This window comes from Streptomyces sp. NPDC107517, assembly GCF_055582645.1.
The window spans coordinates 57,672-171,109 of the sequence record NZ_JBVJPM010000006.1 but is presented as its reverse complement, the minus strand read 5'-3'; the positions used below and the strand labels follow the sequence as shown (position 1 = coordinate 171,109).

Genomic DNA, 113,438 nt, shown 5'->3' with positions numbered 1-113,438 from the left:
CGGGTCATGGCACGGATCCCCAATGTCCGCCAGGAGTCGCCCCTCCCGAAGCCGCCCTCGCGCGGTGGCGGGAACCCGGCGCGGGGACGCCGGGCCTCGCGCTGGGCGCTCGCCGCGTGCCTGGCGACCGCCGCCGGTCTCGGCGGCGTCGCGGTGTGGCAGCACGAGGAGGCGCGGGACGCCCGCGCCGAGGCCGGCGCGGAGCAGCGGCGGTCGGCCGAGCTCGCGGCAGTCCTGGGGGCGCCCGACGCCAAGGCCGGCACCGCGCGTCTCGCCGACGGCGCGAGTGGCACGGTGGTCGTCTCCAAGAGCCGCGACAAGGCGGCATTCGTGTCGTCCGGCCTGGCCGCGCCGCCGGCCGGCAAGGTTTACCAGCTGTGGTTCGCCGACGGCAAAACGATGCGTCCGGCCGGGCTCCTGGACCCGGACGCGCGGTCGCAGGCCGTCCTGTTGGACGGTTCCGTCGACCAGGCGTCCGGCATGGGCATCACCGTCGAACCGGCGGGCGGATCTCCCAGGCCCACGTCCGCGCCGGTGGCCCTGATGAACTTCCCTGCCTGATCGTCCACGGCACCGGCGAGGCGTGGACGTGCCTCGCCGGTGCCGTTCCGAGGCTCATCGCATGTGAGGGTGCAGGTGGGGTCTGAGTCCACCGGATTCAGGCAAGGTTCCTGCGCTGTAGGTGTGGGGCCCATTTGGCTGTACCGAGGTAACGATCACACCGCTGATCTGGGGTTTTTGCGCTGGTTGGCGTTGAAGCGCGCCTTCTTCTGACGATTCCCGCACGTGTTCATGTCACACCATTTGCGGGTGCGGCTCTGGCTGGTGTCGAAGAAGGCGGCTTGGCAGGTCGGTGATGCGCACAAGGCCAGTTTTCCGTCTCGTTCGCCCGCGATGATGCTGATCGCGTCGGCGGCGATCACGCCGAGGGCATCTTCCACGCAGGAAGCCGAGCTGAGCCGCCATCGCCGCTGACCCTCGGGCGTCAGGACGGCCGCGGCCCGACCCTGAGCGCTGCAGTCATTGATGACCTGGACGGCAGACGCAGGGAGCGCCTCCTGGGTCGCGGCCGCAGTCGCGGCGGCGTGAATCGACTCCCTCAGTTCCCGGGCGAGGTCGAGCTGGGCAGGGGTGCAGGAGTCCACGGCGAGGCCGTTCACCGCCAGCCAGTCGACGAGCCGGTGCGGCGTGGGAATGCGCTCCACAGCGTCGCCGTGACGCTCCGACAGAGTCCCCGTGAAGCTGGTCGCCAGCACGGTACCGAGGCGGAAGTCCGGGAATCCAGCACGCATGGAACCACCTTAGCCGGTTGCAGCGTGGATCGGAGAGCTGCTAGAACCGTCTTAGCCGGTTCGTGACGGATCGCAGCCGGTTCCGCGACGGCCAGGAGGTCTCATGCCCCGTCCGACCAGCGACGTGCAAGCATTTGAAGCCCACGCGACTGACGCCGACCTCGACGATCTGCGCGCGCGACTGGCCGCGGCGCGGCTGCCGGAGGCCGAGACGGTCCATCGCGCCGCGCCCGGCCCGCGCCGATGGGAACAGGGCGTTCCTCTCGCCGACCTCGTCGATGTCGTGAACTACTGGCGCACCGGGTACAACTGGCGGTCGTTCGAAGAGCGCCTCAACCAGATCGGCCAGTTCCGCACGACCATTGATGATCTGGGAATCCACTTCCTGCACCGCCGATCCGCGCGCGCAGATGCCACGCCTCTGATCTTGACGCACGGCTGGCCGGACAGCATTGCTCGGTTCATCGACGTGGTGGACGAGCTGGCGGATCCGAAAGACGCAGACGCGCCGGCGTTCCACGTCGTGGTCCCGTCGCTACCGGGCTTTGGCTACAGCGACAAGCCGGCCACCACCGGATGGGGAGCCGAAAAGATCGCGGCCGCATGGGTGGAACTGATGGAAAGGCTCGGCTACAGCAGATTCGCAGCCCACGGCGGCGACTGGGGAGGCAATATCACCACGGTCCTCGCCGGCAGGTTCCCGGCGCACGTTCTCGGCATCCACACCACGTTCGCGGAGGGACCGCCCGGGCTGACAACGGACGGGCTGACGACGGTCGAGCGCAAGTGGGCCGAGGAAACCCGCGATTTCTGGCGCCACCGCGCGGCGTACGCGAAGCAGCAGGCGACCCGGCCGCAGACCATCGGCTACTCGCTCGTCGACTCACCGGTCGGTCTTCTTGCCTGGATCCTCGACAAGTTCGCCGAATGGTCAGACACCGAGGACAGCCCGTTCGAGGCGATTTCCAGAGACCGCATTCTTGACGACGTCACCCTGTATTGGCTGACGCGGACCGGCGCATCGGCGGCCCGCATCTACTACGAGAGTCACAACTCGCTGGACCCGGAACTTCGGGTCGACGTCCCGTCGGCAATCACTGCGTATCCCCGCGACGTCGAGAAGTGTCCGCGCCCCTGGGCACAGGAGCGGTACCGGCAGATCGTCCGATGGAGGGAGCCCGAAAGCGGGGGACATTTCCCGTCGCTGGAGGTTCCCGAATATTTCGTCAAAGATCTGCAGGAGGGTCTCGCGGCAGTGCTGGCCGCCAATCGGTGACCGCGGCCGGGCGCCGGTACCCGATCACCGCCTGATCCGGCTCAAGGCGTTGCCCGACGGCCGGATCGGTCCGCCGTCTGCCGGTCGATGAAGGAACTCGTTCCGCGGGGCCCCAGGAAAAAGGGACCGCGACGCAGCATTCATTCGTACCTGCGGGCCCTACGGATTGGTCGGAAAGAAAAACTTCCTCGATCGAGTGGGAGACCAATCCGAACCCGGTCGTTGCTCCGGATGCCCGGTGTGAGTACAGAAGCGAAGACATCAAGTCACCCCCGTGTGTGGCGACTTGTCGGGCTCGGTGCGTTGATCGGCCTCCTGGCGGGCTACGCCGCGCTCGCGACGGCCGAGCTCGTGTCTGCCGCGGTACGTCCCGAGTCGAGTCCCGTCGTCGCGGTGGGCGGCGCGGCGATCGACCGCACACCCGCCGGGGTGAAGGACTGGGCGATCCGCCACTTCGGCACGAACGACAAGCTCGTCCTGCAACTGGGCATCCTCGGCGTCCTCACGCTTCTCGCACTCGTCCTCGGCGTGGTGGCGGCACGGCGCCGGCGGATCGGCTCGGCGGGTGTCCTCGTGTTCGGCGTGGTCGGGGCGCTCGCCGCGACCGGCCGGCCCGACTCCGCGAGCGTCGCCGACGCCCTTCCGTCGGTGGCCGGAGCCGTGGTGGGAGCAGGGCTCGTGTACTGGCTCTCCGGGCGCCTGCAGCCACGTAGGAGCGAGGCTCCTGTCGGCCAAGGCGCGACGGCGTCCGCGGAGGAGCCCGCTCGCGGCGAGGACCAGGCGGGCTGGGACCGGCGCGGGTTCATAGTCGCGGCGACTGCGGCGGCGACCGCGTCGACGGGGCTCGGCCTCCTGGGCCGCTCCCTGAACGGTTCGCAGGGCGAGAACGCAGTCGCCTCCCGCCGCCGGATCACGCTGCCCGCGCCGGCCTCCGCCGCCGCACCCGTACCCAAGGGGGCCGCGCTGCGGATCAAGGACGTCAGCCCGTTCATGACGCCCGGTCAGGACTTCTACCGGGTCGACACCGCGCTGGTGGTGCCCAAGGTCGACGCGAACTCGTGGCGGCTGCGGATCCATGGCAAGGGCGTCACCCGCGAGACGACCGTGTCGTTCGCGGAGCTGCTGCGCATGCCGCTGATCGAACGGAACATCACGCTCGCCTGCGTCTCGAACGAGGTCGGCGGCCCGTACGTCGGCAACGCGAGGTGGATCGGCGTGCGCCTGGCCGACCTCCTGCGCCAGTGCGGCGTCGAGCCGCCGTCCAAGGGCGGGCCCGCCGACCAGCTGGTCGCGCGCTCCGTCGACGGAATGACCATCGGAAGCCCCGTCGAGGACATTATGGACGGCCGCGACGCGCTGCTCGCCCTCGGGATGAACGGCGAGCCCTTGCCCTTCGCCCACGGTTTCCCGGTGCGCATGGTGGTTCCCGGCCTGTACGGGTTCGTGTCCGCCTGCAAATGGATCCAGGACATCGAACTCACCACGTTCGACGACTACAACCCGTACTGGGTGAAGCGGAACTGGGCGCGCAGGGCGCCGATCAGGACACAGTCCCGGATCGACACCCCCAAGCCGTTCGCGCGTCCCGGAGCCGGAACGGTCATGGTCGCCGGAGTGGCCTGGGCCCAGCACCGCGGGATCGACAAGGTCGAGGTCCGTGTCGACGACGGGCCCTGGCGGCGGGCGGATCTGGCCGCCGAGGACACGACGGACACCTGGCGGCAGTGGTCCTTCCCCTGGAAGGCAGCGTCGGGCGGTCACACCCTGACCGTCCGGGCCACGGACCGAACGGGCGAGACCCAGACGGAGAAGCGGACCCGGACCATCCCCGATGGGGCCAGTGGCTGGCATTCGGTGGTGGTCACCGTGGACTGACCGCCGCGCCGATCTCGGCCGCACGACATCGACTCAGCACCCTCTCAACACCCTTCAAGGAGCAGAAATGAACACCGTCATCCGCCGTAGCCGTCGTGGAGCCCTCGTTCTTGCCGCGGCGGCGATGCTGCCGCTGGCGCTGACCGCCTGCTCGAGCGACGACGGCAAGGACAAGGCGGCCTCGGACACGAAGTCGTCCGCCGCGTCCGACAAGGCGTCCGACAAGGCGTCCGACAAGGCGAACGACAGCGGTTCGGGCGACATGAGCAACGCGGACGAGCCGTTCGGCCCGGCCTGTTCCTCCGTGCCCAAGAACGGCGCGGGCTCCTTCGACGGCATGGCGAAGGACCCGGTCGCGACCGCCGCGTCCAACAACCCGGCGCTGTCCACCCTCGTGAGCGCGGTCAAGAAGGCGGGCCTGGTCGACACCCTGAACAACGCAGAGAACATCACCGTGTTCGCGCCGACCAACGACGCCTTCGCGAAGATCCCGAAGGCCGACCTGGACAAGGTCCTGAACGACAAGGCCACGCTCACCAAGATCCTCACGTACCACGTCGTGGGACAGAAGCTCGCGCCGAAGGACCTGGAGAACGGCTCGTACGCGACGCTGGAGAAGTCCGAGCTGACGACCGCGGGCTCCGGCGAGTCCTACAAGGTCAACGACTCCGCCAGCGTGGTCTGCGGCAATGTCAGGACGGCCAACGCCAACGTCTACATCATCGACACGGTGCTGATGCCGAAGTAGCGACACCGGTGGCGTCGAGGGGCTGACCGTTGGCGGTCGACCCCTCGACGCCGCGCCGATGGGGGGACTGACGGTCCTCCCGGTGGTGAACGCGGTGCAATGGGTGGCCCCTGAAGTGATCACCGCTACGGCTCGGGCCGATCGCTCCTACAGCTGTGCGACGAACGACGTCAGCGCAGCAGATCCAGGGCGAGCCGCCGGCACAGACGGCCGGCCCAGTTCGTCGAGGCCTATCCCAGCTTCTTGAACATGTGGACATCTTCGGCATTGCCCGGGATTCCCCAGGTTCGGCCGGTCTCGACAAATCCGTGGCGCTGGTAGAACTCCGGAGCCTGGAAGGTGAAGGACGATACGCAGGCGCGGTCGCAGCCTCGGCGGCGCGCCTCCGCCTGCGCAGCCAGAAGGATCTTTGATCCCCACCCGTCCTTGCGGCTCTTCTCACGGATCCAGAGCATCTCGATGCCGAGCAGCCCGCCCCACGTCCAGCCGGAAAGGCCTCCGAGCAGCTCACCGGCGTCGTCCACGACCTTCACCGACAGCGAACTCTGATCTGCGGCAGTGGTTCCGGTGGCAGGGAAATTGACCTCGTCCAGGCCCTGGGACAAGCGCTCGTCGAGCTCCGAGTCGCGCTGGCCCACGCTCAACGTCTCACCGGTCTGATCATGTGTCATGCGCCGGAGTGTGGCACAGGCGACGCACCTGAGGCGTTCGGCCCCGGCACGGGGGCCGAGCTTCGCGATCCTGCCCGCCACGCAGGCCGCCGGCAGATCGAGCGGCCACCGACAGACGGGGGGATGCTCAGCGGCGCAGGGGTCATGGTGCTCGCGTTCCCGATGTCCCTGCTGATTCCGCGCCCGGTCGACGCGGAGGCCCCGGAGTCCGTATCGCCTGTGCTGACGCTCCGGGACGCGTGGCCCGCAAGGTGAGGACAGGCCCGCGCCTGCCGGGCACACATCCTGCAGGCGGGTACGGGATCGTCTACGGTGACACCGGCCGCCGCGAACGCGGCCTCGGCAGCTCGTCGCGCCGGGCCGGCCCCGGCGAAGGCAGAGAAGGAAGAGAGCAGGGATCGGTGTACGTAAAGATCTGCGGTCTGCGCACGGCGGACACACTCGACGCCGCGGTCGCGGCAGGCGCGGACGCCGTCGGATTCGTCTTCGCGCCCGGCAGCCCGCGACTGATCGGGGCCGAAGCCGCCCGCGACCTGGCGCGACGCGTGCCCGCCGCGGTCGAGACCGTGGGCGTGTTCCGGCGACAGCCGATCGAGGAGGTCCTGGCGACGGCCTCCGCCGCGGGCCTCACCACCGTCCAGCTGCACGGCGACGAGGAGGACGCGGCGTTCGAACGCCTTCGCGCCGAAGGGTTCCGGACGATCCGGGCCCTGGCCTGGGACGGCTATCTCGCGCGTCCGGAAATGGATCCCGCTGACCGGCTGCTCCTTGACGCCCCGGTGCCGGGCAGCGGTGCCCGCTTCGACACCGACCTGCTCGCCGAACGCCCGCCCCAGGGATTCTGGCTGCTGGCAGGGGGGCTGGACCCGGACAACGTAGGCGCGGCCGTACGGTCGGCCGCCCCTGGTGGTGTCGATGTGTCCAGCGGCGTCGAGTCCGAGAAGGGCGTCAAGAGCGCCGACCTGATCCGCCGTTTCGTTGCGGCCGCACGCGACGCGTAACGCATTCGGGCACCGCACCGTCGGCCCGGTGGCCGCGCGCTGAATCCGCCGGACCGGAAACAATCATCGGTCTTCGGCAGAACTCTCGACCTGGGAGCATTGCGATGACAGGACGATCCGGGCCGTTCTGGGATGGCGTGGAGGGACGCGCGCCGCTGCCGCGGGCGGCGGCCACGCTGGGGTTGGAGGTCCTCGACGCGGACGGCGACAACGGCACTGTCGAGCTGGCTTTCACCGCGACGGAGGACTTCACCAACCCGGCCGGAAACGTGCTGGGCGCCTTCCTCGCCGCGATGCTCTACGACACGGTCGGTCCCGCACTTCTGGCCACGCTCGAACCGGACCAGTTCCAGTCCACGCTGGAACTCCACACCCATTTCCTGAGGCCCGTCCGCCCGGGACGGATCATCGGGAAGGGGCGGGTGGTGCACCGGGCGGGGGACATCGCGTTCCTGGAAGCCACTCTCGCCGACTCCCGCGGAGCGACCGTCGCGACCGCCAGTGCCACGGCCCGCGTCATCCCCCTCGACCAGGCGCCGACGTCGGCGTGACCACATTGTGAACTGAATCACACGCTCGGACGGTCGCGGTCTGCTCGTGCGGGGTGCCTCAACGTCCTCGACGCCGCGAACACCGCACCGGCCTCGCGCGCCTAGGCATTGACGGGTTGCCCGGCTGTCGGTGTCCGCTCCGGCTCGGTGTGCCGGGTCTCCTTCGCCAGTGCCACCGTCACCACGGTGACGGCGCTCATGAGTGCGATGAAGGCGACGACTCCGGTCACGCTGTGGTCGAACCAGATGAGGAGCGTGGTGGCGAGTACGGGGGCGAGGCCGCCGGTGAGAACGGTGCCGATGTTGTTGGCGACGCCGACGGCGCTGAACCGTACGTCGGTGTCGAAGAGTTCGGCGAAGAAGGCCGGCTGCGACCCGAGGATCGCGGACTGCCCGATGCCGAGTGTGACCAGGAGTGCCGCCCATACCGTCCACGTCTGCCCGCCGTCGACCAGCGCGAAGAACGGCCAGGCCGAAGCCAGCAGGACCAGCGCTCCGCCGATCGACACCGGGCGCCGCCCGACTCTGTCGGAGAGGGCGCCGAACGCGGGGACGGTCACCAGCTTCACGGCGGCGGCGATGGCGATGCCGCTGAGGAGTGCCGCGGTGGGCAGGTGGCGGTCCTCCGCGTAGGCGATGGAGAACGTGCCGAAGATGTAGTAGCCCGCGTTCTCGGCCGCGCCGGCCCCGATGACGATCAGCATCTGCTTCGGGTAGTGGCGCCAGGCCGCGACGAAGCGGCTGCCCGCGAGGCGTTCGCGCAGCGAGCGGTGTGCCGTGACGGGGGCGATGCCCGCCGCCTTGAACTCCGCCGTCTCGTCGAGGGACCTGCGCACCCACAGGCCGAAGAACGTCAGCGCCGCGCTGAACAGGAACGGCAGCCGCCATCCCCACGCCAGCAGTGCGTCCTCCGACAGCAGCCCGGTGACCAGGGCGAACGCGCCGGTGGACAGGAGAGTGCCGGTACCCGTGCCGATCGCGGGCAGTGAGGTGAGCAGGCCGCGCCACTTCGGCGGGGCGTTCTCGAAGAGGATGATCAGGGCGCCCGTCTTCTCGCCGCCGGCGGCGAAGCCCTGCACGAACCGCAGCAGCGTCAGCAGGATCGGTGCGGCCGCCCCGATCTGGCCGTACGTGGGCAGCAGCCCGATGGCGGTGGTGGCCAGGCCCATCAGCAGCAGCGTCGTGACGAGCACGCTCTTGCGGCCCTTGGTGTCGCCCTTCTCGCCGAAATAGGCGCCGCCGAGCGGGCGGGCCAGGAACCCGATCGCGAAGGTGCCGTACGCGAGGACGGTGCCCACCAGCGGGTCGCTGCCGGGGAAGTACACCTTGTTGAAGACGAGCGCTGCCGCGGTGCCGTACAGGGCGAAGTCGTACCACTCGATGGTGGTGCCGAAGACGGCCGCGAAGGCCACCCTCGGCTGGAACATCGGTCGCCTGCTTGCCACTTCGCTCATGGGGACTCCTTCGTCACCTGACGTCCGGAAGAGATCGAGTACCACCAGGCGGTCCACTTGTGCCGCTGAATGGTTCGGTGATGTTATGGAGGCGTCCACCCCCTGACAAGGGGTCGGCCGCATCCCTTTCCGCAGTCCGTTTACGCAGCTCCTTCACGCAGTCCGTTCACGCAGTTCGTTATGCAGTCCCCATGGGAGGGCAACATGGCCGATACCGAGTCGAGTGGCGTGCGCAGTGTGCAGCGCGCCGTCGAGCTCCTCGCCCTGTACGACGCCGAGCATCCGAGTCGCACCGTGCGCGAACTCGTCGACGCGACCGGGCTCGCCAAGAGCACCGTCGTGCGTCTCGTCCACACCCTGGAGCAGTGCGGGCTGCTGTGGAGCCGGGGAGACGGTCGTACCGTGCCCGGCCCGGGGCTGCTGCACTGGGCCGAACTCGCCCGCTCCACCTGGCAGTTGCCCGAAGCGGCCCTGCTGCTGATGAAGCGGCTCAGCGAGGCGAGCGGTGGCGAGGCGGTCCACCTGTACGTGCGTCAGCAGCACGCCCGCGTCTGCATCGCCCGGCACGAGGGCACCCGCACCCTGCGGCACGTGGTCCGCGTCGGAGAGGAGATGCCGCTGTGGTCGGGCGCCGCCAGCCACGTCCTTCTCTCACGCGCACCTCAGCCCGATGTCGAGGCCGTGGCGGGCCTGGCCCCGCACGACGAGTGGCCGCTGTGGGAGCGGGCGCAGAAGGCGGCGGTCGACGGCTGGGCCGTCAGTCACGGCGAGCGCGAAGCGGGTGTCTCCGGCGTCGCGGCCCCCGTCTTCGACGCGGCGGGGCGCGTCGCCGCGGCCGTCGCGCTCGGCGGTCCCACGACCCGCTTCACGGACGACGCGGTGGCCGGATTCGCGGCCGAACTCGTCGAGACCGCACGCGAATTGACCGCACTCGACTGTATCGGGGGTGCGCAGCGATGAGCGTCCCTCTGCTGCACGGTGTGCGTGTCCTCGACCTCACCAACGTCCTCGCGGGCCCCTTCGCCGGTTACCAGCTCGCTCTCCAGGGCGCCGACGTCCTCAAGGTCGAGATGCCCGAAACGGGCGATCTGGCACGGCAGTTGGGCGCGGACCGCGACCTGAGCGAGGACCTGCTCGGAGCGTCGTTCCTGGCGCAGAACGCGGGCAAACGCTCCTTGACCCTCAACCTGAAGGACCCGGAGGGCCGCGAAGCGCTGCTGCGCGCGGTGCGCGAGTCGGACGTCCTCGTCGAGAACTTCCGGCCCGGCGTGATGGACCGCCTCGGCTGCGGCTGGGACGTCCTGAAGCGGGAGAACCCCGCGCTCGTCTACTGCGCCATCTCCGGCTTCGGGCAGACCGGCCCGATGCGCGGCCGCCCCGCCTACGACCAGATCGTGCAGGGCCTCAGCGGCATGATGAGCGTGACCGGAACCCCCGAAGTCACGCCCCTTCGCGCCGGGTTCCCCGTCGCGGACACTCTCGGCGGCATGGCCGCGGCCTACGCCGTGGCCGCGGCCCTCGTCCGCAGGGCACGCACCGGCGAAGGGGCGCTGCTCGACGTGTCGATGCTGGAGGCGGCCCTCACCGCGATGGGCTGGGTCACCTCCAACTACCTGATCACCGGGGCGAGTCCGCAGCCCATGGGCAACGAGAACTTCACCGCTGCCCCCTCCGGCACCTTCGCCACGGCCGACGGGCACCTCAACATCTCGGCCAACCGCCAGCAGCAGTTCGCGACCCTGTGCCGCCTCATCAACCGCGCCGACCTCCTCGACGACACACGGTTCGCCCACCCCGCCGACCGCAAGACCCACCGCGACGCGCTGCGCGAACACATCGAGGCGGGCCTCGCACTGCGCACCGCCAAGGAGTGGGAGGAGATCCTCTCCGACGCGGGCGTCCCCGCGGCCCGCGTCCTGTCCGTACCGGACGCGCTGGGCCTGGAACAGCTCGCAGCACGTGATTTCATTCGCCGCCTGCCGTTCCCGGACGGCCGCCACCGGCCCCTCGACGTGCTCGGCAGCCCGGTACGGGTGGACGGCGCAGCGGTCGGCCCCGCAACGCCGCCGCCACTGCTCGGCCAGCACACCGACCAGGTTCTCGCCGAACTCGGCTACGGGGAAAGGGAGATATCGAGCATGAAGAAGAGCGGAGCGATATGAGCACGCCGAACACGCTCGACGCGGACCAGGTCACCGGATGGTGGTCCACCGCCGTCAGCCGGATCCGTCCGGGCGAGATCCTGCTGCGCGGCTACCCGGTCGAGCAGCTCATCACAGGCATCACGTTCGCGCAGCAGATCTGGCTGATGCTCCGAGGGGAACTGCCCACCCCGGGGCAGGCCCGCCTCCTGGAAGCCGCGCTCGTGGCCGCCGTCGACCACGGACCGCAGGCCCCCTCCATCGCCTCCGCCCGCATGGCCGCAACGTGCGGGGTCGGCCTCAACAGCGCGGTCGCCACGGGTGTGGGCCTGCTCGGCGACACACACGGCGGCGCCGGCCAGCAGTGCATGGAGGTCCTCGAGCGCATCACGGAGGGGGAGCCGGCACGCGGTGTCGTCTCCGAGTACCGCGCGCGTGGTGCCTACGTCCCCGGCTTCGGGCACCGCTTCCACCCTCAAGACCCGCGCCGCGATCCGCTGCTCGCGCTGGTGCGGGAGTCGGTCGACGCGGGGGAGGTGACGGGCGAGGCCCTGGCCGCCGGCCTCGCGCTGGAGGAAGCCCTGTCCGAGGGGCGAACACGCCCCGTCCCCATGAACATCGACGGCGCGACCGCGATCATCTACGCGGAGCTCGGCTTCCCGGCCGAACTGGGCCGCGGCCTGTTCGTACTCTCCCGCAGCGTCGGCATCCTCGCCCACGCCTGGGAGGAGACACAGGGCGGGGCCCGGATCAAGGGCCCCCTGCCGAGGCCGCTGCTCGCGGGATATCACGGGGCACCACCACGCGAACTGTGACGAGACACGGTGCCGCGACCCGGGGCGGTGAACTGGGCATCGGTGTATGCAGTTGGCGAAGCCTGCGCAAGAGGAAACGCCCTCTCACCTGTCGCCGGCCGACGCCGACGCCGACGCCGACGATCTGGACGTGCTGTCCCGGCTGCCGGGCTCCGGAGGACGAGCTGGAGGCTGCCGAGGAGGTGCCGGCGGCGGGCTGAGCGGACCGGGGGCCCAGCGGGGGAGCGGTGTCGCGTCGATCGGCGGGGCGCGCCCGGGCGGCTCCTATCGCGCCGGCGGCTGCTCCAGCAGCCGTTGCACGGCCTCTTCCAGTACGGCGATCCGGTCGGCGAGGTCCGCCGATTCGGAACCGTCCGTACCGTCTCTTTCGCGCAGCAGGTGTTGTACCTGGGCGAGTTGGCGTTCGACGTCGGCCAGACGGTGCTGTTCCTCGGGGATCTTCGTCGGGACGTCGACCGCCAGAAGCCGTGTCAACTGTTCGGCCTGATCGGCAAGCTGACGGTTCTTGCGGTGCAGCTCCAGGAAGACGTTGACCTTGGTCCGCAGCAGCCAGGGGTCGAACGGCTTGATCAGGAAGTCCGCCGCGCCGACGGTGTAGCCGCGATAGGCGTAGTTAGGGTCGACCGCCGCCCCGGTCAGCAGGATGATCGGGATGTCCTTCGTCTGGTCGAGCCCCTTGATGTTGGCGGCGGTCTCGAAGCCGTTCATGCCCGGCATCAGTACGTCGATGAGCGCTACCGCGAACTCCTGCCGCAGCATCGCCTTGAGCGCCGCTTCGCCGGAGTGTGCGCGGACCACCCGGGCCAGTGAGCCGAGGACGGCTTCGAGGGCGACGAGGTTCTCCTCCATGTCGTCGACGATGAGGATGCTGGAGGCGTCCGCCGTCGCGCCCTGCGGCGCAGTCATGGCATCCGTCCCGGGGTCTCGTCGCCGGACGGGTCCGCAGGCGGTTGCGAGGCGGTGTGCGGATCGAGCAGTCGGCAGATCACCGACAGCAGCCGGTCGACGTCCACCGGCTTGGGGATGTAATCGTTCGCGCCGCTCTCGATCGCCTTCTCGCGGTCGCCGGGCATGGCCTTGGCGGTGAGCGCGATGACTGGCAGGTTCGCGAAGCGAGGTGTGCGCCGCATCGCCGCGATCATCTCGTAACCATCCATTTCGGGCATCATGATGTCCATCAGTACCAGGGACACATCCGGTGTCCGGTCGAGAACCTCGAGGCCTTCGCGGCCGTTCTCGGCGTATTTGACGGTGATGCCGACGCGGCCCAGCACATGAGTGAGCGCGAAGACGTTGCGGATGTCGTCGTCGACGATCAGGATGCGGCGGTTGGCCAGCACCCCCGCGGCGCCGCCGGTCAGCCACTCCTTGAGCCGGGTCGTCTCCGGCCAGCTGGTGGGTTCGTCCACGAGGTGGTGACTGGTGAGGTCCTCGTCGGTGCGGGTTCCTGTGCGGGGCACGGACACCGGGTCGGTGAACACGTCGACATCCGCGCGGGCCGCTGTGCGAGCCGTGGGCCGGCGGGCCGGCGAGCCCGGTCCGGTGATGGCCTGCACCTCGCCGGCCGTGGGGAGCGGTTCCACCGCAGGGGATGTGTAGTGCACAGGGACGTAGAGGGTGAAGGTGGAGCCGACGTCCGGCTCGCTCTCGGCGGTGATGCTGCCGCCGAGCAGGGCCGCCATGTCCCGGCTGATGGAGAGGCCGAGACCGGTGCCGCCGTACTTGCGGTTGGTGGTGCCGTCGGACTGCTGGAACGCCTCGAAGATCCCGTCGAGCATTTCCGGCTGGATGCCGATTCCGGTGTCTTTGACGGCGAGGGAGATGATCTCGTCCGCGTCGCGCAGTGTCTCCTCCTCGAAGTCCGCGGGCGAGGCGCGCTCGACGAGCAGTTCCACCCCGCCGGACGAGGTGAACTTCACCGCGTTCGAGAGGAGGTTGCGCAGGATCTGCTGGAGGCGCTGCTCGTCGGAGTAGAGCTCGCGGGGCACGTTCTCGCCGACCTTGATGTCGAACGACAGGCCCCGGTCCCCGGAGAGCGGCTGGAACGTCGCCCGCACGTAGTCGAGCAGTTTGTTCAGCGGCAGGGTCTTGGGGTGGACATCCATCCGGCCCGCCTCGATCTTCGACAGGTCGAGGATGTCGTTGATCAGTTGCAGCAGGTCGGAGCCCGCCTGGTGGATGGTGACGGCGAACTCCACCTCCTCCGCGGAGAGCCGGCCCGAGGGATTGTCGGCGAGAAGCCGGGACAGCACGAGGAGCGAGTTGAGCGGCGTACGCAACTCGTGCGACATGTTCGCGAGGAACTCCGACTTGTACTGGGACGACGTGGCGAGGAGCGCCGCCTTCTCCTCCAGCTTGGCGTTGGTGGTCTGCAACTCGTCGGAGCGCTGGCGCAGTTCGGCGGTGAGGCGCTGCGACTCCGAGAGGAGCGACTCGGTACGGGAGTTGGCGATGATGGTGTTGATGGAGACACCGATGGTGTTCACGAACTGGTCGACGAAGGCGAGGTGGACCTCGCTGAAGCGGCTGAACGAGGCGAGCTCGATGACCCCGAGCACCCGGTCCTCGAAGAGGATCGGCAGGATGACGACGCTGGCCGGCGGCGCGGCGCCGAGGCCGGAGCTGATGGTGATGTAGTCCGCGGGAACCGCGTCGACGAGGATCCGCCGCTTCTCCTCGGCGGCCTGGGAGATGAGTCCCCAGCCGGGCGCGCCCAGGCTGAGCCGGGGGCGGGGCCGGTGGCCTTCCTCCTGGCCGGTGCCGTAACCGGCCAGGAGCTCGAGGTCCTCGCCCGGTTCCGCACCGGCCTCGGCCAGGAAGAACGCACCGTACTGGGCGTTCACCAGAGGGGTCAGCTCGCGCAGGATCAGGTCCGCGACCTCGACCAGGTCGCGGTGCCCCTGCATGAGCCCCGCGATACGGGCCAGGTTGGACTCCAGCCAGTCCTTGGCCCGGGTCGTCTCGCGGAGGTTGGCCACCATGAGGTTGATGTTGTCCTTCAGCGTGGCGACCTCGCCCTGGGCCTCCACAGAGATGGATCCGGACATGTCGCCCTGCGTGACGGCGCTGGCGACCTCGGCGATCGCGCGCACCTGGGTGGTGAGGTTCAGGGCCAGCTCGTTCACGCTGGTGGTCAGGCGCTTCCACGTCCCGTAGACGCCCTCCACGCGGGCCTGGCCGCCCAGCTGCCCCTCGGAGCCCACCTCGCGGGCCACACGTGTGACCTCGGAGGCGAACGCGGACAGCGTGTCGACCATCGTGTTGATCGTGGTCTTGAGTTCCAGGATCTCGCCGCGTGCGTCGACGTCGATCTTCTTGGACAGGTCGCCGCGCGCGACGGCGGTGGCGACCTGGGCGATGTTGCGGACCTGGGAGGTCAGGTTGTCGGCCATGAAGTTGACGTTGTCCGTGAGGTTCTCCCAGACCCCGGACGCGCCGTGGACCTGGGCGCGGCCGCCGAGCCGGCCCTCGGTGCCGACCTCGCGGGCCACGCGGGTCACCTCGTCCGCGAACGCCCTCAGCTGCTGGACCATCGTGTTGACGGTGTCCTTCAGCTCCAGGATCTCGCCGCGAGCGTCGACGTCGATCTTCTTCGACAGGTCTCCGTTGGCGACGGCGGTGGTGACCAGGGCGATGTTGCGGACCTGGGAGGTCAGGTTTCGCGCCATGAAGTTCACGTTGTCGGTGAGGTCCTTCCAGACCCCGGACGCGCCTCTGACCTGGGCCTGACCACCCAGGTTGCCCTCGGTGCCGACCTCGCGGGCGACCCTGGTCACCTCGTCGGCGAAGGCGGAGAGCTGGTCGACCATCGTGTTGATCGTCGACTTCAGCTCGAGGATCTCTCCCTTGGCCTCCACGGTGATCGTCTTCCCGAGGTCACCCTCGGCGACGGCGGTGGCGACCTGCGCGATGTTGCGGACCTGGGACGTCAGGTTGTCGGCCATGAAGTTGACGCTCTCCGTGAGGTCCTTCCAGACCCCGGACACGCCCCTGACCTGTGCACGTCCGCCGAGCTGCCCCTCGGTGCCGACCTCGCGGGCGACCCTGGTCACCTCGTCGGCGAAGGCGGAGAGCTGGTCGACCATCGTGTTGATCGTCGACTTCAGCTGAAGGATCTCGCCCCGCGCGTCCACGGTGATCTTCTGGCTCAGGTCGCCGTTGGCGACGGCGGTGGTGACCTGGGCGATGTTGCGGACCTGGGAGGTCAGGTTCGACGCCATGAAGTTCACGTTGTCGGTGAGGTCCTTCCAGACCCCGGACACGCCCCTGACCTGAGCGCGTCCGCCGAGCTGGCCTTCGGTGCCGACCTCGCGGGCGACGCGCGTGACCTCGTCGGCGAATGCCCGCAGCTGGTCCACCATCGTGTTGACGGTGAGTTTCAGCTCCAGCAGCTCGCCGGTGGCCTCGACGGTCACTTGCTGCGTCAGGTCGCCGCGGGCCACGGCGGTGGTGACCACCGCGATGTCCCGCACCTGCGCCGTCAGCCGCGACGCCATCGTGTTGACCGCCTCGGTCACGTGGAGCCAGTCGCCGGACAGGCCCTGTGCCTTCGCGCGGCCCCCCAGACGCCCTTCGGTGCCCACCTCACGGGCGACTCGGGTCACCTCTCCGGTGAACTGTGAGAGCTGGTCCACCATGCGGTTCACGCCGATGCCCAGGCGGCGCAGATCGCCGCGGAGCTGGCGGCTGCCGTCGTGCAGATCGACGTGCTGGGTCAGATCGCCGTCCGCGACGGCGTCGAGCACCCGGGTGGCCTTGGCGACGGGCCCCACCAGCGCTTCGATTGCCGTGTTGGCGGCCTCGACGTTCGTCGTCCAGGTTCCCGAACCCGGACTCGCCGAGATGCGCTCGTCCAGCCGGCCCCGCCGGATGATCTCGTGCCGGACGCGCTGGAGCTCCGTGGCGAGATGGTCGTTCCGCGCGATGATCCGATTGAGGACCGCGCCCATCTCCGCGACCACAGGGTCCTGTGGGGAGACATCGCCCTCTTCCCACCAACCGTCTGTACGCGCCGTGAAATCACCGTCGCAGAGGGCCTTCATCGCGGCGAGGAGCGGGCGCAGCTCACTCGTACGGACCCACTGGCCGGATTCCGTGGTGTCCAGGTGGGCCGCGTCCGACCGCGTCGTGTCCATGGTCATGAACCACCCTCCGCCCGGAGTTCGTCGCGCACACCAGCGGTCTGTTTGAGCATGTTTGTCATATTATAAGGGGCGCGAAAATACTTCTCCCACGCGCTGATTGCGCACCCAGGGGGCGTCGTGATCCCGTTGCCCGCACACTCGGCTGATTTCGTGTGCAGCAAGGAGTTGCCGGCGAACCAGCTCGCGTCCGCACAGGCGCGAAGATTCGTGCGTGCGGTGCTCACGGGTGGGGCGCCGTCCACCGCGACGCCGGGCCAGGACCCGGTTCCCGCTCCTGGGAGCGTCCCGCCAGGGCTCGTCGACAACGCAGTCCTGCTGGTCAGCGAGCTGGTCACCAATGCAGTCGTGTACGCCGGCACGGACATCGACGTGGTCTGCCGTCTGGAGCGGCACCCGGACACCGCTATGGCCGTCGTCGTGGAGGTCGTGGACCGCCACCCCTCCAGAGGCCTTCGCGGCGCGGCGGACACCCGGCACGGCGAACCCGGCTACGGCCTCCAGCTGGTGAGCGCGCTCTCCCAGGCCTGGGGGGTGACCTACCGTCGTTCGGAGAAGCGGGTGTGGTTCCGGCTCGAGGCATCGTCGGTCGAGCCGGAACCTCTGGGGAACGACGCCACCCCGGCCGCTACCGGCGAGAACGGCGGACCCGGGACCCCGCAGCCGGCACAAGATGACGCGACGCCGCCGGACCACCCTGCGCGCAGCCATGGGTATGCCGCCGAATGGGTGGACCGCAGCGGTCCGTCGTTCCTCGCCGAGACAAGTGAGCTCCTGGCCGGGCAGCTGGACCAGGGCATGGTCGCCGCGCTGGCGGCCCAGCTCCTCGTACCCCGGCTCGCGGACTGGTGCGGCATCTGGCTGAGAACCCAGGGGAGAGGGCTGAAACTGTCCCGGGTCTGGCACGTCGACGAGCGGCGCATAGTGCCGCTGCGCGAGGAACTCGAACGCATGTCACCGTCCTCCGGCATCCGGGCCGGGGGCACGCCCTGGCCCTGGCCGGAGAGCGGCGGGTCCGACCGTGCGGGCGGGTCGGCGTTCGCCTTCCCGCTCACCGTCCGTGACACGGACGTCGGGGTTCTCCTCCTTGGCCGGGCAGGGCAGCTGCAGATGACCGACGCGGTGGTGCGCATGGTGGACGACGTGGCCCGCCGCGTCGCGCAGGCCGTCTACACCGCCCGCCAGTACGCGAGACAGACGTCCATCAGCGTCGCCCTCCAGCGCAGGCAGCTGCCGTCGACCCTGGCCAGCATCGCGGGAATCGACAGCGCGATCGTCTACGAGCCGCACGGCGAGGGCCAGACCGTCGGTGGTGACTTCTACGACATCTTCCCGAAGGACGAGGGCCGTTGGTGCTTCCTGCTCGGGGACGTACAGGGGAAGGACCCGGAGGCGATGTCCGTCACCGGACTCGCCCGGCACCTGGTGCGCCTCCTCGCGCGCGAAGGCCACGGAGTCGAATCGGTGCTCGACCGGCTGAACACCGCCATGGCGGAGGAGAGCGCCGAAGCCCTCACGGCCGACGGCGAGCAGGCGGCCACCCGCTTCCTGAGCCTGTTGTACGGAGAGCTGGCCGTCGACCCCGTCGTGGCAGGAGCCAGCTGCCGGGTCGCCAGCGCCGGCCACCCCCCGCCCCTCCATCTGTTCACCGACGGCAGAGTGGAGCCGGCCTGCGAACCCAGGATGCTGCTCGGCATCGACGAGGGCGCCGAGTTCCGTGCCAGCACGTTCTATCTCGCGCCCGGTGAAACCCTGCTGTGTGTGACCGACGGCGTCACCGAACGGCGTCGCGGCAACTGGCAGTTGGACGACAACGACGGTCTCGCGGATGTGCTCCGACAGGGCATGGGCCTCGGCGCGAAGGCGCTCGCGGAGCATGTGCGGCGAGCGGCGCACGACTTCGGGACGGGTCCCGTCGAGGACGACCTGTCGGTACTGGTGCTCCAGGCGCCGATCGACGACATGCGCACGCGCCACGCCCCGAAGCCGCCGCCACACGCCTGACGTCGGGTTTCGGGCCGCCCCGTGGCGGTCGGCGAAGTCGGGGACGGGGGTTCCGCTTCCATCGACGGGTGCAGGGACCATACTGGTCGGACCCCCAATCACTCACAGAACGATTCCATGGCCAAGAAGAGCAGCTCATCGACCACCGCCCCCGACACCGCGTGGCTGGGGCGCGGGCGCCATCTCGGGCCCGAGCCCGAGCAGGACGTCCGGCGCAACCTGATCGCCCTCAAGGCGGCCGGGGTACTCGACGACTTCCTGGACCTCGACCCCGTCGAGGCGGCCCGCTCCACCGCCCTGCACCCGCGGGACGGGTCCGCAGACCCCGGTCCCTCGGCCCGTCGCCTCTTCGAGGCCCGCTGGCGCGTCGCCGACGACGTCACTGTGCGCGCACAGCTGACGACGTACGACCCCGAGGCCCGCCGCAAGGAAGGGGAGGGCGTCCCGTGGGTCCTCGCCGCCGAGGCGGAGCGCGCATGGGACGCGCGCTGGCCCTCGCCCGCCACCATGTTCTGGCCCGACAGCGACCGGGTCGACTGGGACCACGACGCGGTGTCCGGCGTGCGGCTGCGAGCGACGAACCACCTGCCGAAGGACGACGACGAGCTGCGCCACCGGCTGCGGGACTGCACCCGCAACAGCTGGTTCATCCACGTCGTGGTGCACGAGGCGATGACGCCGGACGCGATGGGGCAGAAGCCGGTCTCGACGTTCCTGCCGCCGAGCCTGCGGCACCGGGTGGTCGAGCATCGGGCCACGCCGGGCCAGGCCCAGATCGCCGACGTCGCGATGAAGCGGGAGCTGAGCGTGCGGATGCCGCGCGGCGGCGCCGTCGTCCTGCCCACCGTGCCGACCGTCCCGGGTTACGAGGCGGAGCGCTTCACAGTGCGCAGTGTCTTCCTGGACGGTTCCGAACCGACCGAACTCCTCGACAGGATCAGGGAGTTCGCCGCGCTGCCGCGGCCGTTGCCCGCCGAGGCCGAGCGGGCCCTGACGCGACTGCGCCAGGGCTGGCACCTGCTCACCCAGGACGAGGAACTGGTCCACGCCCAGGGCATGGTCGCCAGGTACGCCGAGGCGCTGGAGGCCATGACGAAGTCCTGCGATCTCTACCGGGAGGCGGCCGAGGCGGCGCAGGCCGCGCTGGCGGCGACCGGCGGCGCCGGTGTGCCCCGGCCGGCCGACCAGGGTTCGGACAGACTGGACGGTTCGCCGCTGACCGCCTTCACGAAGGCGTTCGGCCGCTTCAGGGGGCCGAACAAGTAGAGGGTTGCCGGTGGACGACCGATGACTTCCGGCCGCCCGGGAAGTCAGTACTCCCAGACAGGCACCAGATCCCCCCGGAGGCACCATGTCCACCACCGAGAACGCCCTCCCGCCCGTCGTCGACGCGGCCACCTGGCAGAAGGAGCTGGCGGCGCTGCGCGTCCGGGAGAAGGCCGCCACCCGGGAGCTCGACGCGATCGCCGCCCAGCGCCGTCGGTTGCCGATGGTCGAGATGCCCGACTACGTCCTGGAGGGCGAGGACGGTCCCGTCCGCCTCGCGGAGATCTTCGGCGACCACCCGCAGCTGATCGTCTACAACCACATGTGGTTCGAGGACGCGGAGTGGCAGTGCAGCGGCTGCACCGGCTTCACCACCCAGTTCACCCGGCTCCTCGGCCTGGAGAAGTTCGACGCCCGGTTCGTGATCGTCACGCAGGGGCCGATCGACGAGGCACTCGCCTACAAGCGGAAGGTCGGGAACGAGATGACCTGGTACTCGACGGCGAACAGCTCGTTCGGCAGCGACGTCGGCTCCCCGCCGAACGCCGGATTCGGGGTCAACGTGTTCCTGCGCGACGGCGACAAGGTGTACCGGACCTGGCACACGGACGGCCGCGGCACCGAGCAGTTGAGTCATCTGTTCGGCCTGGTCGACCTGCTGCCGTACGGCCGCCAGGAGGTGTGGCAGGACTCGCCGGAGGGCTGGCCGCAGCAGCCGACGTACAGCCGGTGGGCCGGGTCGGAGGAGATCGCGGCGGCTTACGGCGAGAACAGCTGACCTCACCCGTGCGAGATGTCCGCGTGTGCCCTCAGCTGATGCCCGTACCGCAGTCCGCGCGGTTGCCGGCGCTCGCGGCCGGGGACCCGTCCGCCTGGATGCCCGCGACCTCGACCGTGACCGCGAGACGGTAGTTGTACGTGCCGACCCGTCCGCGCGGGCAGGGCGCTGACACGGTTCTGTGGGCCTGGAGTTGGGCGGAGGTCCAGGGTGTGTGGCCGCCCTCGCGGTAGGTGCGCCGGCCGGGTACCGGGCCCCGGAGTTGCTCCGCATCGTGAACGAGGTGGGGCGGGTGTGCAGCGGCCCTTACGCCTGGGATAGCGTCCCCTACTTCCGGACGAATGAGAGGGACGTTGTGCAGGTTCAGGCACGTGGGCGGCGGAGCGCCGGCTGGTGGATCACGTTCGGGGTCATCGCGTTCGGGACGCTGTTCTTCGCCGTCGGGGCAATTGTCGCGGGGGTGTCGATCTCGTTCGTGCAGGACGCGCAGCGTGCCGAGGGAACCGTGGTGTACCTGGAGTGGGAGAGCGGCCATATCAGCTCATCCACCAAGTCGGGGCAGAGCAGCGGGCCCGTGGCGTACCCGGTGGTCGAGTTCACGCCGGCGGGCGGCACGCCGACGACGTTCCAGGGCTCATCGGGCTCCAACCCGCCGTCGTACGACACGGGCGAGCGGGTCGATGTCCTGTACCGCGCCGACGACCCGCAGGACGCGAGGATCGACGGGTTTGTCTCACTGTGGCTGATTCCACTGGTCTTCGGTGGGATCGGACTGCTGATGGCGGGCATCGGGACGGCCATTGCGATCGCGACGCGGCGGCGTTCCCGCGCCGCCCGTAGCGGATCCGGGACTGCGGTTCCGTCGGTCGGCTGACAGCCCGGCGCCGTGGTTGGCGGGCACCCTGCGGCGAGGCGATCGCACTGGCGCACGTCGCGGGGTGAGGTCATGGGCAATGCAGACCGGCGACGTGCCCTGCGCGGCGGAGAACTCACGTCCGACGTGTGCGCGCCGCGCAGGGAGCAGGCCGCCGGGTACGTGTCGCGCAGCTGTCACGGGTCTGCAGACTGATCGGGCGGAAACCGAGCCGCTCCCGCCCCGACCGACCGAATGCCTACCGGCCGGAGCGGGGCGTTTCGCCTTCACAGAGCCCGAGTTGAATGAGGCTCTCGGCAGTGTCGACGATCGTGGTCGCCGTGTCGCGCGGTTCCCATCCGAGCATGGTGCGCGCCTTTTCGGTGCGGAGTACGGCCCTCGACCGCAGGCAGTTCAGCGCCTCGACGGTCTCCACGGCGGCCGGACCGTAGCGCCGGTGACCGCTGCTCTCGTGAAGTCAAAGCGCGCCCTTGGATCGTCGCCGGACGGGTCGATCGGGCGCAGGGTAGGAGCTGAGCACCCGGCCTGAGGCCCGTCAGGCGTTCACGTCGCGGCGTCAGGCGGTGAAGGCCTCGATCAGGGTCCAGATGGCGAGTCCCGCCATGCACGCGGCACCGATGCGCTGCACGGTCTTGAGGGGGACACGCTTGGCGATGAAGCGGCCGACCAGCAGGGCGAGGGCGGAGACCGACATCAGCGCGAGGATCGAACCGAGGGCGGTGGGCAGCCAGGGGTTGGTGGCGGCCAGGTTGGCGGTGGTGATCTGGGTGAGGTCGCCCCATTCGCTGATGAAGATGGCCATGAAGGCGGTGGTGTAGACGGGCCAGAAACCGGTGACGGTCGTGGCGGGGCCTTCCTCGTCGTCCTCGTCCCCGCCGCGCAGCAGGACGACGGCTCCGAAGGCGAACAGGGCGGCGGAGACGAGCTTGACGGCCGTGCCCGGAAGCAGGCTGAGCAGGCTGCCCGCGCCGATGGCGATCGCGACATGCACGACGAAGGCGGTGGAGGTGCCGAACCACACGTACAGCGGCCGCATCCGGGTGCCCATGGCCAGCGAGGCGAACATGGTCTTGTCGGGGAGTTCCGCGAGGAAGATCAGCCCGAAGGCGGTGAGGAACGCCAGGGGGTCGAAGGTCATTGCCTTGCTTTCTGCCGGGGCCGGGCCGTCGGCTCATAGGCACCCATGGGGTGACGGGAGAACCACTCGGCCCGGCACGATGGAACGGCCCACACGTCACTGGGGCCGGATCATGCCTTGGCCGAAGGTCGCGTCCGCCCCCGCACAGTGTGCGGGAGCCCGGTGGCCGGGGTGCTCTGTCGCACCCAGCGTGTCGACCAGCGGTTCTGGGGACTGTTCCCCTTCGGCGTGATCCAGGCGACGCACCCCCACCGCGTCCACCTCTGCGTGCCGACGCCTGCCGCTGTTCCCCGCTGGACTCGTCGCCCCGATGTTCCGCCCCGCGTTGAGCCCTCGCCGTGAGGGCTCGCTCGGTTCCTCTGTCCTGTGTCCGCTGTCCGTCGAGTACGACGCTCTGTTGGCTCATGCGCAGGGGCGGGAGGCGCTGGCGGTCACCGGGCTCCGGCTGCCGCGAACCGTCGCGGCGCTCGCGGTCGGTGCCGTGCTCGGCGTCGCCGGGGCGGATGCGCAGGGCACCACGCGTAACCTGCTCGCCTCGCCCACCGCGCTCGGGATCAACGCGGGCGCGGTTTTCGCCGTGGTCGTCGCGACCTCTGTGCTGCACCTCAACCGGCCTGGGGAGTAGGCGTGGTTCGCCTTCGCGGGTGCGGCGGGTGCGGCGGGTGCGGCGGGTGCGGCGGGTGCGGCGGGTGCGGCGGGTGCGGCGGATGCTGTGGGTCCCGCGGGTGTCGCGCTGTCCGCGCAGGCGCAGGCGCCGGCCCGGCGGTCCGGTGACATCGGTCCCGTACGTTCGCCCTCGGCGGCACCGTGCTCCAACACATGCTGCTGTCCGGGACGTCGGCGGCCGTGCCGGCCAGCCGGTGCGCGCAACCGCGTGCTGGTCATGCGTATGGGGTCAGGGCGTATCAGCCCGTGCGGACGCCTCAGGGGGGCAGGCCAAGGGGCCGGACGAAAAACCCTGCGGTGAGGTGTGGCCCTGCTGCGAGGGGGAGCTGAGGTCGTAGACGCGGAGTTCGCCCCGCGCGAGACGGGGAGGGACCCGGCTTGCCGCGTGACCGGGCCGGGCCCCTCGGGATGTGTTCTGTGCGATGTCTCAGCGCAGGGTGAGCTGGCTGAGGCGGGCGTCCCCGGACAGCCGACCCTCGACCTTCACGGCGACGTACCGCGCCGACGTGTCGAGGTCGAGTGCACGGACACGGCCGCGCCCGCCGGCGCGGCCCGCAGCTCGGTAGGTGACACCGTCGTCGCCGACCTCGACGCTGAGAGCGGGCGCCCCGGCGTCCGTCCAGGCGACCTCGAGCGAACGCAACGGCATCCGCGCGCCCAGGTCGACGACCATCCGCCCGTCGGGACCGGGCCGCCACGAGGTCTCCGGGTTGCCGTCCACCGCCGCGGACGGGTCCGACATGCCGGCAGGCAGCGGACTGGTGGGGAACACGGTGCGGTCGAGGGCGAGGTCGTCGAGGGGGAAAGCGGTCGCGTCGTGAAGGCGGAGCGTCGTCTCACGCCCACGCCGCACGACGGCGACCTCGCTGCGGCGCTGCCCCTCCACGCGAACGCGGCAACTCGCCCCGGAGAGCTGCACGGTGGCGCCGTCCATCACACGTACGCGCAGTCCGGAGGGCAGCCGTCCCGCACCCGCCACGGGAGCCAGCGTGAACCGGGGAGCGAGCAGAAGGGCGTCAGATGCTCCGAGCTCGGCCTGGAAAGTCGTTCCGCCGTCGGTCAGAGTCTGGTCTCCCTGGAACACCAGACGACGTGCACCGGACTGCGGCACGTCCACCGTCGTGGTGACCGCGTCGCCCGAGAGGTTGAACAGGCTCAGGTGCTCCTCCGTGAATGCCACCTGGACCGCCTTGCTCCCAGCCGTGGGCGAGGCGTTCCGCGCCAGCGCGCGCAGCGTGTCGACCGAGGCACCCGCATATCCTTCGACCACGACCGGCGCCGCAGGCCCGTCGGCGGCCAGGATCGTGTCGCCGTACACGGCGATCGGACGGTCCGCATCCGATCCGCGCACGACAAGCCCGGCACGCCCATCGATGTCGAGCCAGCCACCCCGGCTGCTCACATCGGGGACCGGCCAGGCCGCCAGGTCCTCCCAGCGCTCGCCGTCCGCCGAACCCTGCACGCGATACGCACGCCCGGCCGCCGCCTCCCAGCGCAGCGTGACGCGGTCGACCTCGCGCTCGGCGCCCAGGTCCACCGCCAACCAGCTGTCGGCACGCGCGCGTTCGGCCTTGGCGACCGCCCAGCGCGTCGCGAGATCACCGTCGACGGCCAGCTCCGGACCCTTGCCCGGATCGTTCGAGGACGAGGTGGCCGTCGCGCCATGTGCGAGGTCGGTGCCGCCCGCACCGTCGCGCACCTCGAACGCGTACAGGGAGTAGCCGTACGTCGGATCGGGGCGCACCCCGAGCATGCGTATGTGCCGCACGGTGGCGCGGGAGAAGCTTACGTCGTCGACGCGCGCCGCAGCCGCGGTCGGAGAGGTGTCCGCATCCTGCGCGCGTACCTCGACCTCACCCTCCTCGAAACGGTACGTACGTGCGCCGTCGAGGCCGGCCATCCCCGGCATGGTCAGGTTGTGCACCTCGAGGTGCCCTTCCCCGGCGGTCGTTCCGGAGCTCGCGTAGACAACGGCGCCCGTAGGCAGTGTCGTGAAGCCCGCGTATCCACTGTCCAGACGCAGCACCGTGGCGCTCCCGTCGAATCCGTCGCGCCCGGCGGTGTACGTCCGGACGGTTCGCTGCGCGACCTTGCCCGTGGTCGTCGGCAGGAACATCGGCGTACCACCGCTGATCTTGAACAGCCAGTCGTCGTGGGCCGGTTGCCAGGCGAACTTCACGAAGCCGGGCTTGCTGACGGCACCCGCCCACGCGGCCCGCGTCTGGTGCGAGACGAGACCGGGACCCGGGCCGAAGTCCGTGACCCCCGACGCCTGGGTGAAGAGCTCGTCCGCAGACAGCGGCCGGACTCGTTCGCCCTTCGCGGCCGCCCACACGTGCAGGAGATAGCTGATGGCCAGCTCGGCCCGGGCCTCCGGCTCGTACTTCGGCTCACCCGAGAACTTGGCCAGTCGGTACTCCGGCGGGTACTTCTGGTAGGCCTCGAGCCGTTCGGCCAGCGCCTGTTCGGCCCGTGCCGCCGCCCGGTCGCCCGTCACCTGCGCCAGGAACGCGAGCGGGATCACGTCCCTGCCGTACAGGTGCTCGCGGTCGTTCACCATCGGCATCAACGGCTCACCGGCGTCACTCATCACTCCGAGCAACGTGCGCCATAGCGGCCGCGCGTTGGGCTGCGCGGTCAGCACCTGCGGCAGCGGCTGCCCGGCGGCCAGGAAGTGCGCCGCGTTGCGTCCCGAGGTACGCCACAACTCCTCCTGGTAGTGCGGGCCGAAGGATCCGTGGTTCTCGACGATGAACGTGTCGTACAGATTCCGGGCCGTGTTGCGGGAGACGGCGACGCCGTCGACGAGCGCCGGATTGGCGAGGTCGGCCGGGGGAAGCCCCGCCTCGTTGCGCGACCAGGTGCCGTAGCCCGACTCCCAGTCCGGGCGGCGCGGGTCGTCCGGCGCCCATGCGAGGGCGGGTGCGAGCGTCTGCGCGTACAGCCCCATCTCCTCCAGCTTCGTGTCCCCCACGTAGCCGCCCTTGAGGCCGTTCGGTGTCCAGTCGCCGGAGTCGGGGTCGTCACCGGTGCCCAACTTCGTGGTGTACGCGGCCTGTTCACGAATGATGGTGTCGACGTTCGTGCGCGTCGCGCTGTCCAGATCGTCCCAGAGGAGACGCGCGGCCAGGATGAAGTACGACTGGAACGTGGTGTCGAAGAACAGCTTGCGGCCCCACTGGGACCCGCCTGTGAGCCGGTTCGACGCCGCGAAGTGCCGGATCGTCGTGAGGGTGCGCTCCTTGAGAGTGTCCCGGTCGACGCCGGCCATTTCGTTGTCGTACGTGCCGTGCGTGAGCAGCACCGCATGGCCGAGAACGACGGCGAAACCGAAATCCTTGTCCGTGTAGTAGCCCCGCGCCTCGTCCCACTGCGTCTCGGACCAGTGGGTGTGCTGGAGCAGGACGCGGTGGTATGTGGCTGCTGTCTCGTCCGGGGGAGAGGCGGAGCCGGCCGAACCGGTGGAACTGTCCAGAGCCTGGGCGGAGTTCGCCACGGCGATGGCCGGCAGGGCGGCCAGGGCGCTCGACAAGCCCAGGAGTTGCAGGAATCTCCGGCGGTCGATCTGCGTGGGATGGTGCGACATGTGCGGGACCTCTTTCACACGACAACGTTGTCAGGTGGGAGGCGCCCATTCTTCGATCTGTCGCGCGGAGCGTCAATGGGTGGGAAGCCGCTGGTGATCGAGGGGGTACGCGGTATGCGGCCGGCGGAAGCGTTCCGGGGCCGGTACGGACGGATGCACGCGTGCGCGGCGCGGGTCGGCTCGAATACGGCCGCGTACGCGCGCAGAGGCTTCGCCCAGCTGAAGAGGGCACAGGCCCGCCTGCTGGGGCGACGGCACGAGGGCTGACCAACTTCAAGGATGTCTCAGAGCACTGGCGGCCCCGCCTCGATCCGGCGGAGAACCGGGGTCAGGCGGTCCAGGTCGGGGCCGGTCTGGATCTGCCGTTCGTCCCACCAGGTGGCGCCCGCGTCGTGCAGCGGTCCGATCACGTCCTTGGCCTTGGCCGCGTCGGGGGATGTGGCGCCGCCGAGCACGAACTCGAAGGGCCGGTCCGTCCCGGCCTTACGTTGGTTGCGCACGTAGCCGACCAGTTCGCGTACCTCTGCTGTGTCCGGCACATGCCCATGGCGGGCCGTCTCGAACAGCGGCACCGCGCCGTCCCAGCGCGCTGCCCGCCGCATGGGCGCACGGCGTGGCCAGAATCCGCCTATCCACACCGGGGGAGCGGGCCGCTGCACGGTGGCGGGGAGCATCGTCACGTCCCGGACCTCGTAGTGCCGGCCGTGGTGGTTCACCGGCTCGCCCGACCACAAGTGCCCCAGCAGCTCCAGCCCCTCGTCCAGTCGCTCGGCGAGGACACGCGGCTCGGCGGCGTCGCCGAAGCTGCGGTACTCGTCCTCGACCGGACCGCCCAGACCCGCGGCGAAGATCACCCTGCCGCCGCTGAGCTGGTCCAGCGTGGCGACCTGGCGGGCGAGTTGCTGCGGCCGGTAACGCGGGACCGGCGTCAGCAGGGTGCCCAGCCGGACCCGCGAGGTCGCCAGTGCGGCGGCGGTCAGGAGCATCCACGGATCCCCGAAGGGACGCCCTTGGTGATATCGGTGCAGCACGTGATCCCACACGAAGAGCCCGTCCCAGCCCGCCTGTTCGGCGGCGGCCGCCACGGTCGCGACGTTACGGGGGTCGGCGAAGTCACCGAAGTTGGGGATGTTGATGGAGAAGTGCATCCCAGCAGGATGCGGTGCAATCGGATCCGGATCCAGAGGGTTTCGCGGCAGTCCGCCGACCGGTGGTCCCGGAGGCGGCGCGCGCTCCCCTCACGGACCGAGAGCATGGTGACGGAAGCGATCGGTGAGATCGGGCGTCATGCCGAGGCGGAGTGCTGCCGGCGTCTGTTTGAGGAATGACGTCCTGCTGTCGTGTGCGCCTGTTTGCTAGGCGGTTTTGACGGATCCGCCGTCGATGAGGTGGTCGGTGCCCGTGGTCGCCGCGGCGCGTGGTGAGGCGAGGTAGGTGACGAGGGCTGCGACCTCGTCCGGTTCGATGAGCCGGTCGATGAGCATGCCGGTCGCTGCGGGGAGTCCGGCCACGAGTTCGGCCTGCGGGATCCCCAGGGATGCCGCGAGTTCGGCTCCGTAGCCGGTGGGGCTTTCCCAGAGGGCGGTTCGGACCGGTCCGGGGGAGACGGTGTTCACCCGGACACCTTGCGGGCCGAATTCCTCCGCGAGTCCCTTGCCGAAGGCGGTGAGTGCGGCCTTGGCGGTGGTGTACGCGAGCGGTCCGCTGCTCGGGACACGGGCGCCGTTGGAGGACATGTTCACGATCGCGCCGCGGGTCGCCAGCAGCGCGGGCAGGGCAGCGCGCGTCACACGGACGGTGGCGAAGAAGTTCAGGTCCACCACCTCCGCCCACTGCGCGTCGGTCATGCCGAGGAAGCCGCCGCTCAGGCCCGCGTCGCCGCCCCCGACGTTGTTGACCAGGACGTCGATGCCGCCCAGTTCGGTCACGGCCTCGGTGACCAGACGCTCCGCCGCGGCCGGATCGGACAGGTCCACCGCCACGGGTGTGGCGCCGGTCGCCCTCAGTTCCGGTGTGGGGGTGCGGGCTGCTGCGACGACGCGGACGCCTTCGCCGACGAGGGCGCGAACGACGGCCAGGCCGATACCCCGGCTCGCGCCCGTGATCAGCGCGGCCTTGCCCTTCAGCTGCAGGTCCATGGTGTACCTCCGTAGATAGCTGCGTCTCACATGATGCGCAATCATTAAAACATGCATCACTGATGTTGCAAGTTATCCGTGAGTCGCCACACCGTCGTATCCTCATGGAGTCACCCACAGACCCGGAAGGATCGGCACCCATGGCGCTGCCCGACCCCGCCAAGCCGATGCGTGCCGACACCGAGCGGACCGTTCGAGCGATCCTCGAAGCTGCCGAGCGCGTGCTGTCGGCGAACCCGGCGGCGACGATGGAGCAGGTCGCCGAGGCCGCCGGGGTCGCGCGGACGACCGTGCACCGGCGGTTCGCCTCACGGGACGCCCTGATCACGGCACTGACCACCTGGGCGACACAGCGGTTCCACGAGGCCGTCGAAGCCGCCCGGCCGGAAACCGCCCCGCCGGCGGTCGCCCTCTACCAGGTCACCGCGAACGTGCTCCGCGTGAAGATCGGATGGGGCTTCGCCATGGGTGCCGACCCGACCGGCGCCCCTGAGGCCGCGCGCGTGCACGGCGAGGTCCTGGCCCGGTGCGAGCGGCTGTTCGTGCGTGCCCGCGATGCGGGCCTTCTGGCGCCCGACACCGATGTGGACTGGGCGCGGCGCGTCTATTACGCCCTCATCCACGAGGCTGCGGCCGAGGCGCCGGACTCCGACGCCGCCGTGGACGCCCTCGCCACACGCGTCGTCGACACCTTGCTGTACGGCGTCGGCAGGCCCGCCACCCGGTGACCAGCTCTTCGAGTGCTCTGCCCGGGCACGTGCCTTGGCTGCGCGGTGGTTTGCCGTTCCGGCCCGTACTCACCGGGAAACATGTGACCGCCGACGAGCGAGCCGTACCGGAAACACTGCCGCTCGGAACAGCGGCCCCCTGTGGCCGATGGTGTACCCGTGAGTGATCCTGTCGAGGATCGTGACTACGCCCCTGGTCGGCGACCAGGGGCGTGGGCCGGGCTGCGCTCGCCGTGGCGCGCGTGTGTATGAGGGGTTCCGGGATCTGTCGCCTTGGCGGGTCGCACCCCGGGGGAGCGGGAGCGGTGCGTGGCGAGATGTGTCCCGGCCGTCCGTCTGCGGCAGGGGGCGTCGTATCCCGTCAGGACTCCGTGAGGGTGTCCGCCGGGCGTAGGACTCGGGCGAGGAACTCCCGGGTGCGTGGATGGCTCGGGTTGCCCAGGACCTCGTCGGGGCTTCCCTGTTCGACGATGACGCCGTCGTCCATGAAGACGACACGGTCGGCCACTTCCCGGGCGAAGCCCATTTCGTGGGTCACGACCATCATCGTCATCCCGTCGTCCGCGAGGCCGCGCATGACGGCGAGGACGTCCCCGACGAGTTCCGGGTCGAGCGCGCTCGTGGGCTCGTCGAACAGCATCAGCTCGGGGCCCATCGACAGAGCGCGGGCGATGGCCACCCGTTGCTGCTGGCCGCCCGAGAGCTGTGAGGGGTAGCTGCCTTCCTTGTCCGCGAGTCCGACGCGGGCCAGGTTCTGCCGGGCCACCTGTTCCGCTTCGGTCCTGTCCCGGCCCAGCACCCGGCGCTGAGCGATCGTCAGGTTGTCCAGGACGGTCAAGTGCGCGAAGAGATTGAACTGTTGGAAGACCATGCCGATACGGCGACGCAGCCGGTCGATGTCCACATCCGGGTCGGTGATGTCGGTTCCGGCGATGAGGACCTGGCCCTGAGTGGGCTGTTCGAGCAGGTTGGTGCAGCGCAGCAACGTCGACTTGCCCGACCCGGATGGGCCGATGACGCACACCACTTCGCCGGTGTCGACAGTGAAGTCGATGCCGCGCAGGACCTGGAGGTCACCGAAGGACTTGTGGAGCGCGCGGACCTCGATCGCCCGGGCCGGCGCGGGCGCGGACGTGTCGGCGGTGGTGGTGGCATTCGTCATGCCCGTCCCCTTGTGTTCTCTCATGGTGCCGGAGGGATCGCTGGCGCTCATCGCTCACCGCGCCTTCGCATGGCCCGCCTCCAGGCGGCGCACCACGTACCCCAGCGGGACGGTGATCAGCAGGTAGCAGAGACCGGCCACGAAGATGGGTGTGGTGTTGGCGGTCTCGCTGGCCAAGTCCCGTCCGAACTTGGTGAGTTCACGGGTCTGCAGGGAGACGCCCAGGAACAGCACGAGTGACGAGTCCTTGAAGAGAAGGACCAGTTCGTTGGTGAGCGGCGGCACGATGATGCGGAAGGCCTGGGGGATGACGATCGACCACATGGCCCTCGCGTGGGACATGCCCAGCGTTCGCGCGGCCTCCAGCTGGCCCCGCGGCACGGCCTGGATGCCGGCCCTGATGGTCTCCGCCATGTACGCGGCGGCCACGAGGCCCAGGGCCACGGCGACCTGTCCGTACGCGCCACCGGGGATGGCGAGACCGGGGAACGCCAGAGGGACGCCGACCCCGATGAAGATGAAGATCAGCAGGGCGGGCAGTCCGCGGAACACCTCGATGTACAGCGAGGCGAGCCAGCGATAGGGGGCGACCGAGGAGAGCCGCATGAGGGCGATGACCAGGCCGAGTACGAGGCCCACAGCGAATCCGGACAGGGTGTACGCCACCGTGTTGGCCAGCGCCACCGTCAGGAGATCCGGGAACATCCGCTTGGCCACGGACAGTTCGAGGAACTGCTGCTGCAACTGGTGCCAGTCGGCCAGTACGGCGACAGTGATCACCGCGCCGGCCAGGACGGCGTACTGCGCGCCGCGGAGCATGCTGCGCCGCCGGCGCGGGGAGAGGCGCGGGCGCGCGGCGGGCTGGGCCGGGGCCTTCCCCGCGACGGGTGCGTGGGAGGAGGTCACTGGGACGCGGCCTCCGCGGGCATCGGGCCGATCCACTTCTCGTACAGCTTCTTGTACGTGCCGTCCTGCTTGGCCTTCTTGATGGCCTTGTCGATGGCGGCGAGGAGCTTGGCGTTGCCCCCCTTGCGCACGGCGAAGCCGTACTTCTCACCCGTCTCGACGGTGCCCGCGACGCTGAACTTCGCCGCGTTGGCGGGGTCCTTGAGCCAGTCCTGGACCACCGGGTAGTCCTGGATCACGACGTCCACCTGACCGGTGCGCAGTCCGTTCAGCTCGGCGTCCGAGCTCTCGAACGACTTGGAGTCGATGCCGCCGGCGTGCGCGGTGTCCTCGCCGGTGGTGGCCGACTGCGATCCCAGCTTGATCTTGCCGCTCTTGATGGTGTCCAGCGATGTCGCCTTGACACCCTTACGGGCCAGCAGTGCCTGGTTGGCGTCGAAGTAGGGGATCGAGAAGTCGAGGTGCTGCTTGCGCTCGGGGGTGATCGTCATGCCCGCGGCGGCCACGTCGCAGACGCCTGCGTTGAGGTCCGCGCCCGTCTTGATCGTCTCGAACGACTTGTCCACGATCTCCTGCTTCAGACCGAGGTCGTCGGCCACCAGATCGATCAGGTCGACGTCGAAGCCGACGATCTTCTTCCCCTTCTCCGACTGGAACGGCGCGTACGGGAGATGCGTACACGTCGTCAACTGGCCGGATTTGACCAGCTTCACGCCGCCGGCGGTCGTGGTGGGCTGTTCCTTGCTGCAGGCGGTGGCCGACAGGGCGAGCGCGGCGGCGAGCACGAGCGGGGTGGAGCGGCGGACGAGTCTTCCGTGAGGGCTCACTGGACTTCCCTTGGGCATGGAGAATCGCAACTTCTGTTGGGCAGGGAGAAGTTGACCTGGAATGGGACGGGCACCCGACGGGTGCCCGCGCAGTCGTGACCACGGGCCACCGGGGGGACAGGCCCGAGCGGAGCCCCGACTGCGGTGGGCACACCCTGCATCAGCGCGAACACGAAAGTCCAGAGCTGTCACCAGCCACTCCGGAAGCCTTCACATTTTCGATCTTGAGCGGTGCGGGTCACCTGCGGGACGCCTCATCGGCCTGGGCCCCACGGTCATAGGCCGCGTCGTATGCACGGATGGCGTGCACATGCCTTGACGAGTGGTCTCGACCACAAGCACCGTTACGGGGGAGTCGTTCTTCGTCCGGTGGGGGGCACGTGAACAGCAGACTGTTCGGCGTAGGTGCGGTGTTGTCCGTTCTCGCCGTCGTGGGAGGCCTGCCGGTACCGGCCTCGTCGGCGCCCGCCCCAGGGCGGGCCGGCGCATTGCCCCTCGGCCCCGCCGACCTGCCCGAGACGCGGACGACGCAGGAACTCCAGCCCGGAGTCACCCTCACCCGTATCGTGCGCGGCGCCGACGCGCAGGCGCTCGGGTGGACGGTCGAGGTGTCCATCCCCGGCGGTGCCGGCTCGCCGGATCCCGATGCGCCACCAGCAGCGCTCAACGACCGCGCGAGCGCCGACGGACTGGTCGCCCGCCTGCGCGACGACGGCTTCGAGGCGCGGGCCGAGGAGGTCACCACACCGGCGACGGCGGACTTCGCGGGCGGCACGCTCGGATGGCGCGTCCGGGTCGGGGAGTTCGGTTCGCAGTCCGCGGCCACGGCCGAGCGCACCCGGCTTCGGGCGGTCGGATTCACCGGTGCCGCCGTGTATCGCGGGTGGGACGGGAAGTCCACGGACCGGGGCCCGTGGCGGATCGACGTCCTCACCATCGACCCGCACCGCTTCCGCGGCGCGCTGAGAGCCTCGTACGGGCGGGATCTCGAGAACCGAGAGACGACCAGTCAGCTCGTGGCCGCGGCCGGGGCCACCGCAGGGGTCAACGCCGGGTTCTTCGTGCTCGACCCGAACGCCGGTGCCCCCGGCGATCCGGCCGGCGTCGGCGTGTACGGCGGCCGGCTGCTGAGCGAACCCGTGGGCACGCGCCCCTCCCTCGTGATCCAGGACTCCGGGAGACGGACCGGCGTCGCCCGGCTCACCTGGCGGGGCAGACTGGCCGGCCGGGGCGCCTCGATTCCGCTGGACGGGATCAACCGCGTCCCCGGCCTGATCAGGAACTGCGGCGGCACCGCCGACGACACGCCCACCTCGCTGCCGCTGCACGACACGACCTGCAAGGACGACGACGAACTCGTAGCCTTCACCCGCGAGTTCAGCGGGAAGACCCCGAGCGGCGAAGGCCTTGAGGCCGTACTCGACCGCCACGGACGGGTACTTGAGAAGCGATCGCCGCGTGGCGGACCGCTGCCGGAGGGCGGCAGCTCTGTACAGGCGACCGGAGGCTACGTCTCCCGACTGGCCGAACTGGCGCAGACCGGGCATCAGTTGCGGATCCAGGCCGTGCTGAAGGACACCGACGGGCGTACCGTCTCCCCGTCCACCAGCACAAGCATCCTCAATGGCGGCCCTGAACTCGTCCGGGACGGCCGCACGCACATCACCGTGGCCGCCGACGGCATGGTCCAGCCCGGTAACCCGAGCTTCTACTACGGATGGGTGCACAAGCGTAATCCGCGCACGCTGGCCGGCGTCGACGCCGCCGGACGGACCGTCCTGGTGACGGCCGACGGACGCAGCACGGGCGCGCTCGGACTCAGCATCCCAGAGAGCGCCGCGGTCGCGAAGGCACTGGGCCTGCGCGACGCGATCAACCTCGACGGCGGCGGGTCCACCACCATGGTCGCCGACGGGCACGTGATCAACGCTCCGTCCGACGCGACCGGCGAACGCCCGGTCGGAGACGCCCTGTTGGTCCTCCCCGGCCGCGACTGAACCCACCGACAGGAGCCGCCATGACCGCCGCCACGATCCGCCGCGCCAGATGCCTCCTGCTCCTCCTGGCCGTACTGCTGCTCGCCCTGACGCCGAACGCGCCCTCCGTGGCCGCCGCTCCCGCCCGTGGCGCCGAGGTCGTCGCCGTCACCCAGGTCGCCGACCGCCAGGTGGATCTGTCCGTACGCTCCCCGGCTCTCGGCGGCCGGACCGTCAAGGTCCGACTTCTCACGCCCGACGGCTGGAACCCGGACGACCGCCGCCGGCACTGGCCGACCCTGTGGCTGCTGCACGGCTGCTGCGGCGACTACACCTCGTGGACGAGCCGGACCGACGTCGCGCGCGTCGACAGCCTGCGCGACGTCCTCGTGGTCATGCCGGAGGCCGGCTGGAACGGCTGGTACAGCGACTGGTGGAACAACGGGCAGGGTGGCGACCCCGCCTGGGAGACGTTCCACACCAAGGAGTTGCGCCGCCTTCTCGAACACGACTGGGGAGCGGGACCGCGTCGCGTGGTGGCCGGACTGTCCATGGGAGGGCAGGGCGCGCTGATGTACGCGGCCCGCCACCCGGGCATGTTCAAGGCGGCGGCGGCGTACTCCGGATCCGTGCACCCGTTGCTGAACGACGAATCGGTGAACCGCATCATGGGCTTCTTCGCCGGCCAGGGCGACGACCCGCGAAGGGTGTGGGGCGACCCCGTGGCTCAGCGGGATGTGTGGGCCGCGCATGACCCGTACTACCTGGCCGAGCGACTCAAGCAGATCCCCGTGTACCTGTCGTGCGGCGACGGTACCGCCGGCCCGCTGGACCCGCCGGGTGCCACGAACGCCCTCGAAGCCGACTTCGAGCGGCAGAACCACGCCCTGGCGGGCGCGCTCGACAAGGCGGGCGCCCGCCAGGTGACGACCAACTTCTACGGGCCCGGGACCCACAGCTGGCCGTACTGGGAGCGAGAGCTGCACGCCTCGCTGCCGATGCTCCTGGGGGCGCTGCGGGGCCCCAGCTGATGTGACGCGCGGCGGGCGCCGGGGTGGGGGCGGCCGGAGCGGGTCCCGGGGGCATGTCATCATTCAATGACATCGACTGATGACAAGAACGGGAACACTCCCTTGCAGCCCTCCATACCGGCGTCCGCACACACCCCCGCCGCAACGGCTCCGACACCGGCACTCCGGCATCCGCGGGCTCTCGTGCCCGTACTCGTCTCGCTCGGCATGCTCGTCGCCGTGGTCAGCAGCCTCGGCGCGCCGCTGATTCCGACCATCGCGGCCGAGGACCACGTCGCCGTCTCCACCGCACAGTGGGCGCTGACGCTGACGATGCTGGTCGGAGCCATCGCCACACCGGTCATGGGGCGCCTGGGCGACGGCCCGCACCGCAAGAACGTGATCCTCACGGGCCTCGCCGTGGTCCTGGTGGGCAGTCTCCTGGCGGCCCTGCCCCTCGGGCTGACCTGCCTTCTCCTGGGCCGGGCGCTGCAGGGCGTCGGCATGGGCCTCGTCCCGCTCGCCATCGCCACCGCGCGTGACGCGCTGCCTCCGGAGCGGGCACGGTCCGCGGTGGCGACGCTTTCCCTGACCACCGCCGCGGGCATCGGCCTCGGCTATCCGATCACCGGCCTGTTCGCCCAGTACCTCGGCATGTACGCAGGATTCTGGTTCGCGGTCGCCACGGCCACCGCCGCGTTCGTCGCCACCGTGATCGTCGTGCCCGTGGCGCCGAGCCGTCCCACCACCCCGATGGACTTTCCCGGCGCGCTGCTGCTCGCCGGCGGCATGGCGGCCCTCCTGGTGACGCTGGCCGAGGGAGAACGGTGGGGCTGGGGATCCGCGCCGCTGCTCGTGCTCGCCGTCGCGGCCGTCGTCCTGCTCGCCGGGTGGGTGCTGCACTCGATGCATTCCACGCATCCGCTGGTGCGCGTACGGCTCATCAAGGATCGCGGCGTACTCGTCGCCAACCTGACCACGATGGTCGGGGGCGTCGGCACCTACCTGCTGATCGCCCTGGTCACCCGATACGTCCAGACGCCCGAGTCCGCGGGATACGGCTTCGGCTCGTCCATCGTCGTCACCGGCCTGCTCCTCGTGCCGTTCTCCGCGGCCAGCCTCGTCACCGGCCGCCTGGTGCGGATGCTCGGCGCGGCGGCGACGCCCGCCCGCATGCTGCCGCTGGGCTGCCTGCTCTCCCTCGCCGGCCTGGTCTGCTTCCTGCTCGCCCGCTCCAGCCTGTGGGGCATCGGCACGATGATGGCGCTCGCCGGACTCGGCGTGGGCGTCACCTTCGCGGTCACCCCCGGCCTGATCGTCGGCGGGGTGCCCGCGCAGGAGACGGGCAGTGCCATGAGTTTCAATCAGGTCATGAAGTACATCGGGTACTCGACCGGCAGCGCGCTGAGCGCGGTGATCCTCCAGGCCGCCACCGACCCCGGCGCTGCGCTGCCGGCCAACGACGGATACCGCAACGCGGGCCTCGCCGGCTGCGCCGCCTTCGTGATCACCGGCATTCTCGCCGTGGTGCTCACCCGGACGGGCACCCGGCTGCGCCCCTCCGTGGTCGCGGCGGGGCAGACCACGCCGGTCGCCAAGGGCGAGCAGGCGCGCCCCGAGCCGAGCCGCCGGTGAGCGCAGAGGCCGCGGGCCCGCGCCGGAACTCCGCCCGCACCCGCGAGGCACTGCTGCGGGCGGCGACCGAACTCTTCTCCGAGCGCGGCTACGACCGCACGACCATCCGCGAGATCGGCGAGCGGGCCGGTGTGGACCCGGCCCTGATCGCGCGCTACTTCGGCAGCAAGCCCCTGTTGTACGTGGAGGTGCTGCGCGCCGAACACGGCGACAGCGCGCCGGACGACCTGCTCACGGAGTCGCGCCTGCGCGAGGTCGCCGAGCGGGCGGAGCGGCGCGGTCCGGTCCCTCTGCTGAGGGTCGCTGTCCAGCCGCTGAGTGACGGGGCCGCGCAGGACGCCACCCGCGCGGCCCTGCGTTCCCGGCTCGTGGATCCGCTGCGGGCACGCTTCGCCCGGGAGGGCAGGGACCGGCCCGGGCTGCGGGCCGACGTGCTGGTGGCGGCGGTCGCCGGGGTGTTGCTCGCCCGCCATTCCGGGGCGTTCGAGGACCTCGCCGAGGCGGACGTGGACGAGGTCGTCGACGTACTGCTGGAGACGTTCGGCGGCGGAGGCCCTGCCGGCGATCGGTGAACGCCGGCAGGACCACTTGTTCACGCGTCCGCGAGCCATTCCAGGGCGGCTACGACGAGTGCTTCCACGCCCGTGCTCAAGGTGGGCTCGACGAGTGGGGCGAAGTGGGGGGAGTGGTTGGCCGGCAGTTCGTCCAGCCGGTCCTCCGCGAGCGCGGTGAGGACCGTCTCGGTGTCCAGGCCGCCCCAGAACCAGAACACGGTGGGCACGCCGAGCACCTCACCGAACACGCCCACGTCCTCACTCGCGTTCACCTGAGGCATGGGCATGATCCGCTGCTGCCCGAAGTACTCCGCGAACGCGGCGACCGTGGTCCGCGTCGCCTCCGGCTCGCTCACCAGCGCCGGCGCGGCGCCGGTCCAGTCGAATTCCGGCGGCTGCTCCGCGCCGCTCGCCTGCGACTCCGCCGTGACGATGCGCTCGATCGCGTTGCGGACCTTGTCGCGGACGGCCGGGGTGAACGTACGGACGTTGACCCCCAACTCGGCCTCGTCGGGGATGATGTTGTCCTTCGTGCCCGCCTGCAGGCGACCCACCGTCACCACGGCCGTCTCCGCCGGAGGCACCTCCCGCGCGACGATGCCCTGCAGCCGCGTGACCACGTTGGCCGCCATGAGCACCGGGTCGATGGACGCCTCGGGCCGAGATCCGTGGCCGCCGCGACCGTGGAGGGTGATGTTCAGGGAATCCGCGGCAGCCATCACCGGGCCCGTGCCGTAGCCGATGACCCCCGCGGGCAGGGGCCCGACGTGCTGGCCCAGCACGATCTCGGGCTTGGGGAACCGCTCGAACAGTCCGTCATCGACCATCCCGCGCGCGCCGACCGCGAGTTCCTCAGCCGGCTGGAACACAACCAGCAAGGTGCCGCGCCACTGATCACGCGACTGCGCGAGCAGCATGGCGGCACCGGTCAGGCAGGCGGCGTGCATGTCATGACCGCAGGCATGCATCACCGGTACGTCACGGCCCTCGTTGTCCACCCCACGCGCCTGGCTCGCGTAGGGCAGCCCGGTCTTCTCCTCCACCGGCAGCGCGTCGAAGTCCGCACGGAGCATGACCACCGGCCCTTCACCGTTGCGCAGCAGCCCGACCACGCCGGTGACGCCGACTCCTTCGGCCACCTCGTCGAATCCCGCGTCGCGCAAGCGCCGCGCCAGCAGACCGGCGGTTCGCGTCTCCTGGAGCGAGAGTTCCGGGTTCTGGTGCAGATCCCGGTAGAAGGCGGCGAGTTCATCGCGGATCTCCGGCAGTTGCGCGGTCACCGTCTTCGACATGGCTACCTGACCTTTCTGAGTACCGATGTGCGTACCTTGACGTACTCCCCGCCCCGAGGACGGGGATTTCGGCCTGGGTCGTCTGACCCTTCCGGAGGCTTCCTGCTTCAACGCGCTGTGCCGGGACTTTCGCCCTGGTCTTACCGGCGCTCCACGAGGCGTTTAGCCTGTCCGCTCGTCCAGCGGCCAGGATGTTGCGTGCGGCGTTGATGTCCCGGTCGTGGACGCTCCCGCAGCCCCCGCAGGTCCACATACGGACATGCAAGGGCTTTGGGCCGTCCTTGACGCCGCAGGCAGAGCAGACCTGAGAAGTCGGCTCGAAGCGTCCGATCCTGCCGAAGTGCCGGCCGTGCTTGACGGCCTTGTACTCCAGCATGTTGACGAACGCCGACCACCCGGCATCGTGCACGGACTTGGCGAGCCGGGTACGGGCGAGGCCCGACACCGCGAGGTCTTCCACATACACCGCTTGGTTGTCGCGGATGATGCGTGTGGATTCCTTGTGGTGCCAGTCCCGGCGCCGGTCCGCCACCTTGGCGTGCTGACGTGCGACCTTGATACGCGCCTTGGCCCGGTTCCTCGATCCCCTGGCCTTGCGGCTGACGTTCTTCTGCAACCGCTTGAGCTTCTTCTCGGCGCGCCGCAGGAATTTCGGAGAGCTGATCTTTCGGCCGTCGGAGAGAACGGCGAACGCGGACAGGCCGAGGTCGATACCGGTCTCGGTGTCCAGCTCGGGCAGGATCTCGGGTTCGGTGTCCACGACGAAACTCATGAAGTACCGGCCCGACGGGTCCTTGGCCACCGTCAGCGAGGTCGGTGCGGCCGGCAGCGCCCGGGACCACTTCACCTTGATGTTGCCGACCTTGGCCACATACACAGTGCCGTTGTCCTGGAGGGAGAAAGCGTTGTTGGTCAGCCGGATCGCCTGGCGGGTGTCCTTCTTCGACTTGAAGCGGGGCGGCGAGACCTTGCGGCCTTTGCGCTTTCCCCTGAGCGAGTCGAAGAAGTTCCTGTAGGCCGTATCCAGGTCGCGCAGGGCCTGTTGCAGTACCACCGCCGATACATCGGCCAGCCACGCCCGTTCCTCCGTGCGCTTGGCCTGCGTGATCCGCAGCCGCGACAGATCGGCCGACGTCACATACGGCAGACCGGCGGCGTGTGCGTCCCTCCGGTCGCGCAGGCAGTCGTTCCACACCACGCGGGCACACCCGAACGCCCGGGCCAGCGCACGGCGCTGGGTGGCGTCCGGGTACACCCGATAGGCGTAGCGAAGCTGCATGACCATGATCGTAGTACGTTGGTCTGTTTCAAGTCTTAAAGTGCACTTGGTCTTTGTGACGAAGTACCGGCGCGGTGTGTTCAACGAGGAGATGCTGACCCGCACCGAAGAGGTCATGCGGAGGTCTGCGAGGACTTCGGAGCTGAACTGAAGGGCTGGGTTTGTGCCGGGGGTGGGCGAGCACTGTCGCAACCGCTCTACCCAGCGGTAACGTGCGGGTCCGTTCACAGTTCGGGGAGTGACATGGGCACCGTCACGGGAATCGATCGCGTCGCTGAGCACGAGAAGACGCGTGCCGCGCTGCGTGCCGTGGTCGCGCGGCTTGTCCGAATGCTGCGGGACCTTCCCGACCTGGAGATGGCGTCCGCTGTCCCGGAGTGGACCGTCGGCGATGTCGGCGCACACGTTGCTGCCGTGTATCTCGCCTTCGGCTCCGGCTTCACCGATGAGTCCGTGGAGTGGGACACAGTCCTGCCGCCGGGCGACGGGCCGTTCATCGAGCGGCTCACGGCCGTGAACGCCATGTCGATCGGCCTCCTCGGCGGCGATGAACGCGCCCGCCTCGGCGACCTGATCGCCGAGCGCGGCGAGGCGTTCCTGGGTGAAACGGACGGCCTCGCCCCGGACACCCCCGTCGCCACGCCCTGGTACGGGCAGGAGCGGACGCTCACGCTGGCGGCGGCGACCGGAATGATGCTCAGCGAGAGCCTCGTGCACGGCCTCGACATCTCGCGGGGTGTCCGACTCCCGTGGCGGATAGGCCCGGACGAGGCGCGCCTGGTGCTCGGGCAGTCGATGCCGACGATGATGCCGCTGGCCCTGGACACGGCGAAGGCGCAAGGCGTCAGCATCGCGTTCGACGTCGCGATCAAGGGCGGTCCGCGGCTGGCGGTCGTCATCGACGGCGGGACGGCGACCGTGACCTGCGACGCTCCGCCCCGCGCGTACGACTGCAGGATCACGGCGGCACCGGCAGCGTTCCTCCTGGTAGCCTTCCGGCGCATGCCGATCTGGAAGGCGATCGCGCGCGGTCAGATGCGGGCGCGGCCGAAAGCCCTGGCGGGCCCTGCGCCTCACCGAACTCATCGCAAGTCCCTGACCTGGGGACCGCGTCCGCCCTGTCAGGGCTTCCAGTCGCCCATGCGGTCCAGGCGGCGGAGCTGCTGGCGGGCGGTGGGCACGTCGAGGGCCTCGCCCCGTGCGGTGAGGCGGTCCGCGACCGTGGTGAGGTGCTCGGCGGGTTTGTGGTCGTCGTGCTTGAACTTGGCGACCACATCGATGACGTCCAGGCGCAGCCCGCGGATGCCGGGCAGCATGCGGCCGTAAGGAGGTTGGTCCACCAGTACGGGGGCGTGGTCGCCGTCCGGCTGGAAGTGGGCGAGCTGGCGGCGCAGGAGTTCGGCCTCGGACTCGGGGGAGTCGACGATGTGGGCGTGGCAGGTGAACTGAACGGCCGCGTAGTAGCTGGTGGGGACGCCGTCGGTGGGTGTCGTGTCCGGCTTGGCGCGCCAGGGGCCGGGGATGAAGGCGTAGTCCTCGATGACGGTGAACGTGACGTTCGGGTCGTGCTCGATCGCCTTCCAGACCGGGTTGGGGCGGGCGAAGTGGATCAGGAGCTGGTTGTCGTCGCCGGTGAAGTGGGTGGGGACGACCATGGGGGCCCGGCCGGGGAGGCCGTTGACGCTGAGCTGGCCGAAGGCGTGGCCGTCCGCGATCCACGTCTGCCATTCGCCCTCGTCGAGTGCGGCGTCCCAGGGTTGGATGAACACGCTCTTCTCCTTGTGGGGTGGTGGGCCGGTTCAGGTGAGGGCGAGGAGGCTGACGGCGACGGCCGCGGCGCCCAGGCCCACGAGCTGGCCGCGGTGGATGCGTTCGGCCAGCACACTCCGGGCGAGCAGCACCGTGCCGACCGGGTAGAGGGCCGTGATCACGGCGGCGACGGTGAGGTCTCCGCTGCGGACGGCGATGAGGAACAGCAGGTTCGCCACCGAGTCCAGCACGCCCGCCGCGGCGGACATGGCGTAGGCGGTCCTCTCGCTGCCGAGCCTGCGGCGCATGACCCCGGCCGCGGTCAGGGTGACCGCTGTCGAGACCGCCCTGCCGACGATGAGCGGGGCCACGCCGCTGTCCGCCGGCGCCTGGTGCAGGAAGGTCAGCTGGAGGGCGATCGCGGAGCCCGCGCCGAACGCCAGCAGCAGCGCCGTGCGCGACGGACGCGACGAGCCCGCGCCGTGCCCGGCGCTGACCAGCACGACGGCGATGAGCGCGAGCGGCAGGCCGAGCAGCCCGGCCGTGCCCAGCCGCTTGCCCTGCGTCAGACCCACGCTGATAGGCAGCGCGGCGGACACCAGCGCGGTGACCGGGGACAGCACCTTCATCGGGCCGATGGCCAGGGTCTTGTAGAGCAGCGCGAACGCGACCGCCGAGGCGACGCCGGAGGCGGCACCCCAGCCGACGGCGCACGGGCTGAACGAGGCGCCGAGCACGGGCCACAGCAGCAGCTCGACCGCGAGGCTGGCCGGGGCGGCGACCATCACGGTGAGGTCCGGGTCGTGGCCGCCGACGCCGTGATGCCGCTGTCGACGGGGGAGCGGGGCAGCGAGGCCCGGCTCATGCTGACGACGTCCGGTCCCGCCCCGGTCGAGGTCTGGCGCTGGCAGCTGGCACCCGGCGACGAGTACCCCAGCCACCCCCATCAGGGGTGGTCGTCGAAACCGTCAGCGTCACCGTCGGAGAGATGATCCTCGAGGTCGATGGCGCCGAGCACCCTGTCGAAGCCGGACAGACAGCCACCTTTGACGGCAACGCCCCCCACACCTACCGCGGTTCCGGCACGGAGACCTGCCACCTCATCATGACCGTCCACCTGCCGCCCGGCCCCGCGGGCACCGTCTGACGACCGGTGATGCGACCTACGACGCGCCTCGGCCCGGGGTGCGACTCCGCGTGAGTATCTTGTGCAACTCCCTTACAGGAAGCTTCGGTTGACGGTCCGCGGTGAACAGGCCGTTGATCTCCTGCTCGGTGTCGGTGAACTGGGTGAAGCAGAAGCCGGCGAGGCCGGAGTCCACCGCGGCCTCCACCAACCCGGCCAGGCGCTCGGCGAAGTCCTCCTTCGTGCTCACGGTGTCGTAGCCGAACCACTCGGCGCCTTCGGCCGGTTCGAAGATGGCCCCGCCGAACTCACTCAGTACGACGGGCTGTCCCTGGTGGCGCACGCCGTCCAGGACGAGCCGCTTGGCACCGGGCCACTGCTCGACGATCTCGCCCTGCCGCAACGAGGAGTGCCCGTAACGCTCGCGCAGTACCTGCGCATGCTGCGTGTAGTCGTGCACCCCCCAGATGTCGGCGGCGGAGATCTCCCAGCCGTCGTTGGAGACGGACGGGCGGGAGGGGTCGAGGGCCTTGGTCAGGTGGTAGAGGCTGTCCATGAAGTGACGCTGGGCGGGGACGAGCGCCGGGTTCGGGACGGACCAGGACTCGTTGATGGGAACCCACGCGACGATCGACGGGTGGCTGAGGTCGCGGGAGATCGCCTCGGTCCATTCGCCGGCCACCCGCTCGACGGTCTGCGTGCCGAAGGTGTAGGCCGACGGCATCTCCTCCCAGAGCATCAGCCCCAGCCGGTCGGCCCAGTAGAGAAAGCGGGGATCCTCGATCTTCTGGTGGATGCGCAGCCCGTTGAGGCCGATCGACTTGGCCAGTTCGGCGTCCCGGCGCAACGCGTCTGCCGGGGCCGCCAGATGGGATGCGGGCCAGTAGCCCTGCTGGAGCGCGAAACGCAGGAAGTACGGCTTGTGGTTGAGGAGGAAGACACCGTCGTCCCAGCCGATGTCGCGCAGGCCGAGGTAGGACATGACGCGGTCGACGGGGGTGTCGTCGGCCGCGTCGTTCAGAGTCACGATCGCGTCCACGAGATGGGGTTGTTCCGGGCTCCACAGCAGGTCGCCGAGGTCCTGAGCGTGCCGAAGGGCCGGCACCGCGACATCGAACTCCGTTTCCTGGCCGTCGGCCAGCGTGCGCTGCTCGGCGAGCACCCGTTCGCCTTGGGCGAGGCGCACCGTGACGGTCAGCGGGCGTCGCGGCCACTCGCTCAGCCGGATCCGGCAGCGGACGCGGGCGTGGGCCACATCGGGGGTCCAGTGCAGGACCGTGATGTGCTCGTCCGGCACCTCCTCCAGCCATACCGGCTGCCAGATGCCTGAGGTGCGGTGGTACCAGATGACGTGCGGGTCCCGCCGCCAGTCCTGCTTGCCACGAGGTTGCGTGGCGTCGAGCGGCTGGTCCTCCGCCCGGATGACGACGGTCTGCGCACCGTCCTGGAGGACGGCACCGGTGAGGTCGCAGGAGAAGCCTGTGTGGCCGCCTTCGTGACGTCCTACGAGATGTCCGTTCACCCACACCTCGGCCCGGTGGTCGACCGCGCCGAAGTGCAACAGCAGGCGCCGGCCCGCTGCCGGCCGGGTGACCTCGATCGTGCGCCGGTACCAGAGCACGGGGTGGAACGCTGTGTCGCCGATTCCGGAGGCCTCGGACTCGGGCGGGTAGGGCACGGTGATGGTGGCGGTGAAGGGTTCGGTGGTTTCCGGGTCCATCCATCGGGCGGAGCGGCCGAGGTTCGCGTCGTCGTAGGCGAACTGCCAAGGACCGCTCAGGTCAGTCCAGTTGGGGTCACGGACGAGCTGGGGCCTCGGGTGGCCGGCGGCGTCCAGATGGGAGTACGGCATGCGAGAACTCCGGTGGTGTCGTACGGGAGTATGGAGGAAGGGGACGTCGCCGCGGATCAGTTCGCGGTGGAGCGGAGCCCCACGACTGTGGCGGCGAACGCCAGCGGACCGGGCAGCAGCGGAGCCAGCAGGGGAATCGACCATGCGAGGAGCAGGCTCAGGAGTACGGCACCGGCGAGCAGGAGCGAGCCGCGCGGGTCGGCGACGCTGCGGAGGAATCCCTCGCGTGCGGACAGCCGGTGCGGAGCCTCCAGGGCCGTCGTGCGCAGCACCACGACCATGACGCCCAGCGTGAGCAGCGCCAGCGCGGGTGACATGACGGCCGCTCCGGGCAGCGAACTGCGCAACAGCGCGGCGTCGATCAGGAGGACGAGCGCGAGCAGCGGCGGCACACACCCGGCGGCCAGCACCCGCGCGGTCATGTGTGCGCGCAGGTGAGCGACGTATGTACCGGCCCTGACAGGGAGGCCCTGGACAGCGGTCTGCCGGATGGCGGCCGATGCGGCGGCGAACGCGGCGGGTGCCGTGACCACCGGGAGGCAGGCGGCGGTGGTGAGCAGGCCGATCAGGAGCACGTCGGCGAAGAGGGAGAAGCTCGGCCCGAATACCTCGCCGGGCTCCCGGCGGTCGCGGCCGTCTCGGCTGGATTTGCCGGGCGCGGTGGGTGCGTGGGTCATGGTGGTGGCTCAGCCCTTCAGCCCGGAGGTGGCCATGCCCTGCACCAGATAGCGCTGGAAGACGAAGAAGAACAGCACGATCGGCAGGACCGAGATCACCGACATGGCGAACATGGGCCCGTACGCGGACGTGCTGGACTGGTCGACGAAGCTGCGCAGGGCGAGGGTGATGGTGAATTTCTCCGGGGCGAACAGATAGATCATCTGCGTGAAGAAGTCGTTCCACGTCCAGATGAACGTGAAGATGGCGGTGGTGATCAGCGCGGGCCGGGTCAGGGGAAGCGTGATCGACCAGTACGTGCGGAAGGCGCCGCAGCCGTCGATGCGGGCGGACTCCTCCAGCTCGCGCGGGAGCCCGCGCATGAACTGGACGATCAGGAAGACGAAGAACGCCTCGGTGGCAAGGAACTTGGGCAGGATGAGCGGCCAGTAGGTGTCCACCATGCCGAGCCGGTTGAAGATGATGTACTGCGGGATCAGGACGACGTGGTGCGGCAGCATCAGCGTCGCCACCATGAACGCGAACATCACCTTGCTCATACGGAAGCGCAGCCGGGCGAAGGCATAGGCGGCCAACGAGCAGGACAGGACGTTGCCCACGACGGCGCCGACCGCGATCAGCAGGGTGTTGCCGAGCAGTCGTGTGACGGTGATGCCCGAGACGCCGTCCAGCGCAGTCGTGTAGTTCGACCACTCGAAGTGACCGGGCCACAGATCGAGGCTCGTCACCACCTCGTCGGCCGGCTTGAGCGACGTGGCGAGGAGCCAGGCCAGCGGATACAGCAGTACGAGCAGGCAGACGGCCGCGGCCGTGTGCGGCAGCCACCGCTTCGTGGCGATGTTCATCGTCCCTCCTCGTCCGCGTAGAAGACCCAGGACCGGGATGTCCGGAACAGGATCAGGGTGATCGCGGCGATGGCGATCAGGAGCATCCAGGCCATCGCCGCCGCGTAGCCCATGTGCGAGGCGGTGAAGCCGCGTTCATACAGATAGAGCGTGTAGAACATGGTGGAGTCGGCGGGGGCGCCCTTGCCGCCGCTGATGACGAAGGCCGGTGTGAAGACCTGGAAGGAGTTGATGATCTCCAGCACCAGGTTGAAGAAGATGACCGGGGACAGCATCGGCACGGTGATGGAGACGAACTGCCGCCAGCGGCCGGCGCCGTCGAGCGACGCGGCTTCGTAGAGATCGGGCGAGATCTGCTGGAGACCCGCCAGGAAGATCACCATCGGCGCCCCGAACTGCCACACCGTCAACAGGACGACCACGTACACCGCGAGGTGGGGATTGCCCACCCAGCCGCCCACGTCGATGCCGACCGAGTCGAGAAGTCCGGAGACCGTGCCGCCGTCGTTGAACAGCGCCTTCCACACCAGGGCTATGGACATGCTCGCCCCGAGCAGGGAGGGCGCGTAGAAGGCGGAACGGTAGAAGGCACGGCCGCGGTTGAGGCTCTTGAGGAGCATCGCGACTGCGAGGGCGAGGCCGAGCTTCAGCGGGACGGCCACGACGACGTACAGCATCGTGGTGCCGACGGACCGCCAGTAGCGTGGGTCTTCGGTGAGCATCTCGGTGTAGTTGCGCAGGCCCACCCAGCGCGGCGGATCGAACAGGTTGTAGTCCGTGAAGGACAAATACAGGGAGACGGCCATCGGCACGAGGGTCAGGACCAGCGCGCCGATCATCCACGGGGAGAGGAACACGTAGGCGGGCCACTGCCGTTCACGTACCTGGCGCCGCCGCCGCCGGGCCGGCGCTCGGCGGCCCGTGTCCGGGGCCGGCCGCGAGGGCGCCCTGGTCGACACAGTGCTCATGACCTCAGCTCCCGGTTGGCCTCGTCGATGAGTTCGCGTGCGGCCTGGCGTGGTGTGGCCAGGCCGTACATCACGCGCTGGTATTCGCGGATGAATGCGGTCTGAATCGCGACATCGCCCCGTGGCGGGGCGGTCGGCGGGGCGTCCAGGCCGTACCTCTCCATGGTCTGCGCGTACTCGTAGATCTCCCGCTCGGGGCCCTTGAGCGTCTTGGCGACGCGGGCGGCGATCCTGCGGTTGGGCGGAGTAGACCGGGAGAAGGCGAGGATGTCGCCCACCCGTTGGTCATTGAGGAGGAAGTCGACCAACTGCGCTGCCTCCTTGGGGTGTTCGCTGTCCGCGCTGATGCCGATGAGCATGCTCGGCTTGAAGTACGAGCCCTGGTGGCCGTCGGTCGTGGGGACCGGCGCGAAGTGGACGGAGTCGCCCAGGAGGGCCGGGTAGCTGGGGAACGGCGCGTCCCAGGTGAAGTCGGCGGCGGCGAGATGGCGGCCCATCGGGCTTGTCTCGGTGCTGTTGGCCTGCGCGGTGTCCCTGGCCTGAGCGATGGTGCCGTCCTTGCGCAGCCGGTCGCAGAACGTCCAGAACGCGGTGAGGTCGTCCTCGGTGAACCCGAGCTCGGTCTGGCTCGCGTAGAGTCTTCCGCCGCGGCTGCGAAGCCAGGTCTCGAACACGTCCTCGTTGGTCCCGCCGTCATTGGCACCCGCGAAGGGGCGGCCGTCGGGAGACTTCAGTCCCAGGGCGGCGATCTTCTTGTTGGCCCTTTCCCAGTCCTGCCAGGTCCAACTGGGCTTGGGTGTTGGGATGTTGGCCTTCTCGTAGACGGCGGAGTCATAGGCGTAGCCGGTGATACCGCGGCCCATGGGAAGGGCATACTGCCCGCCCCTGTACGTGCCGGTGCGCAGGAGGTCCCTGCTCATGTCGGACGTGCGGATCGTCCCGTTCTTGATGGCGTCGTCCAGTGTCATCAGCGCGTCCCCGCCCGCGTACTGGGACACCTGCCGGTAGTCGAGCTGGGCCACATCGGGCATGCCGCCGCCGGCGGCCTGTGTGGCCAGTTTCTGCAGGTACGCGCCGAAGTCCCCGCTCGATGTGCGGACGGTGACGCCGGGGTGTTCCTTCTCGAAGAGCCGCACGGCCCGCTCGGTGCGCGCGGCACGGTCGTCGTTGCCCCACCAGGAGAACGTGAGGGTGACGCCACCGGATGTACTGCCGCTCGCGGTGGAGCAGGCGGTGAGCGTGGAGTTCAGCGCGGCGCTGAGGCCGACGGCGGCCGCGGCCAGAACGGCCCGGCGGGGGAGTGGGCGCCGGCCGCTTCGGGGCTCGGGCATGGGGGGCTCCCAGGGAACGGTGCGGGGATGGAGGGGGAGGGGCGGGGTGGTGAGCAGCCTCGTGGGTGGAGGCAGGTGGATGGGGGGTGACCGGCCTCGCGGCAGGGTGTGAGCTGGACGGCGTGATGACCAGCCCGGCGGCTGGGGCAGATGGGCGGAGTGGTGAGAGGCCCTGTGGCTGAGGGGAAGGTGCCGGGTGGTGAGCAGCCTGGCGGCCGGGGGCAGGTGGATGGGACAGTGACCGGCCTCGCGGCAGGGTGTGAGCCGGACGGGGTGGTGACCAGCCGCGAGGCCGGGTGTCAGATGCCGAGATAGACGTCCAGTCGGCCGCACATGCCGAAGCGTCCCCGGGCGGTGGGCCCGGTCGCGGTGACCGTGGCCCGGGCCAGGTGTCCGGCGTCCTTCGCACGCAGGGCGCCGAGCTGGGACCCGGTCGCTGCCGCGGCGGCATGCGCGCCGTCCTGCCAGCGCTGCTCCCAGGCGTCGAGGCGCGGGCGGATCAACTCGGCGGCGGCCCGCTGGAACGCCGCCAGTGGTTCCGGATCGCCGCCCTCGGTGGCTTCGCGCAGTTCCAGGAACCGGCGGGTCGCGAGATCGCGGCGGGCGCGGGCGACCTCCACCTGCTGGGCTTCCGGGACGTCGGTGGGGATACGGATCGCGGTCGCGTACGTCTCGGCATCGGTGAGGAGGTCCTCGGGGAGGGTGAGCACCGCGTCGCCCGCTTCGGGCAGGCCGCTGTTCTGCATCACGACGGTGATCTGCAGGCCGCCGGCATTGGTGAGCCGATGGATCGTGCCCGGCGTGAACCAGGCCACGGTGCCCGGCTCCAGAGGTGTCTCCTGGTAGCCGGAGGTGGTCAGGGTCTGCACGGTGCCACGCCCGGCCGTCACCACGTATCCCTCGCTGCACGTGAGGTGCAGGTGCGGGGTGCCGCCGCCGGGCAGCCCGTCGACCGTGGGCCAGTCGTAGACCGTCAGGTGGGACACACCCACTGCCGCCGGGAAGCCGTCGTACGTCGCGCTCACCATGCGTGCCCCCGCAGGTGCGCGGCGACCTGCTCGCGGTCCCAGGCGCCGTCGGCGATCGTCACGCGGTAGCTACGGGTAAGGGTGTCGCCGGGCGCGAGGACGAGCTCCTCGTGGAAGGCCCAGGACGGCGCGACCGCGGCAAACGGGTCGCTGCGCACGAACCAGTGAGCGGGGTGCGTTCCCTTGTCTCCCGCGTGGTCGTTGGCGGCGGCGTGCTCGAAGACAAGGGTGGCGTGGCCGTCGCGCCCGTCGTGCTCAGCGACGTACGCCAGCCAGGGTGCTTGACTGCCCATCAGGTCTCCGTCGTCCGCTTCGGCGGTGAAGACCCGCCCGTCGCGGAAGGCCCGCGGCCCGCGCCAGAACAGGCCGGTGTATCCGGCCGCGGGACGGCCGTGGGTCGTGGGGCTGCCGAAGTGCAGCGGTTCGTCGCGCCGGTTGGTGACGGCCGAGGTCCACGTGAGCGACCAGCTGCCGGCGTCCGCGTCCACGTCGCGCACCTCGATGCGGCGTTCCTCGTCGGCCCACAGTTCTTTGGTGTGCGGGTGCCAGGTCAGACGCTCGGCGATGACGGCGCGGCCGTCCGTGGCGGAGACCTCCTCGAAGGCGACGTGGGCCATCGAGCCGACCTTCTCGGGCTGGGCGAGGTATCCGTCGCCGTGCACGTACGTGTTGCCGCCCCACAGGTTCTGGCCCGACAGGTGAGAGGCCGTCAGCTGGAGACCCTTGTGCCAACGGTGGTCGTTGGGGCGGTAGTCGGTGACGACCGCGCCGGAGAGGGTGCGGATCGGGTGCAGGTACGGCTTGGGGGCCTCCCAAGCGGCTTCGGGCCGGTACACGTAGGCGAACAGCTCGGTGCCGGTGGCCGCGTGGTCGACGGTGATGCGGTCGCCGTGCGCGTGGGTCAGTGCGAGCGTCATGCGGGGTCCTCCTCCTGGTGGGGGCCGGCAGGCGCCCATCCCTGGGCGTCGCCGTGCAGGGCGGTGTAGTAGGGGTCGCCAGGGGCTATGTCACCGGCGCGGACGGGCAGGTCGGTGAAGGCGGACTTGTACAGAGCGGTGATGAACTCGAGCGTCTGACGTCCGCCCGAGCCGCTCGTGGCGTGGCGTCGTCCGGCCCTGATGTCGGCGACGAGCGCCCGCAGTTGGGCGAGGTGCGAGCTGGGCTCGTCCTCGCCGAAGTCGTGCCAGCCGGCGACGGTCTCCTCGGGGACGCCGGGAGCGGGCGTGATGTTCCAGTCGGCGTTGTGGTAGCCGTACAGGTGCGTCAGTTCGATCGTCGCGAGCTCGCAGTCGATGCGGATGCGGCTGACCTCGTCGGGGCTCAGCACGCTGTTGACGACCGTGCCCACAGCGCCGTCGGCGAACCGCACCTGGGCGGTGGACACGTCCTCGGTCTCCACGTCGTGCACGAGCCGCGCGGCCATCCCGCGCACCTCGGTCCACGGCCCCATCAGATCGAGCAGGAGATCCGTCTGATGGATGCCGTGCCCCATCGCCGGGCCGCCGCCCTCGGTCGCCCAACGGCCGCGCCACGGCACGGCGTAGTAGGCGGTGTCCCGGTACCAGGTGGTCTGGCAGTGCGCCACCAGCGGCCGGCCGAACGCGCCCTCGCGCAGCAGTCGGCGCACGTGCCGGGCGCCGGAGCCGAAGCGGTGCTGGAAGACGATCGACGCGTACGGGTCCCCGTCACCGCCCTTCTCGGCCGCCTCGACGGCGTCGTAGTCGGCCAGGGACGGGCACGGCGGCTTCTCGCACCAGACCCAGGCGCCGGCTCGGAGCGCCGCGACGGACTGTTCGCGGTGCACGGCGGGCGGGGTGCACAACACCACGAGATCCGGGCGCACTTCGGCGAGCATCGCGTCGAGATCCGTGGACGCGTAGGGAATCCCGAACGCGTCGGCGAAGGCGCGCACCGCGGTGTCGTCCACGTCCACCACGGCCACGACGTCCGTCTCCCCTTCCGCGGCCAGCGTCCGCAAGGCCGGCAGATGGCTGGACCGCGCGATGCCACCCGCTCCGACGACTGCCGCGCGGAGCGGACGGTGGGGACGATCTGGAGACATGGGAACCCTCTCGAGAGACGGACGGCAAGCGCTTGCCATGAGCTGGTTCCAACGTTGTAACTGCCGACTGTCGGCAGGGTCAACCCCCTCGTCGGAAAGAGTTTCCCGTCGGCGGAAACCCTGGTGAGCCGTGCTCACAGGTGCATAATCCGGGGGAACTTCGAGTGCGGGGGGCGATCGAATGGCAGCAGTGACACTCAAAGACGTGGCGGAGCGCGCGGGGGTGTCGATCAAGACGGTGTCCAACGTTGTACGTGACGCCCCGAAGGTGTCCGAGGCGACACGGACACGCGTGATGCGCGCAGTGGCGGAACTCGGCTACCGGCCCAATCCGTCGGCGCGAAGACTCAGAACCGGGCGCAGTGGCCTGATAGCCCTGGCGGTCCCGGACCTCGCGACGTCCTACTTCGCGGAGCTCGCACACCATGTGAGAGCGGAGGCGGCGGCACTGGGCTTCACCGTCCTGATCGAGGAGACGCTGGGGGACGCCGGCGAGGAGCTGCGTCTGGCTACCGGTGTCGGCGCCTCATTGCTGGACGGCGTGATCCTGTCGCCGCTGCACGTCTCACCCGACGAACTCGCCTCCGTGGCGGGCGAGTTCCCCCTGGTGCTGCTCGGCGAGCGCAGCTACGAACGCGATCGCGTCGTCGCGGACCACGTCCTGATCGACAACGTCGCCGCGGCTCACGAAGCCACCGCGCACCTGGCCGGTCTCGGCCGCACCCGGATCGCCGCCATCGGTGTCGACCGGCCGGGGTCCGCGACCAGTCGCCAGCGGCTGGAAGGGTTCCAACTGGCGCTGCATGAAGCACGGTTGACCTACGATCCAAGGCTCGCGCCGCTGGTGAAGGAGTTCGGCCGCCGTGACGGACTCCTGGCCATGCGCACCCTGACAGCACTGCCGGCGGATGTGCGGCCCGACGCGGTGTTCTGCTTCAGCGACCTGCTGGCCGTAGGAGCCCGACGGGCCGCGTTCGAAGCGGGCCTGCACATCCCCCGGGACATCGCCCTGGCGGGTATCGACGGCTCCGCGGAGGCGCTGTACAGCACGCCCTCGCTCACCTCGGTGGTTCCTGACAAGGCCGCGATCGCCTCCCTGGCCGTGAAGTGCCTGGCGACCCGTATCCGCGCGGACGACGCCCCGCCGTTCGAGGTGCACGTGGCCCCCTACTGGCTGGAGGTGCGGGAATCCACGAGCGGTGAGCGGCAGCCGCTGCCCGCCGCCTGACGGACCGGCGCCCGGCCTGCGGCCCGCATGCGCGGGCCGCAGGCATCAAGGACGCGGGCCGGCGGTTCAGGAACGGGCGTCACCCATGGGTGACGCGCATCGGCTCGAAGGTCACCGTGGTCTGCGGACCATCGGTCCACAGCACACGCAACTCCCCCTCGACGAACTGCACTTCGGCCACCACATCGGTGAGCGGAACGCTGGGCTCGTCGGCGCTCAACGACGCCAGTGCCACGAAGACCGCCGTTCCCTCGGCCTCGCCGGAGAGCCGTGGCACCCGCACCCATCGCTCGTACGCCGTCCCCTGCGGCGCCCGCACCTCGTCCCGTTCGCCCCACCCGTACAGGCCGTGCAGCTGCGAACTCAAGGCGTCCGAGGCCCACCCCGTGAGCGTGACCCCCGCCCCGTGCGGCGCCCCCACGACCCGGTGCACCCGCAGTTCGTACCGGCCCCGGGCCACGGTCACGCTCTCCACGCGCAGCCCCGGCACCATCGGCGGGCCCGAAGCGAACACCGGCAGGTGCGAGGACGCGGCCCAGCCCCACCCGTCGCCCTGGCCCGCGCCCAGCGGACGGATCCGGCGCCGCGCGCCGGCCGCGCCGCCGACCACGACCGACAGATGGTTGTCGGCGACATTCGTCCGGGACGTCGGGCCCGTGTGCGTCGAGTACGCGTGACGGCCGTACAGCGGGTCGTCCTGAGCGGCCGACTCCGATTCGTGCGGGCGGACGTGGTCACTGCCGTGGTTGTGGAGCCGTACGATCCCGTCGGCCCGCGTCGACTGGACGAGCAGTCCCGGCGCGGGCAGTGCGAGCACCCGGTCCGGGCCCTCGCTCGGTGCGGGCTCCTCGGTCGCCGTCCACAGCGGATCGTCCTCCGGCGCGAGCAGCGCCACGAACCCCTTCGACGCCCAGTACGGTGACGCCGGCCCCGAGTACGTCTGCAGCGTCGCGTCGTGCGGGCCGTGCCAGCCCAGGCTCAGCAGCCCGTCGTCCGTCACCCCGCCCCGGTCGAGGAAGTAGCGCAGGCTCCCGCTGATGAGCCGGCGCGAGGTACCCGGCGTCAGCGGAGTGTGGCCGGTGACGGCGCCGATGCCGACGGCCGCCGACGCCGCGAACCGGTAGGTCAGCGAACGCCCGAAGTGGATCGGCGCCCCGTCGGCGCCGAAGAGCAGCGAGAACCCTTCGAGGTGCTCGCGCAGACGGGGCCCGAACCGGGCGGCCAGCGCGGTGTCACCGGACAGGTGCGCGTGCAGCATCGGGTACAGGTGCAGCGCCCACCCGTTGTAGTGGTCGAAGGCCCGCCCGTCGCCGTCCGCGTACCAGCCGTCGCCCCGGTACCAGGTCTCCATCAGCCCAAGTGCCCGCTCCATGGCGCGCGTGGTGGCTTCGTCGCCGCGGCCGACCGACTCCAGGAACGACGCCACCGTGAACGGGAACAGATACCAGTTGTTGGGCGCGGGGGTGTGGTCGATCGCCCCGCGCAGCCAGGTCTCCGCCCGGTCCTGCACGTCGCCATCGAGCTGGTCCCACAGCCACGGCCGGGTCAGGGACAGGCCGAGCGCCACGGACGCCGACTCGACCATCGGCTGGCCCTGCACATGGTGTTCGAGGATCAGCGGCCATGACTCGGCGTCGTCCCGGCCGGGCGTCCGCGTGCCCGCCGTGAGGCCCTGCGCGTACCGCTCCAGCCAGCCGTGCGGGTCCTTTCCGCCGGCGCCCGCGACCCGGAAACCGGCCGCCAGGAACGTACGGGCGAAGCCTTCGAGGCCGTCCGAGCGGACCCCGGACCCGGAGGGGCGTCCCGGAAGGTCGAGCAGGGCGCCCTCGGGTGTCGCCCAGCGCCACGCGGCGCCGAGCAGCCCGTCGGCGACGGCCTCCCAATGCGCGCGCGTGTAGCCCGTGCCGGGACTCAGCTCACGGTCTTCTTCGGGCAGTTCGAACGGGATGGTCATGCGAGGAACGCCAGCCTTTCGCGTCGTACGGGATGGGCGAAGCCGTCGCCCGCGGCCCACCGGGCCACCTCGCCGACGGCCGTGTCGGCGAGGCGTTCCCACTCGTTGCCCTGGGAACCTGCGAGGTGGGGCGTGATCAGTGCGTTCGGACAGTCCCACAAGGGGTGAGCGGCGGGCAGGACCTCGGGGTCCGTCACGTCGAGCACCGCCCGGATGCGGCCCGTGCTCACGACATCGGTGAGTGCGTCCTGGTCGACGACGGCGCCGCGCGAGGTGTTGATGAGGGTGGCCCCCGCCCGCATGGAGCCGAGCAGCTCCCGGCTGACGAGGCCGCGCGTGGCCGGCAGCAGCGGCGTATGGACGCTCAGCAGGTCGCTGCGCGCGAAGAGTTCGGACAGCTCCACCCACTCCACGCCCAGTTCGGCGGCCTCCGGCTCGGAGACGTACGGGTCGTGCAGCAGCACTTCGAAGTCGAAGGGCCGCAGCAGCTCGATCACCCGGCGGCCGATCAGGGACGCGGACAGCAGGCCCACCGTGCGGCGGTAGTTGCCCACCTCCTGCGTGGTCAGCAGCCAGTTGTCGCGCGCGCGGGTCCGCCGGAAGTCGCGGGCCCGTTCGAGGACGTTCTTGCCGTGCAGCAGGATCATCGCGAGGGTGTACTCCGCGACCGGCAGCGCGTTGGCCGCGGCGGCCGAGGACACCTCGACGCCCTGGTCCCAGCAGGCGTCGGTGACATGCCCGCGCACCGAACCGGCCGCGTGCACCACGGCCTTCAGGCGCGGCGCCGAGGCCAGTACGTCCTCGTCGATCGGCCGGCAGCCCCAGCCGGTGACCAGCACCTCGACATCGGCGAGGACATCCCTGGCCCGTACGGTCGTCAGGTCGTCCAGTACGGGCAGCGGCGCCAGGTCGCACACCTCCGCGAGCGCGGCCACGGACCGCGGCGTGAAGACGGCCGCCGCGGCCTGGGGGGACATGGCCAGCGCCACGCGGGGCTTGCTCACTTGACCGCCCCCGCCGTCAGGCCGGACCGCCAGAACCGCTGGAGGAAGACGAACGCGAGAACGAGAGGGAGGACCGCGAGGAGCGAACCCATGATCACCACCGGGTAGTACTCGGGCGAGACGGTCGCCTGGCTGTTCCACTGGAAGAGGCCCAGGCTGACGGGATAGAGCTTCTGGTTGGACAGCATCACCATCGGCAGGAAGAAGTTGTTCCAGATCGCGGTGAGCTGGAAGAGGAAGACCGTGATCAGGCCGGGGCCGAGCATCCGCAGGGAGACACGGACGTACGTCGTCAGCTCACCGGCACCGTCGACGCGGGCCGCCTCCAGGACTTCGTTCGGCACGTAGCCCTGAGCGAAGATGCGGCCGAGGTACACACCGAAGGGGTTGAACAGGACCGGGATGAAGACCGACCAGAAGGTGTTCACGACGCCGGTCGCGGACGCGAGCAGGTACAGCGGCAGCGCGAGCACCGTCTGCGGCACCATGACCGCGGCAAGCACCAGGCCGAACAGCTTCTCCTTGTGCCGGAAGTGGTACTTGTCGAAGGCGTAGCCACAGGCGACGCTGATCATCGCGCCGACCGCGGCGCCGAGCACCGCGTACAGCAGGCTGTTGCCGTACCAGCGGCTGTAGAGGCCGCCGTCCATCGCGAACAGGTCCTTGACGTTCTGGACGAACGAGAAGTCCTTGAAGGAGAGGATGTTGCTGCTGAACAGCGCGTCGCGGGACTTGCCGGCGGCGAGCACCAGCCACAGCGCCGGCAGCACGGTGTAGAGGACGGAGACCGCGACGACGACGTTGACAGTCGTACGGCCCAGCAGACGGGGGCGCAGCAGGGTGGACCTGCTCAGCTCGGCAGTGGTCATCGGGCGTTCTCCTCGGCCGAGTTGACGCGGTTGGTCCAGCGGGTGACGCCGTAGGAGACGGCGATCGTGATGACGAGGAGGATCACCGACGCGGCGGCCGCGAGCGAGTAGTTGTTACGGCTGAACGCCGCGTCGTAGATGTACATGCTCGGGGAGAACCGGGCATCGACGACCTGCGAGCCCGCGCGCAGCAGCATCGGTTCCGTGAACAGCTGCAGCGCCCAGATCAGGGTGAACATCGCGACCATGACGATCGAGGAGCGCACCAGCGGTGCCTTCACCTGGAGCGCGGTGCGCACCGGACCGGCCCCGTCGACCACGGACGCCTCCAGGACCTCCCGGGGGACCGCTTGCAGGGCCGCGTAGAAGACGACCATGTTGTAGCCGAGGTTGCTCCACACCGCGATGTTCACGATCGACGGAATCGCGGTGTGCAGGCCCAGGAAGTCGACGGTGATGTCGGCCTTGCCGAGCACCTGGATGATCGGGCTGATGCCGGGTGTGTAGAGGTAGAGCCAGATCAGCGCGGCGATGATGCCGGGCACCGCGTGCGGCAGGAACAGGCCCAACTGGGCCCAGGAACGCAGCCGTACGAGACCCGAGTCGAGCAGCAGCGCCAGCGCCATCGAGCCGATGGTCATCACCGGGATGTAGATCACGCAGTACAGCGCGACCGTGCCGAGGCCGGACAGGAACGACGGGTCCGTGAGCACGGCGGCGTACGAGCGCAGGCCGACGAAGACCGTGCGCTCCGGGCCGAAGCCGAGGCCCGGCTGGTCGTCGCTGAAGAAGCTCAGCCACACCGCCGTCGCGACCGGGATCAGGAAGACGAGCGTGAGGAGGACGAAGAACGGGGCCATCAGGACGCCCGCGGCGCCGCCCCGGCGGCGCCCCGCCGCACGCTGCGCCTTGCGCCGGGCGTCGTCCGCCTCCCGCGGGGGAGCAGCCGCCGTGGCGGGGGCATGGGTTGTCGCGGTCATGGGACTCACCTGCCTTTCGGGGTGCGGGCGTTCACGTGGAGTGCTGGGTGGTCTTGAGGCCGAGCGCCTTGAGGTCGGGCATCGTGCCGTCCTGCGCGGCGCGCATGGAGGACTCAAGGGTTCCGGAGCCCGCCGCCGCCCGGGCGAAGGCGTCCGTCATGACCTGCCCGGTCGCGGTCATCCGGGGGCCCCAGACCCAGCCGTCGCTGATCTTCTGGGCCTCCTGCTCGAACAGCGTGTAGATGTCCTGCCCGCCGTAGTACGAGCGGTCGAAGGCGGCACGGCCCTCCTTGATCAGCTCGGTCACGGCCGGGTACTGGCTGCTGGCGCCGCTGGACAGGCGGGCCCTGATCGCGTCGGGGCTGGAGACCTGCCACTCGATGAACTCCATGGCGGCCTCGGGGTGCTTGCTGTCCTTCGTGATCGCGAACGTCGAGCCGCCCTGGGTGCCGAGCGTGGGCTTCGCCGGATCCCACTGGGGCTGCGGGGCGATCCGCCACAGTCCCTTCTGCTGGGGGCGCGCGTTCATCTGCGCACCCGCGTCCCAGGCACCGCTGTGCCGGGTCAGGACGAGGCCGTTGCCGACCTGGGCGTCGGCCTCGCGGCTGTTGGGGGGATTGACATAGACGAGGTCCTCGTCGATGAGCCGCTGCCAGTACCGGGACACACGGCGCGTGGGCGCGTCGTCGAGCGACACGTTCCAGGCGCCCTTAGAGGTGTCGAACCAGTGCGCACCGGCCCCCCAGCACCAGCCCGAGAACTGGCCCATGTCCGTGGAGAAGAAGGTCACCTTGCGCTTGCCGCCGGTCCGGCGCACGGCGCGGGCCAGATCGGTGTACTCGTCCCAGGTGGTGGGGACGTCGAAGCCGTACTTGTCGAAGAGGTCCTTGCGGTAGTGCAGCACCATCGGCTCGACGTCCAGGGGCACGCTGTACGTACGCCCCTCGAACGTCGTCAGTCCGAGCGCCTGCGGCAGCAGCTTGGCCTTGAGCTTGTCGCTGATCACGTCCGTGATGTCCCGGGCCACACCGTCGATCGCGTAGCCCGGGACCTGCGGGTACTCGATGGTGGCGACGTCGGGCGCGTTGCCCGCGCGAGCCGCGTTGCTGAGCTTGAGATATCCGCCGGAGGTGCCGGACGGTATCTGTTCGAAAGCGACCTGGATGGTGTCGTGAGTCTTGTTGAACGCATCCACCACCTCCTGGCTGCCGCGGAGCGCGGACCAGAACGTGATGGTGGTCGTGCCTTTGGTACCGGACTTGCTGCTGCTCCCGGATGACGCGCTGTCGTTCCCGCTGCAGGCGCTCAGGGCGCCCGTCAGGGGCAGCGCGGTGATCGCGGCGAGCACCGATCGACGGCTCTGTCGACCAGGCATGGGCGCCTCCCGCGGCTCCTGCGTGTTCGAGTCACGGGAATCCTGATCGGCTGACCGGACTTGGTCAATAGAGCGATCAGAAGAAAATGAAACGGTCAAACGCTCACTGGGGGGTGGCAGTTGTGCCGCGGGTTCCCGGAGCGTCGGATGCGTGCGGTTCCGCGGGGTGCGGGACCTGGGTCGAACCGCGCACCTGCAGCGTAGGGAGCAGTTCCAGGCGTCGCGCCGGTCCCGCCCCCGAGGCCGACGACTGCCCGCCGAGCCGACGCAGCAGCAACTCCGCCGCCGCCCGGCCGACCTCGGCCTTCGGCGGCGAGACGGCCGAGAGCGGCGTGCTGCCGAGACCCGCGACCACGTCGTCGTAGGCGATCACGGAGCAGTCCTCCGGGACCCGCACCCCGCCGTCGCGCAGCGACTGCACCAGCATGAGCGCGTCCACGTCACCATGCAGCACGGCTGCCGTCGCACCCAACTCGGCCAGCAGCCCGGGCAGTTCTATGGGCTGCTCCGCCGCCTCCGCAGCCGGGTCGGGAGCCGCCCCGGGCGAGCTGAGCGCCACCGCCCACTTGTCGACGTCCGGATGGTCCGCGGCGATCTCGACGAACGCCGCGCGCAGGGCGCGGGCAGTCGGGCTGTCGTCCCTCGCGGCGAGCACGATGCGCCGGTGGCCGAGGCCGGTGAGGTGTTCGACGGCGAGATGGATGCCGTACCAGTGATCGGTACAGACCGTGTCCACGGAGTGCAGCGTGCTGCCACGCCGCGGCCTGCGCTCCATCACGACCGCGGGCACCGGCAGGGAGGCGAGCCACGCGTAGTCGGCCTCCTCCGTGGCCCTGCTGCGCCAGCGCGGGGCGATGAGCAGGCCGCGCGCGCCGGACGCCAACGCCTGTTCCACGATGGGCTGTTCGGCTCCCGCGACAGCCGGCGCGATGTGCAGCGCGATCCGGATCCCCGCCTCTTCGAACGCGGTCCGGGCGCCGTGCAGCGCCTCGTAGAGATACGAGTGGCGCTCGGGAACGACGACCGCCACCGGACCCCCGTCGGCCATCGGCTCGACGGGGGCGGCGGCCCGTTCCGTCTCGGGCAGCACCGGGCGGGCGACGCCGTGACCACGGCGCAGCTTGCCCTCCCTGGCGAGTTCCTCGACGTCGCGGCGCAGCGTCACCACCGACACGGCGAGTTCGGCGGCGAGATCGCTCACCCGCGTCGCCCCGCGCGACTGCACCACGGCGAGAATCCGCTGCCGCCTGAGATCGACCGGCTCACGCATGCTGATGGCCCCCTCGACACCCGCTGTTCGTTTGAGCGCTTCGGTGAACGCTTCGGCGGCAGCATAACCAGCGGCTGCGGGAAGGTCAGCCCTTCAGCGGAAGGGACCTTGGTGCGAGGCAGGGCCGCACTGAGTGCGGATGCGCCGGCCGGAGCCGGACCGCACGGTCGAGCGCACCAGGCGGAGCCATCAGTCCAGAAGCCCCAACTGGCCAGCCGCCCGGATCGCGAGCCACACCTCGGCGAAGGACGCCGTTGCGGACAGATCGCGGCCCGTCAGCTCGCTGAAGCGGCGGAGGCGGTAGGACAGGGTGTTGGGGTGGATGTGGAGGGCGGTCGCGGCCTCGTCCGTGCGCCGGTCGCGCTCCATCCAGGTACGCACGGAGGGGAGCAGCCGGGAGCCATGGCTGCTGTCGTAGCGCAGTGCGTCGCCCAGCACGTGGTCCACGAGGGCGGTGAGCGCGGCAGGGTCGTCGGGCAGCCAGCGGCCGGTGGCGTCGTCGGCGTAGCGGACGAGGGGGCGGCCGGACGCCGCGGCGTGGGAGGCGGCCCACAGGGCCTCGCGCCGGGCGACCCGCAGCGAGGCGCCGGGCCGGACGGGGCGGCTCATGCCGGCCGTCACCCCCGGGAGGGCGGCGATCGTGTCGCCGAGCCGGGGCGAGCCGAAGAGGTAGCGGTCGTCGCCCCGGTTGAGGAGCAGGCAGGGCTCGTCGTGGAGCGCCTCCAGCACGGCCTGCTGCGTCACGCCTCTGACCACCGCCAGAGCGGCCTCCCCCTTGATGGAGTGGCGCAGCAGATGGCGCTTCGCCACCGCCGGATCGAGCGCGTCCTGCAGGAGCTCCGCAAGGATCTCGGTCCCTTCGCGGCGCAGCGTCTCGCGTTCGGTGCGGACCATGGCGAGTTGCAGCGCGGCCACGGTGGCGATGTGCTGCACGACGGCCAGGCCTGCCGGGCGTGCGCCGTCGTGCGCGATGGCGATGAGGAACCCGGCGGGTCCGCCGGGTGAGGGTACGGGAAGAGCGAATCCGCCGGGGATGGTCGGCGGGGCGTCCGCCGAGCGGGGCAGCAGGGCCGGGTCCGGCGCGGGCACGCCGGGCAGCAGGGGCCGGCCCTGCCGGGTGCACAGGTAGATGGCGTATCCGGAGAGGTTCTCCAGGCGGCTGAAGAGTTCGGCCGTGTCCAGGTTCTCCGAGGTGAGCCAGCGCAAGGCGCCGAAGACCTGGAGCTGGGCGCCGAGCCGGTGGCGGGCGTCGTCCTGGACAGCGGCCGCGACTTCCTGTGCGACCGCGATGAAGGGGACGGCGAGCGGTACTTCCAGAACCGGCATTCCGCGTTCCTCGGCCGCGGCGTGGAACGCCTGACGGAGCGGTGGCATGTGCAGCTGGGCGGAGACGGCCAGGGCGGCCACCCCGGCGTCGTCGAGCCGTTCCAGGTAGGCCCGCTGCCCGGCGGCCGAGCGCGGCATCGCGAGACCCGTCGTCATGATCATTTCGGCGCCCAGGAGCCAGGGCGTGGGGTCGTCCAGCTCGCTGACGTGCGCCCACGACACCGAGCGGGTCAGGCCCGCCGCCCCCGCGACCAGGCGCAACTGCAACGCGGGGTAGGACAGCAGGTCCGCGACGGTCACCCGCTGGCGGTCCACCCCGCCGGTGGGGTGTTCTTTGTGCTCAGCCACAAACTGAGGCTACCTCTTCGTGCCTGCACCGATTGCCGTGGCAATCGGTTGCCGTGCACACTCACCCGACCACCTGCATGTTTCGCTGTCGCGCAAGGAACTGCCCGCCGCGCCCGCCGACGACCTGATCAACCTGCTCGCTCCCAAGGAGGACGAATGAGTGATTCCCCGGCTCTGACGGAGGTGGAGCAGTACGGCGTCGAACGCATCCCTGACTCGGACCGCTCCGCGAAGCCCCTGGACCTGTTCCGCGTCGCGTTCGGTGGTGCCAACACCTTCGCCACCTGTGTGCTCGGCGCCTTCCCCATCCTGTTCGGCCTCTCGTTCTGGCAGGGTCTCGCGGCGACCGTGCTCGGCCTGGTGGCCGGTGCGCTGATCCTGGCGCCGCTCGCGGTGTTCGGCCCGCGCAACGGCACCAACAACGCCGTGTCGTCCTCGGCCCACCTGGGGGTGCACGGCCGGATCGTCGGCTCGTTCCTCTCGCTGCTCACCGCCGTCGCGTTCTTCTCAATCTCCGTGTGGTCCTCCGGCGACGCCCTGGTCGGCGGCGCGCACCGGCTGATGGGCGTGCCGCAGAACGACGGCGTGTTCGCCCTGGCGTACGGGGTGTTCGCGCTGCTCGTGCTGACGGTGTGCGTGTACGGCTTCCGGTTCATGCTGTTCGTGAACAAGATCGCCGTCGTGGCGGCGTCGACGCTGTTCGTCCTCGGCTTCTTCGCCTTCGCCGGGGACTTCGACCCGGGCTACCAGGGGTCGTTCTCGTCCGCCTCGTCCTCCGGGTTCTGGCCCGCCTTCATCGGCTCCGCCCTGATCGTGCTGTCGAACCCGGTGTCCTTCGGCGCATTCCTCGGCGACTGGGCCCGCTACATCCCGGCACAGGCCTCGAACCGCCGGGTCGTCACGGCCGCGTTCGCCTCGCAGATCGCCACGATCCTGCCCTTCTTCTTCGGGCTCGCCACCGCCTCGATCATCGCGGAGAAGGCGGCCAAGTACATGGACCCGAGTGCGTCGAACTACGTCGGAGGGCTCCTCGCGATCGCGCCCGGCTGGTACTTCCTGCCCGTGTGTCTGCTCGCGCTGATCGGCGGCATGTCCACCGGCACCACCTCGCTCTACGGCACCGGTCTCGACTTCTCCAGTGTGTTCACCCGGTTCAGCCGTGTGCAGGCGACGCTGTTCGTCGGTGTGCTGTCGATCGGATTCATCTTCGTCGGGCGCTTCGCGGCCAACCTCTCGCAGTCCATCTCGACGTTCGCGACGCTGATCATCACGTGCACCGCCCCCTGGATGGTGATCATGATGCTCGGCTGGCTGACCCGCCGCGGCTGGTACGACCCCGACTCGCTCCAGGTCTTCAACCGGCGCCAGAAGGGCGGCCGTTACTGGTTCACCCACGGCTGGAACTGGCGTGGCATGGGCGCGTGGCTGACTTCCGCGGTCCTCGCCCTGATGTTCGTGAACCTGCCCGGCCAGTTCGTCGGCCCGCTCGGCGACCTGGCCGGCGGCGTGGACCTCTCGCTCCTGGTGGGCCTCGGCGTCGCCGCCCTCCTCTACCTGGCCCTGCTGTGGCTCTTCCCCGAGCCGCGCGAGGTCTACGGGCCCCAGGGGCCGCGCCTGGTCCGCGCCTCCGACGCGCCCGTCCCGCCGATCACCGACGACGTCCCCGCGCCCGTCGCCGCGGGAAAGGCGTGACAGCCATGCGCCTCGTGGACCTGTCCGTCGAGCTCGCGACCGGCATGCCGGTCTACCCCGGCGACCCGCGCGTCACCGTCGCCCCCGCCCTGAGCGTCGCGGCGGACGGCGTGAACGTCCTGCACCTCGACATGGGGTCCCAGTCCGGTACGCATGTCGACGCGCCGTTCCACATCGACGATTCGCTGCCCACCCTCGACCAGCTCCCACTGGACCGCTTCGTGGGAGAGGCCGTCGTCGTCGACGCCCGCGGCGCGCACCCGCGTTCACCGCTCGGACCGGACCTCTTCGAGGGCCGGATCCGGGCCGGGGCGATCGTCCTCGTCGCCACCGGCTGGTCGGCGCACTGGGGCACCGACGACTACCTCACCCACCCCTACCTGACCCGGGGAGGCGGCCGAACTCCTGGTCGCCGAGGGAGTGCGTACGGTCGGCATCGACGCGCTGAGCGTGGATCCCACCCCGGACGACGAGTTCCCCGCCCACCAGATCCTGTGCGGGGCACACGCCGTGATCGCCGAGAACCTGACCGGACTCGGCCCCCTGGTCGACGCACAGACAGCGGGCGAGCCCATCGAGGTCTCGCTGCTGCCGCTGAAACTGCCCGCCGCCGACGGCGCACCCGTACGTGCCGTCGCCCGCATCGGCTGAACCGCCCCGCACCCCTGCCACAAGGAGCACGACCGATGACCGACGACGTCCTGAAGGCCGCCGACGCCCTGGTGTCCGCGTTCGGCGAAGGCCGCCTCGACGACTACTTCGACGCGTTCACGCCGGACGCGACGTTCGTCTTCCACACCACGGCCGAACGCGTCGCGTCCACCGCCGACTACCGGGCCCTGTGGAACCGCTGGGTCGCCGAGGACGGATTCCGGATCGTGCGCTGCACATCGGCCGACCAGCTGGTGCAGCCCTTCGGCGACACGGCCGTCTTCAGTCACCGGGTCGAGACCACGGTGGCCACGACGGCCGGCGAGGAGACGCTCCACGAACGCGAGACCATCGTGTTCGCCCGCCAGGACTCCGGCCGCTGGCTCGCCGTCCACGAGCACCTCTCTCCGGTACCCGAAGCCTGACAGGCCGCTCGGCGACGTTGTCCGGAACGCCTTGGGCGTCCCGGACAATGTCGCTGTCATTCGGGCACCGTCACCCCCGCGCCGGTCCGCTCGTCGACTGCCTGGCCTGGAGGGACGTACGCAGGACCACAGTCTGCAGTGGCTTGTCAGTGCCCGCGATACGCTCCTGAAGCAGTCCCGCCGCGGCGAACCCCAGCTCGTACGACGGGAGTTGCACCGAGGTCAGTGACGGGGTGACCAGTTCGGGCCACGGAACGTCGCCGAAGGAGAGCAGGCCGGTCTGCGGGGGCTCGCGGCCCGCGTCGCGCAAGGCGGCAAGGGCGCCCACCGTCATGAGGTTGTTCGCCACGAACACGGCGTCCGGCGGTTCCGGCAGGGCGAGGAGCCGCGCCATCGCGGCCCGCCCACCCTCGACGCGGAAGTCGCCGTGGCAGACGTACTCGGTGGGCGGCTCGGCCTGCCCCGTCTCCCGCAGACGGTCCTGCAGGACCGCACGGTATCCGGCGAGACGCTCGTCCGAAGTCGAGGTGCCCTCGGGCCCGGCGATGCACGCGATCCGCCGGTAGCCCCGGGCGAGCAGGTGCTCGGTGGCCTCCTCGCCACCGTGCTGGTTGTCCAGCATGACCGCGTCGACCGAGGCTCCGCGCGGCCGCCGGTCGACCGCGACGACCGGGGTGCCGCGGTCGGCGAGCGCGGACAGGTCCGTGCGGTGGCGCGACGCGGCGGCGATGATGACGCCGGCCATCTGCTCGGCCGCGGCGACCTCCAGATAGCGGTGTTCCTTGTCGACGTCCTCGTCGGTGTTGCACAGAACGACCGAGAGGTTCGTCTTCTGGGCGGCGTCCTCGACGCCGCGGGCCAGGGCGGTGAAAAAGGGGTTGGCGATGTCCGGGATGATCAGGCCGATCACCGAGGTCCGCTGCACGCGCAGGGAGCGGGCGACTCGGTTGGGGGCGAAGCCCAGCTCGGCCGCGGTCCTGCGTACGTTCGCCGCCCGTTCCGCCGTGACCCGGCCGCCGTTGAACACCCGCGACACCGTTGCCGGGGAGACCCCGGCCGCGCGTGCCACGTCGTAGATCGTCGCCACTGCCCTCTCACTCAATCCCTCGTCCGGGCACGGGCGTTGGCCGCCGCGCGCTGTTGTGTGCGTCATTGTCCGCCCTGCCATGGCCGGTTCGGCGGCCGCGCGGTGAGGTTCCCGTCCAACCCCTTGACAGCGTCTGGCGTGAAACCTACTTTCCCGTGAAACGGATTTCAAGAAGTTCCCGGTCAGTCTGCGTCAAGGGCTACGGGACTCGGCCGTAATTCAGGACATCGAGGGGTAATTCACCTCGACCCTCGTGAAGAAATCGATTTCAAAACGGAGCTTTGATGAGCATCGCCCCCGGCCTGGCCGGCCTCGCCCGCACCACCAGCGCGGTCACGCGTTCCGTCAGCGCGGAGAACTTCACCGGAGCCAAGGGAGCGGGCGGCATGGCGACCGAGGGCACCGGCGCCCTCGCCGCCGACCGGCTCGGCCGCGGCTGGAAGATCTCCCCGAGCATCGACATCGCGGCGGGCGAGACCGTCGTACTCGCCGACATCGACGGCCCCGGCACGCTCACCCACATCTGGTGCACCACGGCCCCGCACGCGGCCTGGCGCCAGACGCTGCTGCGCCTCTACTGGGAGGGCGAGGAGACGCCGGCGGTCGAGGTACCCCTCGGCGACTTCTTCTGCAACGGCTGGAACGTCTTCAGCCAGGTCAGCTCCATCCCCGTCGCGGCCAACCCCAACGGGGGATTCAACGCGTACTGGCCCATGCCCTTCCACCGCAAGGCCCGGATCACCCTGGAGAACCTGGCCGCCGAGCAGATGACGCTCTACTACCAGATCGACTACGAGCTGGGCGAGGTCGCGGACGACTCCGCGTACTTCCACGCGCAGTGGCGGCGCAGCAACCCCGTCACCGCCGGCACGGACCACACCCTCCTCGAGGGCGTCGAGGGCAAGGGCCAGTACATCGGCACCTATCTGGCCTGGGCCGTCAACAGCCCCGGCTGGTGGGGCGAGGGCGAGCTGAAGTTCTTCCTGGACGGCGACGACGAGTTCCCGACGATCTGCGGCACGGGCACCGAGGACTACTTCGGCGGCGCCTGGAACTTCGACGTCCCTGGCCAGGGCTATACCGCCTTCACCACTCCCTATCTCGGTCTCAACCAGATCCTCGAGCCGGACGGGCTTTACGACAGCCAGCAGCGCTTCGGGATGTACCGCTGGCACGTCCTCGACCCGATCCGATTCCAGGAGGACCTGCGCGTGACCGTGCAGTGTCTCGGCATCGCCCGGGGCCACGGGAACGGCCTCCGGCACCGCTACCGGCCCAACCACGACGACATCGCGTCGACCTCTCTCTTCTACCTGGACCGCCCTGCCGGCGCCGCCTTGCCGGCCACGCCCGGACTCCTCGACCTCGAGGTCGACACGCACATGTAGCCGCGTACGGCCGGATCCCCGGCAGTCGCATCCATCCCCAGGCAGGCATGCACTCACAGAGACGGGAGCACACCATGCTCCAGCACGGCAACGGCGCCGTCGTCCCGGCGGCGCCGACGCGCCGCCGATTCCTCGGCGCAGCGGCAGCAGGCGCAGCGGCGGCAGTCACACCGCTGCTGACCGGCTGCGGCGGCCCCGCGAAGGCCGACGGCGGCACGCTCAAGTTCTGGTACTTCTACGACGCCAAGTCGCCCGACCCGGCGGACCTGGCCAGGGCGAAGTGGTTCGAGGACGTCGTCAAGGACTGGAACGCCGACCACGAGGTCAAGGTCGAGCTGTACTACGTCCCCGGCGACAGCTACCAGGGTTCGAAGATGGTCACCGCCTTCGCTTCCGAGGCCGGCCCCGACATCTTCCTGCTCAGCCCCGGCGACTTCCTGCGCTACCAGAACGGCGGCATCCTGGCCGACCTCACGCCGTACATGGAGAAGGGCGTCATCGAGGACTACGGCAGCAGCCTCGCCAGCCGGATGGTCGACGGCAAGGTGTACGCCCTGCCGATGGAGGTCGAGCCACTGGCCATGTACTACAACGTTCCCGTATGGGAGAAGGCCGGTCTGTCGGAGGGCGACATCCCGGCCACCTGGGACGAGATGCTCGACGTCGGCCACAAGCTGCGTGCCAAGGCCGGCGCCGGCCTGGTCTTCCAGACCGACCCCGGGTACTACCAGAACTTCACCTGGTACCCGTGGATGTGGCAGGGCGGCGGCGACGTCGTCGACGAGAACGGCAGGGTCGGATTCGACTCCAAGGCGGCCCGGCAGGCGCTCGCCCTGTGGCAGGACGCCGTGCAGGCCGGCATCGCGCCGCGCACCATGCCCGCCGCCGACGACCTGCTCACCTCCTTCACCTCCGGTCTCGCCGGGATGTGGCAGAGCGGCATCTGGGAGATCTCCGGGTTCCGGACGTCCGCCCCGAAGCACAAGTACGGGGTCTTCAAGCTGCCCGTGCCGTCCGGCGGGAAGTACACCACCGTCCTCGGCGGCTGGTCGTTCTGCGCCAGCACCCAGGGCCGCGACCCCGAGGCCGCGGCGGAGTTCTGCGCCTGGGCCCTCGGCGGGATGAACGACGAGTCCATCAACCGGACCGTCGACTGGTGCACCAGCTCCAAGTCCGACATCGCGCCCCGCACGTCCGCCCTCGAACGCGCTGCCAAGAAGGGCGGCTACGACTTCTGGGCGATGAAGAAATTCAAGGAGGAGATCTTCCCCGGAGGCCGCGCCGAGCCCCGATACCCCCCTGTCGTCTACAAGGCGGTCTCCGACGCCATCCAGGCCACGATGCTCGCCGGCAAGGGCGTGGCCGGCGAGACGGACCGGGCCGCCCGGAGCATCGAGGCCTTCATGCAGAGTTACGAGGGGGCGAGCCTGATATGAGCAGCATCGCTCCGCACACGACGCGCCGGCCGCAGGCACCCGCCGCCGACGCAGCACCGACCGCGGGCGGCCGCAGGCTCAGCCGCAAACACCGCGAGTGGCTGGCCGCCGCGCTCTTCCTGCTCCCCGACGGCATCGGCCTCGGTGTCTTCGTCGTCCTGCCGATGTTCCTGTCGATCGCGCTGAGCTTCTTCCAGGTCTCGGGCTTCGGCAGCTACGAGTGGATCGGCCTCGGCAACTACCAGCGGATGCTCAACGACCCGTACTTCTGGTCCTCGATCTGGGTGACCGCGAAGTACGTCGTGGTCATGGTGCCCACGCTCTTCTGTGTCAGCCTCGCGCTCGGCGTGTTGATGAAGCAGAAGCTGCCCGGCATGGCCGCCTACCGCACCGCGTTCTTCCTGCCGCACATGCTCAGCCTGGTCGTCGTCGGCCTGCTGTGGAAGTTCATGCTCGACGAGCAGACCGGCGTCGTGAACAAAGCAGGCAGCGCCCTCGGCATGAACCCGCTGTCGTGGCTGGGTGACCCCGACCTCGCGCTGTACGCCGTCATCGCCGTGACCATCTGGTACATGATGGGCTACTACATGATCATTTTCCTGGCGGGGCTCAACGAGATCCCCCAGGAGCTGTACGAGGCCGCGAAGCTCGACGGCGCCGGGACCTGGACGGTGTTTCTCCGCATCACCTGGCCGCTGCTGCGGCCGACGAGCTTCTTCGTCCTGATCATGACCACTGTCGCGGCCATCACCGGCACCTTCGACCTGGTCTTCGTCCTGACCTCCGGCGGCCCGGCCAACGGCACCGCGGTGGCGATGTTCTACATCTACCAACAGGCCTTCGTGTTCGGCGAGTACGGCTATGCGGCGGCCCTGGGATCCTTCCTGGTGCTGATCATGGTCGCCCTCTCCGGACTGATCTTCAAGGTCACCAAGGGCGGGAGGTTCGACGATGAGCAGTGACACCGCGACCATCACGAAGGCGGCTCCTGCCGCGGATACGGCCACGGGCGCGACCCCCGCCGCGGGACGTCCGCGGCGACGGCCCTTCGGCCCTCGGGCCGGGCTCGTCGCCCTGGCGGTCGTCCTGTCCGCAGTCAGCATCTTCCCGGTGCTGTGGATGATCACCTCGTCCTTCAAGACCCGCGCCACGGTCACCGACGGCAAGCTCATCCCCACGGACCTCACGTGGTCCAACTTCGCCTACGTCTTCACCGAAGTGCCGTTCGTCCGATGGCTGTTCAACAGCTTCATCACCGCCGCGGTGGTCACGGCCGTGGCACTGCTCTTCCACTCGATGGCCGCCTACGCGCTCGCCCGGCTCAAGTTCCCCGGTCGGGACGGTATCTTCGTGGTCATCTTCTCGACACTGCTGATCACCGCACCCGTCATCCTCATCCCGCTGTTCGTCGTGGTCCGGACGCTCGGGATGCTCGACAGCTACGCGGCACTGATCATCCCTCCGCTCTTCAACGCCTTCGGGATATTCCTGCTCCGCCAGTTCTACCTCGGTATCCCGAAGGAGCTGGAAGAGGCGGCGATCGTCGACGGCTGCGGATACTGGCGGGTGTACTGGAACATCATTCTGCCGCTGTCCCGGCCCATCCTCTCGGCGCTGTCGGTCTTCTTCTTCCTCGCGAACTGGAACGCCTTCGCCTGGCCACTGGTCGCCACCAACGGCGCCGACCTGACGGTCATCCAGGTGGGTATCGCGTCCTTCAGCACCCAGTACGGCGCGAACTGGAACTACGTCCTGGCCGCCGCCGTGGTCGCGGTGATACCCATGCTCGCCCTCTTCCTCGTCTTCCAGCGCCAGATGGTCGAGTCCATCAAGACTTCAGGCCTGAAGTGACCCGACCAGCGCATCGATCCAGAACGAACCGAGAAATACGGTGCTCGCATGCCTCAGTCAGCAGTCATCGGTGTGGACATCGGAACGTCCAGCAGCAAGGGCGTCCTCGTCGGCCTCGACGGCACCGTGCTGCACACGGCCGTCCGTGAACACGCCGTCGACCGCCCGGCCCCCGGGCACGTCGAGATGGACGCGGACATCTGGTGGGGCGAATTCGTCACCCTCTCCCGTGAGTTGACCTCCGCGCGCGACTCGGAGGTCCTCGCGGTCGGGGTCAGCGGCATGGGCCCCTGCGTGCTGCTCGCCGACGAGAACGACGCGCCTGTACGCCCCGCGATCCTCTACGGCGTGGACACCCGCTCCGTCCCGCAGATCGAGCGGCTCGAAAGCGAGCTGGGCGCCGAAGAGATCGCCCACCTCTGTGGCTCGCGGCTCACGACCCAGGCGGCGGGAGCCAAGGTGGCGTGGATCGCCGAACAGGAACCGGAACTCTACGGCCGCGCCCGCAGGCTCTACATGCCCAGCTCCTGGCTCGTACGCAAACTCACCGGCGCCTATGTCCTCGACCACCACTCGGCCAGCCAGAGCACCCCGCTCTACGACACCCTGACCCGCGACTGGTACACGCCGTGGAGCGACCTCATCGCCCCCGGCATCGAACTTCCCGAACTGCGCTGGTCCGGCGAGGCGGCGGGCAAGGTCACCCCCGAAGCCGCACGCCTCACCGGCCTGCCGACCGGTATCCCGGTCACCACCGGAACCATCGATGCCTGGGCCGAGGCGCTGAGTGTCGGCGCGCACGGGATCGGCGACCTCATGCTCATGTACGGCACGACGATGTTCCTCGTCCACACCGTGCCGGGGCTGCTGCGCGACCCCTCGCTGTGGAGCACCGTCGGCGCCCTCCCCGACACCCGCAACCTCGCCGGCGGCATGGCAACGTCCGGCGCCGTCACGAGCTGGCTGCGCGACCTGTTCGGCAGCGACGACTACCGGCAACTGCTGAACCTGGCCGAGGAGTCGGGCCCGGGAGCGGGCGGCCTGCTGATGCTTCCGTACTTCGCCGGGGAACGCACTCCGATCACCGACCCACAGGCACGCGGCGTGATCGCGGGCCTCACGCTCTCCCACACCCGCGGAGACCTGTACCGGGCAGCCCTGGAAGGCACGTCGTACGGAGTGCGGCACAACATCGAGGCCATCGAAGCGGCCGGGGGTGACATCCGCCGCGTGGTCGCTGTCGGCGGCGGCACCCAGGGACGCCTGTGGACCCAGATCGTCTCCGACGTCACCGGCAGGGCCCAAGAGGTGCGTACGACCTCGATCGGCGCCTCCTACGGAGGGGCGCTACTCGCCGCCCAACTCGTGACCGACGCCCGTATCGACGCATGGAACCCGGTCCAGGAAGTCATCACCCCCCGCCCGGAGATGACGTCCCGGTACGACGAGCTGTACGCGCTGTACCGCGAGCTCTACCCGGCGTCGTTCCACGTCGTCCACGCGCTGGCCGACTTCCAGTCCCGCTGATCACCAGGTAGTACCCCTGCCGTGCAGGGGCCCCTCCCACACTCTTCCCTTCCGCACGCCTACGGAGCATCAGCATGCCCTACGCCGTCCCGCAGCCCGTCAAGCTGCCCGCAGCCGAGCCCAACACCGTCTACACCGTCGCCAGCGGCGACCTGCGCCCGGACGCCAACATCACCGGATGGCCCTCGCAGCAGAAACTGGAAGCGGACCTGGCCGCAGCGGTCACCGACCTCGGCTGGACCGCACGTCGAGCCCACCCTGTCGACGAGAAGAAGGGGCACGGCTTCATCGACAGCCAGCGCGCGGGCATCGAGGTCTTCAAGCAACTGCCGCCGGACGCCCCGCTGATCGTCGTCGAGGGTGTCTGGCAGTACAGCCACCACGTCCTCGCGGGCCTGCGCAGCCATCGCGGCCCGATCCTGATCGTCGCCAACTGGAGCGGCGAATTCCCGGGCCTGGTAGGCCTGTTGAACCTCACGGGCAGCCTCACCAAGGCGGGTGTCCCCTACACGGCCCTGTGGAGCGAGGACTTCACCGACGAGTGGGCGCGCGACGGACTGTGCACCTGGCTGGAGACCGGAACCCTCGCCCACGACACCACCCACGTACGGGACCTGCCCGCGCTGCCCGCCGACGCGGAGACGGAACTGGGTGTCGCCCTGGCCCGCCAACTCCGCACGGAGAAGGCCGTCATCGGCGTCTTCGACGAAGGCTGCATGGGGATGTACAACGCCATCATCGACGACGAACTCCTCAACCCCCTGGGTATCTACAAGGAGCGACTGTCGCAGAGCGCCCTCGTCGTCGAGATGAACAAGGTCACCGATGAGGAGGCGCAGGCCGTACGTGACTGGCTGGACGAGGCCGGCCTGACCTTCCACACCGGCACCGACGAGGCCACCGAGCTGACCGATGCTCAACTGCTCAGCCAGTTCCGGATGTACATCGCCGCGCTGCGTATCGCCGACGACTTCGGGCTCGACGCCGTCGGGATCCAGTACCAGCAGGGCCTCAAGGACACCGTCCCCGCCAGTGATCTCGCCGAGGGCCTGCTCAACAATGTGGAGCGCCCGGCAGTGCTCTCCCGCGACGGCTCACGCGAGCTGTACCCGGGCGCTCCGCTGCCCCACTTCAACGAGGTCGACGAGGGCGTGGCCGTGGACTCGCTCGTCACCAACCGGATCTGGACCGCGATGGGGCTCGACCCGGCGACGACCCTGCACGACATCCGCTGGGGGCAGGAGTACGACGGCCGGTTCGTGTGGGTCTTCGAGATATCCGGCTCGGTACCCGCCGCGCACCACGGTGGCTACGACAAGTCCTGGTCGATGCGCCAGCCGCGGATGTTCTTCCCGCTCGGCGGCGGCACCCTCAGCGGAGTGTCCAAGCCGGGCGAGATCGTCTGGTCGCGCGTATTCATCATGGACGGCGCCCTGCACGTGGACCTCGGGCGGGCGAGCGTGGTCGAGCTGCCCGACGAGGAGACCCGGCGACGCCTCGACGCGACCACCCGGGAGTGGCCGATCATGCACGCGGTCCTGCACGGGGTGACGCGTGATCAGTTCATGGCCCGTCACAAGGCCAACCACCTCAACGTGGCGTACGCGCCCGACTCCGCCACAGCCGACAAGGCCCTGCGCGCAAAGGCGGCGCTGTTCGCGGAGCTGGGCCTGCGGGTCCATCTGTGCGGTGACGTACACCTCTGACCCGGCTGCCATCGGGCCTCGGCCACGGAGGCGGACGCGCCGTTGAGGAGGAGGGCCGCCAGCTCCTCTGTCGTCACAGGGCGGTCGGGGGCAGTCGGTAGGCCCGACGCCATGAGCCACATCCGGAAGGCGTCCGAGAGGCGTTCCGGTGCCCTCGTCGACGCCCGCGGCACGGGCGAACTTGGCCGTGGTCGACCTCGGTGGCCGCACCGTTACCGTCGGGCATCTGGCCGTGCGCACCGGGGGCCAGAGCGGCTTCCTGATCGAGCCGGACGGGTTCCCGTTCGTGGGGGGGGCATCGACCTGAGCTCGTTCGGTCCGTACTACGGAGACCTCGGTAGCAGTCTCGTGGACTTCGACGCGTTGATGCGCCGGTGCCGGGAGATCGACGCCCGCTGGTACGGCATGTTGCGTGATTCTGTGGGCACTTCGCGCCAGGACCGGCCAACGATGAGTGGTGTGCTCCCCGTTGGCCGGTCGTTGTGCGTTGGCCCGTTGTGCGTTGTCGCGCGGCGAGCGATCAGCGGGTCGTGGTGACCCGGTGCTCCCTGAGCGCGGCACAGTTGGACCCGGTCACCTGGACGTAGACGTTGTTGATGTTGCCGCCCCAGTCGACGCAGTGGGCCTTGCCGTAGACGTAGGTCGGTCCCGCGTACGAGGTGTACTGCCCGTAGTCCTGGTCACCCTGGTCGGTGTCGGAGACGTAGATCCACGCGGACATGTCCAGCCGGGTGCCGGGGTTGCTGCGGATGGTCGCGACGCAGTTCTTGCCGTTCGACGAGTTGTACGTGAGGTAGACCGTGCCCAGTGAGCCGACCGGCGCCGAGTTGACGGTCTTGTAGCTGCTTCCGCAGACCTTCTGCGGTGTGGTGTTGGGTGCAGCGGAGGCGGGACCCGCCAGCGCGGTCGTGCCCCCGATCGCCAGGGCTGCCAGCGCGGCACCAGTCAGGACAGGTCGGCTGAATCGCATATTTCCCCCTTCTGATCTTTGCGAGTTTGTTGCTCTTACATCATGTGACTCGCGGCACATCGGGATGGTTGTGCCTCTCCGCAAGAGAAGTCGGATCCGGACCCTCGGGCCTGCCGACAGGTGCCCAACGACCTTGCGTGGGTGGCCTGTTGGCATCGTCGTGACTTCTGGATGCGGAGATGGAAGCGGTGCGGGGGAGGGCGTCTGCTGGGGGACGGGCGACGCCCTCCCTCCCGTGCGCCGCGTTTCAGCCGGTCGCGGCGAGCACCTTGCAGTTCGCCCAGCGCGCGAGAGTCAGCGACGCGGTCCGCGGCGGGCGGCGACGACGAGGCAGGATGCGGCGCGACTCGTCGGCCAGTGCCTCCCGGAGGGGGATCAGGTGAGCAGCCACCGCCGCCAGGCAGTAGTGCTCGTCCCGGCACGCGGAACAGGTCGCCAAGTGGGCGGTGACGGCGCGGGCCTCTTCCTCGGTGAGTGCGTCGAGCGTGTAGCCGGCCAGCCGTTCACGGGTGGTGTGGCATTCCTGGGGGTTGCTGAACATGTCGAGTCCTCTCCTGGCCACCGCACAAGCGCGGATTCGCGCAGCTGCGGCACATGAGGCGGGCAGGCGCCGAGGGTCGGTCGTGCCGCGGGGGGCACTGGCGCTCGAGGACCTGCTTCCGTTCATACAGTTCAATGTGGCCGACGCGGGGCGATCACGCGTCGTCTCCCTGAAGCGAATCGCGTCTACTGCATCCGTGGTACCCGGTGCCCGGGCGTACGGCCGACGCTGTCCCGCCTGCCCCGGGCGCCCCTCAGGCCTGGGGGCCGGTCGCTTCCACCGCGGGACTGACCAGGCCGCACTGGTAGGCCATGACCACGAGCTGGGCCCGGTCGCGCGCCGCCAGCTTGGTCATGGCGCGGTTGACGTGGGTCTTCGCGGTCAGCGGGCTTACGAACAAACGTTCGGCAATATCTTCGTTCGACAGGCCCAGTGCCACCAGGCACATCACATCGCGTTCCCGCGGCGTCAGGTACTGCAGGCGTTCCTGGACGACGGTCGGATACAGCTCGGGCTGCGCCAGGAAACGGGAAATCAGCGCGCGGGTCGCCACGGGGGAGAGCAGTGCCTCACCGGCGGCCACCGTGCGGACGGCTTCGAGCAGGACCTCCGGCCGCACACCCTTGCCGAGAAAGCCGCTCGCCCCCGCACGCAGCGCCTCGGCGACGTGCTCGTCGTCCTCGAAGGTGGTGAGGATCAGGACTTTCACCCCGGCGAGGTCCTCGGACTCACTGATGAGGCGCGTGGCGTCGAGGCCGTCCATCTCGGGCATGCGGATATCCATCAGGACCACGTCAGGATGGAGCTCTACGCAGAGGTCCACGGCCTCCTTGCCGTTCTCGGCTTCCCCCACGGTTTCCATGTCGTCCGCGGAATCGAACAGCATCTTGAAGGTGCCCCGCAGCAGAGCCTGGTCATCGGCGAGAAGCACACGGATCGTCACGCTCGTCCCTCCTCGGCGGTGCCCCCCGAAGTCGTCTCGTCGGTACCCGCCGACGCCGGTTCGCCTTCGGCCGTGCCGGACAGCAGCGGCAGCTCGGCAACCACGGTGAATCCGCCCTCGGCACGCGGTCCCGCCTGCACCCTGCCTCCGACTGTGCCGGCCCGCTCGCGCATCCCGATCAGCCCGTGGCCCTTGCCCGGGTCGGAACGGGTGGGCTGCGCCGGTCCGTCGTCCTGCACCGTGATCGTCAGCAGGTTCGGGCGGTAGGACAAGTCCAGTCGGGCCTGGTCCACGCCCGAGTGCTTGCGCACGTTGGTCAGGGCCTCCTGAATGATGCGGTACGCGGCCAGGTCGGCCGCCGGTGGCAGGGGTTTGGGGTCGCCGCTCAGCGTCTGTTTGACAGCGAGCCCAGCCCGTTCGAAGGACGCCAGAAGGTCGGGCACGTGACCCATGCCCGGCGTCGGATCGCGGGGCGCGGCTGTCTCGTCAGGCTGCCGCAGCAGGCTCACGGTGACCCGCAGCTCGTCGAGCGCGGACTGACTCACGTCGCGGATCCCTTCCAGGGCCGTGAGTACGTGTTCGGGCCGCTGCTCCACAAGATGGACGGCGACGCCCGCCTGGGCGTTGATCAGGGCGATGTGGTGGGCCACGACGTCGTGCAACTCACGCGCGATCCGCATCCGTTCGGCCGCCACCCGCTGCCGGGCCTCCTGCTCGCGCGTGCGTTCAGCGTGCTCCGCCCGTTCTTCCACGGCTGCCACATAGGCCCTGCGCGATCGCACTCCGTCCCCGACCGCCGCCGGCAGAGCCGTCCATGCCAGCATCGCCGCGTTGTCCGGGGACAGCCACGTCCCGTCGGTCACGATGGCTGCTCCCACCAGCACGGCCGCCGACACGCACGCTGTTGTCCAGGTGGTGCGCCGGTCGGTGCACGCGGCGACGGTGTACACGGACAGGATCACCGAGCTCGTCCCCAGCGGACCCTCCCGGAACCCGAGCGCCTGAAGCACCACCGCGCAGGCGACGGCCACGACGAGTACGCCGAAGGGGTGGCGGCGCCGCCACACCAGCGCGAAGCAGCTGGTCCCGACGAGCACCACGGCCTGCCATCGGATGGAGATCCGGTGCTCCTCATGAACGATCGAGACCGCCACCATCGACAGCAGAAAGACCAAGGCCGCCGAGAAGACGTCCATGACGCGAACCCGAGCCTGCGCTCCCGGACGTTTAGCGGTCATCACTGCCATGTCACCAACGTAGGGCTGGTGACCGGACCAGGCACCGCGAGCGCAGGCGTCGTGACCGCGGACGCATCCGCAGGGGGATCCGCGGACGCGTCCGCGGTCAGCACCGCGTACACATCCTCGTCAGTGATCCTCGGCCAGCTGGAAGGCGGGGGCCAGGAAGGTCTTCGCGCCGGGGGCGCTCGGCATCCGCATCAGCGCACGGGCCTCCTTACCGAGGATTTCCATCTGCTTCTCGGCCCGGCGGAGCTCTTCGGGGTGGCCGTCGAACACGCGGTTGAGCGTCCTGAGCATCTCGGTGTAGACACGGTCGCAGCGTTCGGACGCTCTGCGGGCTGCCGAGCCCTCCTTCAGGCGCTTGGTGTCGGGATTCTCGACCAGGCGATGCACACCGCTCGGATCGAACGGGATCCGCGGTCCGTCGAACGCCCAGTAGCCGTGCGTCTTGACCAGCTGGCGCCCTTGCACGATCTCCCAGAACCGGTAGTAGTGCGCCAGCTCATCCGCGCCCGGCTCGGCCTGGACGGCCGGTAGTGGTCCGCCGGCCGCCGATGGTTCCGTGACGGGCGGCGGATCGGTGGCGGCCGACGCCGAGGCCGGCGCCCCTGCACCGGTGGCGAGCACCCCCGACACAGCGGCGGTGGCCGCCAGCTGCAGCGCGGTACGTCGGTCGGGCCCGCCGGCGGCCCCGTCCTGTTCGGTGCTGGTCATGACGCCCTTCCCGGTAGCGGGCCCACGGTCGGGTCCTGGGCGTGGCCCTCGCCCTGGTCGATGATCTCGAGGATGGCCCAGAGCGCTGTCTGCAGATCGGTCACCCGGTACAGCCGTCCGGGGGCGTGCGGCCAGCTGACCTGTCTGCGTGGATCGCCGCTGAACAGATTCTCGTCACTCGCGTCGAGATCGGTCAGCACCTGTGCGATGTGCTGGTAGAACCCGCCGACGGTGGTGGCGTCGTAGTCGGCCAGGGCGAAGAACTTCCGAGGGGCGTCGAGGGCCTCTTCGTTGAGGTTCTGGATGTTCCCGTGCTCGTCCAGCTGTGGGTCGTAACCGGAGATGGCCTTGAGTGCTCTTTGGCCGGCCGGGGCGAGCGGGTCCTCGGGCCGCTCGATGCCCATGAACACCTGGCGCACACGGTCGATCGAGCAGGCGCCGAGCGAGACCTCCAGGTCGGGCATCACCCCGCCGGGCAGCCGCCCCGGGTAGACGGGAACCAGGTCAGGGTCGTCGAATCTGGGGGTGGTACCGATCGAGTTCATGATGTTTCCGATCAGTGCCAGGTGCAGCATCTCTTGCATGACGACGCTGCGGATGATGCGTTCGACCTCGCGGTTCTTTCCGTTCTTGAGGGAGAACATCGCGCAAAGGTACGGGGGAATGGTGGCGTGTTCGAGGGCGAGAGCCGATCGCAGGAGCGAGTCCAGCTCTGCCCGGTCGTGCACCGTCGCGTTCGCCAGGGGCGAGCCGTGATCATCCCCGTCCTCGGCCATTTTGGTAGGAATTGTAACGGTCTCGTTCATGCGTTCCTTTGGTCGCGTCGCTCTGACGCTGCACGATCGCACGGCGTCCACGCGTGGACGGGGACCGGCGAAGCTCAGTACCGCGCCCAGGGGAGCCGAACAGGCAAATGGAGTAACTGGGGGGCGACTCCTGGCCTGCGGGTGTGCCCGGTCCAGTAGGGGGCGCACCTGGTCGTGTCCGGGCCGGCCGAGCCCGGACGGACCGGCGATGCAGGCTGTCGCGGTTGCCGTTCGGGCCGCCTGCTACCACCGTGGAGAAGTGGTGTCCTGCTGCGGCAGGCGGAGCGCCCTCGGCCTCCGGTTGGTCGGACCGAACCGATGCTGCCAGCGGCGTGCCCGCTGACCGGCGGCCACCAGAACCCAAAGGCTCGGCCCGGGACAGGCCGGCCGCGCGAGGCGCGTGCACCTCCGGGAGCCCGGTGCTTCCCTGCCCTGTCCTGCCGGCTCCAGCGCAAGGGAGCAGTACATGACCGAGGCCCTTCCCCGAAAGGACGGGTACAGCGCCGACGGACCGGCGGGTTTCCCCCGACGTCCGGTGGACGAACGCGGAGAGGCTGTCGCCGACCTGCGGCGCATCGGGATCGACCCCGATTACTGGTATCCCGTGGCCCGGTCGCGGGCTGTGCGCAGGGGACGGACCTTCGCCGCCGTCTTCGCCGGACAACGCATCGCGCTTTACCGCGGCCGGAGCGGAAGTGTCTACGCCCTGGAGGACCGGTGCGCGCACCGTCAGGTGCCGCTGAGCCTCGGAGTCGTCGAGGGGGACGCCCTGCGCTGCTGCTACCACGCCTGGTCCTACCGCGGGAACGGCCGTATCTCGCAGATCCCGTACCTGCCCAAGGGGTGCGAGCGGCCGCCGCGCGGAGTGCGTTCCTATCCGGTCCGCGAGGCGTTCGGCCTGGTGTTCGTCTTCCCCGGCGACCCCGAGAAGGCCGAGTCGGCGCCGTTCCCGGCGCTGCCGGAGTTCGGCGCGGCCACGCACCGGACCATGACCTTCTCGCGCACCGTGCGCTGCCACTACTCGTTCATGCACGAGAACCTGCTCGACATGAACCACCAGTTCCTGCACCGCAGCGTGCTGGGCAGAATTCAGCCCGAGCTGCTGGGGTACGAGACCGGCCCGCAGTTCGTCGAGGCCCGCTACCTCTTCGTTCCCGCCGGGGGCAAGAAGGACCGCGGCGCCGGACTGCTGTCCGCCGAGGGGCTCGGTGGACAGCAGACACCCGACGAGATCACCATCCGCACCCAGTACCCGTACCAAACCCTGCAGGCCGTCCCCGACGGCGCCGAACTCCCGTCGTTCTCCCTCTGGGCGGCCTACGTGCCGGAGGACGCCGAACAGCGCGTCAACCATGCCTACGGCCTGCTGATGATCGCGAAGCCGCCGGTCCCCGGGGTGCTTCATCTGGCATGGCCGCTCATCCGCCGCTTCACCGAGCGGGTGTTCGCCCAGGACCGGATGGCGGTCGAGGCCGAGCAGCGGGCCTGGGACGAACAGGGCGAGGACCAGAACCACGAAGTCTTCCCGCTGATCCTGGACGTGAGACACATGCTGCGGACGAACGGCGTACCGCTCGACGCCGAGTCCGCCGGCGAGGGCGGGCGGCAGGGCGCTCCACCGGATGCCGACGACCACGAGAAGGACTCCGGGTACACGAACTGACCTACGCAGAAGGAGCGTCGGCGGTCAGGAAGGAAGCGCTGTGCTGCGGGTCTCCGGGGCGAGGCGTACCAGGAGCATGCCGATGACGAAGACGGTCGCGGTCAGGGTGAGGGGGAGGGTGAGCGAGCCGGTGGCGTGGATGCCGTAGCCGATGAGGAAGGTGCCGCCCGCGGCGACCCATCGGGAGAAGGTGGTCGTGAAGGCGAAAGCGGTCGCCCTCATCCGCGTCGGGTACTGCTCCGGCAGCCAGATGGTGCAGACCGCGAAACTGGCGCCGCCCAGGCCGAGTACCGGCAGGAAGGCGAAGAGCAGGGGGATCGAGTGGTGGGGACAGGCCCAGCCGTAGGCCCCCACGATTCCGACGATCATCAGCGCGAAGAGTGAGGCGAGTGCGCCGCGCCGCCCCATGCGCGCCGCGATGCGCGGTACTGCGAAGCAGCCCAGGATCGTGAAGGCGGCCACCGTCATGGACGAGAGGCTGGCGAGACGCACGGTCGCCGCATGGCTGTAACCGGCCTCCTCCGACAGACCGGTCATGGCTGTGGGCACGTAGGTCGAGCCCGCCCACAGCCCGATGACGCACACCACCAGGAGCAGCAGAGTGGGGGAGTTGCTCGTGGCCAGGCGTCGGCGTGCCTCTCGGAAATCGAATTGGATGGACCACTGGTCCTCTAGGCCTGCGCTAGAGCGTCGAAAGGGTCCGATGTGCTGTCAAGAGCGGTCAGCAGCAGGAGTGTTGGGGGAAAGGACGGGTAGTCCGTTGTCCGAGTCACTGCGTCCGGTTCCCCGGCCTCGTCTGTACGAGCAAGTCGTCGAGCGGCTCCGCGCATACGTACGCGTGGAAGGTCTCCAGACGGGCGACCGGCTGCCCCCTGAACGCGATCTGGCCGAACGCCTCGCCGTGAGCCGGACCTCGGTGCGGCAGGCCATCGTGGCCCTGGAAGTGCAGGGCCACGTCGAAGTGCGCCACGGTGGCGGCACGTTCCTGCTCCGCGACCGCCTTGACGCCGAACCACTTCAAGCCATGGTGGAACGACGCCGTCGGCTCCCCGATGTCCTGGACGCCCGGGACGCGCTGGAGACCAAACTCGCAGCTCTCGCAGCCGAACGGCGCACGGACGAGGACCTGAGCGAGATCGACGCCGCACTCGAGGCCATGGCCCGCGCCGTCCGCCGCGGAGAGCTGTGCGTAGCCGAGGACCAACGCTTCCACGCGGCCGTCACCGCAGCGGCGCACAGCCCGCTGCTCGCCGAATTCATGGCGGAGATAGCCCAGTCGATCGCGGAGAGCCGCAACGAGTCACTGCGCCAGCCCGGCCGCCCTGCCCAGTCACTCAAGCAGCATCAACGCGTCGCTGACGCCGTGCGGGCCGGCTCGCCCGAAGACGCGGCCCGGGCCATGCACACCCACGTCGACAGCGTGGGCAAGGTCAAACTCCTTGACCGGCGGCCCGAGGGGGAGTGACCGCCCTCTGGCCGCCGCTCCCCCTCTGCCGCTGGATCTACTCCGCCTCCATGAGAACCGCGGAGAGCGCCGTGACGCCGGGCTCGGCGCTGAGCAGCGTGCCGAGCGCGGTCTGCTCGGAGCGTTCGCCGGTGGCTTCGCTGCCGACGAGCAGCACCCGCCACGGCACGCGGGCACCCTCGCCGTCGGTCTCGACCGTGATGACGTCACCGTCCCGCCGGGTGCGGAAGGTGGCACCCGCGAAGCCGTCGACGGCGGGAATCCGAGTGACCGTGACAGTGCCGTCCGCGGGACCATGGACGCGCAGCGTCACCCCGTGAGCCCAGTCGTACACGGCGCTGTCGTCGCTCTCCCCGAGCGGGATCACCGAGCCGGGGCGGGCCAGCAACGGCAGGCTGTCGAACCCGTACCGCTCACGTCGCCAGCCCGGCCCCCGGACCCGCTCGCCCGACAGCAGATGGGTCCACGTCCCGTCAGGCACGTAGTACTCGACAGTCCCCTCCGCCGAGAACACCGGGGCGACGAGCAGGTCCTCGCCGAGCATGTACTGCCGGTCGAGGGAGTGGCACGCCGGGTCCTCGGGGAACTCGAGCAGCATGGCGCGCATCACCGGCGTGCCCCGCTCCCGCGCCTGCTGGGCGGCGCGGAAGAGATACGGCATCAGACGGTGCTTGAGCCGGGTGAAGTCGCGGGTGACCGTCACGGCCTCCTCGTCGAAGTCCCACGGCACGCGGTACGACCTGCTGCCGTGCAGCCTGCTGTGCGAGGAGAGCAGGCCGAACTGCACCCACCGCTTGAAGACTTCGGGCGTCGGCGTGCCCTCGAAGCCGCCGATGTCGTGGCTCCAGAAGCCGAAGCCGGACAGGCCGAGCGAGAGTCCGCCGCGCAGCGACTCGGCCATCGCCCCGAAGTGGGACTCGCAGTCGCCGCCCCAGTGGACCGGGAACTGCTGCCCGCCCGCGGTCGCCGACCGCGCGAAGAGCACGGCCTCGTCGCTGCCCCGTGCCTCGCTCAGCACTTCGAAGACGGTTTCGTTGTAGAGCTGGGTGTAGTAGTTGTGCATGCGCTCCGGGTCGGAACCGTCGTGCCACACCACGTCCGTCGGAATGCGCTCGCCGAAGTCGGTCTTGAAGCAGTCCACGCCCTGCGCGACAAGACCGCGCAACTTGCCCGCGTACCACTCCCGCGCCTCAGGGTTGGTGAAGTCGACCAGTGCCATGCCGGCCTGCCACAAGTCCCACTGCCACACATCGCCGTCGGCCCTGCGCACCAGGTAGCCCTTGCCCATGGCTTCGGTGAAGAGCGGGGACTTCTGGCCGATGTACGGGTTGATCCACACCGAGACACGCAGCCCCTGCTCGTCCTTGAGACGGCGGAGCATGCCCTCCGGGTCAGGGAAGACGTCGGGGTCCCAGGCGAAGTCGCACCACTGGTACTCGCGCATCCAGAAGCAGTCGAAGTGGAAGACGCCGAGCGGGATGCCGCGCTCCGACATGCCCCGGACGAACCGGCTGACCGTCTCCTCGTCGTAGGAGGTGGTGAAGGAGGTGGACAGCCACAGCCCGAACGACCAGGCGGGCGGCAGCGCCGGGCGGCCGGTGAGGGCGGTGTAGCGGTCCAGGACGTCCTTGGGAGTCGGGCCGTGGATGACGTAGTACTCCAGCGACTGGTCCTCGACGCTGAACTGCACCTGCCCCACCGCCTCGGACCCGATCTCGTACGAGACGTGACCGGGGTGGTTGACGAAGACGCCGTAGCCCCGGTTGGTGAGATGGAAGGGGATGTTCTTGTACGCCTGCTCACTGGCCGTACCGCCGTCGGCCTGCCAGAGGTCCACGCTCTGGCCGTTCCTGGTGAACGGGGTGAAGCGCTCACCGAGCCCGTAGACCAATTCACCCACTCCCAGGGACAGTTGGGCCAGCGAGTGGTGGCGGCCGTCGCCGGTGAGGGCGAAGCCGGTGCCGCGGGACCCGGCGGAGGTGAGGACGCGTCCCTCGGCGGTGAAGTCCAGGCGCCAGGGCGCGGCGCTGTCCACCCGCAGGGACAGCTCCCCGCTGGTCAGCTCCAGCAGGGACCCGTCCCGGCTGATCTTCGCGGTGTGCTCGGGGTCGGTGTGCAGGGCGAAGTCCGGCCCGTGGGCGGCGGCGCCCGCGTGGTGGGTGGAGCGGACGCCGATCACGCCCTCGGCGGGCGACCAGCATTCGACGGTCAGGAGCGGGCTGTTGAGGGTGTGGCCCCGTTCCTCCACGCGCCGCACCGGGGCGTACAGGGTGAGCCGGCCGTCGTCGACGCGCGCTTCGGCGATCTCGGCGGCGTACGACGCCCGGACGCCCTCGCGCATCAGCCAGTAGCCGTCGGTGAACTTCATCGGTGGTCCTTGTCAGCGGTGGTGGTTCGCGCGCGGTGGGTGGTGATCAGGTCCCGGAACCAGCGGTAGCTGTCCTTGGGGATGCGCTCCTGGGTGTCGTAGTCGACCCGGACGATGCCGAACCGCTGGTCGTAGCCGCGGGCCCACTCGAAATTGTCGAGCAGCGACCACACGTAGTAGCCGCGCACGTCGACACCGGCGCGCAGGGCGGCGGAGAGGGCTTCCAGGTGGCTGCGGAGGTACTCGATCCGGTCGGTGTCGTGGACCCGGCGGTCGTCCGTGACCGTGTCGGCCTCGGCCGAGCCGTTCTCGGTGATGACCAGCGGGGGCAGCTCGGGGTAGCGCTCGGTCAGGTCGACCAGCAGGTCGGTGAAGGTGTGCGGGACGACCGGCCAGCCCATGGTGGTGTGCCGTACGTCGTCTCGCCAGGTCTCGGTGGCCCGGATATCGACGGCCGTACGGGTCGCCGGGTCCGGGTCGCGGTGCGGGGCGTCGGCGACGGTGATCGGCCGGTAGTAGTTGATGCCGACGAAGTCGAGTGGGGCGGCGATGAGTTCGAGGTCGCCGTCGAGACGGTACGAAGTGTCGAGCCGGTACGGAGTCTCGCGACCGGACGAACTGTCGAGCGCGGGCGAGCCGGCGGCCGGCTCGCCCCAGGTCTCCGCCTCGTGCCGGGGATAGCGCCCGGCGAACAGCGGGTCCAGCCACACCTCGTTGTGCAGGGTCTCGGCCCGGCGCACGGCGGCCCGGTCGGCCGGTGAACCGGGGGTGGCGGCGAGCAGTCGGTCCGGGTTGAGCGTGATCCCGACCTCCCGGGCGCCGGCCTCGCGCAGGGCGCGGACGGCGAGGCCGTGGCCGACGAGGAGGTGGTGGGCGGCGGCCAGCGCGCCTCGTCCCTCCCGCGCGCCGGGGGCGTGGCCGCCCGCGGCGTAGCCGACGAAGGCGCTGCAGAACGGCTCGTTGAGGGTGATCCAGCGGCCTACCCGGTCGCCGAGCCGCTCCACGACAAGGCCGGCGTAGTCTGCGAAGCGCTCCGCTGTCTCCCGTACCCGCCAGCCGCCACGGTCTTCCAGAGCCTGGGGGAGGTCCCAGTGGTAGAGGGTGGTGGCGGGGGAGATCCCGGAGGCCAGCAGCTCGTCGACCAGCCGGTCGTAGAAATCCAGTCCGGCCGCGTTGGCCGGTCCCGTGCCGCCGGGCTGGATGCGCGGCCAGGCGACGGAGAAGCGGTAGCTGTCGACGCCGAGGCCGCGCAGCAGAGCCACGTCCTCGCGGTAGCGGTGGTAGTGGTCGCATGCGATGTCGCCGGTGGCGCCGCCGGCCACGCGTCCGGGTTCGCGGCAGAAGGTGTCCCAGATGGACGGCCCTCTGCCGTCCTCCCTGTACGCCCCTTCGATCTGGTAGCTCGCCGTGGCGGCACCGAAGAAGAAGCCGTCGGGGAATTCCGGGAATTCGGGGGTGCTCATGCGGCTGAAGCCCTTATCGCTACGTGATGCCATTACTTGATGGATCCGCCGGTGATCCCGGCGGAGATGTACTTCTGGGCCACGACCAGCAGGATCGCCGCGGGTACCGCGGACAGCACCGCGGTGGCCATGACCGCGCCCCAGTCGCTGACATGGGCGCCGACGAACTGGTAGATGCCCAGCGTGATCGGCTTGACGTCGTCGGTGGTGTTGAGGGTCAGCGCGAACATGAAGTCCGACCAGGCGAACAGGAACGTGAAGAGCCCGGCAGTGATGAGAGCGTTGCGGCTCATCGGCAGCACGATGCGGACGAACGCGGTGAAGCGGTTGGCGCCGTCGACCATCGCCGCCTCGACGACCTCGTTCGGTATGGACACCATGAAGGCCCGCAGCAGCACGATCGCGAACGGCAGGCCGAGCGAGGCGTCGGCCAGGATCAGCCCCAGATAGGAGTTGACCAGGCCCAGTTCCGCGTACGCGCTGTAGAGGGCGTTGGCGATGACGATGCCCGGCACCATCTGTGTGATCAGTGTGGTGAACACGATGCCCTGGCCACCGCGCAGCCCGAACTGGGCGAGCCCGTACGCGGCGGGGGCGGCGAGCGCGAGGCATACGGCGACGGCGCCGAGGGCGACGGCGAAGCTGGTCAGCAGCGAGCCGCCCTGACTGGAGAACGCCGTGTCGAAGTTCTCCAGGCTGGGCGAGGACGGGAACCACTCGGTCGCGGCGACACTGGAACCGGGCTGGAGCGCGGTGTCGAGCATCCAGTAGACCGGGAAGAGCAGGACGCCGAGGATCAGCAGCGCGGCGGTGTTGTTCCAGGCGGCCCGCAGGCGGGGACGGTTCGAGTTCGGGTTCACGGTCGGTCACTTCCCCTTGCCGAAGTCGGCGCGGTTGGCCCGCAGGTACAGCACGGCGAAGACCGCGCTGATGACGATCAGAACGTTGCCCACGACGGCGCCCTGGCCGAAGTCGAGCTGGAGGAACGACAGTTGGTACGTGACGGTGCCCAGGGTCTGTGTGGAGTCCGCGGGCCCGCCCGAGGTCAGTGCCAGGATCAGGTCGAGGATCTTCACCGTGGACATGAAGCCCAGGACGAGGACGACGGTGACCACCGGGCGCAGCATCGGCAGGGTGACGCTGCGGAAGGTCCGCCAGGGGCTCGCCCCGTCCAGTGACGCCGCTTCGTAGAGCTCGCGCGGGATCTCCTGGAGACCGCCGTAGAGGATCACCATGTTGAACGGGATGCCGATCCAGATGTTGACCATGATCGCCGACAGCAGGGCCACGCCGGGGCTGTTCAGCCACGGCACGCCGCCCTCGGTCAGGCCGACGGCGTGCAGGGCGCTGTTGAGTATCCCGTGGTCCTGATCGAGGATGCGCCGCCAGACGACAGCGGACACGACCATGGGCACCAGCCAGGGAAGCAGCAGGATCGCGCGGACGAAACCGGAGAGCCGGAAGCGGCGTGAGAAGAAGACGGCGAGGCCCAGGCCGATGGTGAACTGGCCGAGCAGGGAGCCGAGTGTGAAGACCGCCGTGTGCCACAGGGACCCGGCGAACAGCTCGTTGGCGAAGACGGCCCGCCAGTTGTCCAGGCCGTTGAACGGGGCCTCGCCGGTGAAGTACGTCTTGGGCGTGTAGTGCTGGAAGCTCATCACGATGTTGCGGACGAGCGGGTAGCCGAAGAAGAGGGCCAAGTAGGCGAGCGCGGGGGCCACGAAGAGCCACCGGAGCAGCCCGCGGCGGCGGGTGCCGGAGCCGGCCCTCGCGGGGGCGGCCGAGGAGCCGGAGGCCTTGGTGGCCCGGGCGGTGGAGGCGAAGGTGCTCATGTCCGGTTCCTCACTTCCCCGTGGAGGCCTGTTGCTGGGCGCGGTGCAGGGCCTGTTCGGGGCTGGTCCTGCCGGTCAGTACCGACTGGAAGGCGCCCGCGAGCGCGTCCCCGACGACCGGCCAGCGGGTGCCGACCTCGGCGGTCCGGGAGCGGGCGGTGGTTACCAGGTCGGCGAAGGCGGCGAGCTTGGGGTTCTGCTCGGCGTAGGCCCGCGCGGCGGCGGCCCGGGTGGGTACGTTGTTGACGGACTCGCCCCACTGGAGCTGGTTCTTCTGGGAGTTGAGGCAGTTGAGGATCTTCCCCGCGTTCTTCTCGCGGGTTCGGTCCTCGTTCTTCGGCACGGCCATCACGGTGCCGCCGATCGGTGGGATCGCGTCCTGTCCGGCCTCGGGCACCGGGATGCGGGCGACCGCCCAGTCCACCTTCTTCTGGGCGTCGAGGACCGGCACCTGCCACGGCCCGTTGATCATCATGGCGGCGCGGCCGGCCACGAACTGGTCGTTGACGTCCTGCTGGTTCCAGTTGACGACGGACTTCGAGGCGGATCCGTCAGAGACGAGGTCCTTCCACAGCTGGAGTGCGGCTTCGCCCTTGCCGTTGTCGAGTTTCGCCTCGTCACCGCCGCCGGACCAGAAGAACGGCAGGAACTGGTACACCCCGTCGGCGTTGGGGCTCGCGCTGAACGCCATTCCGTAGGTGGTGCCGCGCGTCATCTTCTTCGCGGCGGTCTTCAGGTCGGCCCAGGTGGTGGGCGGCTCGACCCCGGCCTTCTCGAGGAGCTCGGTGTTGTAGATCAGGGCCAGGGAGTTGACGGAGCGCGCGATGCCGTACTGGGTGCCGTCGTACGAGCCGAGGGAGGTGGCGCTGCCGGAGAACCCGGAGGTGTCGACGCCGACTTCCTTCAGCGGGCGCAGTCCCTCGGTCCCGGCGAACTGCGGCAGCTCGGACCCGTCGAGCTCCAGGATGTCGGTGAGCGACTTGGACGAGGCCATCCGGAGCGCCTTCGACGCGACCTGGTCCGCGGGCACGCTGATCTGCTCGACCTTCAGCCCGAGAGGCCCCGCGCAGCGGTCGAAGAATTTCTGGTTGGCGGTGTGCTCGGCGGTGTCCGTGGCCGAGTTGAGCACGGTGACGGTGTCGGCGGCCGGTGTGGCGGCGCACCCGGTGAGGCTCAGTGACGCGGTCGTGGCCAGCGCGAGGCTTGCGGCTATGGCGGGTGGCAGTCTGCGCTCTGCGCGGGAGTGCACGAGCGGTTCTCCAATCGGGGCTGCGGCTCGGGGAGTTGAGGTCCTGCCGTGCGGTTGGGGGAGAGTGCGCGGCAGTGCGTCGGGGGGCGTCTCTCGAACAGTTCTTTGTCTGTGGCTCGTGGCTCGCGGCCGCAGCATCGTCGAGACGACGCTCAGGCGTGTCTTTTCGGCGGTGCGATGGTGAGCCCGGGCGCCATCTGCGGCGCGATCAGGCGGTGAGGGGGGAGGCCGGGGGCCGGATGGGTCTGGGTCCCGCGGCCGGGAGGCGCGGCGGCAATCGCGTTGACCGCGAGTTCGACGACCGCCTGGGACATCTCTGCGACCGGCAGGTCGATACGCGGGAGGGGCCGTCCGCCGAGGTCGTCGGGCAGGGCGCCGACCGGCACGACGGCAAGGTCTTCGGGGACCCGTAGCCCTGCGGCGGCCACTTCGGCCAGCAGGTGGGGGAGGCGGTGCAGGTGCTGGACGACCAGCGCGGTCGGGGCGGGCCGCGCGCCCAGCACGTCGCGCACGTGGCGCCGCAGCACGTCGGGGTCGCTGTTCGACGGGTGCACCCTGATGTCCGCGCCGGTCTCCTTCGCGGCCCTTCGGGCGCCGTCGAGCCCGTGCACGGCGTAGCCGCGGCGGGCCGCGATCTCGTGGTCGGCCGAGGCGAGGAAAGCGATGTGCCGGTGGCCGGCCGCGGCGGTCTCGCGCAGGGCGAGGGCGACGGCGGCCTCCCAGTCGAGGTCGACCCAGGGGAGCGCCGAGTCGTCATCGCCGCGGCCGAGCAGCGCCGTGGGGAAGCCCAGTTCGCGCATGGTGCCGATACGGGAGTCCTGCTCCTCGACCGCCATCAGGACCGCCGCGTCCGCCAGGCCGCTGCCGGCCACCCGGCGCAGCCCGCCGACCCCGTCCAGGTCGGTCATCAGCAGCAGGTCGTAGCCGTGGCTTCGGGCGGCATCGCTGATGTCGATGGCGAACCGGCCGTCCACCGCCCGGTATTCACCGGGCACGCGGGGGACAGCCAGGGCCAGGACGTCGCTCCGTGCGCTGCGCAGCGTGCGGGCGCTGGCCCGAGGGTGGTAGCCGAGCTCGGCGATGGCGGCCTGCACCGCGCGCCGGGTGTCCTCGGAGATCTTGCGGGAGCCGCTGAGGACGTAGCTGACGGTGCTGGGCGCGACGCCCGCCCGTTCGGCGACGTCTTTGATCGTGGCCATTCCCGCTCCTTTGCGGTCCGGTCATGGATCTGGTTCTGGTTCTGATCGTTCCTGCGGCGCTGGGCGCTCCGGTCGTCGAATCCATTCGTCGAATCGATTCGATTCGATTGGCGGCCTGCGTGACTGTAGGAGGGGCGGGGCCGCCAGGGCAATACCGCTGCACCAGATCGTTTGAGTTTATGTACGTGAATCCAGGTGGGGCTTTGGGGTGCGCAAGATGCCAATTGCCCCTCTTGGTAGGTCAGTTGATCGAGTACGTGAACAACTTTCACTACTACGAACTCTTGAGGGTCCGGAACGGCGAGTGATAGGCCTGTGCTCCGACGATATTTCCCTTCCCTGACATCCGAGTCGTGGAGCGCCGCCGTGCCACCGGCGCACCCACGACGCGCATCCGTCATGCCTGGAGGCGACACCGTTGAGAACGCCCATGTCCAGACGTACCTTCGCCCGACTCGCCGCAGCGCCCGCCGTCGGAGCGCTGGTCGGGCTGCGGCCCGCCATCGCGTCGGCCGCGCCTCGGTCCGCCGCGCACCCGGCAGGGTCACGCACCGCCGGCCGCACTCACGCCGGGCGAGCGATGCGCCGCGCGGCGACCTTCATGGACGAGCATGTGTCCTACCGCGGCGCGTACGTCTGGAGCTACCTCCCCGATCTGTCCACCACCTGGGGGGAGATGGAGGCCAAGCGGACCATGTGCTGGGTCCAGCCGCCCGGCACGCCCAGCGTCGGCCACAGCCTCCTCGACGCGTACCACGCCACTGGTGACGAGACCTTCTACCGCGCCGCCGAACGCACGGGCCTCGCCCTCGTCGAGGCCCAACTCCCGGTCGGAGGCTGGAACTACATCCACGACTTCGCGGGCGAGCGTTCCCTGCGCGACTGGTACGCGACCATCGGCGCGAACGGCTGGCGCCTGGAGGAGTTCCAGCACTACTACGGCAACGCCACCTTCGACGACGCCGGCACCTCCACGGCGGCGCAGCTGATCCTGCGCCTCTACGTGGAGCGCAGGCACCCGAAGTTCATGGCGGCCCTGAACCGCGTCATCGACTTCATGCTCAAGGCACAGCTGAGGGGAGGTCCGGCCGACGGCGGCTGGCCGCAGCGGTTCCCCGCGTTCTCCGGCGCGGTGAGGGAGATGCCGTGGCCCGAAGAGCGGCCCTCCTGGCTGCCCTCGGACGTCCAGCACGGCATGCAGGACGGCGACTACACGGGCCACGTCACCTTCAACGACGACGTTCTCGGCGAGAACATCAAGTTCCTGCTCATGTGCATCTCGGCGCTGGGACGACGTGACCTGACCCGGCCCGTGCTGCGCGCCATGGCCTGCCTGCACCGGCTGCAGCAGCCCGGACCCCAGGCCGGATGGGGCCTTCAGCACCTTGCGCACACGGTGGGCGGCCGGCCCGCCGGCGCTCCCGCCAGTGCCCGCTCGTACGAGCCACGGTCCCTGACCACACACACCACGCAGACCAACATCCGGCAGCTGTTCCACTATTTCCGGCTCACCGGCGACCACGCTTACCTCCGGCGCGTGCCCGAGGCCATCGCCTGGCTGGAGACCTGCCCGCTCACCAGTGAGCAGAAGGAGGAGAACCAGCTCCTGAAGAACTCCACGCACCCGACCTTCGTGGAGCTGGACACCAACCGGCCGCGCTTCGTGCACCGCTTCGGCTCCAACATCCGCAACGGCGCCTACTACTACGACCATGACCACCGCAACACACTCAGCCACTACTCCGGCGGGCGCTCCATCGACCTCACCGGCCTCAAGGCCACCTACGACGAGCTGATGGCGCTGAGCCGCTCCGAAGTCGCCGACCTGCGCGACCGGTCCCCGCTCGCCCCGGGCGGACTGAGGGAACTTCCGCCCTACTTCAGCGTGCGCGACCTCGACCTCACCGACCTGTTCCGAGGCGCCGATCCGGCCCTGCCCGAGGTGACCGACGGCCAGGCGAGCGCCCTCGTGGACGGCCTCGGCACCAAGGACCACTGGATCACCCCGATCGGCACCACCACCAACCCGTACCTCGGCCCGGCGCCGGCCACGGCGTACGAGGGCATGGCGTACATGAGCAAACACGTGGGCGACCTGTACGACACCTCGCCGTACGACCCGTCCACGCCGCCCGCGGAGCCGCCCTACCAGCCGCACGACAGTGCCGAGGGCATCACGACGTCCGCCTACACCGGCAACATGGCCAAGCTCATCGCCTACGTCGCCGGCTGAGCCCTCCGCCGCCCAGGTCCTGGCCTCAAGGGGAGGCCAGGACCGGCTCCCGGCTCCAGCGGAAGACGTGGACCAGGTGCGGCTCCACGATTCCCGCGGTCGGAATCTCGCCGTCGAACCACCGGTCCACGCAGGTCCAGTGGAAGGGGTGGCCGAGATACTCGCCGGTCAACCCCTGGACGTCCGCGTACCCCTGCTCCCAGACATGGGTCCAGCGGGAGGCCGAGAGCGTCTGGTCCACTCTGCTCAGGGACCATGAGCGGACCGTCTGGTCCACTCTGCTCAGGGTCCATGAGCGGATGCTGGAGATGTGGTCGGGCAGCGCCATGAGGTCCGCTTCCAGTCGCTCGATGAGCGTGCTGGATGTGCCGGGGCGCACCGCGAGGAGCAGTGTTCGTTTCACACGCGGGCCGCGCAGGGGAGTACCGCCCCCGTATCTGTGCGAGAGCGACCGTGTCGAGAGGCTCCGGCAGACCGGCCTGCGCCGGTGCCCGCCCAGGCGCTGTCGGGGCTCACGGCAGGGCAGATCGGTGTCGCCCGCCGGGTCAGCTGTCCTTGCGGGCCCCGCTGGCCTTGATCCACGCGTGGGGGGCGTAGGCCACCTCTACCCGCGTCTCGGCACGGGGGTCTGCCCTCCAAACGAGCAGCGCACCGGCGTCGATCGAGTAGGAGAACTTGCCTTCCTTGCCGTCGACGAAGTGCAGCACCTCGCCTTGGTTCTCCGAGGTCTGCCCCTCTTTGCCAAGCACTACGAGATTTACGGACATAATTCGACGTTACGGCGGGAGCACCGATTTCGCCCGCCGGATGCAGGCCGGGGGCTCCCCCGAGGGCCGCCGCGTGCGGGCTACCTGGCCAGTCGGGGCAGCAGAGACGACGCGGCGACGATGCCGAGCGCGGCGGCCACGGCGAGTACCACGTAGTCCAGCGGCAGATGCGCCGGCGTGCCCAGCAACAGGCCGCGCAGCGCGTCGACTTGGTAACTGAGCGGGTTGATCCGGCTGATCGCCTGCAGCCAGCCCGGCATGAGCGCGACCGGGTAGAGGGCGTTCGACGCGAAGAAGAGCGGCATGGTGATGGCCTGGCCGATGCCCATCAGGCGGTCCCGGGTGAGGACGATGCCGGCGATGGTCATCGACAGACAGGAGAAGAACGCCGAACCCAGGACCACCGCGACGGCGACGCCGAGCAGACGCAGTGGGTTCCAGGTCAGGGCGACGCCGAGGAGCGCCGCGATGACGATCACGACGACGGCCTGGATCAGTGCCTTGACTCCGGCGGCGAAGGCCTTGCCCGTGATCAGCGCCGCGCGGGGTGTCGGCGTGACCAGGAGTTTGGTCAGGATGCCGGCGTCCCGCTCCCAGATGATCATGATGCCGTAGAAGATGGCGATGAACATCGCGGACTGGGCGATGATGCCGGGCGCGAGATAGTCGATGTAGGGGATGCCGTGGGTCGGGATCGCCTTGATCCGGGTGAAGGTCTCGCCGAACACCAGCAGCCAGAGGGCGGGTTGGACGGCTCGGGTGTACAACTCCGAACGGTCGTGCCGGAGCTTCTGCAGTTCCACGGCGCACAGGGCGACCACCCGGGCGGGCGCCATGCGCCATCCGGTACGGGCCGTGGGCGGGGTGAGGAGCAGATCGAACTCGGCCGGTTCAGCCGAGCCTTGACGCGGTGCGGCGGGTGCTGCGGACATCGCGGAAGTCACCACCTTCGCCACTGTCGCTGCCGAGCCCGCGGCCGGCGACATCGCGGAAGACGTCCTCCAAGGTCGGCCAGGGCTCCTGGGATCCGGCGGTCCCGCGCTGCTCGTGCAGGTCGCGGCGGAGTCCGTCGGGGGTACCGAGGGCGTGCACGCGCCCCCGGTGCATGAGCGCGACCCGGTCGCAGTACTGGTCGGCCTCGTCCATGTAGTGGGTCGTGACCAGAACGGTCATGCCGGTGGCGCCACGGACCGCGTTGATGTGGTCCCACACGCTGGTCCGGGCGATGGGGTCGAGCCCGATCGTGGGTTCGTCGAGGATCAGCAGGCGCGGGGCGCTCACCAGTGCCTGGGCGAGTTCCAGCCGGCGCACCATGCCGCCCGAGTAGGTCTTGGCGAGCCGGTCCGCGGCGTCCGTGAGGTCGACCGCGGCGAGTGCCTGGGCCACCCGGCGGGCCCGTTCGCGCCGGGAGACGTCGAAGACGCGGGCGAACAGCGTCACGTTCTCCCGCCCTGTCAGGCCGGAGTCGGCGGACAGCTGTTGCGGCACGTACCCGAGGAGCCGGCGGACCGCCATCCGCTCGGTCGCCGCGTCGTGCCCGAACACGGATACGCGGCCGCGCGGCACGGGCAGAAGCGTGGTGATGCAGCGGATCGCGGTCGTCTTCCCGGCGCCGTTGGGTCCGAGCAGTCCGAAGACCTCGCCCGGCCCGACCGTGAGATCGAGGCCGTCCACGGCCCGGGTCTCACCGAACGCGTACTCCAGTCCGCGGCAGCAGACCGCGGGGTCCTCGCTCATGCCCGTGCACCTCCTGGTTCTCCCTGTACTGCATGGGGTGTTTCACCTTCCGCGCGGACGGATGCCGTGCGGCCGGTGGGCGTGCGGACGGTTTCGGTGCGGACGATGGGCGTGCGGATCGTGGGCGTGCGGTCCTCGTGGAGGTTGTCGGAGAGCTTGCGCAGGACGGGCAGCGCGGCGGCGAGCGCGGCCCGGTCCGCCGGGTCGAGCGCCGCCAGTTGCTCCCGCATCAACGTGCCCCGCCGGACCTTCCAGTCGCGCAACCGGGCCGCGGCGGCCGGGGTCGCGTACAGCAGCGCCGACCTACGGTCCGAGGGGTCGGTCTCGCGGCGCAGAAAGGAGGCCTTGACCAGCTGGTTGACGAGTGTGGACACGGAGTTCCCGGCGAGACGCAGCTCCCGGGCGGCGGCCGACACCCCGATTCCCGGCCGGTCGACCACCAGGCGCAGCAGCTCTACCTGGGCACCCCGCAACGGGGGCGCCGTCAGGCCGTGCCGGAGCCTGCGCCGGGTCAGGCGTTGCACGGCGGCGAGCGCGTCGGCGAAGGCATCTGCCAGTTCGTCCGTGGCCATGAAATAAGTTTAGCTCTGTGTACGAGCTATTCCCAGCCCTCTACGGTGGGCCCACGGAGCCTTTCCCTTCTCCAGAAAGCTGAGGCCATGGCCATCGACGTGAACGCTCTCCGGGCCCACTTCCCCTCCCTGGACCACGGGTTTGCCTTCTTCGACGGTCCGGGCGGGACGCAGACCCCGCGCCCGGTCGCCGACGCCATGGTCGCGACGCTGACGGGCCCTCTGTCCAACCGGGGGGTTGTCAGCCGCTCCGAGCTCAACGCCGAGCGCGCCGTCACGGACTTCCGCGCCGCCTACGCGGACCTGCTCGATGTGCCCGCCGACGGTGTCGTCCACGGGCGCAGCGCGACCCAGCTGACGTATGACTTCTCCCGCCACCTGGCCAAGGGCTGGAAAGCGGGCGACGAGATCGTCCTCAGCCGCCTGGACCACGACTCCAACGTCCGCCCCTGGGTACAAGCGGCCGAGCGTGCCGGAGTGGTGGTCCGCTGGATCGAAATCGACAGCGAGAGCATGGAGCTCGACCTCGATTCGTTCGAGCGGGCGCTGTCGCCGCGGACGCGCCTGGTCGCGGTGACGGCGGCTTCGAACGTGCTGGGCACCAAGCCGCCCCTGCGCCACATCGCCGGCCGGGCGCACGAAGCCGGCGCCCTGGTGTACGTGGACGGGGTGCACTACGCCGCCCACCATCTGGTCGACGTGCCCGCGCTGGGCGCGGACCTCTTCGTCTGCTCCCCGTACAAATTCCTCGGACCGCACTGCGGCGTGCTCGCGGCGGCGCCCGAACTCCTCGACACCGTCCACCCCGACAAGCTCGCGCCTTCCCCCGACACCGTGCCGGAGCGCTTCGAGTTCGGCACCCTGCCGTACGAAGTCCTGGCGGGAGCCACCGCGGCCGTGGACTTCCTCGCCGCGATCGACCCGGGCACGGGGGCCGCACGCAGGGAGCGGCTCGCCCATTCGCTGGGCTCCCTGCACGAGCACGAGCGGGCGCTGCGCACGAGGCTCGAAGAAGGGCTGCGCGCTCTGGGTGACGCCGTCACGCTGCACTCGAAGGCGGCGGACCGCACCCCGACCCTCCTGATGACGATCGAAGGCCGCGACGCCGCCGAGGCCCAGGTCCATCTCGCCGCACGCGACGTCGTGGCCCCCGCCGGGTCGTTCTACGCCTACGAGACCTTCAACGCGCTGAAGCTGGAGAACCCCGCCCTTCGAGTGGGTCTGGCGCCGTACAACTCCGCCGAAGACGTGGACAGGTTCCTCGACGGGCTCGGGTCTTTCCTCTGACCCGCTGTTCCTGTGTGTGGCCGGCAGGGCCTCGATCGACCGGTCGTCCCGCCCCGGGCGCGGTGACCTGGGTCGCGCCGGGATTGCCGCGGTGAGGTGCGCACCGTCCTTGAGGCTTGCACGCCCGAGGTGTGCGGCAACCGTCGCAACCTGTCGCACCACCGCGCCCGTCGGCTCGTCGGTGGGGACGGGCAGCCCTCTCGGGCCGCGGGGCCCAAGGGCTGACAGAGCAGGCCCTCGATCCCGGCGGCGCCGACGCCGGTGCCGGGCCGGGCCGCCGCGGCCCGGCCCTGAGCGGTCAGTGCTCCGGCTCGGAGGCCGTCAGCCGGAGGCCGTTCTCCCAGATCTTGTTGAGTGTCGTGACGAGCCGCTCGAAGGGAATGCGCTGGCCCAGCACGAACACCATGTAGGCCATGCGGCTCACCATCACGGACAGGGCGTGCGCCGTGACCAGTGGATCCAGGCTCGTGTCGGCCTCGCCGCTCTCCTGCAGCGTCTGGATCAGCTTGGCGTTGCGGCGCGCGAACGCGTTCCCGCGCTCGATGCGCAGCGCCATGAACTTCTCGTCGACCTGGGCCACTTGCTCGAACAGTGCCATCAGGCGCGCGTTCTTCTTGTACGCACGCAAGTACTCACGGTTCGACGCGTCGATGAGCTGCCGGGTGTCGGTGATCCCGGTGCGCTCGCGCAGGTGCGGGTGGAGCATCTCCTCCTGCACCTGCTCGACGAGCGCCTGGAAGATCTCTTCCTTGCTGTTGAAGTACGTGTAGAAGGACCCGGAGGCGACATGCGCCGCCTTGGAGATGTCCGTGATCCGGGCGTCCAGATATCCGTCGCGTTCGAAGACCTCTCGGGCGGCGGTGATCAGCGCGTTACGTGTCCGGACGCCGCGCGGGCTGCGTGGCGTGATCGGTTGTTTCTGGCCGCCGTCTGCGGCCGGGGCCTGGGCAGCCACTGGGGTCCATCCACTCTTGATCGATCACATACATCACCGGTAGCGGCGGATATTATCAGCCGAGGGTGGAGAGGAACTCCAGCAGCGCGGTGTTCACCTCCTCCGCCCGCTCCTGTTGGATCCAGTGCCCGGCACCGTCGAGGACGACGTGTCCACGGAGGTCGGTGAGCATCGTGTCGAGGTGCGCGGGCATGAACTTCCCCACCGGGTCCTTCGACCCGGTGATGAAGAGTGACGGCCGGCCGATGAGGCGGCCGTCCAGGTGCTCGGTCAGCGCCCAGTTGCGATCGAGGTTGCGGTAGTAGTTGAGGCCACCGGTGAAGCCGGTCTCCTCGAACGTCTTGACGTAGTAGGTGAGTTCCTCGTCGCCCATCCATCGCGGAGGCGGCAACTGCTCGTCGGCCCCGGCGGCCCACTGGGCGGAGTAGATCTCCCTGGTGACGAGGGTCCTGCGCACGTTCTGGCTCAGCGCCCGGTCGGCGACACCCGGCTCCTGGAACCACACGATGTAGAAGTCGTCGCCGTTGCGTGAGCGCAGGATGGGCAGCGGCGGGGCCGGGGCGCGCGGCGTCGGCGGCACGCTCATCCCCGCCACCGCGCGTACGCGCTCGGGGTGGAGCAGCGCCATGTTCCACACCACGGCGGCGCCCCAGTCGTGCCCGACGAAGACGGCGTCGTCCGCGCCGACGTCGTCGAGGAGTCCGGCCAGGTCGGCGCAGAGCGTCAGGATGTCGTAGGCGTCGACATCGTCGGGGCGTGAGCTGCCGCCGTACCCGCGCATGTCGGGAACCAGGACGCGGTGTCCGGCTTCGGCGAGCGCGAAAACCTGATGCCGCCAGGAAAAGGCCAGCTCGGGAAAGCCGTGGCACAGGACCACGGGAGGCCTGTCCGGTCGCCCTTCGCCGTGTTCGAAGACGCGGAGGGTGATGCCGTTGGTCGTGACATCCCGCGCCGCGACGCGTTCCCAGTCGGTGATCGGCATATGTGTCGTCATGTGCCCGGAACTCCTGTCGTTCGCATGCCGGCCGGCGCAAGGAACTCACGCCGGTAAGGGGCGTGTTGTAGGTGTTGAACTTGACGTTGGGTTCAAATATACATGAGGCGGGCCCCGGAGGCTCGAACCGCTGAAGAGGAGACGACGACGGTGACCGGAAGCATCCCAGCAGCCCAGTCGACGACGGTCCTGGCCGAACGGCGAGGTTCCGTGCTCGTGCTGACGCTCAACCGCCCGGACCGTCTCAACGCCTGGACCGACGAGCTGGAAGAGCGCTACTTCGGCCTCCTTGATCAAGCCGAGGCGGATCCCGAGGTGCGGGCGATCGTCCTGACCGGAGCGGGCCGCGGCTTCTGCGCGGGAGCCGACATGGACGAACTGCGACAGGCCGCTGCGACAGTGGAGTCGCTGGATGGCGCGATGCCGAAGAGCGAGCGTCCCCGGTGGTTCCCGCTGACGCTGCGCAAGCCCCTCATCGCGGCTGTCAACGGGGCCGCCGCCGGGCTCGGCCTCGTCGAGGCCCTCTACTGCGACATCCGCTTCAGTACACCCGATGCCAAGTTCACGACGGCGTTCGCGCGCCGCGGCCTGATCGCCGAGTACGGCATCGCCTGGCTGCTGCCGCGCCTCATCGGCCAGAGCCGGGCCATGGACCTGCTGCTGTCCGGACGAGTGGTGCGCGGTACGGAGGCGTACGAAATGGGGCTGGTCAACAAGGTCGTCGACGCGGATCAGCTCCTCGACGTCGCAGTCGAGTACGCCACCGAACTGGCCACCTGGTCCTCGCCCGCGTCGATGACCGTCATGAAGCGCCAGGTGCTCCAGGCTCTCGACACCGACTTCGCCACGGCCGCCGACGCGGCGGACGCCCTCATGCCGGAAGCCTTCCGCCGACCCGACGCCGCCGAGGGCGTCGCCAGCTATCTGGAAGGCCGCGCGCCCGCATTCAGCCCCCTCGACCCCAAGTGAACACGGAAGGTCGCCCCGCATGACCAACGCTGCCGCACCAGTCTGGAATCACGCCTCGTCGACACCCGACCGCATCGCCCTGCGCGGGGCGGGCGGCGAGGAGTGGACCTACGGGCGCCTCCGTGAGCGCGCCGCCGCCGTCGCGGGCCGCCTGGCGGAGCACGGCGTACGCCCCGGCGACCGCGTCCTGCTCGTCGCGCCTTCCGTGCCCGAATTCGCCTTCGCCTACTACGGGATCCTCGCCGCCGGAGCGATCGTCGTCACCGCCAACACCATGGCGCCGCAGAGGGAGTTGGCGTTCATAGCGGGTGATGCGGAGGTGTCGCTCGTCCTGGGCTGGCACGCGATCACTCCGGCACCCGAGCAGGCCGCGGGCGAACTGTCCGTACCCTACTGGGAGTTGCAGCCCGCTCTCGCCGAAACGGGTCCGACAGGGACCCCCTCGACTCTTGAGGTGCACCCGAGCGAGGACGACGACACGGCCGCTCTCCTCTACACCTCCGGCACCACCGGACGGCCCAAGGGCGCCCAGCTCACCCACGGCAATCTCAACGCCTGCGCGGCGGTCTTCTGCGACGTGCACGCCATCACCGCCGAGGACTGCGCCGTGACCGGCCTGCCCCTGTTCCACGTCTTCGGGCAGGCGTGCGTGATGGGGACCACCATGCGCGCCGGCGGCAGCCTCACCCTCCTCGAACGCTTCCACCCGTCGACCATGCTGGATGTGATCCGCCGCGACCGTCCCACCTTCATCGCGGGCGTACCCACCATGTGGAACGCGGTCCTGCGCGTCGCCGACGACACCGGCGCCGGCTTCACCGGGCTGCGCCTCGCGTCCTCCGGAGGCGCCTCACTGCCGGTGGAGGTGATGCGCGCCTTCGAGAAGCGGTTCGGCTGCACCATCGTCGAGGGATACGGCCTGACGGAGACCACCGGCGCCGCTACCTGCCATCTCGCGGGCCGGCAGGCGAAGCCGGGACACGTGGGACGCGCCCTGCCGGGCTGTGCCATCTCCGTACGGGACGACGACGGTCACGAACTGCCGCCCGGCCAGGTCGGCGAGGTCCACATCAAGGGCCCCGTGGTGATGAAGGGCTACTGGAACCGCCCCGACGCCACCGCCGAGGCCCTGCGTGACGGATGGCTGCGCACCGGCGACCTCGGCGCCACGGACGACGACGGAGACCTGCGCATCGTCGACCGCAAGAAGGACCTTGTCATCCGCGGTGGCTACAACGTCTACCCGCGCGAGGTCGAGGAGGTCCTGTACGAACACCCCGACATCGTCGAAGCCGCCGTCATAGGAGTCCCCGACGAGTTCTACGGCGAAGAGGTCGCGGCCGTCATCGCGGTACGGCCGGGCGTCCGCCTCGGCGTGGCCGAACTGCGCGCATGGGCCAAGGAGCGTCTCTCCGCCTACAAGGTGCCCCATCTCGTCGCCGTCGTGGACGAGTTGCCGAAGGGAGCGACCGGGAAGATCCTCAAGCGCGCGATCGATCCCGCCCTGCTGAAGGCGGACACGAGCACGGCCGACGCGCCGGGGACGATACTGCGGGACTGAGCGACTGCGCTTCCTGGAACGCCTCGAACCAGCGACGGGACATCCGCATGACGACGACACACGCACCTGCCTACGCCCGCCGGACCTGGCAGACGGTCGAGCCCTACCACGGTGCGGTCTATTTCTCGGCCGAGGCGCACGCCGCCTATGCGGCTCTGGGGGTGGAGAGCGGGCCCGGATACTTCGCCTCCCGCGCGGCGGCCCTGGGCCCGGTCGCACCGGAAGTCGTGATCGCCACCTTCTACAACTTCAGCCCGAAGGCCGTACGGGCTGCGCTGCCCGCCGCCTGGCGGACCGCTCCGCCCGAGGCGTTCCTCGCCGCGCGGCTCGCCGGCATCGACGGGACGCTTCGCAGGATTCTCGGAGCGGAGGTTCTCGCGTCGGAAGAGATCGGGCGGGCCGCGGAGTTGGCCAGGCGCGCCGCGGATGCCGCGCTGCCGTACCTGCACGGACGGCCCCTGTTCGCCGCGCACGCCGCGCTGCCCTGGCCCGACGAGCCGCATCTCGTGCTCTGGCATGCCCAGACGCTGCTGCGTGAATTCCGGGGAGACGGCCACGTGACGGCGCTCCTGGACGCCGGGCTGAACAATGTCGAGGCGCTGGTCACCCATGCCGCGGCCGGGCCGGTGGGGGCCGAGACCCTTCGGACGACGCGCTCCTGGTCACTGGACGAATGGGCGGAGGCGGTGGAGGGACTGCGCAGGCGGGGGTGGCTCGCCGGCGGCCCTGACCTGGCCTTCACCGTGGAAGGGGAGGAGCGGAGATCGGCGGTCGAGGAGGCAACCGACCGATTGGCCGCCGCGCCCTACACGGCCCTGGGTCCGGACGGCTGCGCCGAGTTGCGCGACCTGGTACGTCCCTGGAGCCAGTCCCTGGCAGTGGAGTTGATGCCGTGGGCGGCGACGCGGCTGAAGGGCTGACGTGCGCTGCGCGCGGTTCCGGTCCACGGCCACGAAGCATTGAAGGTGACACCGGATTCAATTACGGTGCAGGGGCCGCAGGAGAGACCGTCGAGCAACGGAACGGGAGAGTTCGTGCAGATCAACGGGAAAGTCGCGATCGTCACGGGAGCGGCGGGCGGCATCGGCGCCGCCATCGCGCAGCGCCTCCTCGAACACGACGCTCTAGGCGTCCTGCTGACGGACCTCGACGCCGGCCGCCTCGACGCGACGGTCAAGCAGCTGGCCGGTTCGCACGGCGAGCGGGTCGGGAGAGTGGCGGGCAACGCCGCGTCGACGGCCGACCTGGAGCGGATCGTCGACGCGGCCGAGGAGTGGTTCGGGCCGGTCGACCTGTACTTCGCCAACGCGGGTGTCGGCGGTGGCGCGGGGCTCGACGCGAGCGAGGACGAGTGGAGCCGCGCGCTCGACGTCAACGTGATGGCGCACGTGCGCGCCGCGAAGCTGCTGGTGCCACGCTGGACGGAGCGCGGCGCAGGCTACTTCTTCAGTACGGCGTCGGCTGCCGGGCTGCTCACACAGATCGGCTCCGCGACGTACTCCGTCAGCAAGCACGGCGCGGTGGCCTTCGCCGAATGGCTCTCGGTGACGTACGGGGACAGCGGGGTGCGGGTGAGCTGCCTGTGCCCGCAGGGCGTCGAGACCGAACTGCTCATGGCCGGCACCCGCTCGGACGATCCGGTCGAACGCGCCGCCGCCCGCGCCGTGTTGGACTCCGGTGAGCTGCTGCGGCCGCTCGATGTCGCCGACCGCGTGATGGAGGCGGTCGAGGACGAACGCTTCCTCGTCCTTCCGCACCCGCAGGTACTCGATTTCTACCGCCACAAGGGAAGCGACTACGACCGGTGGCTCCGCGGCATGCGGCGCTATCAGGCGTCTGTGAAGTGATCTGAAACAGCACGTACCCGTCGCGCACTGCCACCTGAGGCCTGATGACGGAGGACCTCGCGCCGGGCGGCCGTCGGTGAAACCGCAAGAGACACGACCGTTGGAGGATGCGTGGTCGAGCTGTCCGACCGGGGGAACGAGCGCGAGGCGGAAGTCGTCGTCGCCGGCGCGCCGACGGGCACCGACCCCGGCGCGCTCGCCCGATGGCTGGGGGAGCGGGGCGAGCAGGTCACCGGCCCGCTCACCGCTCGGCGCATCGGCCTCGGCCAGAGCAACCTCACCTACCGCGTCGACGACGCCGACGGCCACTGCTGGGTGGTGCGCCGTCCTCCGCACGGCCCCCTCCTGCCCACCGCCCACGACATCGGGCGCGAACACCGCATCATGGCGGCCCTCGCCGGCACCCAGGTCCCGGTACCCGCCGTGGTCGGCCTGTGTGACAACGACGGCGTGCACCACCTGGTGATGGAGCACGTCGACGGGATCGTGCTCGACGGCCTGGAAGTGGCCAAGGCTCTGCCCACCCGGGTACGGGCAGGCGTGGGCCCGTCACTGACACGCACCCTCGCCGCCATCCACGCGGTGAACCTGGAGACGACGGGCCTGCACGACCTCGCCAGTCACCGGCCGTACGCCGAACGGCAGTTGAAACGGTGGTCCCGGCAGTGGGAACAGAGCCGCACCCGCGACCAGCCCGCCCTCCACCGGCTGACCGAACTGCTGCGCCGCCGCGTACCCGAGCGACAGAGCCTCGTCCTCGTCCACGGCGACCTGCACGTCCGCAACGTGATCTGCTCGCCGGACACCGGCGCCGTGCGCGCGGCGCTCGACTGGGAGCTGTCGACGCTCGGCGACCCGATGGCCGACCTGGGCACCCTGCTCGCCTATTGGCCCGAGCCCGGCGAAGTCCCGCCCGACCGCCCCGCCCTCGGCGTCACGGCGCTGGACGGCTTCGCCCGACGCGACGAACTCGTCGACAGCTACGCCCGGTCGAGCGGCCGTGACATCGGGCCGGAACTCGCCTTCTGGCACGTACTCGCCGTGTGGAAGGTGGCGGTCATCGGCGAGGGCGTCCTGCGGCGCGCGCTCGACGAGCCACGCAACGCCGCGGAGGGCGGCCCGCCCAGCACCGCCTACATCGACCAGATGGTCGACCATGCCTGGGCACTGGCCACCCACTACGGCCTCTGACACCGCACCGTTCCCCGCCCCGCCTGCCATCGATCCATCGATCACCCAGGAGAAGCAGCTCATGTCGTACGTCGTCATCGCCACCATGATCGCCAAGCCCGGTCAGGAAGAACTCGTCGAGAAGACGCTGCGAGCGGCCGCTGCCGATGTGCACGCGGAGCCGGGGTGCGCCCGCTGGGCCCTGCACCGAAAGACCGGCACCACCGGCCACTTCGTCATGGTCGAGAAGTGGCAGTCCAAGGAGGCGCTCCACACCCACGGCAAGGGTGCCGCACTCGCCGGGATCGGACGCGTGCTGAAGGACGCGCTGGAGGGACCGGCGGACGTCGCGGTCTTCGACGCGCTTCCTGCGGGAGACGATGAGAAGGGCGCGCTGTAGGCACACACGATCCGTCAGGGCCTCACACTCGCCGCGGCATACGGCGACCGCACCGCCGCGCTCCACCACGGCCGCGTCGCCGCGACCGGCACCCCGTCCGAGATCTCCGACGAGCCGCTCCTCGGCGACGCATACCGTCGGCCCCGTGGAGGCACTGCCCCATCCCCGCACGGGCACCCGCGTGGTCATCCCGCGCCGGAGCCGCTGACACCGGGGTGCCACGGCGCCGACCACAGCGGTACACCGGGGACGCATGCGGCACGCGATCACCACCCCCTATTCTTCCGCTGATCGCAGCACATACAGCTGCAGGGCCAAGGTGGGGGACGACACATGACATACCGGCGTTCGGTGATTCCGGCACTGGTCGGAGGCCTGCTCATCACGCTGTTGCTGTGGTGGGCGGGGGCGAGCACGCAGGCATTGCAACTGCGCGGCACCACGAGCGTGTTCGATCCACAGTCCGTGAGCGAACTCCTGCGCTGGCTCGCACCCTGGTCGTGGGACTCCCCGGCGGACCTGATGTCCGGCGGGCCCGTGGGTGACACCACAGCGGCGGGCGCAAGCGCCCAGTACGCCGATCTGTACAGCACCGCGATGCAGATCAGATTCGTGGCGGTCTTCGTGTTCTTCCTCGCCGGCGCGCTGCTTCTGGTCCGCAGGATCCCGCCGACGCAGGGCCGCACGCCGGCCACCCTGCTCGCGCTGTGGGCCTGGGCCCCGGTGGCAGGAACATTGGCCGTCACGGTCTCCGCGCCGTGGCTGATCGCATCCAGGGGGCACGGCAGCTACCGGGTCCTGCCGGCAGTGGCGAGTGCGGTCGCGTCGAGCGGCCCGGTCACGGTGTTCGCAGGACTGTTGACCGCCGCGGTCACGGTGCTCGTGGCGCGTGTCACCGCCAAGGGTGAGGAGCCGCTGCCCCGGCAGAGTGTGCCACCGCGCCCGGCCCGCCTGGCCGCGAGCGTGGGGACGGCGGTGGTCGCGCTGTCGCTGGTGGTCCTCTCGTACCAATCGGTGGCGGCCTGGATCCAGACCTCGTTCGGCGGCGCGGGAATGCTGTCCGAGCCCGGCGACCTGCTGCGCCAGTGGCTGCTGCTCGGCGGCTGGACGGGCCCCGGAGGCACCGGGTTCGGGGACTGGCTGCTGTACCGCGCCGTCGACGTGCTCCTGCTGGCCGTGGTGTGGTGGGCGCTGCGTCTGCTGCCCGGCCTGCTCACACGCACGACGGCGCCGGCGATGGCGGTGGGCGCGGTCTGCGCAACCGTACTGGGACTGATGGCGAGCCAAGTGCTGCACATGGCGATCGACGACACGGCCACCGTGTACGGGCCTGTTCACGTGTTCTCGACGCTGGGCAACGGCGTCCCGGCCGGGCTCACCTTTGGCCTCGCGGCGGGCCTTGCGGCCGTTGCCACACTGCGGCTGGCCGGGAGCCGGGAGACTGCTGACGTACCCGGTTAGCGACCCGGGTGGGGGTGTTGCCGGCACCACCCCCACCCGGGGCTCAGGCCGACTGACTCTCCGTCGGCCGCGCGGCAGGCTTTTCCCAGCACCGGCGAGGACCGCCGGGCACGGGCCAGGGACGGGGAAGAGCGATGAGCAGTCACACACGCCGAAGGATCCTCCAGGGAGCGGCAGTCGCGGCAGCCGGCAGCGTCGTCGGGGGCTACGGTCCCGGCCGCTTCGCCACCGAGGCACGGGCCGCGACCCGTGCCAAGGGGGCCGCGCCAGGTGGGTCGACTCCCTTCCTGGAGGGCGCGTTCGCTCCGGTCACCGAGGAACTCACCGCGTTCGGCCTAGAGGTGACCGGCCGGGTACCGCGCGATCTGGACGGCCGCTATCTGCGAACCGGCCCCAACGCACTGGGAGTCGAGGACCCCCGCGCCCACCACTGGATGCTCGGGGACGGCATGGTGCACGGGGTGCGGCTGCGCGGCGGGCGTGCCGAGTGGTACCGCAACCGCTGGGTGCGTTCCTCGCAGGTGGCACGGAAACTGGGCGAGCCGTACCCGGGCGAGGTGCCGCCGGACGACTTCGCCTGCAACACCCACGTCATCCCGTACAAGGGGCGCATCCTGGCCCTCCAGGAGAGCGGCCCGCTGCCGTACGAACTGGACGGCGAGCTCGACACGGTGCGGCCCTACGACTTCCGCTCCACGCTGGAAGGTGCGTTCACCGCGCACACCAAGTACGACGCGGCGGCGGACGAACTGCACGCGGTGACGTACTACCCGACCTGGGACCACGTGCGGCACCTCGTGATCGACGGGACCGGCCGGGTGGCACGGACCACCAGGATCCAGGTCGCGGACGCGCCGATGATGCACGATTTCGCCCTGACCGGGAAGTACGTGGTGATCGTCGACGTGCCGATCACCTTCGACACGGCAGCCGCCGAAGCGGGCGCACCCGTGCCCTACGTGTGGAACCCGAAGCACCCGATGCGGGTGGGCGTGATGCCGCGGACCGGCGGCGCCACCCGCTGGTTCGAGATCGATCCGGTGTTCTACTCGCACACGCTCAACGCGTACGACCAGGGCGACACCGTCGTCATGGAACTCACCACCATGCCCGCGCCGTTCTACGCCGCGGGCCGGGGCAACGGCGGGCCCTCGGCGACCGGTGCACCGGCGCTCGACCGCTGGACGATCGACCTGCGTGCCGGACGCGTGACCAGCACCCGGCTCGACGACCTGCCGCAGGAGTTCCCGCGCGTCAACGAGTCCCTTGTGTCGCGGCGGCACCGCTTCGCGTACACGGCGAGCGCCGCGGAGATGTGGCGCGCCTACGAAACGGTCGACGGGGTGCCGCCGGACGACAAGTTCACCAACTGCCTGGTCAAGCACGACATGCTGCGAGGCAGCCGGCAGGTGCACCGCTTCCCGCACGGCGCGGCGGCCGGAGAGCCCGTGTTCGTACCCCGTCGCGGAGCACGGGACGAGGACGACGGCTACGTCCTGTCCTACGTCCACAACCCCGACCGCGGAGCCAGTGACCTGGTCGTCCTCTCCGCCGCGGACTTCACCGCCCGCCCCCTGGCCCGCATCCACCTGCCGGGGCGGGTACCGCTCGGCTTCCACGGGAGCTGGGTCCCGGACGCGTGAGGCCAGAACTCTGTGCGTGTCACTGCTCGAGAGTCCCGGAGCGGCTGAGTCCGTCGACCGCCTGCGCGCGCTCTCGGCGTCGGCCCCCCAGACGCTGGCGACCGGCCGGAGTCGAGATAGAGGCGGAGGGCGGCCCTGCGCGCGGCGCCGGTTGTGGCGGGTGCGGTATCGGCCAGCCGCCGGGCGTGGACGCGCACCAGGTCGTGCATCCGGTAGCGGCCCGGACGCGGCTGCTGCAGAAGACTCGTGTCCACCAGACTCTCCAGGACCAGCTCGGCGTTCTGGGGCGACCAGCCCAGCATGGCCGCTGGAGTCCGCAGATCGAACTCGACCGTCGGTGCCAGACCCAGGGTGCGAAATCCCTGCTGCTGCGTCGGTGAGAGCTGCTCGTAGGACAGGCGGAAGGCCGCCTCCACGCTGCGGTCCCCGGCGCTCAGTTCGCCCAGACGGTGCGCGTCGCCCGTCATGCGTTCCACGAGGTAGGCCAGCGTCCAGGCCGGGCGGGTCTGCAGTCGCGTACCGGCGATGCGCAGTGCGAGTGGCAGCCCGTCGCACATCCGGACCAACTCACCTGTGGCCTCGGGCTCTTGATCGGTGCGCTCCTGCCCGACGATGTGCCGGATCAGGCGTGTCGCGTCGCCGGTGCCCAGAGTGTCCGGGGTGACCCGCCGATCGGCATCCAGCGCGGGCAGTCGCTGCCGGCTGGCCACGATCACGCTGCTACCCGGGCCGGCCGGGAGCAGCGGCTGTACCTGCCGCGTGCCCAGGGCATCGTCGAGCACGAGCAGCAGTCGCAGGGAGCTGGTTGCGGTGCGCCACTGCGTCATGAGTTCGTCGAGGTCGTTCGGCACTTCACGGTCGTCCGCACCGATGGAGCGCAGCAATCGCCTCAGCACTCGCTGCGGCGAGAGCTTCTGACGCGCTGTGCTGTGCGCGTGCAGGTCCACGAACAGGCAGCCGTCCGGGTAGCGGTCGCGGATGTGCTGGGCCGCGCGCACGACGAGCGCGGGCTTGCCGACCCCTGCCGGACCGTCCACCGCCACGACGGAGACCGAGTCGGGCTCGCAGGACGCCGTCAGGAGAGCCAGTTCGTCCTTACGCCCGACGAGCTGCCCGGTGTCGCCCGGCAGCTGATTGACGGTGGGGCGAGGCCGGGACCGGTCCGGCGCATCGGCCGGGCCCGCCGCGGAACCGAGGAGAGTGGCGTTGTCCCGACGCAGCACGGCGTCGTGGATCCGGCTGAGCTCCTCACCGGGATGGACGCCGAGCTCGTCCCGCAGCCGTACACGCAGGTCCTCATAGGCGTTCAGGGCCTCCGCCTGGCGCTCGCAGTGGTACAGGGCGCGCATCCGCAAGGCCATCAGCGATTCGTCGTACCGGTCTGACTCGGGCAGGCAGGCCAGGTCGTCCAGGGCGTCAGCGAACCGGCCGAGCAGAACGAGACATTCGAGCCGGGCCAGCCGCAGCGTTCGCCGGCGCTCGAGCAGACGCTGCCGCTCGGCCTGCGCGAACGGTCGCGGCAGGTTGGCCAGGGGCTCGCCCTGGAACAGCGCGAGCGCTGCCCGACAGCTGCTCCGCGGCGCTGGGCAGATCGCCCGATGCCTTCGTACGCAGCGCCCCGTCGCCCCGTTCGGCCAGGTCCGCCACGTCGAGACGGATCTCGTCGGCCGCGCAGCGGTACCAGCCTTTGCCGCTGAGGATCACCGACTCTGCGGGCCGGGTGCCTGCGGCGTCGAGTGCTCTGCGCAACGGATTGACGTGACTGGCCAGCACCTTGCGACCGGTTGCGGGAGGATCGGCCCCCCACACTCCGTCGAGCAGCCGCTCGTGACTCACGACGGCCCCGTGGCGGAGCAACAACGCGGCGAGTACGGCCTGCCGTTTGGCCGGCCCCAGGTCCAGGGGTGTCTCGCCCCGCCAGGCTCGCAACGGCCCGAGCACCTCGATGCGAAGCCGCTGAGGCGGTCTCCCGTCCACCCCCGACCTCCACTCCCGTACATCATCGGGTTTTCGTCAGCATTGCAGCACGCCCGGTCGGGAAGGCGGACCTAGATCGCACAATCCGCACAACTGAAGGTGGTTCGAGCAAGCGTCGGCCGAGCTGCCGGTGGCTCCTGAGCAGGCGCTGACCGGATACGAACTCGACTCCGTACGCACGCACCCGTCGCGATCTTCGGGTGGGGGCGGACGATCCGTGCTCGGACCGATGGGGAGCGGCCCGCCGTCGCGAGAGCAGGGCGACAACCACTTCGCCTGGTTGGTCTCCGGGGCGCCACCGAAGGGCGCATGGCGGTCACCGCCGAGGTCGGGCAGAGCGGGCCTGACACCGCTCCCGGCGGATATGGCCCTTGGCTGACGGTCGGCCGCCTCACGTGGCGATGTGTATGGGTTTCGGACACTGTGGAGGTAAAAGCGTCGGAAGGGTGAACGCGATGGACAGGGTGCCGAGGATCGTAGTGGGCGTCGACGGTTCTCCCTCTTCGCAGGCCGCGCTGCGCTGGGCGGTCCGGTACGCGGGCCTGGTGGGCGGGAGAGTGGAGGCGGTCACGGCGTGGGAGGTACCCGGCATGGCCTCGTGGTCGGCGCCGGCGGTGGACACCGAATTCGACGAGGGCGTGGCCGAGCAGGGTCTGATCGAGGAGGTCCGCGCCGTCCTCGGCGAGAACGGCGGCTCCCTGGTGCACGAACGCCTGGTGCGTGGCAATGCGGCCGAGGTGCTGGTGGATGCCGCCGAGGGGGCCGAGATGCTGGTCGTGGGCGGCCGCGGCCACGGCAGCTTCCGACGGGCGCTGCTCGGGTCGGTCAGTCAGCGGGTGGCGCAGCACGCTCCGTGCGCGGTGACGATCATCCGGCCGGACGTGCCTGTCGAGTGACCGCCCGCCCGTAGTGCCAGTCGGCCTCACCCCTGGGTCAGAAGTGTTCCGGCGTCACGCGCCGGCCGAGTGATCGGTGATGTTGTCAGCGTCGTCGGAGTCATGGTCGACGGCGCTGTTTGCCATCAGTCCTGTCCGGCCGAGCGAAGGGCGGGTATCGGTCGGCCAAGAGTGTGGCGCTCGCATGGACCCGGGACTCTTACGCCGGGACGAAACCGCGGAACGAGAAGATCCCGTCCGCCCGACGCCCCGTGGGCAAGGCACCGGCACGCTGTGCCCTTCCGGCCGCATCCGCGCGGGCACGGAGCCGAACGGAGGCGGGCAGGGAGGCGCGGGGGAGCCCGCCACTTGGGCCCCGTGCCACGACCGGCACCGGGCCCAAGCGCTACCTCGTGCCACCCGGCCTCTCGGTCACACGGCCGCCGGCGTGTCCGCCTCCCGTGCCTGCGTCGCCGGGAGCCGGAATTCCTGGCCCGCCAGGGACTCGTAGAGACGGACCGGGCTCATCTCGCCGGCCAGGTCGCCGTGCTGGGCCTTGGAGCGGCGGTAGATCTGCTCGACCAGGGCCGACAGTTCGGTGGGGACGCCGATGTCGCGGCCCAGGTCCACGGCGAGCCCGAGGTCCTTGCAGGCGAGTGCCATGGCGAAGGAGTCGTCGTAGTCCCCGTCGGTCAGGATGGACATGATGTCGTTCTCGAGGAAGTTCGAGGCGGCCGGGCTGGCCAGGAGCGCGTTGCGCAGGGTGTCCAGGCCGACGCCCGCCTTCACGCCCATCGCCAGGACCTCGGCGGAGGCCGTGAGGTGGGTGAACCAGAGCAGGTTGATCATGAGTTTGACCGTGTAACCGGCGCCCAGCGGACCCACGTGGAGGATGCGGTCGGGGTCACCCATCACCTCGAGCACGGGCAGCGCCGCCGCGAAGTCGGCATCGGAGCCACCGACGAAGATCTGCAGCATCCCGGCCCTGGCACCGTGCGCCATACCGCTCACCGGTGCGTCGATCCGGCGCACACCGCGCTTGTCGAGCACCTCGGCGGCGACCCGGTCGGCGGCGGCCGGCGTGGACGTCGACATGTCGATCCACAGTGACCCGACGGGCAGCGCCTCGGCGACCGCGCCGCGCAGCAACACGTCCTCGACGATGCGCGGGTTGGGCAGCATCGTCACCAGGACCTCGGCGTCGCTCGCGCACAGAGCGGCGGTCTCCGCCCACGCGGCACCGAGTGCCACGTGCTCGGCGGCCGTCTCGGGGCGGGTGTCGTGCACCGTCACCTGGTGCCCCGCCTGGATGAGATGACGGGCCATGTGGCCGCCCATGTTGCCGAGACCGATGAATCCGATCCTCATGATCTTTCCTTACTGCAGCGGCGTACGAGGGTGTAAGGGGAATGCCGTAAGTGTGGTGCGGGGGTGGGGAGTTGAACGGATGGTCAGGCCTTGGGCGCCGAGTCCGCGAGCTGCTGTGCCGACGGCGTGTAGAACGGGTTGGTGACGCCGGACTTGACCGCGTCGATCACGTCCCCGGCTGTCGGCCGGCCCTCGACGGCGGCGCGCAGCGCCTGGTGGGCGGCGACGCGCTGGTTACGGAAGGACTCGTCGAGGTCGTCGACGCCCGGGTTGACCCAGATCGCGGCGATGATCAGCAGGTCGTCCGCCTCGTCGGCGGGGACGGTGCCGTCGAGCACGGCGTCGGCGACTCCCTGTGCGAGGCCCGCCTGGGCCGAGCCCCAGGTGGCGCGCTCGTGCAGTTCCCCGACGGCAGCCGCCTTGTTGACGAACAGTGTCAGCGGCTTCACCGGCACCGAGGGGCGTACGACCGTCATGAACGGCACGTGCCCCGCGCTCGGCGTGGCCAGGGCGGTGGCCCAGGCGGTCTCCACCGGACCGCCCTTGCGGCCGAGGACGATGTTGGTGTGTGCGGCATTGACGCCGTCACCGACGAAGGCTTCACCGATGAGGGCGGTGGAGGCGAAGG

98 protein-coding genes and 8 pseudogenes (2 of these 106 cut by a window edge) are annotated in these 113,438 nt (G+C 70.0%); 48 read left to right on the top strand and 58 right to left on the bottom strand.

Annotated elements, in window-relative coordinates; translation table 11 throughout:
- Positions 1-561: the 3' portion of an anti-sigma factor gene (locus tag ACZ67T_RS16675; RefSeq protein WP_469984649.1), read on the top strand. It extends 192 nt beyond the left edge of the window; only the last 561 of its 753 coding nucleotides appear in the window; its start codon lies off the left edge, out of view; the stop codon is at positions 559-561.
- A 155-nt stretch (positions 562-716) separates the two neighbouring features.
- Here the strand turns inward: ACZ67T_RS16675 and ACZ67T_RS16670 are convergent, their stop codons facing one another.
- Positions 717-1,292: a CGNR zinc finger domain-containing protein gene (locus ACZ67T_RS16670; protein ID WP_469984647.1), complete on the bottom strand. Its 576-nt coding sequence runs from the start codon at positions 1,290-1,292 to the stop codon at positions 717-719.
- Between the two features lie 103 nt (positions 1,293-1,395).
- Here ACZ67T_RS16670 and ACZ67T_RS16665 point away from each other — a divergent pair, with 103 nt between their 5' ends.
- The 3 genes from ACZ67T_RS16665 to ACZ67T_RS16655 all read left to right on the top strand — a co-directional run bounded on the left by ACZ67T_RS16665 (position 1,396) and on the right by ACZ67T_RS16655 (position 5,191).
- The gene (locus ACZ67T_RS16665; RefSeq protein WP_469984645.1) at positions 1,396-2,568 is read left to right on the top strand and encodes an epoxide hydrolase family protein; all 1,173 of its coding nucleotides are present in this window, start codon (positions 1,396-1,398) and stop codon (positions 2,566-2,568) included.
- A 231-nt stretch (positions 2,569-2,799) separates the two neighbouring features.
- On the top strand, positions 2,800-4,443 hold the full coding sequence (locus ACZ67T_RS16660; RefSeq protein WP_469984644.1) for a molybdopterin-dependent oxidoreductase: 1,644 nt from the start codon (positions 2,800-2,802) through the stop codon (positions 4,441-4,443).
- Positions 4,444-4,510: 67 nt separating this feature from the next.
- Positions 4,511-5,191 (top strand): fasciclin domain-containing protein, encoded by a 681-nt coding sequence (locus ACZ67T_RS16655; RefSeq protein WP_469984643.1) that lies wholly within the window; start codon positions 4,511-4,513, stop codon positions 5,189-5,191.
- Positions 5,192-5,421: 230 nt separating this feature from the next.
- Here the strand turns inward: ACZ67T_RS16655 and ACZ67T_RS16650 are convergent, their stop codons facing one another.
- Positions 5,422-5,862 (bottom strand): GNAT family N-acetyltransferase, encoded by a 441-nt coding sequence (locus ACZ67T_RS16650; RefSeq protein WP_469984641.1) that lies wholly within the window; start codon positions 5,860-5,862, stop codon positions 5,422-5,424.
- A gap of 401 nt (positions 5,863-6,263) precedes the next feature.
- Here ACZ67T_RS16650 and ACZ67T_RS16645 point away from each other — a divergent pair, with 401 nt between their 5' ends.
- Both ACZ67T_RS16645 and ACZ67T_RS16640 read left to right on the top strand, forming a co-directional pair.
- Entirely contained in the window at positions 6,264-6,863 is a 600-nt protein-coding gene (locus ACZ67T_RS16645; protein WP_469984640.1) for a phosphoribosylanthranilate isomerase, read from the top strand.
- Between the two features lie 104 nt (positions 6,864-6,967).
- Positions 6,968-7,414: a PaaI family thioesterase gene (locus ACZ67T_RS16640; RefSeq protein WP_469984639.1), complete on the top strand. Its 447-nt coding sequence runs from the start codon at positions 6,968-6,970 to the stop codon at positions 7,412-7,414.
- 101 nt (positions 7,415-7,515) lie between these two features.
- On the opposite strand, the gene ACZ67T_RS16635 is transcribed toward ACZ67T_RS16640, so the two are convergent.
- Positions 7,516-8,868, bottom strand: a complete 1,353-nt coding sequence (locus ACZ67T_RS16635; protein WP_469984638.1) for an MFS transporter — start codon at positions 8,866-8,868, stop codon at positions 7,516-7,518.
- 204 nt (positions 8,869-9,072) lie between these two features.
- Between ACZ67T_RS16635 and ACZ67T_RS16630 the strand changes: the two genes are divergently transcribed.
- From ACZ67T_RS16630 to ACZ67T_RS16620, 3 genes are read left to right on the top strand one after another with little or no spacing between them, the layout of a single operon-like run.
- Positions 9,073-9,828 carry an IclR family transcriptional regulator gene (locus tag ACZ67T_RS16630; protein ID WP_469984637.1) on the top strand — a complete coding sequence of 252 codons (756 nt, stop codon included), beginning with the start codon at positions 9,073-9,075 and terminating at the stop codon, positions 9,826-9,828.
- Positions 9,825-11,030 carry a CaiB/BaiF CoA transferase family protein gene (locus ACZ67T_RS16625; RefSeq protein WP_469984635.1) on the top strand — a complete coding sequence of 402 codons (1,206 nt, stop codon included), beginning with the start codon at positions 9,825-9,827 and terminating at the stop codon, positions 11,028-11,030. The genes ACZ67T_RS16630 and ACZ67T_RS16625 overlap by 4 nt, the downstream gene beginning before the upstream one ends.
- The gene (locus tag ACZ67T_RS16620; RefSeq protein ID WP_469984633.1) at positions 11,027-11,824 is read left to right on the top strand and encodes a citryl-CoA lyase; all 798 of its coding nucleotides are present in this window, start codon (positions 11,027-11,029) and stop codon (positions 11,822-11,824) included. The genes ACZ67T_RS16625 and ACZ67T_RS16620 overlap by 4 nt, the downstream gene beginning before the upstream one ends.
- A 264-nt stretch (positions 11,825-12,088) precedes the next feature.
- Here ACZ67T_RS16620 and ACZ67T_RS16615 read toward each other — a convergent pair whose 3' ends face one another.
- Both ACZ67T_RS16615 and ACZ67T_RS16610 read right to left on the bottom strand, forming a co-directional pair.
- A complete protein-coding gene (locus ACZ67T_RS16615) occupies positions 12,089-12,730 on the bottom strand; it encodes a response regulator (protein WP_469984632.1) in 642 nt (213 codons plus the stop codon).
- The gene (locus ACZ67T_RS16610; RefSeq protein WP_469985001.1) at positions 12,727-16,959 is read right to left on the bottom strand and encodes a HAMP domain-containing protein; all 4,233 of its coding nucleotides are present in this window, start codon (positions 16,957-16,959) and stop codon (positions 12,727-12,729) included. Before ACZ67T_RS16610 ends, ACZ67T_RS16615 begins: the two co-directional genes overlap by 4 nt.
- 159 nt (positions 16,960-17,118) lie before the next feature.
- Between ACZ67T_RS16610 and ACZ67T_RS16605 the strand changes: the two genes are divergently transcribed.
- The 3 genes from ACZ67T_RS16605 to ACZ67T_RS16595 all read left to right on the top strand — a co-directional run bounded on the left by ACZ67T_RS16605 (position 17,119) and on the right by ACZ67T_RS16595 (position 21,013).
- Positions 17,119-18,969: a SpoIIE family protein phosphatase gene (locus ACZ67T_RS16605; RefSeq protein ID WP_469984630.1), complete on the top strand. Its 1,851-nt coding sequence runs from the start codon at positions 17,119-17,121 to the stop codon at positions 18,967-18,969.
- Positions 18,970-19,086: 117 nt separating this feature from the next.
- A complete protein-coding gene (locus tag ACZ67T_RS16600; RefSeq protein WP_469984629.1) occupies positions 19,087-20,235 on the top strand; it encodes a hypothetical protein in 1,149 nt (382 codons plus the stop codon).
- Positions 20,236-20,320: 85 nt separating this feature from the next.
- Positions 20,321-21,013, top strand: a complete 693-nt coding sequence (locus ACZ67T_RS16595; RefSeq protein ID WP_469984628.1) for a DUF899 family protein — start codon at positions 20,321-20,323, stop codon at positions 21,011-21,013.
- 31 nt (positions 21,014-21,044) lie between these two features.
- Here ACZ67T_RS16595 and ACZ67T_RS16590 read toward each other — a convergent pair whose 3' ends face one another.
- Positions 21,045-21,188 carry a hypothetical protein gene (locus ACZ67T_RS16590; protein ID WP_469984627.1) on the bottom strand — a complete coding sequence of 48 codons (144 nt, stop codon included), beginning with the start codon at positions 21,186-21,188 and terminating at the stop codon, positions 21,045-21,047.
- A gap of 39 nt (positions 21,189-21,227) precedes the next feature.
- On the opposite strand from ACZ67T_RS16590, the gene ACZ67T_RS16585 reads away from it, so the two are divergent.
- A complete protein-coding gene (locus ACZ67T_RS16585) occupies positions 21,228-21,887 on the top strand; it encodes a DUF3592 domain-containing protein (RefSeq protein WP_469984626.1) in 660 nt (219 codons plus the stop codon).
- A gap of 238 nt (positions 21,888-22,125) precedes the next feature.
- Here the strand turns inward: ACZ67T_RS16585 and ACZ67T_RS16580 are convergent, their stop codons facing one another.
- A complete protein-coding gene (locus ACZ67T_RS16580) occupies positions 22,126-22,302 on the bottom strand; it encodes a hypothetical protein (RefSeq protein ID WP_469984624.1) in 177 nt (58 codons plus the stop codon).
- Between the two features lie 141 nt (positions 22,303-22,443).
- Entirely contained in the window at positions 22,444-23,025 is a 582-nt protein-coding gene (locus tag ACZ67T_RS16575; protein ID WP_469984623.1) for a TMEM165/GDT1 family protein, read from the bottom strand.
- A gap of 397 nt (positions 23,026-23,422) precedes the next feature.
- Between ACZ67T_RS16575 and ACZ67T_RS16570 the strand changes: the two genes are divergently transcribed.
- Positions 23,423-23,650, top strand: coding sequence for an iron chelate uptake ABC transporter family permease subunit (locus ACZ67T_RS16570; protein ID WP_469984621.1), 228 nt, complete (start codon positions 23,423-23,425; stop codon positions 23,648-23,650).
- 468 nt (positions 23,651-24,118) lie between these two features.
- Here ACZ67T_RS16570 and ACZ67T_RS16565 read toward each other — a convergent pair whose 3' ends face one another.
- Positions 24,119-27,277 (bottom strand): discoidin domain-containing protein, encoded by a 3,159-nt coding sequence (locus tag ACZ67T_RS16565; RefSeq protein WP_469984620.1) that lies wholly within the window; start codon positions 27,275-27,277, stop codon positions 24,119-24,121.
- Positions 27,278-27,352: 75 nt separating this feature from the next.
- Here ACZ67T_RS16565 and ACZ67T_RS16560 point away from each other — a divergent pair, with 75 nt between their 5' ends.
- Positions 27,353-27,544: a hypothetical protein gene (locus tag ACZ67T_RS16560; protein ID WP_469984619.1), complete on the top strand. Its 192-nt coding sequence runs from the start codon at positions 27,353-27,355 to the stop codon at positions 27,542-27,544.
- Positions 27,545-27,561: 17 nt separating this feature from the next.
- Here ACZ67T_RS16560 and ACZ67T_RS16555 read toward each other — a convergent pair whose 3' ends face one another.
- Positions 27,562-28,425 carry an LLM class flavin-dependent oxidoreductase gene (locus tag ACZ67T_RS16555; protein WP_469984617.1) on the bottom strand — a complete coding sequence of 288 codons (864 nt, stop codon included), beginning with the start codon at positions 28,423-28,425 and terminating at the stop codon, positions 27,562-27,564.
- A 207-nt stretch (positions 28,426-28,632) separates the two neighbouring features.
- Complete coding sequence (locus ACZ67T_RS16550; protein ID WP_469984616.1) at positions 28,633-29,415, bottom strand: SDR family NAD(P)-dependent oxidoreductase; 783 nt, start codon at positions 29,413-29,415, stop codon at positions 28,633-28,635.
- A 140-nt stretch (positions 29,416-29,555) separates the two neighbouring features.
- On the opposite strand from ACZ67T_RS16550, the gene ACZ67T_RS16545 reads away from it, so the two are divergent.
- Positions 29,556-30,143 (top strand): TetR/AcrR family transcriptional regulator, encoded by a 588-nt coding sequence (locus ACZ67T_RS16545; protein WP_469984614.1) that lies wholly within the window; start codon positions 29,556-29,558, stop codon positions 30,141-30,143.
- A gap of 361 nt (positions 30,144-30,504) precedes the next feature.
- Here the strand turns inward: ACZ67T_RS16545 and ACZ67T_RS16540 are convergent, their stop codons facing one another.
- The 3 genes from ACZ67T_RS16540 to ACZ67T_RS16530 are packed head-to-tail and all read right to left on the bottom strand — an operon-like array spanning position 30,505 to position 33,056.
- Complete coding sequence (locus ACZ67T_RS16540; RefSeq protein WP_469984612.1) at positions 30,505-31,305, bottom strand: amino acid ABC transporter ATP-binding protein; 801 nt, start codon at positions 31,303-31,305, stop codon at positions 30,505-30,507.
- Positions 31,306-31,359: 54 nt separating this feature from the next.
- Positions 31,360-32,211 carry an amino acid ABC transporter permease gene (locus tag ACZ67T_RS16535; RefSeq protein WP_469984611.1) on the bottom strand — a complete coding sequence of 284 codons (852 nt, stop codon included), beginning with the start codon at positions 32,209-32,211 and terminating at the stop codon, positions 31,360-31,362.
- Positions 32,208-33,056 (bottom strand): ABC transporter substrate-binding protein, encoded by an 849-nt coding sequence (locus ACZ67T_RS16530; RefSeq protein ID WP_469984610.1) that lies wholly within the window; start codon positions 33,054-33,056, stop codon positions 32,208-32,210. Before ACZ67T_RS16530 ends, ACZ67T_RS16535 begins: the two co-directional genes overlap by 4 nt.
- A gap of 362 nt (positions 33,057-33,418) precedes the next feature.
- On the opposite strand from ACZ67T_RS16530, the gene ACZ67T_RS16525 reads away from it, so the two are divergent.
- The 4 genes from ACZ67T_RS16525 (at position 33,419) to ACZ67T_RS16510 (ending at position 38,231) form a co-directional block, all read left to right on the top strand.
- Entirely contained in the window at positions 33,419-35,035 is a 1,617-nt protein-coding gene (locus tag ACZ67T_RS16525) for a phosphodiester glycosidase family protein (protein WP_469984609.1), read from the top strand.
- 20 nt (positions 35,036-35,055) lie between these two features.
- Complete coding sequence (locus ACZ67T_RS16520; RefSeq protein ID WP_469984608.1) at positions 35,056-36,045, top strand: alpha/beta hydrolase; 990 nt, start codon at positions 35,056-35,058, stop codon at positions 36,043-36,045.
- Between the two features lie 183 nt (positions 36,046-36,228).
- The gene (locus ACZ67T_RS16515) at positions 36,229-37,659 is read left to right on the top strand and encodes an MFS transporter (RefSeq protein ID WP_469984607.1); all 1,431 of its coding nucleotides are present in this window, start codon (positions 36,229-36,231) and stop codon (positions 37,657-37,659) included.
- The gene (locus ACZ67T_RS16510; RefSeq protein WP_469984605.1) at positions 37,656-38,231 is read left to right on the top strand and encodes a TetR/AcrR family transcriptional regulator; all 576 of its coding nucleotides are present in this window, start codon (positions 37,656-37,658) and stop codon (positions 38,229-38,231) included. The genes ACZ67T_RS16515 and ACZ67T_RS16510 overlap by 4 nt, the downstream gene beginning before the upstream one ends.
- Before the next feature lie 20 nt (positions 38,232-38,251).
- Here the strand turns inward: ACZ67T_RS16510 and ACZ67T_RS16505 are convergent, their stop codons facing one another.
- Both ACZ67T_RS16505 and ACZ67T_RS16500 read right to left on the bottom strand, forming a co-directional pair.
- Positions 38,252-39,505, bottom strand: a complete 1,254-nt coding sequence (locus ACZ67T_RS16505; RefSeq protein WP_469984604.1) for an amidohydrolase — start codon at positions 39,503-39,505, stop codon at positions 38,252-38,254.
- 55 nt (positions 39,506-39,560) lie between these two features.
- A pseudogene (locus ACZ67T_RS16500) lies at positions 39,561-40,784 on the bottom strand (RNA-guided endonuclease InsQ/TnpB family protein); the annotation flags it as partial.
- Between ACZ67T_RS16500 and ACZ67T_RS16495 the strand changes: the two are divergent.
- Together ACZ67T_RS16495 and ACZ67T_RS16490 are read left to right on the top strand one after the other, a co-directional pair.
- Positions 40,783-40,934, top strand: a pseudogene (locus ACZ67T_RS16495) (transposase); the annotation flags it as partial. The pseudogenes ACZ67T_RS16500 and ACZ67T_RS16495 sit on opposite strands and share 2 nt — an antisense overlap.
- A 93-nt stretch (positions 40,935-41,027) precedes the next feature.
- Positions 41,028-41,453, top strand: a pseudogene (locus tag ACZ67T_RS16490) (maleylpyruvate isomerase N-terminal domain-containing protein); the annotation flags it as partial.
- 452 nt (positions 41,454-41,905) lie between these two features.
- Here ACZ67T_RS16490 and ACZ67T_RS16485 read toward each other — a convergent pair.
- Positions 41,906-42,553 carry an FMN-binding negative transcriptional regulator gene (locus ACZ67T_RS16485; protein WP_469984603.1) on the bottom strand — a complete coding sequence of 216 codons (648 nt, stop codon included), beginning with the start codon at positions 42,551-42,553 and terminating at the stop codon, positions 41,906-41,908.
- A gap of 30 nt (positions 42,554-42,583) precedes the next feature.
- Positions 42,584-43,324, bottom strand: a pseudogene (locus ACZ67T_RS16480) (EamA family transporter); the annotation flags it as partial.
- Between ACZ67T_RS16480 and ACZ67T_RS16475 the strand changes: the two are divergent.
- Positions 43,310-43,680 (top strand): annotated as a pseudogene (locus ACZ67T_RS16475) (cupin domain-containing protein); the annotation flags it as partial. The pseudogenes ACZ67T_RS16480 and ACZ67T_RS16475 overlap by 15 nt on opposite strands.
- A gap of 16 nt (positions 43,681-43,696) precedes the next feature.
- On the opposite strand, the gene ACZ67T_RS16470 reads toward ACZ67T_RS16475, so the two are convergent.
- From ACZ67T_RS16470 to ACZ67T_RS16435, 8 genes are all read right to left on the bottom strand, one after another.
- Complete coding sequence (locus ACZ67T_RS16470; protein ID WP_469984602.1) at positions 43,697-45,511, bottom strand: sugar-binding domain-containing protein; 1,815 nt, start codon at positions 45,509-45,511, stop codon at positions 43,697-43,699.
- Between the two features lie 56 nt (positions 45,512-45,567).
- Complete coding sequence (locus ACZ67T_RS16465; RefSeq protein ID WP_469984600.1) at positions 45,568-46,188, bottom strand: hypothetical protein; 621 nt, start codon at positions 46,186-46,188, stop codon at positions 45,568-45,570.
- A 9-nt stretch (positions 46,189-46,197) separates the two neighbouring features.
- A complete protein-coding gene (locus ACZ67T_RS16460; RefSeq protein ID WP_469984598.1) occupies positions 46,198-47,034 on the bottom strand; it encodes a carbohydrate ABC transporter permease in 837 nt (278 codons plus the stop codon).
- The gene (locus ACZ67T_RS16455; protein ID WP_469984597.1) at positions 47,031-48,002 is read right to left on the bottom strand and encodes a carbohydrate ABC transporter permease; all 972 of its coding nucleotides are present in this window, start codon (positions 48,000-48,002) and stop codon (positions 47,031-47,033) included. Before ACZ67T_RS16455 ends, ACZ67T_RS16460 begins: the two co-directional genes overlap by 4 nt.
- Complete coding sequence (locus ACZ67T_RS16450) at positions 47,999-49,333, bottom strand: ABC transporter substrate-binding protein (protein WP_469984595.1); 1,335 nt, start codon at positions 49,331-49,333, stop codon at positions 47,999-48,001. The genes ACZ67T_RS16455 and ACZ67T_RS16450 overlap by 4 nt, the downstream gene beginning before the upstream one ends.
- A gap of 299 nt (positions 49,334-49,632) precedes the next feature.
- Positions 49,633-50,361 (bottom strand): cupin domain-containing protein, encoded by a 729-nt coding sequence (locus ACZ67T_RS16445; protein ID WP_469984593.1) that lies wholly within the window; start codon positions 50,359-50,361, stop codon positions 49,633-49,635.
- Positions 50,355-51,278: a DUF6807 domain-containing protein gene (locus ACZ67T_RS16440; RefSeq protein ID WP_469984591.1), complete on the bottom strand. Its 924-nt coding sequence runs from the start codon at positions 51,276-51,278 to the stop codon at positions 50,355-50,357. The genes ACZ67T_RS16445 and ACZ67T_RS16440 overlap by 7 nt, the downstream gene beginning before the upstream one ends.
- Positions 51,275-52,423 (bottom strand): Gfo/Idh/MocA family protein, encoded by a 1,149-nt coding sequence (locus tag ACZ67T_RS16435; protein ID WP_469984589.1) that lies wholly within the window; start codon positions 52,421-52,423, stop codon positions 51,275-51,277. The genes ACZ67T_RS16440 and ACZ67T_RS16435 overlap by 4 nt, the downstream gene beginning before the upstream one ends.
- Positions 52,424-52,604: 181 nt before the next feature.
- Here ACZ67T_RS16435 and ACZ67T_RS16430 point away from each other — a divergent pair, with 181 nt between their 5' ends.
- Positions 52,605-53,651 carry a LacI family DNA-binding transcriptional regulator gene (locus tag ACZ67T_RS16430; RefSeq protein WP_469984587.1) on the top strand — a complete coding sequence of 349 codons (1,047 nt, stop codon included), beginning with the start codon at positions 52,605-52,607 and terminating at the stop codon, positions 53,649-53,651.
- A 79-nt stretch (positions 53,652-53,730) separates the two neighbouring features.
- On the opposite strand, the gene ACZ67T_RS16425 is transcribed toward ACZ67T_RS16430, so the two are convergent.
- The 7 genes from ACZ67T_RS16425 to ACZ67T_RS16395 form a co-directional block, all read right to left on the bottom strand.
- Complete coding sequence (locus ACZ67T_RS16425; protein ID WP_469984585.1) at positions 53,731-55,605, bottom strand: DUF2264 domain-containing protein; 1,875 nt, start codon at positions 55,603-55,605, stop codon at positions 53,731-53,733.
- Positions 55,602-56,582, bottom strand: coding sequence for a hydroxyacid dehydrogenase (locus ACZ67T_RS16420; protein WP_469985000.1), 981 nt, complete (start codon positions 56,580-56,582; stop codon positions 55,602-55,604). Before ACZ67T_RS16420 ends, ACZ67T_RS16425 begins: the two co-directional genes overlap by 4 nt.
- 23 nt (positions 56,583-56,605) lie before the next feature.
- On the bottom strand, positions 56,606-57,478 hold the full coding sequence (locus ACZ67T_RS16415; RefSeq protein WP_469984584.1) for a carbohydrate ABC transporter permease: 873 nt from the start codon (positions 57,476-57,478) through the stop codon (positions 56,606-56,608).
- The gene (locus ACZ67T_RS16410) at positions 57,475-58,458 is read right to left on the bottom strand and encodes a carbohydrate ABC transporter permease (RefSeq protein ID WP_469984582.1); all 984 of its coding nucleotides are present in this window, start codon (positions 58,456-58,458) and stop codon (positions 57,475-57,477) included. The genes ACZ67T_RS16415 and ACZ67T_RS16410 overlap by 4 nt, the downstream gene beginning before the upstream one ends.
- A gap of 31 nt (positions 58,459-58,489) precedes the next feature.
- Positions 58,490-59,833 carry an ABC transporter substrate-binding protein gene (locus ACZ67T_RS16405; protein ID WP_469984580.1) on the bottom strand — a complete coding sequence of 448 codons (1,344 nt, stop codon included), beginning with the start codon at positions 59,831-59,833 and terminating at the stop codon, positions 58,490-58,492.
- A gap of 103 nt (positions 59,834-59,936) precedes the next feature.
- Entirely contained in the window at positions 59,937-61,103 is a 1,167-nt protein-coding gene (locus ACZ67T_RS16400) for a substrate-binding domain-containing protein (RefSeq protein ID WP_469984579.1), read from the bottom strand.
- 189 nt (positions 61,104-61,292) lie between these two features.
- Positions 61,293-62,777, bottom strand: coding sequence for a PucR family transcriptional regulator (locus ACZ67T_RS16395; protein ID WP_469984577.1), 1,485 nt, complete (start codon positions 62,775-62,777; stop codon positions 61,293-61,295).
- A gap of 19 nt (positions 62,778-62,796) precedes the next feature.
- Between ACZ67T_RS16395 and ACZ67T_RS16390 the strand changes: the two genes are divergently transcribed.
- The 5 genes and pseudogenes from ACZ67T_RS16390 to ACZ67T_RS16370 all read left to right on the top strand — a co-directional run bounded on the left by ACZ67T_RS16390 (position 62,797) and on the right by ACZ67T_RS16370 (position 65,545).
- On the top strand, positions 62,797-62,937 hold the full coding sequence (locus tag ACZ67T_RS16390) for a hypothetical protein (protein WP_469984575.1): 141 nt from the start codon (positions 62,797-62,799) through the stop codon (positions 62,935-62,937).
- The gene (locus ACZ67T_RS16385) at positions 62,934-64,469 is read left to right on the top strand and encodes a purine-cytosine permease family protein (RefSeq protein ID WP_469984573.1); all 1,536 of its coding nucleotides are present in this window, start codon (positions 62,934-62,936) and stop codon (positions 64,467-64,469) included. Before ACZ67T_RS16390 ends, ACZ67T_RS16385 begins: the two co-directional genes overlap by 4 nt.
- Before the next feature lie 5 nt (positions 64,470-64,474).
- A pseudogene (locus ACZ67T_RS16380) lies at positions 64,475-64,801 on the top strand (cyclase family protein); the annotation flags it as partial.
- A gap of 88 nt (positions 64,802-64,889) precedes the next feature.
- Positions 64,890-65,120 carry a hypothetical protein gene (locus ACZ67T_RS16375; protein ID WP_469985026.1) on the top strand — a complete coding sequence of 77 codons (231 nt, stop codon included), beginning with the start codon at positions 64,890-64,892 and terminating at the stop codon, positions 65,118-65,120.
- Between the two features lie 35 nt (positions 65,121-65,155).
- Entirely contained in the window at positions 65,156-65,545 is a 390-nt protein-coding gene (locus ACZ67T_RS16370; RefSeq protein WP_469984998.1) for a YybH family protein, read from the top strand.
- A gap of 70 nt (positions 65,546-65,615) precedes the next feature.
- On the opposite strand, the gene ACZ67T_RS16365 is transcribed toward ACZ67T_RS16370, so the two are convergent.
- Complete coding sequence (locus ACZ67T_RS16365; RefSeq protein ID WP_469984571.1) at positions 65,616-66,632, bottom strand: LacI family DNA-binding transcriptional regulator; 1,017 nt, start codon at positions 66,630-66,632, stop codon at positions 65,616-65,618.
- A 284-nt stretch (positions 66,633-66,916) separates the two neighbouring features.
- Between ACZ67T_RS16365 and ACZ67T_RS16360 the strand changes: the two genes are divergently transcribed.
- From ACZ67T_RS16360 to ACZ67T_RS16335, 6 genes are all read left to right on the top strand, one after another.
- On the top strand, positions 66,917-68,020 hold the full coding sequence (locus tag ACZ67T_RS16360; protein WP_469984569.1) for a glycoside hydrolase family 172 protein: 1,104 nt from the start codon (positions 66,917-66,919) through the stop codon (positions 68,018-68,020).
- Between the two features lie 47 nt (positions 68,021-68,067).
- Positions 68,068-69,456, top strand: a complete 1,389-nt coding sequence (locus ACZ67T_RS16355; RefSeq protein ID WP_469984567.1) for an ABC transporter substrate-binding protein — start codon at positions 68,068-68,070, stop codon at positions 69,454-69,456.
- Entirely contained in the window at positions 69,453-70,418 is a 966-nt protein-coding gene (locus tag ACZ67T_RS16350; protein WP_469984566.1) for a carbohydrate ABC transporter permease, read from the top strand. Before ACZ67T_RS16355 ends, ACZ67T_RS16350 begins: the two co-directional genes overlap by 4 nt.
- A complete protein-coding gene (locus ACZ67T_RS16345; protein ID WP_469984565.1) occupies positions 70,408-71,307 on the top strand; it encodes a carbohydrate ABC transporter permease in 900 nt (299 codons plus the stop codon). Before ACZ67T_RS16350 ends, ACZ67T_RS16345 begins: the two co-directional genes overlap by 11 nt.
- 48 nt (positions 71,308-71,355) lie before the next feature.
- Positions 71,356-72,834, top strand: a complete 1,479-nt coding sequence (locus tag ACZ67T_RS16340; protein ID WP_469984564.1) for an FGGY-family carbohydrate kinase — start codon at positions 71,356-71,358, stop codon at positions 72,832-72,834.
- 74 nt (positions 72,835-72,908) lie between these two features.
- Complete coding sequence (locus ACZ67T_RS16335) at positions 72,909-74,540, top strand: fucose isomerase (RefSeq protein ID WP_469984563.1); 1,632 nt, start codon at positions 72,909-72,911, stop codon at positions 74,538-74,540.
- A gap of 520 nt (positions 74,541-75,060) precedes the next feature.
- Here the strand turns inward: ACZ67T_RS16335 and ACZ67T_RS16330 are convergent.
- From ACZ67T_RS16330 to ACZ67T_RS16305, 6 genes are all read right to left on the bottom strand, one after another.
- The gene (locus ACZ67T_RS16330; RefSeq protein WP_389708139.1) at positions 75,061-75,510 is read right to left on the bottom strand and encodes a spore-associated protein; all 450 of its coding nucleotides are present in this window, start codon (positions 75,508-75,510) and stop codon (positions 75,061-75,063) included.
- Positions 75,511-75,757: 247 nt separating this feature from the next.
- Entirely contained in the window at positions 75,758-76,051 is a 294-nt protein-coding gene (locus ACZ67T_RS16325; protein WP_469984561.1) for an anti-sigma factor family protein, read from the bottom strand.
- Between the two features lie 253 nt (positions 76,052-76,304).
- Entirely contained in the window at positions 76,305-76,994 is a 690-nt protein-coding gene (locus ACZ67T_RS16320; protein WP_469984559.1) for a response regulator, read from the bottom strand.
- On the bottom strand, positions 76,991-78,190 hold the full coding sequence (locus ACZ67T_RS16315) for a sensor histidine kinase (protein WP_469984557.1): 1,200 nt from the start codon (positions 78,188-78,190) through the stop codon (positions 76,991-76,993). The genes ACZ67T_RS16320 and ACZ67T_RS16315 overlap by 4 nt, the downstream gene beginning before the upstream one ends.
- A gap of 171 nt (positions 78,191-78,361) precedes the next feature.
- Positions 78,362-78,949, bottom strand: coding sequence for a hypothetical protein (locus tag ACZ67T_RS16310; RefSeq protein WP_469984556.1), 588 nt, complete (start codon positions 78,947-78,949; stop codon positions 78,362-78,364).
- Positions 78,946-79,755, bottom strand: a complete 810-nt coding sequence (locus ACZ67T_RS16305; RefSeq protein WP_469984554.1) for a ferritin-like domain-containing protein — start codon at positions 79,753-79,755, stop codon at positions 78,946-78,948. Before ACZ67T_RS16305 ends, ACZ67T_RS16310 begins: the two co-directional genes overlap by 4 nt.
- Positions 79,756-80,221: 466 nt before the next feature.
- Between ACZ67T_RS16305 and ACZ67T_RS16300 the strand changes: the two genes are divergently transcribed.
- A complete protein-coding gene (locus ACZ67T_RS16300; protein ID WP_469984552.1) occupies positions 80,222-81,418 on the top strand; it encodes a Rieske 2Fe-2S domain-containing protein in 1,197 nt (398 codons plus the stop codon).
- Positions 81,419-81,442: 24 nt separating this feature from the next.
- Here ACZ67T_RS16300 and ACZ67T_RS16295 read toward each other — a convergent pair whose 3' ends face one another.
- Positions 81,443-82,006, bottom strand: a complete 564-nt coding sequence (locus ACZ67T_RS16295; RefSeq protein WP_469984551.1) for an MFS transporter — start codon at positions 82,004-82,006, stop codon at positions 81,443-81,445.
- A gap of 172 nt (positions 82,007-82,178) precedes the next feature.
- Here ACZ67T_RS16295 and ACZ67T_RS16290 point away from each other — a divergent pair, with 172 nt between their 5' ends.
- Complete coding sequence (locus ACZ67T_RS16290; protein ID WP_469984549.1) at positions 82,179-82,883, top strand: FadR/GntR family transcriptional regulator; 705 nt, start codon at positions 82,179-82,181, stop codon at positions 82,881-82,883.
- A gap of 37 nt (positions 82,884-82,920) precedes the next feature.
- Here the strand turns inward: ACZ67T_RS16290 and yicI are convergent, their stop codons facing one another.
- The 6 genes from yicI to ACZ67T_RS16260 form a co-directional block, all read right to left on the bottom strand.
- Complete coding sequence (yicI, locus tag ACZ67T_RS16285; RefSeq protein WP_469984547.1) at positions 82,921-85,251, bottom strand: alpha-xylosidase; 2,331 nt, start codon at positions 85,249-85,251, stop codon at positions 82,921-82,923.
- Positions 85,248-86,714, bottom strand: coding sequence for a GH1 family beta-glucosidase (locus ACZ67T_RS16280; RefSeq protein WP_469984545.1), 1,467 nt, complete (start codon positions 86,712-86,714; stop codon positions 85,248-85,250). The genes yicI and ACZ67T_RS16280 overlap by 4 nt, the downstream gene beginning before the upstream one ends.
- A 32-nt stretch (positions 86,715-86,746) precedes the next feature.
- On the bottom strand, positions 86,747-87,574 hold the full coding sequence (locus ACZ67T_RS16275) for a carbohydrate ABC transporter permease (RefSeq protein ID WP_469984543.1): 828 nt from the start codon (positions 87,572-87,574) through the stop codon (positions 86,747-86,749).
- A 6-nt stretch (positions 87,575-87,580) separates the two neighbouring features.
- Positions 87,581-88,546 carry a carbohydrate ABC transporter permease gene (locus tag ACZ67T_RS16270; RefSeq protein ID WP_469984541.1) on the bottom strand — a complete coding sequence of 322 codons (966 nt, stop codon included), beginning with the start codon at positions 88,544-88,546 and terminating at the stop codon, positions 87,581-87,583.
- 10 nt (positions 88,547-88,556) lie between these two features.
- Entirely contained in the window at positions 88,557-89,795 is a 1,239-nt protein-coding gene (locus ACZ67T_RS16265; RefSeq protein WP_469984540.1) for an ABC transporter substrate-binding protein, read from the bottom strand.
- Between the two features lie 152 nt (positions 89,796-89,947).
- The gene (locus ACZ67T_RS16260; RefSeq protein WP_469984538.1) at positions 89,948-90,994 is read right to left on the bottom strand and encodes a LacI family DNA-binding transcriptional regulator; all 1,047 of its coding nucleotides are present in this window, start codon (positions 90,992-90,994) and stop codon (positions 89,948-89,950) included.
- A gap of 430 nt (positions 90,995-91,424) precedes the next feature.
- Between ACZ67T_RS16260 and ACZ67T_RS16255 the strand changes: the two genes are divergently transcribed.
- Positions 91,425-93,227: a pectate lyase gene (locus ACZ67T_RS16255; protein ID WP_469984536.1), complete on the top strand. Its 1,803-nt coding sequence runs from the start codon at positions 91,425-91,427 to the stop codon at positions 93,225-93,227.
- Positions 93,228-93,252: 25 nt separating this feature from the next.
- Here ACZ67T_RS16255 and ACZ67T_RS16250 read toward each other — a convergent pair whose 3' ends face one another.
- The 5 genes and pseudogenes from ACZ67T_RS16250 to ACZ67T_RS16230 form a co-directional block, all read right to left on the bottom strand.
- Positions 93,253-93,630 (bottom strand): Dabb family protein, encoded by a 378-nt coding sequence (locus ACZ67T_RS16250; RefSeq protein WP_469984534.1) that lies wholly within the window; start codon positions 93,628-93,630, stop codon positions 93,253-93,255.
- Positions 93,631-93,772: 142 nt separating this feature from the next.
- Positions 93,773-93,994, bottom strand: a complete 222-nt coding sequence (locus ACZ67T_RS16245; protein ID WP_469984532.1) for a hypothetical protein — start codon at positions 93,992-93,994, stop codon at positions 93,773-93,775.
- 80 nt (positions 93,995-94,074) lie between these two features.
- Positions 94,075-94,926, bottom strand: a complete 852-nt coding sequence (locus tag ACZ67T_RS16240) for an ABC transporter permease (RefSeq protein ID WP_469984531.1) — start codon at positions 94,924-94,926, stop codon at positions 94,075-94,077.
- Entirely contained in the window at positions 94,886-95,731 is an 846-nt protein-coding gene (locus ACZ67T_RS16235; RefSeq protein WP_469984529.1) for an ABC transporter ATP-binding protein, read from the bottom strand. Before ACZ67T_RS16235 ends, ACZ67T_RS16240 begins: the two co-directional genes overlap by 41 nt.
- A gap of 131 nt (positions 95,732-95,862) precedes the next feature.
- Positions 95,863-96,303 (bottom strand): annotated as a pseudogene (locus ACZ67T_RS16230) (MarR family winged helix-turn-helix transcriptional regulator); the annotation flags it as partial.
- A gap of 87 nt (positions 96,304-96,390) precedes the next feature.
- Here ACZ67T_RS16230 and ACZ67T_RS16225 point away from each other — a divergent pair.
- Complete coding sequence (locus tag ACZ67T_RS16225; protein ID WP_469984528.1) at positions 96,391-97,590, top strand: cysteine desulfurase-like protein; 1,200 nt, start codon at positions 96,391-96,393, stop codon at positions 97,588-97,590.
- 298 nt (positions 97,591-97,888) lie between these two features.
- Here ACZ67T_RS16225 and ACZ67T_RS16220 read toward each other — a convergent pair whose 3' ends face one another.
- Both ACZ67T_RS16220 and ACZ67T_RS16215 read right to left on the bottom strand, forming a co-directional pair.
- The gene (locus ACZ67T_RS16220) at positions 97,889-98,545 is read right to left on the bottom strand and encodes a TetR/AcrR family transcriptional regulator (protein WP_469984527.1); all 657 of its coding nucleotides are present in this window, start codon (positions 98,543-98,545) and stop codon (positions 97,889-97,891) included.
- A 55-nt stretch (positions 98,546-98,600) separates the two neighbouring features.
- Positions 98,601-99,539, bottom strand: a complete 939-nt coding sequence (locus ACZ67T_RS16215) for an alpha/beta fold hydrolase (protein WP_469984525.1) — start codon at positions 99,537-99,539, stop codon at positions 98,601-98,603.
- A gap of 150 nt (positions 99,540-99,689) precedes the next feature.
- Between ACZ67T_RS16215 and ACZ67T_RS16210 the strand changes: the two genes are divergently transcribed.
- The 8 genes from ACZ67T_RS16210 (at position 99,690) to ACZ67T_RS16175 (ending at position 108,590) form a co-directional block, all read left to right on the top strand.
- Positions 99,690-100,508, top strand: coding sequence for an enoyl-CoA hydratase-related protein (locus ACZ67T_RS16210; RefSeq protein WP_469984523.1), 819 nt, complete (start codon positions 99,690-99,692; stop codon positions 100,506-100,508).
- A 19-nt stretch (positions 100,509-100,527) separates the two neighbouring features.
- Complete coding sequence (locus tag ACZ67T_RS16205) at positions 100,528-102,069, top strand: long-chain-fatty-acid--CoA ligase (RefSeq protein WP_469984521.1); 1,542 nt, start codon at positions 100,528-100,530, stop codon at positions 102,067-102,069.
- Between the two features lie 47 nt (positions 102,070-102,116).
- Positions 102,117-102,989, top strand: coding sequence for an SCO6745 family protein (locus tag ACZ67T_RS16200; RefSeq protein ID WP_469984520.1), 873 nt, complete (start codon positions 102,117-102,119; stop codon positions 102,987-102,989).
- A gap of 114 nt (positions 102,990-103,103) precedes the next feature.
- Positions 103,104-103,916 (top strand): SDR family oxidoreductase, encoded by an 813-nt coding sequence (locus ACZ67T_RS16195; RefSeq protein ID WP_469984518.1) that lies wholly within the window; start codon positions 103,104-103,106, stop codon positions 103,914-103,916.
- Positions 103,917-104,027: 111 nt separating this feature from the next.
- Complete coding sequence (locus tag ACZ67T_RS16190) at positions 104,028-105,107, top strand: phosphotransferase family protein (RefSeq protein WP_469984517.1); 1,080 nt, start codon at positions 104,028-104,030, stop codon at positions 105,105-105,107.
- A 61-nt stretch (positions 105,108-105,168) separates the two neighbouring features.
- Positions 105,169-105,486 carry a putative quinol monooxygenase gene (locus ACZ67T_RS16185; RefSeq protein ID WP_469984515.1) on the top strand — a complete coding sequence of 106 codons (318 nt, stop codon included), beginning with the start codon at positions 105,169-105,171 and terminating at the stop codon, positions 105,484-105,486.
- Between the two features lie 333 nt (positions 105,487-105,819).
- Positions 105,820-106,947 carry a hypothetical protein gene (locus ACZ67T_RS16180; RefSeq protein ID WP_469984513.1) on the top strand — a complete coding sequence of 376 codons (1,128 nt, stop codon included), beginning with the start codon at positions 105,820-105,822 and terminating at the stop codon, positions 106,945-106,947.
- A 134-nt stretch (positions 106,948-107,081) separates the two neighbouring features.
- Positions 107,082-108,590: a carotenoid oxygenase family protein gene (locus tag ACZ67T_RS16175; protein ID WP_469984512.1), complete on the top strand. Its 1,509-nt coding sequence runs from the start codon at positions 107,082-107,084 to the stop codon at positions 108,588-108,590.
- A 749-nt stretch (positions 108,591-109,339) separates the two neighbouring features.
- On the opposite strand, the pseudogene ACZ67T_RS16170 reads toward ACZ67T_RS16175, so the two are convergent.
- Positions 109,340-110,113, bottom strand: a pseudogene (locus tag ACZ67T_RS16170) (AfsR/SARP family transcriptional regulator); the annotation flags it as partial.
- Entirely contained in the window at positions 110,007-110,426 is a 420-nt protein-coding gene (locus ACZ67T_RS16165) for a hypothetical protein (protein WP_469984510.1), read from the bottom strand. The gene ACZ67T_RS16165 and the pseudogene ACZ67T_RS16170, both read right to left, overlap by 107 nt.
- 614 nt (positions 110,427-111,040) lie before the next feature.
- Here ACZ67T_RS16165 and ACZ67T_RS16160 point away from each other — a divergent pair.
- The gene (locus tag ACZ67T_RS16160; protein ID WP_469984996.1) at positions 111,041-111,463 is read left to right on the top strand and encodes a universal stress protein; all 423 of its coding nucleotides are present in this window, start codon (positions 111,041-111,043) and stop codon (positions 111,461-111,463) included.
- Between the two features lie 411 nt (positions 111,464-111,874).
- Here the strand turns inward: ACZ67T_RS16160 and ACZ67T_RS16155 are convergent, their stop codons facing one another.
- Both ACZ67T_RS16155 and fae read right to left on the bottom strand, forming a co-directional pair.
- Positions 111,875-112,810: an NAD(P)-dependent oxidoreductase gene (locus ACZ67T_RS16155; RefSeq protein WP_469984509.1), complete on the bottom strand. Its 936-nt coding sequence runs from the start codon at positions 112,808-112,810 to the stop codon at positions 111,875-111,877.
- Between the two features lie 83 nt (positions 112,811-112,893).
- On the bottom strand, positions 112,894-113,438 hold the 3' portion of the coding sequence (gene fae / locus ACZ67T_RS16150; protein ID WP_469984507.1) for a formaldehyde-activating enzyme. It continues 4 nt past the right edge of the window; only the last 545 of its 549 coding nucleotides appear in the window; its start codon lies off the right edge, out of view; it ends in the stop codon at positions 112,894-112,896.

What these genes read in the sequence shown, in the direction of transcription:
- ACZ67T_RS16670 (WP_469984647.1), bottom strand. Translation starts at nt 1,292, where the DNA reads ATGCGTGCTGGATTCCCGGACTTCCGCCTCGGTACCGTGCTGGCGACC.
- ACZ67T_RS16665 (WP_469984645.1), top strand. Translation starts at nt 1,396, where the DNA reads ATGCCCCGTCCGACCAGCGACGTGCAAGCATTTGAAGCCCACGCGACT.
- ACZ67T_RS16660 (WP_469984644.1), top strand. Translation starts at nt 2,800, where the DNA reads ATGCCCGGTGTGAGTACAGAAGCGAAGACATCAAGTCACCCCCGTGTG.
- ACZ67T_RS16655 (WP_469984643.1), top strand. Translation starts at nt 4,511, where the DNA reads ATGAACACCGTCATCCGCCGTAGCCGTCGTGGAGCCCTCGTTCTTGCC.
- ACZ67T_RS16650 (WP_469984641.1), bottom strand. Translation starts at nt 5,862, where the DNA reads ATGACACATGATCAGACCGGTGAGACGTTGAGCGTGGGCCAGCGCGAC.
- ACZ67T_RS16640 (WP_469984639.1), top strand. Translation starts at nt 6,968, where the DNA reads ATGACAGGACGATCCGGGCCGTTCTGGGATGGCGTGGAGGGACGCGCG.
- ACZ67T_RS16635 (WP_469984638.1), bottom strand. Translation starts at nt 8,868, where the DNA reads ATGAGCGAAGTGGCAAGCAGGCGACCGATGTTCCAGCCGAGGGTGGCC.
- ACZ67T_RS16630 (WP_469984637.1), top strand. Translation starts at nt 9,073, where the DNA reads ATGGCCGATACCGAGTCGAGTGGCGTGCGCAGTGTGCAGCGCGCCGTC.
- ACZ67T_RS16625 (WP_469984635.1), top strand. Translation starts at nt 9,825, where the DNA reads ATGAGCGTCCCTCTGCTGCACGGTGTGCGTGTCCTCGACCTCACCAAC.
- ACZ67T_RS16620 (WP_469984633.1), top strand. Translation starts at nt 11,027, where the DNA reads ATGAGCACGCCGAACACGCTCGACGCGGACCAGGTCACCGGATGGTGG.
- ACZ67T_RS16615 (WP_469984632.1), bottom strand. Translation starts at nt 12,730, where the DNA reads ATGACTGCGCCGCAGGGCGCGACGGCGGACGCCTCCAGCATCCTCATC.
- ACZ67T_RS16610 (WP_469985001.1), bottom strand. Translation starts at nt 16,959, where the DNA reads ATGGACACGACGCGGTCGGACGCGGCCCACCTGGACACCACGGAATCC.
- ACZ67T_RS16600 (WP_469984629.1), top strand. Translation starts at nt 19,087, where the DNA reads ATGGCCAAGAAGAGCAGCTCATCGACCACCGCCCCCGACACCGCGTGG.
- ACZ67T_RS16595 (WP_469984628.1), top strand. Translation starts at nt 20,321, where the DNA reads ATGTCCACCACCGAGAACGCCCTCCCGCCCGTCGTCGACGCGGCCACC.
- ACZ67T_RS16575 (WP_469984623.1), bottom strand. Translation starts at nt 23,025, where the DNA reads ATGACCTTCGACCCCCTGGCGTTCCTCACCGCCTTCGGGCTGATCTTC.
- ACZ67T_RS16565 (WP_469984620.1), bottom strand. Translation starts at nt 27,277, where the DNA reads ATGTCGCACCATCCCACGCAGATCGACCGCCGGAGATTCCTGCAACTC.
- ACZ67T_RS16560 (WP_469984619.1), top strand. Translation starts at nt 27,353, where the DNA reads ATGGGTGGGAAGCCGCTGGTGATCGAGGGGGTACGCGGTATGCGGCCG.
- ACZ67T_RS16555 (WP_469984617.1), bottom strand. Translation starts at nt 28,425, where the DNA reads ATGCACTTCTCCATCAACATCCCCAACTTCGGTGACTTCGCCGACCCC.
- ACZ67T_RS16550 (WP_469984616.1), bottom strand. Translation starts at nt 29,415, where the DNA reads ATGGACCTGCAGCTGAAGGGCAAGGCCGCGCTGATCACGGGCGCGAGC.
- ACZ67T_RS16545 (WP_469984614.1), top strand. Translation starts at nt 29,556, where the DNA reads ATGGCGCTGCCCGACCCCGCCAAGCCGATGCGTGCCGACACCGAGCGG.
- ACZ67T_RS16540 (WP_469984612.1), bottom strand. Translation starts at nt 31,305, where the DNA reads ATGACGAATGCCACCACCACCGCCGACACGTCCGCGCCCGCGCCGGCC.
- ACZ67T_RS16530 (WP_469984610.1), bottom strand. Translation starts at nt 33,056, where the DNA reads ATGCCCAAGGGAAGTCCAGTGAGCCCTCACGGAAGACTCGTCCGCCGC.
- ACZ67T_RS16520 (WP_469984608.1), top strand. Translation starts at nt 35,056, where the DNA reads ATGACCGCCGCCACGATCCGCCGCGCCAGATGCCTCCTGCTCCTCCTG.
- ACZ67T_RS16505 (WP_469984604.1), bottom strand. Translation starts at nt 39,505, where the DNA reads ATGTCGAAGACGGTGACCGCGCAACTGCCGGAGATCCGCGATGAACTC.
- ACZ67T_RS16470 (WP_469984602.1), bottom strand. Translation starts at nt 45,511, where the DNA reads ATGCCGTACTCCCATCTGGACGCCGCCGGCCACCCGAGGCCCCAGCTC.
- ACZ67T_RS16465 (WP_469984600.1), bottom strand. Translation starts at nt 46,188, where the DNA reads ATGACCCACGCACCCACCGCGCCCGGCAAATCCAGCCGAGACGGCCGC.
- ACZ67T_RS16460 (WP_469984598.1), bottom strand. Translation starts at nt 47,034, where the DNA reads ATGAACATCGCCACGAAGCGGTGGCTGCCGCACACGGCCGCGGCCGTC.
- ACZ67T_RS16455 (WP_469984597.1), bottom strand. Translation starts at nt 48,002, where the DNA reads ATGAGCACTGTGTCGACCAGGGCGCCCTCGCGGCCGGCCCCGGACACG.
- ACZ67T_RS16450 (WP_469984595.1), bottom strand. Translation starts at nt 49,333, where the DNA reads ATGCCCGAGCCCCGAAGCGGCCGGCGCCCACTCCCCCGCCGGGCCGTT.
- ACZ67T_RS16445 (WP_469984593.1), bottom strand. Translation starts at nt 50,361, where the DNA reads ATGGTGAGCGCGACGTACGACGGCTTCCCGGCGGCAGTGGGTGTGTCC.
- ACZ67T_RS16440 (WP_469984591.1), bottom strand. Translation starts at nt 51,278, where the DNA reads ATGACGCTCGCACTGACCCACGCGCACGGCGACCGCATCACCGTCGAC.
- ACZ67T_RS16435 (WP_469984589.1), bottom strand. Translation starts at nt 52,423, where the DNA reads ATGTCTCCAGATCGTCCCCACCGTCCGCTCCGCGCGGCAGTCGTCGGA.
- ACZ67T_RS16430 (WP_469984587.1), top strand. Translation starts at nt 52,605, where the DNA reads ATGGCAGCAGTGACACTCAAAGACGTGGCGGAGCGCGCGGGGGTGTCG.
- ACZ67T_RS16425 (WP_469984585.1), bottom strand. Translation starts at nt 55,605, where the DNA reads ATGACCATCCCGTTCGAACTGCCCGAAGAAGACCGTGAGCTGAGTCCC.
- ACZ67T_RS16420 (WP_469985000.1), bottom strand. Translation starts at nt 56,582, where the DNA reads ATGTCCCCCCAGGCCGCGGCGGCCGTCTTCACGCCGCGGTCCGTGGCC.
- ACZ67T_RS16415 (WP_469984584.1), bottom strand. Translation starts at nt 57,478, where the DNA reads ATGACCACTGCCGAGCTGAGCAGGTCCACCCTGCTGCGCCCCCGTCTG.
- ACZ67T_RS16410 (WP_469984582.1), bottom strand. Translation starts at nt 58,458, where the DNA reads ATGACCGCGACAACCCATGCCCCCGCCACGGCGGCTGCTCCCCCGCGG.
- ACZ67T_RS16405 (WP_469984580.1), bottom strand. Translation starts at nt 59,833, where the DNA reads ATGCCTGGTCGACAGAGCCGTCGATCGGTGCTCGCCGCGATCACCGCG.
- ACZ67T_RS16400 (WP_469984579.1), bottom strand. Translation starts at nt 61,103, where the DNA reads ATGCGTGAGCCGGTCGATCTCAGGCGGCAGCGGATTCTCGCCGTGGTG.
- ACZ67T_RS16385 (WP_469984573.1), top strand. Translation starts at nt 62,934, where the DNA reads ATGAGTGATTCCCCGGCTCTGACGGAGGTGGAGCAGTACGGCGTCGAA.
- ACZ67T_RS16370 (WP_469984998.1), top strand. Translation starts at nt 65,156, where the DNA reads ATGACCGACGACGTCCTGAAGGCCGCCGACGCCCTGGTGTCCGCGTTC.
- ACZ67T_RS16360 (WP_469984569.1), top strand. Translation starts at nt 66,917, where the DNA reads ATGAGCATCGCCCCCGGCCTGGCCGGCCTCGCCCGCACCACCAGCGCG.
- ACZ67T_RS16355 (WP_469984567.1), top strand. Translation starts at nt 68,068, where the DNA reads ATGCACTCACAGAGACGGGAGCACACCATGCTCCAGCACGGCAACGGC.
- ACZ67T_RS16350 (WP_469984566.1), top strand. Translation starts at nt 69,453, where the DNA reads ATGAGCAGCATCGCTCCGCACACGACGCGCCGGCCGCAGGCACCCGCC.
- ACZ67T_RS16345 (WP_469984565.1), top strand. Translation starts at nt 70,408, where the DNA reads ATGAGCAGTGACACCGCGACCATCACGAAGGCGGCTCCTGCCGCGGAT.
- ACZ67T_RS16340 (WP_469984564.1), top strand. Translation starts at nt 71,356, where the DNA reads ATGCCTCAGTCAGCAGTCATCGGTGTGGACATCGGAACGTCCAGCAGC.
- ACZ67T_RS16335 (WP_469984563.1), top strand. Translation starts at nt 72,909, where the DNA reads ATGCCCTACGCCGTCCCGCAGCCCGTCAAGCTGCCCGCAGCCGAGCCC.
- ACZ67T_RS16330 (WP_389708139.1), bottom strand. Translation starts at nt 75,510, where the DNA reads ATGCGATTCAGCCGACCTGTCCTGACTGGTGCCGCGCTGGCAGCCCTG.
- ACZ67T_RS16325 (WP_469984561.1), bottom strand. Translation starts at nt 76,051, where the DNA reads ATGTTCAGCAACCCCCAGGAATGCCACACCACCCGTGAACGGCTGGCC.
- ACZ67T_RS16315 (WP_469984557.1), bottom strand. Translation starts at nt 78,190, where the DNA reads ATGGACGTCTTCTCGGCGGCCTTGGTCTTTCTGCTGTCGATGGTGGCG.
- ACZ67T_RS16310 (WP_469984556.1), bottom strand. Translation starts at nt 78,949, where the DNA reads ATGACCAGCACCGAACAGGACGGGGCCGCCGGCGGGCCCGACCGACGT.
- ACZ67T_RS16305 (WP_469984554.1), bottom strand. Translation starts at nt 79,755, where the DNA reads ATGAACGAGACCGTTACAATTCCTACCAAAATGGCCGAGGACGGGGAT.
- ACZ67T_RS16300 (WP_469984552.1), top strand. Translation starts at nt 80,222, where the DNA reads ATGACCGAGGCCCTTCCCCGAAAGGACGGGTACAGCGCCGACGGACCG.
- yicI (WP_469984547.1), bottom strand. Translation starts at nt 85,251, where the DNA reads ATGAAGTTCACCGACGGCTACTGGCTGATGCGCGAGGGCGTCCGGGCG.
- ACZ67T_RS16280 (WP_469984545.1), bottom strand. Translation starts at nt 86,714, where the DNA reads ATGAGCACCCCCGAATTCCCGGAATTCCCCGACGGCTTCTTCTTCGGT.
- ACZ67T_RS16270 (WP_469984541.1), bottom strand. Translation starts at nt 88,546, where the DNA reads ATGAGCACCTTCGCCTCCACCGCCCGGGCCACCAAGGCCTCCGGCTCC.
- ACZ67T_RS16260 (WP_469984538.1), bottom strand. Translation starts at nt 90,994, where the DNA reads ATGGCCACGATCAAAGACGTCGCCGAACGGGCGGGCGTCGCGCCCAGC.
- ACZ67T_RS16255 (WP_469984536.1), top strand. Translation starts at nt 91,425, where the DNA reads ATGTCCAGACGTACCTTCGCCCGACTCGCCGCAGCGCCCGCCGTCGGA.
- ACZ67T_RS16245 (WP_469984532.1), bottom strand. Translation starts at nt 93,994, where the DNA reads ATGTCCGTAAATCTCGTAGTGCTTGGCAAAGAGGGGCAGACCTCGGAG.
- ACZ67T_RS16240 (WP_469984531.1), bottom strand. Translation starts at nt 94,926, where the DNA reads ATGTCCGCAGCACCCGCCGCACCGCGTCAAGGCTCGGCTGAACCGGCC.
- ACZ67T_RS16235 (WP_469984529.1), bottom strand. Translation starts at nt 95,731, where the DNA reads ATGAGCGAGGACCCCGCGGTCTGCTGCCGCGGACTGGAGTACGCGTTC.
- ACZ67T_RS16225 (WP_469984528.1), top strand. Translation starts at nt 96,391, where the DNA reads ATGGCCATCGACGTGAACGCTCTCCGGGCCCACTTCCCCTCCCTGGAC.
- ACZ67T_RS16215 (WP_469984525.1), bottom strand. Translation starts at nt 99,539, where the DNA reads ATGACGACACATATGCCGATCACCGACTGGGAACGCGTCGCGGCGCGG.
- ACZ67T_RS16205 (WP_469984521.1), top strand. Translation starts at nt 100,528, where the DNA reads ATGACCAACGCTGCCGCACCAGTCTGGAATCACGCCTCGTCGACACCC.
- ACZ67T_RS16200 (WP_469984520.1), top strand. Translation starts at nt 102,117, where the DNA reads ATGACGACGACACACGCACCTGCCTACGCCCGCCGGACCTGGCAGACG.
- ACZ67T_RS16185 (WP_469984515.1), top strand. Translation starts at nt 105,169, where the DNA reads ATGTCGTACGTCGTCATCGCCACCATGATCGCCAAGCCCGGTCAGGAA.
- ACZ67T_RS16180 (WP_469984513.1), top strand. Translation starts at nt 105,820, where the DNA reads ATGACATACCGGCGTTCGGTGATTCCGGCACTGGTCGGAGGCCTGCTC.
- ACZ67T_RS16175 (WP_469984512.1), top strand. Translation starts at nt 107,082, where the DNA reads ATGAGCAGTCACACACGCCGAAGGATCCTCCAGGGAGCGGCAGTCGCG.
- ACZ67T_RS16155 (WP_469984509.1), bottom strand. Translation starts at nt 112,810, where the DNA reads ATGAGGATCGGATTCATCGGTCTCGGCAACATGGGCGGCCACATGGCC.